Genomic DNA, 115,343 nt, shown 5'->3' with positions numbered 1-115,343 from the left:
GGCTTTATGGTAATAGCCAGATCAACGTCACCGGTTTCTACCATCGACAACAGATTAAACGAGACACCAGGCATCAGCCGGGTTTCAAGATAGGGGGCAATTTGCTGAATATCGACCAGAACCTCGGGCAGCAGCCCGGACTGAATGGTCGAAATGGCGCCAATTTTGACGACTCCGCGATACTCGCTGACATTATTCGGTTGAGACATGCGGGCAAAAATACCGAGGATTTCTTCGGCCATCGGCAGAATGCGGTTACCGGCTGCGCTCAGCATAACACTGCGTCCGGAGCGGTCAAATAACTGAACACCAAGGGCATTTTCCAGAATTCGCATCTGGGCGCTGACCGCAGATTGTGTCAGGCCAATGCGTTGTCCGGCAGCGGCAAAGGTCCCGTACTGAGTGACTGCAACAAAGGTTTTGAGTTCTCTTAGCATCAGGATTACCACTCATCAAAATAATTGTTGATTGAAACTAATAATATTCGCTTTTCAACAAAAAATATATCAATAAAAATGGCATCTCACCCTTGAGCTAATACTGAGCAGTCGGAGATATAATTATGGCACTAAGTCCTTTTCACCTCGCAATCCCGGTTTATGATTTACCTGCAGCCCGTCACTTCTATGGCGAAGTCTTTGGTCTGTCTGAAGGCCGTTCAAGTACCCAGTGGGTCGATTTTGACTTTTATGGTCACCAGCTGGTGATTCATGAGCATCCGCGCACTGCTACCCAGGAATCTGCACACACCAATCCGGTAGACGGTCATGATGTGCCGGTTCCTCATTTCGGGATTGTCCTGAGCTGGGATGAGTGGGAAAGTCTGGCTGCCCGTCTGCGCGATTTCAACACCAAATTCGTGATCGAACCTTATGTTCGTTTTAAAGGCCAGGTAGGTGAGCAGGCGACTATGTTCCTGCTGGATCCATGCGGTAACGCCCTGGAATTCAAAGCGTTTAAAGATATGTCTCAACTGTTCGCAAAATAATTATAAACGGTCAGTGGGTGTCTGCCGGGAGCCTTCTCCCGGCATCTTTGTGGAGTCAATAATGTCGTATTCTGCGCTACGCTGGCGCTGTGACCCGTCGGGAGAAGATTGCCTGATAGTCACCCTGGATGTTCCGGAAACCCCGTGGCGGCTGACCAGTCAACTGGCTGCCTGGCTGACATCACAGGCTTTGCCTGGTGTCACCGACATTGTGCCCGGAGTCTCAACACTGGGGATCTATTATCAGCCCGGTTTGCTATGGGCGCAGGACAGTCAACTCTCACCTTACAGCCAGATGTATAACCGGCTGGAAATTTTGCTTAACAGCTGGCGGCCTGCCAGCAGACATACGCCACGGGAAGTGGTGATCCCTGTCTGTTACCATTCTGAATTTGCTCCTGACCTGCCGGAAATTGCTGACCATTGTGGTTTAACCCAAAAACAGGTGATTGAACGTCATCAGTCAGTTGCCGTGGATGTAATGATGATAGGTTTCCTGCCAGGACACCCTTATCTCGGGATGCTGGATCCTTGTTTTGCTATGCCACGCCGGTCTACACCTCGTCTGAGTGTGCCGCAGGGAGCCATTGGCATTGCTAACCGGCAAAGCGTGATTTATCCGCAGCAGAGCCCTGGTGGCTGGAACCTGATTGGCCGTACCCCGCTACTGATGTTTCGTGCCCATCATTCGACTCCCTGTCTGTTGCAGGCGGGAGACAGAGTGCGATTCTCGGCTATCAGTCGTAAAAAGTTTGATAAGCTGCAACAGGAGGCACAGCATGGCCATTGAAATCTTACATCCCGGGCTGGCGAGTGCGTTATACGACAGCGGCCGTTATCGCTGGCAGCAGTTCGGGGTTCCGGTCTGTGGAGTGATGGATCTGTTTTCTCATCAACTGGCAAACAGGTTGGTAGGTAACAGTGATGATCCTGCCACACTCGAGATGACATTGCAGGGACCGAAACTGCGCTTCCTGCGGCGTGCCGTGATTGCACTGACAGGGGCAGACCTTTCCCCGACACTGGATGGTGAACCGGTTGAAATGCTACGCCCACTGAGTGTGCCGGCGGGCGCGACATTGAGCTTCGGCGCGCGGCGTAAAGGGGCGCGTTGTTACCTGGCGGTCAAAGGCGGATTTGCGCAGCCGGAGGTTATGGGTAGCCAGAGTACCTGCCTTGCCGGGACATTTGGCGGCTATTCAGGACGTAATTTGCAAAAAGGTGACAGGCTGAGTTTTCGCTGGCCGCTGCACAATATCAGTCGGTTACGCGCACCGTTTGGTATGCCGGATATCTTCCCGCAACCTCAGCAAACATTGCGCTTTATTCCGGGAAAACACTGGAATTTATTAACCGAAGCCGCGAAGAAGCAATTTATTAACGGTGAGTTCACGGTAAGCCAAAACTCTAACCGCATGGGATATCGCCTGCAGGGGGAGAAGCTTTCACTGCTGGAGCCGGCCAATATTTATTCAGAAGCGGTGAGTTGCGGAACAGTACAGTTACCTGCTGACGGATTGCCGATTATATTAATGGCTGACAGTCAGACGACGGGCGGTTATCCGAAAATTGCACATATTGCAGCTATCGATCTGCCGTATCTGGCGCAATCGTTACCTGGCGCACAATACAACTTCCAACAAATATCATTACATACCGCACAACAGCTTTCCTGGCAACGCCAGCAGTGGCTGGAAAAAATCCCTGCCTGTTGATTTACCCCTTTGCACTTTTTTGGTGAGCCCGGATCATTTTGGTGAAAATATCCGGGGTATATTCCTTCTTTATTTATTCCTTTCTGAATTAACTGCCACTCCCGGCGGGAGAATTATTATTATTTTAACCTATCAATGAGAATGAATATTATTCAATGTCATTAATCCGCATTTATTTTTATATCGGAGAATGACTGACGAATAATTTCTATCAATGGCGGAATTGGTCTCAGGGTTGCTTGTTATATCCACACAATAAAAAAGAACGCCGCATGTTTAGGCAGTTCTGTTAATAATTCACCTGCGAGGCAATACCACCATGTCCTATGAAACTGAAGCGGAATTTGTGCCGGCGTCTGTGCACCAGCAGAGTGCCGCCCGTCATTTACTGGCCAGGCGTGCAGCGGTCGCTGCAATGACCGGAACTGCAATCGAATATTATGAATTCGGTATTTATGGTTTTATGGCATCGGTCATCGGGCCATTATTTTTCCCCGGCTCAAGCCCTGCAGCGGCATTATTATCAGTCCTGGCTGTTTTCGGCAGCGCTTTTCTGATTCGACCTCTGGGCGGTATTTTGTTGGGCCGGATGGGTGACCGTCTGGGACGTAGAAAAATCCTGCTGCTGACTGTTCTGGGTATGGGCGGTTCGACAGCGGCAATCGGCTTATTACCGGATACTGCATCGATAGGAATTGCCGCACCGGTGATGCTGGTTATGTTGCGGCTGGCGCAGGGGTTCTTTGCCGGAGCAGAAATTGTAGGGGCAGCGGCTTTTGTAGCAGAGTCTGCTCCACAGGGTAAACGAGGTTTCTACGGCTCCTTTACCCCCGTAGGCGTTGCGCTCGGCGGCTCGCTGGCTGCGTTTGTCTGCGGATGCCTGTTACATATGGTGGATGCCGCACAGTTACAGCACTGGGGATGGCGTATACCGTTTCTGCTGACCATACCGCTGGTGATCCTGTCTGCGGTGATGCGCCATCAGGTAGAAGAAACTCCGGCTTTTAAAGAGTTCAGTCAGGGCAAAAAACCGGAACATACACCGTTTATCACCATGATTCGTGAGCACCGTTTCGCGTTACTGCGGGTGATTGTACTGACCTTTGGGCAGAATGCCGGCTACTGGATTGGCATTGTGTTTATGAATATCTATCTGACCACCTGGCTGGGTTATGACAAGCAACAGGTGTTCTGGCTGATGGCGTTTATCAGTCTGGCGATGGCGGCGATGATGCCTTTCTGGGGTGGTTTGTCCGATAAACTGGGCCGCAGCAAAGTCCTGAAAATCGGCTTCCTTGGGTATGTAGTGCTGGTACTGCCGATGATGTCGGTCATGGGGCACCATAACTACTGGCTGGCATGCGTTGCGATGTTTATCGCCAGCCTGCCGATGCCGATTGTCCAGTCAGTTGGCTACCCGACTTATGCGGAACAGTTTCCGACCCGTGTCCGTTACAGCGGGATGGCCCTGAGTATTAACATTGGCGCTATTCTCGGTGGCGGAATCACCCCTTATCTGGTAACCGCGCTTATCGAAAAAACAGGCTGGTTGTTTATGCCTGGTATCTTTATGGCCTGCGCTGCTGTGCCGGGATTGTGGGTACTGCTGCGGATGCGTGATACCCATAAAGAGGAGCTGTCAAAATAATGGTGACGACTCCGCAACAGCTGCGTGAACTGGTCGCCGCCGGGGAGTGGCGGCAACCAACGGCCGGAATACTGGATGATTTCCAGCAGGCCAACCTGGTGATTGTACCTGCGGCACAGGCCTGGGATCTGCTGCTGTTCTGTGTTCGTAATCCAAAGGTCTGCCCATTGCTGGCAGTGGGTGAGCCAGGTGAATATCTGCTCTCAGCCGGAAATACCCGTTTCGACGTGCGTAGTATGCTGCCACGCTATCGGGTCTGGCACCACGGAGAACTGGTCGATGAACCTTATGATTTAAAACAACACTGGCGGGATGATGCCGTCACCTTCCTGTTGGGGTGCAGCCATACCTTTGATGGTCCGCTTCGTCGGGCAGGGATACCTGTCAGCCATCAGGCCCCTCCGGTCTATATCACCAATATTCCCTGTGTCACTGCCGGGAAGATAGGCGGGCCTATGGCGGTCAGTATGCGTCCGGTACACCACTCAAAAATTGCTGTGGCGACCGGAGTGACTGCCCGCTACGCTTCAGGGCATGGTATGCCTGTTCATTACGGGTCTCCGGAAGCTATTGGGATTAGCGATATTACTGCGCCAGACTTTGGGGTCTATCCGGGGCTGGAAGAAGGTTATGTTCCGGTATTCTGGGCCTGCGGGGTTACCCCGCAGATTGTACTGCCACCACTGAAACCGGAGTGGATGTGCAGCCATTATCCCGGCCATATGCTGGTGCTGGATGACAGCGTGGATTTCTTCTCGTTACAACAAGGCTGACCGGTAGAACGCTCCCCCGGGATTTTGGGAGGACGGCATTTAACACTACAGTCAGTCACAACGTGGTGGCAGCGTCTGACAGGCGCTGTTGCCATTCATCCACGTGACTTCACGGAAAATACCGGAAAATGAACGACCCGACACCGTTATCCGTTCTCTTAAGCTCTCCGACGATTAGCTTTCTGTCGGATGGTTAAACAGTAACCGTCGTGCGGTGTCTTCGTCGGTCACCAGTCCGTTAATCCAACGTCCCCGCAGTACGGCCTGTATTGCCTGAAACTTTTCAGTGCCGCCGGCAAAGGCAATCCGTTCATTTTGTGGACAGGGCTTCAGAGGAATGCTGGTACGGCGAAGGTCCAGCAGATCACCAACCAGATGACCGTTCTGATCGATAAAATTACCTAACATTTCAGCGACAGCCCCGGCCGACACCAGCCGCTGTACATCACTGCTATCGATAAAGCCGTCGGCATGCAGCGGACACTGAAAGTTGATTTGCCCGATACCCAGGAAAGCCACATCAGCCTGGCTGGCTTTACTGGAAATCAGCTTGTAAATCCGCTGGTTACACCAGATATCCCGATCTTCCGGACTGTCGGCAAACAGAGGGGCTGGCAGGATAAAGTATTTGCTATGGATCTTCTCCGCAATACTAAGCGGGACATCATATTGGGTACAGGAGCCATCCGAGGCGATAGCGCCAATCAGCGACAGACAACTGTGCTGAGGATAGTGTAAATCCGGCAGTTGTTTGATCGCAGCACGAAGCGCGCGACCGGAGCCTAACGCGATAATTTGCGGCTGCTCACGGTTAATCACCCGTTCCAGTTCTTCGGCTGCGGCCACGGCTATCATCCGGTTTAAGGTGGCGGAATCCAGTCCCGCAGAAGGAACAACCTGACAGCGGACCAGCTGAAAGTTTTCTGCCAGTTGTGTGGCCAGTGAAGCACATTCTGCAATATTGTGATTGATATTAACCCTTACCAGCCCGAGCTCACTGGCGGCGGCGACCAGTCGTTGTGCAACCTGACGTGAGACACCGAGCACCTCAGCAATCTGATGCTGGGTTTGTCCGCCTACGTAGTACATCCACGCTGCTCTTGCTGCAAGTTCATGTTTTTTATTTGATTTCGCCATTATTCATCCATCGTGTCCTGGGGTGTTCATGACTACTATAGCGCCTGATAATCCCGTCAGGCTGATTTAAAATAATAAAAATGTGATTTATTGCTCATATTTAGGGCAATTGTTCGAATATATTAATTTTAAATAATTACTCGAAGCATAAACATTTGCCCAAAATGTTAATTCCTCTGAGGAAGTCTGATTATGTCTGCAATCACTACAACACCGAATGTCTGGATGCATCTTGGAGCCGGTTCTTTTCACCGGGCACATCAGGCCTGGTATCTGCATCGTTTACTGCAACAACAGGATGAACGCTGGTCAATTGCACTGGGGAATATCCGTAATGATGCCGATGCGCTGTTAGCCGCACTACAACAACAGGGGGGTCAATACACCCTGGAAACCGTCACTCCGGAAGGGGTACGCGACTATGAAACCATTACCTCGATTCGTAAAATTTTACCTCACGACCCGCAACTGAGTGCACTTATTGCCCAGGGTGCGTCGCCGGCCACCAAAGTGATTGCGTTTACGGTGACAGAAGGCGGTTATTATCTGGATACGGAACACCGGCTGGACCCGCAGCAAGCGGATATAAAGGCCGATTTAGCCGGTGGAGCCTGCACTATTTATGGCGCCCTGACACGTATCCTGAACGGCCGGCTGCAGGCGGGAGGAGAACCGGTTACGCTGCTGAGTTGCGATAATCTGCGGCATAATGGTGAACGTTTCCGTCAAGGATTTCTGACGTTCCTGACACTGTCCGGCCAGCAACAGTTACATGACTGGGTAGAAAAACATACCACCTCACCGAATACCATGGTTGATCGTATTACACCGCGTCCGACTCCGGATATTGCGCCGCGGGTCCTGGAAGTTACTGGCATTCATGATGCCGAACCGGTGATGGGGGAAGCCTTTATCCAGTGGGTGATTGAAGATAATTTTATAGCCGGGCGACCTGCACTGGAGAATGTGGATGTCGAACTGGTGGAATCCGTGCAGGCATTCGAAGAAGCTAAAATCCGTATCCTGAATGCCAGCCATAGCTGTATTGCCTGGGCAGGAACACTGATTGGTCAGTCCTATATTCATGAAAGTACCAGCACTGAGGCCATCAAACAGTTGGCGTGGAATTATGTCACCGAAGATGTCATTCCCTGCCTGTCACCGAGCCCGCTCGACCTGCAGGTTTATCGCGATGTTGTCCTGTCACGGTTTAGTAATCCCTATATTCAGGATACTAACCAGCGCGTGGCGGCAGATGGTATCTCTAAAATCCCCGGTTTTATTACCCCGACCCTGATGGAATGTTATGCCAGAGGGGATATACCGCGTGCGACGGCTGTCCTGCCGGCACTGTTCTTCCTGTTTATGCAGCGCTGGCATCGTGGTGAGCTGCCCTATCAGTATCAGGACGGGGTCATGAACGCCGACGAATTACACCGGATGTTTGATTCAGAAGATCCGCTGGGTCTTTTCGCGTCAAATGAGGCGTTATTTGGTGAACTGGCGGCCAAACAGTCTGGTTTTACTCAACTACTGCGTGACACGGTTGCGCAACTGAAACCGTTGCTGGCATCTGCAGCACACTGACCGGAGGCGCTGTGTATCTTGGGATTGATGTCGGAACATCCGAAATAAAAACCCTGGTCATTGATGAACAGGGGAAGATTGTGGCCATTGCCGGTGCAGAATTAACCATTCAACGTCCGCATCCTCACTGGTCAGAACAAGACCCGCAAAGCTGGTGGATGGCATTACATCGTGCGATGGGTCAGTTACGCGAAAAAGCCGCGGGGCATTGGCCGTCGATTAAAGCCATTGGTTTATCCGGTCAGATGCACGGTGCAGTATTACTGGATAAACATGGCGAAGTTTTACGGCCCTGTATTTTATGGAACGACACGCGAAGTGCGGAGCAATGCCAGCAACTTACGGCAAAAGCACCTTCACTGCACCGTATAGCCGGTAACCTGGCAATGCCTGGGTTTACCGCGCCAAAATTGCTCTGGGTTGCCCGTCATGAACCGGATATTTTTGCACGGATCGCGCATGTTTTGCTGCCGAAAGATTATCTACGCTGGCAGATGACCGGTGAATTCATCAGCGATATGTCTGATTCAGCTGGCACGTTATGGCTGGATGTGGCGAAACGTGACTGGTCAGATGAATTGTTACAGGCTTGCGATCTTACCCGCGAAATGATGCCGGCGTTAGTGGAAGGCACTGCGCCTGGCGGGCGTCTGACTCCCGGGGTCGCCGCCGAATGGCAGTTGCCCGCCGGGCTGGTGGTGGCTGGTGGTGGCGGTGACAATGCTGCCAGTGCGGTTGGTATCGGAGCAGTCAGGCCGGGTGACGCCTTTATTTCGCTAGGAACCTCAGGAGTGTTATTTACCGTTAATGAGTGCTACCGGCCAAATCCGCAATCGGCGGTACATGCTTTCTGTCATGCTTTACCACAACGTTGGCACCAGATGAGCGTGATGCTAAGTGCGGCCAGCGCACTGCGCTGGGTCTCTCAGATTGTTAGTTGCGATGAAGCCACCCTGATGGCAGAAGTTGGCAGGCTGACGCTGGAGCAACGGCGTAATGCTCCGATCTTTCTGCCCTACCTGTCTGGCGAACGCACTCCGCATAACGATCCTCAGGTAACTGCATCTTTTCATTATCTGACACATGACGTTACCCGCGCCCATCTCGGTTATGCGGTGATTGAGGGTATTACATTCGGTCTGGCGGATGGTTTACGGGTGTTGAACGAAGCAGGTACCGAACTAAACGAATGTTCTCTGGTTGGAGGCGGGGCCCGCAGTGCTGAATGGGCTCAGTTAATCGCGGATATCCTTAATCTGCCGATTATTACCCATGAAGGCAGCGAAGCCGGGAGCGCATTAGGTGCAGCCAGACTGGCCTGGCTTGCCGATGGCGGTGACGAATCGCAGGTGTGCGTCAAACCGGCGGAGAAACAACGTTTCTTGCCACAGGCAGACCACTGGGAATACCTGCAAAAACGTCTGAAAGCATTCCGGCTGATGTATCAGCAGCAATCGGAGGCAAGAAAAATATTAGCTTAACCCCTTCCCCTGGCATTGCGGGGGATTGATGTAACCGATGCCGGTAGCGTCCTCTGTTTAAGGAAACTCTGGCTGCTCTGTCCCTACGTATAGGAAAGCATTATGAAAATAAAAACGCTGGTTTGTAGTATGGCACTGGTTATAGCTTCTGTTTCGTCAGCCTCTTATGCGGCGGATAGTATTAAAGTCGGTTTCGCTAACCGGACGCTGAATGGTGCCTTTTTTAACGGGCTGACCGAATATATGAAAATTCATGCCAAAGAACATGGTTATGAATTAATTACTACTGATGCACGTGGTGACCTGAATAAGCAAATCTCCGATGTGGAAGATATGCTTTCTCAGGGGATCAACTATTTAATTCTGAATCCGCAGGATCCTGAAGCTGGTTTGCGTATTACACAAATGGCCAAACAGAAAAATGTTCCCGTCGTAGTCCTGGACAGTGATATTTCCTTGGATGCGCCGGTGATTACCCGTGTACAGGCAAACAACGTGAAAAACAATATTTTGATTGGTGAATATGCGGTAGACAAATTTGGTGATAAACCGCTGAACTGCGTTTTAATCAGTGGTAATCAGGGAAATCTGGTGGGCGAAGCCCGTCGGGATAACTTTATGCGGGGTGTCCTCGAAGCTCAGTTGCGTAAATATAACCATACTCAACTCACGATCCTTAGCCAGGGTTGGGGTAACTGGGACCAGCAAGGGGGGCTGAAAGCCATGGAGGATATGATTGTTGCTCAGGGCGATAAAATTAACTGTGTGTACAGTGAAATGGATGATATGGCGTTAGGGGCAATTCTTTCTCTTCGTGCGGCGAATAAACTGCAAAATGTTAGCGTATTCTCCCACGATGGTTATAAAAAAGGTCTGGAAGCCATTAAACGCGGAGATTTACAGGCGACCGCATCAAATAACCCAGATTTACTGACAAATACGGCACTGGATGTCATTAAGAAATATCAGGCTGGGCAGAAAGATTTCCCTGACTATGTATACATCCCGTCTATTCTGATCACCAAGGATAATGTGGATAAATATTATAAAAAAGATTCGATTTTCTGATAACAGCCTCTCCCCTGGAGACATGGGAGAGGCTGGTTGCAGAGGGCCTGCCAATGGAAAACTACGCGATTGTAATTGAGCATGTCAAAAAACGCTTTGGCGGGATTCATGCTCTTAAAGATGTTTCATTAAAGGTGAAGCATGGTGATATACATGCGATTGTTGGTGAAAACGGTGCCGGTAAATCAACATTAATGAAAATTCTGTCGGGGATTTATATAAAGGATGACGGAACATTAAAAATTAACGGCGAAGAACTGCATTTTACCTCACCGGCACAAAGCCGTGAAAATGGTATCGGTATTATTTACCAGGAGCTGGCACTGGCACCTGATTTAACCGTGGCAGAAAATATTTATCTCGATAGTTTAGGCCGCGGAAAAGGTATTGTTCACTGGAATAACTTAAATAAGAAGGCCGGCCGGGTATTAAGCCGTCTGGGATTTGATATTGCACCGGGGCAGAGAGTGGGTGATCTCAGTATCGCCTACCAGCAGATGGTTGAAATTGCTAAATCCCTTGCTCGTGATGTAAAAATTTTAATTCTGGATGAGCCGACGGCTGTTTTATCCGAACGTGAGATCGATATTCTGTTCAGCCAGCTTAAATTACTAAAAGGGCAGGGGGTTACGATCCTCTATATTTCTCACCGTCTGGAAGAAATATTCAGAATTTCCGATGCGATCAGCGTGATTAAAGATGGCGAATCTGTCGGGGAACTTGATCCTCATACCTGTACCGAAGATGACATTATTTCTGCGATGGTTGGCAGGAAATTTGAAAATCTCTATCCGGTAAAAAACGTTCCTCAACAGGAGGAAATTCTGCGGGTAGAAAATCTGAATACCCGCAGTTTGCTGAATAATATCGATTTGCAGGTGCGTAAGGGCGAAATTGTCGGTCTGGCGGGCCTGGTGGGGGCTGGGCGCAGTGAAATCGCGCGTTGCCTGTTCGGTATTGACCCGATGATTAGCGGAACTGTGATCAAGAATGGCCGCAAAATTACCTCCCGTCATCCGGCCGATGCAGTTCGGCATGGTATTGGCCTGGTGCCGGAAGACAGAAAGCATCAGGGGGCAATACTGACACAAAGTATTCGAGAAAATATTTCACTGTCACGTATTAAAAAGATCTGTTTTGGCGGCGGACTGATCAGTTACTCCCGTGACCGCTCTCTGGCCAGTGGCTACCAGAAGAAATTAAAAATCCGCATGGGTTCGACCGAGTATCCGGTCTCCAGTCTGAGTGGTGGCAATCAACAAAAAGTGGTGATTGCAAAGTGGCTGAATACTGAATGCGATTTTCTGATCCTTGATGAACCTACTCGCGGTGTCGACGTCGGGGCCAAAGTGGAAATTTATAATGTGATCCATGAACTGGCGTGTCGTGGTTTTGCGATCTTATTGATCTCTTCAGAGATGATCGAAGTGATCAACCTTTCTCATCGGGTTTACGTCATGAGTGAAGGCAGTATTACGTGTGAACTTCAGGGCGAACAAATTACTGAAGAAAATATTATGAAGCATGCCATTCCTAAACGTGCACTGACTGAATGAGGAACATTATGGAACAGGTTAAAACATCGCAACCGGCAGCAACCTCATCTAGTAAAGTTGTCACTTTTTTACTGAATAATTCAACACTGATCGTTTTTATTCTGATGCTGGTGGTTGCCGGCTTCCTGTCTGATAAATTCTACAGCGGCGATAATATTACCAACGTATTACGCCAGAGTGTACCCCTCGGACTGGCTGCGTTAGGCATGCTATTTGTTATCCTGACCGGAGGTATCGATCTGTCGGTCGGGTCAGTGATGGCATTTATTTCAGTACTGGTTGCGATTTTGATCCCAGAGATTGGTCTCTGGCCGGCAGTGTTCGCTAGTCTGTTTGCTGCGGCTATTATCGGGGCAGGAGCGGGGACATTGGTCACTCTATTTAATATCGCGCCTTTTATTGCCACCCTGGCGATGATGACCATTACCCGTGGGTTAGCCCTGATAATCGCTAAGGGGCAGCCGGTGTTTATCGACGATATGACACTGGTGGATTTCGGTACCGGTTACCTGCTCGGAATCCCGCTGCCGGTTTACATTCTGCTGTTGTTCGCTGTAGTGGCTTATCTGGTTTACAAATACACGGTGTTTGGCCGGCTGGTAATCTCCATTGGCTCAAATGAAACGGCAACCCGTTTTGCTGGTATCAGGGTGGGTTGGTATAAGTTTGCTGTTTATGCGGTCAGTGGTTTTGCCTGCGGACTGGCGGGATTAATGGCCTCGACCCGTACCGGGGTAGGATCACCAGTTTTATCGGTCGGTTTTGAACTGGATGTTATCGCTGCGGTAGTTGTCGGTGGTGCAAGTCTGGCGGGCGGGCGGGGCAATGTCCTCAATACCATCATTGGCGTGATGATCCTGAGTATTATTTCTAACCTAATGAACCTGATGAATATTTCCGGATATAACCAGCAAGTGGTGAAGGGTGTCATTATTATCGCTGCCGTGATGCTGGAAGGGTTGAAATCCAAACAACGTAACTAACAGGTACCACGCTCATGTCGCCGTTGCGGCTGGCAGTGGCGACAGAGTGCTGTTGTGTGTGTGGTTTAATGTACTCCGCAATATCGTAAGACAGCGGTTACTGCCGCTGCGCTAACAATAACCGCAATCAGTGGTAACCGGCGCAACGTCATGATGACGGCCACAGCGACACCACCGAGCCGGGCCGCCCCGGCAAAGTGGTCGTCGTGGAAAAAGGTCGCAATTAGCGCCACGGCCAGCAACAACGTGGTGGCAGCGTCTGACAGGCGCTGCTGCCATGCTTCAGGAAGCGCTATCCGGTTTCCCAGCCGACTGCTGACGAAACGCATCAGAAAAGTACCTGCCGCCAGCAAAAAAATCCCGGTCAGTAACAGTGGATTACTGGTCATTTTTTTTCCCCCTGAGAGCGACTCCGGCCAGTGATATCAGTACCGGTAAACCGACAGGCAACCAGGGCACCGTCAGCAGTGCTAATAATGCTCCGCTACCGGCCCGACGACGGGTATCTCTTTTTTTCAGTGCCGGAATCACCAGTGCCAGCATAATGGCCGGAAATACTGCATCCAGCCCGATAGCCCCGGGGTCTGGCAGGTGGCGACCAATCAGTAAACCAGCCAGCACACCTCCGGGCCAGCAGATGGCAATACCTATCCCACACAGCCAGAACGCAGCCCGCTGTTGCTGTCTGTCGGGTTGTGACAGTCCAAACATCACGCTTTCATCATTCATTATATGACTACCGACAATGCTGCGTCGTCCATGCCCCACCAGATCACGCACGGCGATACCAAACGGAATATGTCTGGCATTGACCAGTAACCCGGCAGCAGCAGCAGCCAGCGGGCTCCCTCCCCCGGCGACCATACCAATAAAGATAAATTCTGACGCTCCTGCCATCACCAGCAGAGATAACGCTAACGGGACCCATAGCGGAAAACCCAGACTGCCAGCCAGTGAGCCATAAGAGAGAGCGACAATGCCATCCGCCAGAGATACCAGCAAAATAGCTTTAATAACATCCGGTGGCAGAGCGGAATAGAGTGGTTTATCCATGGTGATACCGTTAAAATGAACGTAAGTACGATATAATGAACACCTGCGAGGTGTTTTACAACCAGAACGTTTCGTTCGATATAAAAAACGCACGGGGAATTATGAATCCGCCTATCTCGGTTATCGCCCGCAGTCTGTCCCGGGAACGGCAACGTTCAGGGCTTTCTCTGGCTGAAGTGGCACGTCGTGCCGGTATTGCCAAGTCCACTCTGTCACAGCTGGAATCCGGGAGCGGAAACCCTAGCCTGGAAACTCTCTGGTCGCTATGCATGGCGCTGGATATGCCGTTTGCCAGATTACTGGAAGAGGAACAGAGCACCGTGCGTCTGCTACGCAGGGGAGAAGGGCTAGCCGTGAATTCAGGGCTGGCCAACTATCAGGCAATTCTGCTGGCTAACTGTCCGCCGGGAGCGCGGCGTGATGTTTATTCGTTGCATGTTCAGCCAGGCAGTGATCGTTTGTCCGAACCTCATCTGCCAGGATCTGTCGAGCATATTATTTTAGTCCGCGGGCGGGCACTGGTAGGGCTGGCAGACAGTCCGGTAGAGCTGAATCCGGGAGATTATCTGTGTTATCCGGGGGATTTGCCGCATATTTTCAGGGCACTGGAGAAAGACACCGAAGCTTTGCTGATTGCTGAACATCGTGGTTAATACAGCGGCCACTCCCCCTTAAGGGAGCGGCCGCGAACAGATTAACTACCGAGCATAATACCGCCATCGACTGCGATATGCTGTCCGGTAATAAAACCGTTTTTCATCAGGAACAAGTAGGTGCTGGCCAGCTCATCAATTTCTGCAGTGCGTTGCAGAGGAATAAGCCCGGCAAAATGCTGACGGGTAGATTCTACCTGCTCTGCCGGTTGATCGCGCCAGAACGGAGTCACCGTCCAGGTCGGGGATACAGCATTTACACGGACATGCGGTGCCAGTTCTACCGCCAGAGCTTCTGCCAGCACATTGATGCCCAGGTTACCGACATAGCTTCCGGAAGCATTTTGTGCCCGGCCACCGGTACCTGAAGTGAAAACCAGGCTGCCACCGTGACGCACTTTTTTACCGGCCAACTGACCAATACGCACGTTAGTAAAGAATTTAGATTCGATGACATGGCGCAGTACCTTCATGTCGGCGTTGAGGAAGCCACCGCCCATCACATCACCAATCATTGACACCAGGTGGTCGAACGCAGGCAGTTTTTCAAACAGTTGCTCCAGCGCTTCGTGATCATGTGCGTCCACCTGGAATGTCTGTACCTGCGGAGCACCTTTGGCAGTCAGGTGTTGCTGTGCTTCGGCCAGACTTTGCGGGTTTCTGCCAATAATCAGCAGGCTGGCCTTTTCGGCGGCAGCCAGCTCTGCAACACGCAGACCAATACCAGAGTTACCACCAATCACAGCAACGGTTTTATTTGCTAATGTCGTCATGATATTTCCCCTGTTAAAGCGCTGCCGCTGCCCGTGTAGCGATGGCGTTATCTTCTTCACCGCTGGCGCCGCTAACACCGACAGCGCCAATCACCTGTCCGTCAACTACAACCGGTACGCCGCCCTGCAGCGGGGTGACTCCCGGAGTTGCCAGGAAACTGTTCAGGCCGCTGTTAATGAAATCTTCAAACAGTTTTGAGGGTGCCTGCAGACGAGCAGCAGTGCGCGCTTTTGCCAGGGCGACATCGATGGTGACACCGGATGCGCGATCGCTACGCTCAAATGCGGTCAGATCACCGGCAGCATCAACGACAGCTACGCTCAGGGATAAATTCGATTCCTTTGCAGCATTCAGAGCCGCAGCAATAATTTTCTTTGCCGCAGACAGGGTAATTTGCGGACGAAGGTATACATCAGATACTGAATTCCTGTCACTCATAACCATAACTCCGATAATATTTATTAATGATTTCGCGTCAGGAGCGCCCGCTCCTGCCCGCAAAGGAATCAGCTGGTACTGTCACCACTGACCCCGAATGAGACCACTGCTTTGGTATAAAACACCTCAATTTTCTCTGCAGCCAGCAGGGCAAACAGCTGATCAGCCTGTGGCTCAGTCACCACCAGGATCACCTGGACTGGTTGAGCAGAGACATCAAACAGGGTGATACAGTGATCGAGCCCGTCATGGCCAAAACCCTCTATGCCGGCGTTCAGTGTTGCACCACGAAGTCCCATCTGTCGGGCTGTTGCCATTAGCCACTGAGCCACTGACTGCTGTTTATGGACCCGTTCCTGCTGGGTGAAAAAGGTAATCTGGTAACCTGTTTGCATCACCGGCTCCTGAGTAAAAAATTAAGGGTTATCGGTTTGGATAGTCGGCTCTGCTGACATACCCACTTTCAGACGATCAAGGTTTTTCTGTCCGGCATCAGGAACGATACGCACCGTGATACGTTGCACTATTTTGGTAAAATTTCCTGAAGCATTATGTGCCGGGAGCGGAGAAAAACTCACATTACTGGCCGGTGATAAACTTTCGACCTTACCGGTAAAGGTGACCCCTGGCAGCGCATCCACATGGAAGGTGACGGACTGTCCCGGGTGTACATTGGTCAGCTGGGTTTCGCGGTAGTTAGCATTGATATACAAACGGTTAAGCGGAACCAGAGTTAACTGTTCTTCCCCGGTATGGGCATAACTGCCGGTACGTACCACACGCTGAGCGACAATTCCGTCCTCAGGGGCTTTAATCTGGCAATAAGAGAGGTTGAGCAGAGCATCGGCATGAGCGACATTCGCTTGTTGTAAGTCTGCGGCGGCCTTCTCCTGGTCTGCAAGTAGCACCTGGGTCTGGTCTTTAATTGCCTGCAATGCCGCGTTGTTTTTCATCAGCGTGGCACGGGCAGTTTTCCAGTTTGCTTCAGCAGCTTGCTGAGCCTGACGGGTACCTGAACCGTCACGGGCCAGATTACTGAAACGCTGACGATTTTCTGTCGCTAACTGCAGATCAGCCTGGCTGGCATCGATAGTGGCCTGTGCCTGTTGCTGTTCACTGCCCTGACGTTCGATTTGTGCTTTCAGTGAATCCAGCGTGGCCTGAGCACTGCGAATGCCGGCATCTGCCCGTTGCAGGGCAATCTGATAGTCACGATCGTCGAGCGTAAATAACAGCTGTCCGGCGCTTACCGATTGGTTATCTCTGACCATCACCTGGCTGATGACCCCGGAAATCCGTGGTGCAATAGAAGTGAGGTCGGCCTGAATGTAAGCATCATCGGTAGTTTGTGATGATGCGTCAGATTCGGGCCGGTTCATCAACCATAGGGCGACAATAACTACCAGTACGGCAACTACGATGGCGGTGATTTTAAAACGTGATGATTTACTCATAGCGGGTTGTATTATCCATTACTGGCTGTCGTTGACGGAGAAGCAGGCGCAGACGCTGCCGGCGGTGTATTGGCCGGCAAACGCGGGGCCGGAATATATTTCAGGCATAACACCCCCGGAATTAATAGCAGGGTGACAAAGGTAAAAATGTAATAAATATCGGCGGTGGACAGCAGTGCCGACTGCTGGCTGATCCATTCAGCAACCTGTCCGGTGCTTACTGAAGAAGAGGTTTCCGGCCAGCGGCTGCCAAGGTTGTTCAGCAACATTTCACTGTGAAAACTGCCACGCAGGTAGCTGATTTGTTCGATCAGTGCCGCGCCAAATACTGTGCCGGCGGCACGTAGTGTATTGATTATCCCTGAAACAAACGGACCTTCCATGGGTTGCACAACACTGGTCGCCAGAAACAGCAGCGATATGATGGCCAGCGGCTGACCAATCATCTGCAGCAGTACCGAGGTAGTAAACTGAGCAGTCATCCACTGGTCGGTGATGCGAGTGTTCAGCCAGCAGGAGAGAGCAATACACAGTAATCCGAGAACAAAGGTTTTACGCGCATCGACCCAGGGCTGATAAAGCAGCAGTGCGACCAGAGGACCAACCACCAGCTGCGGCAAACCGACCATCAAGCCCAGCGATGCGACCTGAGGCAGACGGAATCCCTGAATATGTTCGAGGATGGTCGCTGGCAGAACGACTGCAGTGCTCATGATCACCAGCAGGCAGATAAACAGAATAAAACCGAGCCACAAATTGCGGCGTTCCAGTAACTGCAGGCGAATGAAAGGTGTGGGGTGGAACCACTCACTGATGATAAAAATGGTGCATAACACTGCGGCGCAGAGAAAGGCAGCACAGATGAGTGGTGAGTTAAACCAGTCAAGACGTACCCCCTGATCCAGACCAATTACCAGTAAGCTGAGACCCGGAATACCAAAAGCCATACCAAACCAGTTCCCCTGCTTCATGCGCGGTAATACCGGTGGCATGATCGGGATTCCCCAGGCGACCAGAAGGAAAGCCAGAATACCTGGCGGGATCATTATCCAGTAAATCCAGTGCCAGTCAGATAACTGGTCAACCGCCAGCGAAGCAAGCCACAAGGCGATATTGGGCGCAAAGGTAGCGGTCATTGCATACAATGCCAGCCCGTGCAGGCGGATAGATAAAGGCAGGAAGCGCAGTGCAGACATCATCAGCAGAGGAATCAACGCACCGGCAGTGAATCCCTGTATTGCACGCACAAAAATCATGACCGGTAAGGCGTGCAAAAACGGCAGTATTGCAGCCAGTACCAGGGTAGATCCTAACATCCACATATGAAAGCGGCGCAGCGAAAAAGTGATCGCACACCAGGTGGCAAACGGCATCACCGAAAGCTCACCGGCCGAATAGGCAGTATTCAGCCATGATGCTCCGTCGTGGCTAAAACCCAGGGCACCGCTGATATCTGCCAGGGCCAGCCCGGGCAGCCGGTCACTGAGGCCTGCCAGCATGGCGGCCAGCAGTACGCCCAGTAGTCCGCAAGCCAGGCGCAAAGTAAAGGCAGGTGGCGCTCCCGGAGGCGGCGCAGAAGGTGCCCCCGGAGCACTACCAGGCGCGGCAGTGGTTACTGGCTGGCTCATGACGGATGCCTCTGCTGGCTGTTACCAGCCTGCCAGCCACCGCCCAGTGAACGGTATAAAGCAACCAGCGCCAGTTCCCCGGCTGCGGCACAATGAGTGACTGCCAGCTGGCTTTGCAACAGTCCGCGACGAGCTATCAGCACATCACTGAATTCGCCGGCACCCTGTTGCCAGGAGCGCTCAGCCACCTGGAGTGCCACACGGTTCTGTTGTTCCGCAGCTACCAGACGTGGATATTGCAGTTGCTGATTGTTCCATTCATCCAGTGCGTTGATCACTTCATGCCAGGCCTGTAATACCGTTTTGTGGTAGGTGAGCGCCGCAGCTTTCTGGCTGGCTTTACTCAGGGCCAGCTGACTTTTCAGACGTCCTCCCTGGAATACAGGCAGATACAGCGTCGGTCCCAAACCGTAGAAACGGTTATGTGGTTCTCCCAGACCTGAGAAGCTGTAAGACTGGAATCCGGCTTCGGCACTCAGGCCAATGCGTGGATAAAAATCGGCTTTCGCGGCCTGGGTATCAGCAATCGCTGCCCGCAGTTGCGCTTCCGCCTGCAGTATATCCGGCCGGCGCTGTGCCAGCTCAGAAGGTACACCGGCAGGAACATTCGCCGGCATTTCCGGTAACGGAGCGCTACTCAGTTGGTTATCCAGCTGATGTGGCGGCTGACCGGCAAGTAATGCCAGTGCGTTCATCAACAGATTTTTTTGTTGCTGCAGAGCAATCAGTTCTGCTGCGATTTGCTGATCATCGGCACTGGCTGATGCCTGCTCATTCATCGTCGCCACGCCGTTGCGCTGGCGGCTTTCGGCAATCCTGAGCATATCTTTGGCAATCCTCTGATTTTCCTGAAGAACCTTTTGCCGTGCATCGAGTTCACGCAACAAAATATACTGGCGGGCAACATCACTGCTGACGGAAACCTGAACCATATCTTTGCCGTACTGGCTGGCCATCACATTTTCGGCAGCAGCATTGCGTAACTGACGCAGATGGCCCCATAAGTCGACCTCCCAGCTGGCCTGGGTGCCGAATTGCCACAGTTCATAACTGCTGTCAGGTGCACCTAATCTGGCGTAAGGAGAGTCAGCACTCAGTGCTGAACGGGTTTCGCTGCCATTTACGGAAATCTGCGGATACAACGCCGAAGCTGCCATGCCGGACGCTGCGGCACTCTGTTCCACATGGGTTGCTGCCAGTTGTATGTCCGGATTATTTTGTACGGCATTCTGTTCCAGCCGGTCCAGTAAGGGATCATTAAATACTGACCACCATTGTTCAGGAACAGCAGCAGTTTTCAGTGCCGGCAACTGTGAGGCCAGAGCTTTCCAGTACTGACTGCTTTGTGCTCCGACTGAGCTCTCATCCGGTACTTTTCCGGCAGGCGAGAGACAACCAGACAGTAGCAGACAAACAGCCAGATAGAGTGGTGCCGGAAAACGGCAAAAACGAAGACTGCTCATAAAATAGAATGACCTTTGATAACCAGGGGAATATTTAGCTGTACTAATCGGTACAGTTAATGGCATATTCCTAAAGTTGTCAAGTTATGTAGTGCTATAAGACAGTGTTATAATGCGGGTTGTACAGAGAAGTTAAAGATGTACCGGTGAGTACCGGTCAGGGAGAAAGTATGCAGGACCAATCAGTGACAGCGAAACCGCTGACAGAGAAACAACTGACAGTATTACTGGCTGCTTCAGACGTGTTTCTTGAACATGGTTTTAGTGCCGCAACCACCGATATGATTCAGCAGCGGGCGGGGGTATCGAAGGCCACAGTCTATGCGTTTCGAACCAGTAAAGAAGCACTGTTCAGTGCTGTTATTGAGCATCAGTGTGCAAAAATGACTCAGGCGGTACGTAATATTTTACCGGCCAGCGGTGACCTGGAAGGTACTTTACGCAAACTGGGCCATGCCTATCTTGGGATTATTTTTTCTACCAAGGGGCTGGCGCTGTACCGGGTGGTGATGGGTGAGTGCCAGCGTTTTCCGGAGTTGGGGCATATCTTCTGGCAAAGCGGGCCAGTCACTATCGTTAAAATGGTAGAAGAGCATCTGTTGAACGCAGTGCAAGCCGGGGACATTTCGTTACAGCGTACCGGCACCCATCTTGCCGCCCGTCAGTTTGTCAGCCTGCTACGGGGCGAATCGTACAACGAATATCTGACCCATCCGGCGGCTATTCCGACAGACGGACAGATTGAGCGCTGGGTGGAGCAGGCAGTCGATACCTTTCTGCGGGCATTTCGTTGCTCTGAATTACCCACAGTGTAAGAGGCCGTTCAACGGAAGACAGCAGGCAGTCCCCTGCGGGACCCTCCTGCTGTTGGCCAGTTATTTTGCCGGGCGGTAACTCAGATTATCCGGTTCATCAGGCAGTTTGGTGAAATGTGTCACGATGTAGTGATAATCCGCCGTTGCATCCAGATTTGGCAACTGTGTTGGGTAGAACCAGTGAGCCAGAATTTCCACGCCGATGATGTTCCACGGATGGTTGTAGAAATGGTGATAGATACCACCGACATGACCTTCCGACACGGCGGGAATATTGGCTACCGCAGTACGTTGCAACAACTTATCAAAGCTGGCTTTAATATCTGAAACTTTGGTGTTGTAGCCAAACGGCAGTACCGGATTGCCCGGAGCTCCACGTTTTGAGCCTGTCATCAGATACCAGTCCGGGCGCATCGCAATAATTTTTTCCGGATTAATAAATCCGCTGGAACCGGTCAGCAATTCAGTCCCGATATTAATCCCACCGGCCGCGGCCACCAGTCCCCCCCAGCCATTGCTGGCATGGGTAAAGCAGCAGTTGTCGGAGTTACCGGCAATCGGTTCAATAAATACTAGTGGTTTTTTCTGCTGATGATCGACGACATCGTTAATCTGTTTCAGGCGGGAAAGATAGAAGTCAGTATACTCTTTGGCATTCTGTTCTTTGTTCAGAACTTTCCCTAACAGGGTAATACTGGGAACGGTATCCTGCATCGGATGCAGCTCATAATCGACAAACAGTACCGGGATATGCAGTTCGCGAAAACGTTTCAGGACTCCGGTCTGTTCCAGCGCTGGTTTTGCTCGCAACTGGGCAATCAGCAGATCAGGATGGCTGGCGATGACTGTTTCAGGGTCCACATTCCCCTGGTCAGACTGGCCCATATCCGGAATAGAAACCGCCTTTGGCCAGGTTTTACTCAGCAGAGCCCATTCCTGACCGTCTTGTTTTTTAATCAGGTTGTTCCAGGTGATAACCCGGGCAAATGGGTTATCGCGATCCAGCAATGCCAGAGCCATAATATCGCGGCCGTCCTGCAGGATAATTCGCTGTGGCTCATGGTTAATCACAACAGTCTGATTATCCATATCTTTGACAGTCAGCGGATATGTGGTCGCCAGCGCTGCCAGAGGGGATAAGCATAAAGCGGCAGTAATATAGCGAGCCACACCCTGAAAACGTTTTTTAGCGTGCTTCATTGGGATTCCTGAATAGTTTGCGATCAATAGACCTGAATATTTCACAGTACAGTAAAACTGTACCTAAACAAAAATGAGAATTGAAATCATATACAATCAATCTTCTAAAAGGGAGCCGGAAACAGCGGTATCTGTAACTGCTGGTAAATATTCGGGTGTGAATGTTACCTGTCACCAGGGATGCGGCCAAATAACGGAGCTGCTGACAAATTTTTACCGCTGTTTAGGTTGTGTAAATTGTTTAACGTTGAATTAAGACATTTTCAGGGTATCATTCGTAATGATTATTATTCTATTTTGTCGGCGGATAAGCATGGCCTTTTGAACGTGCTGTTTTTCACTACTCCGCAGCAGAAGATCACCTGCCAGTACCTTTGACAAAATAATGCCCTCAGTTTTCAGAACGCGGAAGTATCATTAATGAGTACTGTTACAGAGTCGGTTGCCAGCCAGAATGAAGGCGTTGGGGCTGAATATCGAAAAATTATCCGTAAGCGCGTGTTACTGCTTCTGGTGCTGGTTATCGCAATTTGTTGTAGTGTCATCCTCGATTTTACTATTGGTCCTGCCCGGCTAAACCTGACCACTCTGCTCACTGCACTGGTTGAACCCTCAGCGGTTGATGATGCGACACGGGTTATTGTCTGGGATATCCGCCTGCCTTTTACCCTGATGGCGGTTGTCATTGGTTTTGCTCTTGGATTGTCGGGCAGTGAAATGCAGACCATCCTGAATAACCCGTTAGCCAGTCCGTTTACTCTTGGCGTATCTTCGGCTGCCTCGTTTGGTGCGGCCCTGGCACTGGTGCTGGGCATTGGTATTCCCTGGATACCAGGCCAGTGGCTGGTAACCGGTAATGCTTTTATCTTTGCCATGCTGACCGCCTTTATTCTTAATCTGGTCAGCAGACGGACGGCGAATACCCGAACTACAGTGGTGTTGTTTGGGATTGCGCTGGTGTTTACCTTCAATGCACTGGTCGCCATGATGCAGTTTATTGCCAGTGAAGATACCTTACAGTCGCTGGTATTCTGGACTATGGGCAGCCTGGGGCGGGCTTCGTGGCCGAAACTGGGAATCATGGCCGCGGCTATCGTTATCCTGTTGCCGTGGGCGATGCGTAGTTCCTGGCAACTGACGGCATTACGTTTAGGGGAAGACCGTGCCGCCAGCTTTGGAATTGATGTGTCACGGTTACGGATGACTTCGTTGCTGCGCATCAGCCTTGCCTCTGCACTGGCGGTGGCATTTGTCGGGCCGATTGGTTTTATCGGGCTGGTGGCGCCACATATTGCCAGGCAGCTGGTCGGCGAAGATCACCGGTTTTATCTGCCTGCCAGTGGCTTGATTGGTGCTCTGGTACTGTCGCTGGCATCTGTGGTTTCTAAAAACATCGAACCGGGTGTCATCATTCCTATTGGTATCATCACTTCACTGGTCGGAGTGCCATTCTTTATTGTGATTATCCTGCGTCACCGGGGGAATTTATGACAGATTCCCTGAATATCAGGCAGCTGACCACCGGTTATCGTCGGCGTCCGGTCATTAATAATATGACCCTGGAACAGATTCCCCGGGGCAAAGTGACAGTACTGTTGGGACCGAATGGTTGCGGGAAATCCACGTTATTGCGTGCTCTGGCCGGGCTGAACCGGGCAAAGGGTGAGATCTGGCTGGATAACCAGAATCTTAATCAGATGACGCTCGCTGACCGCGGTGACAAGGTCGTTTATCTGCCGCAAAGCCTGCCATCCGGAGTTCATCTGCAGGTACTGGAATCCATTCTGGTAGCCGCGCGGGCAACCGGTCAGCACGGTGCTGCTTTTACTCCGGAACGGATAATGCAGTTACTGGAAGAGGTGGGTATCGGTTCGCTGGCGCTGAGATTTATGGATGAGTTGTCTGGCGGTCAAAAGCAAATGGTCGGGCTGGCTCAGTCACTGGTGCGTAACCCTTCATTGCTGTTGCTCGATGAGCCACTCAGCGCGCTTGATTTAAACTATCAGTATCATGTGATGAGCCTCGTCTCCCGTGAAACCAGAATCCGCGATATGGTCACCGTCGTGGTATTGCATGATATTAATATTGCCCTGCGCCACAGTGATCACGTCGTTATGATGAAAGCCGGGCGTATTGTGGCCAGCGGCGTACCTTCCGAAGTAATCACTCCACAAAGCCTGGCGGAGGTTTATGGCGTCCGCGGGCGCATAGAGTTGTGCTCGCAGGGTGTTCCACAGGTACATATTGATGGCCTGGTCAGCGGCGGTATCTGACCTCTCCGGTCGGAACGGGCAGACAGTGTCTGCCCGTATCCCTCATCCCTGACCTCTCTTCTGTGGGTCTGCTGCACCAGACTTTGTCTTCCTCTGCACCCGATCAGTGAATTTTCTCCCGTTGTCGTGACAACCCCCTTCCGCTGAGGCGTTTTACTCTCTGTGATGGCTGGCACATAAATTGCTTTCTCCTGACGATTAAAAATTAAAATACCCCGGGGGATGAGTATGAGTATTTATGCGTCTGAATTAGCCGAGAGAGACGGCGTGGCAGCCAGTGAAAAATGGAAACAACTGGCATTTGGTCTGATATGTATGGCTTCAATTTCCAGCCCGCAATATGTCTGGACCCTGTTAACTAAGCCGATGATGGAACAGTTTTCTGTCGGATTACCTGAATTACAGGTCACTTTCTCGTTGTTGATTATCCTGCAAACCTTCTTCTCTCCGTTTCAGGGCAAGCTGGTGGACTATTTTGGTGCCAAAAAGCTGATTGCTATCGGCACCTTATTGTCCGGTTTCAGCTGGGTATTAACTGCCCAGGTACACAGTATTGCCATGTTATATCTGGTGTATGGCGGTATCGGCGGTCTGGGTACCGGGATCGTCTACGTCGGCGTGGTTGGGCTGGTGGTACGTTGGTTTCCTGAAAAACGTGGCTTTGCCGCAGGAATGGTTGCTGCGGGTTACGGGATGGGAGCCATTGTTACCACGTTCCCCGTATCACTGACCCTGGAAAAGCATGGCCTGAACATGACCCTGACAGCGTTTGGTCTGCTGTTTGCCGTCATCGGAGTACTGGCCAGTCAGGGGTTAAAACAGGCTCCGGTCTCTGCTGCCGGTGAGGCGGCGAGTGGGACTGCTGTACGACAGAAACAGTTTACTGCCGGCGAGATGTTACGCCAGCCACTGTTCTGGCTGATGTTTTTTATGATGACTTTTATGTCCACCTCCGGACTCATGGTGACCTCGCAAATGGCGACCTTTGCCCGTGATTTTGGTGTCAGTCATATAGTGATTGCCGGAATGGCCGCATTACCGCTGGCCCTGACTATTGACCGCTTTACTAACGGTCTGACGCGGCCTTTGTTTGGTTTTATTTCGGATAAGCTGGGGCGTGAGCAGACAATGTTTATTGCCTTTGCGCTGGAAGCTGTCGCCATGACACTGTGGCTGATGTGCCGGCATGATGCGGTATTATTTGTTCTGTTATCCGGAGTGGTATTTCTTGGCTGGGGCGAAATTTTTTCATTATTCCCGGCAACCCTGACCGATACTTTCGGATCGCAGCATGCCACCACTAACTATGGCTGTCTGTATATCTCTCAGGGGGTCGGTTCGGTTATCGGTGGTCCGCTGGCAGCGATGTTGTATCAGCATACCCAAAGCTGGATGCCGGTATTCAGTAGTGCGATTACGCTGGATGTTGTGACAGCAGTACTTGCTTTACTGGTGCTTAAACCAGTGCGCCAGCGGTTTCTTAAACGCCATCAGATGTAACCAGATATCCCGGAGCCAGACCCAAAGGCCTGGTTCCGGATCGGGCACTATTATTGGCCAGAGTTTTGTAACTGTTTCAGGGCCACAATATCTGCCGGAGTCGTCCGGCAGCAACCGCCAATCAGTCTGGCTCCTGCGGCCAGCCAGTCAGGTAAATAATCCGCCAGACTGGCACAGCTTTCTCCCCCGGAATGCCAGTGTTTGCTCACCGCATCGTATTGCTCACCGGAATTTGGATAAACAACCAGTGGCAGAGGTGTCAGCGTTTGCAGATAACGCAGAGCGGCGGTGGTGTCAGCCAGGGCAATACAGTTGATTCCTGCCGCAACGATCTGCGGATAACATTCGATAAAAGCCATGACTTCACTGAGCGGCGTTCCGTCACTCAGGTGCTGTGCATCGCGCAGAGTAAACGAGAACCAGGCACGGGCCCGTGGGAAAGCGGTCAGCAGTTCGGCCAGTGCCTGAATCTCTTCAAACGAAGGCAGTGTTTCACAGGCCAGCAGGTCGGCACCGGCTTCCAGCAATGCAGCGATCCGTGGCCGGTGAAATTCCTGATATTGCTGCGGCGTACAGTGATAATCACCGCGATACTCAGAACCGTCTGCCAGGAAAGCACCGTAAGGGCCGACTGAACCGGCAATCAGTAGTGGTCCGGCATCCGGATGTTCCGATAAATAACGGTGACGGGCATCTGCGGCCAGGGTGACACTAAGGCGAATCAGCGCCTCTGCGTCAGCCGCAGAGATTCCACGGGCCGCAAATCCTGGCAGGCTTGCCTGGTAGCTGGCGGTAATGGTGCACTGCGCCCCGGCCTTAAAATAGTCGTAATGTACCTGGCTTATCAGCTCAGGATTTTCGGTCAGCAGCTTCGCTGACCACAAGCTGTCGGTCAGATCACAACCACGATTTTCCAGCTCGGTGGCCATAGCACCGTCCAGCAACAGAAACGACTGATGTTTGCCGGATAACGGTAACGGATTATTTAGCGGCATACTGCTTCTCCTGCGCTGTTGGATTCCCGCGATTATTCAGGCGGCGGGTAATAAAGTAAGCAACATAGCATACCGCGACAAACGGAATTCCACACCATAAGGCAATGCGCTGATCCGGGTCAAAAGCCAACCCGACACAGGCAACCAGGCATAAAATAAAGCCCAGTACCGGCACCAGCGGATAGCAGGGGGCGCGGTACAGTAATTCATTTGCAGATTTACCCTGCTGTAAATGGCGACGGCGAAATACAAAATGCGAAGCACAGATACTTAACCAGACGGCGACGACGGCAAAACCTGAAATCGCGGACAGGGCGACAAACACTGTATCCGGTGCAATTACACTGGAGGCCAGGGCCAGGATGCCACCCAGCATACTGACAGACAGGGCAGTCAGCGGGACTCCCCGTGAGGTCAGCCGTGTGAAGCATTTTGGCAGGGTGTTCTGATTTGCCAGTGACCAGAGCATTCTTCCTGAAGCATACAATCCGGAATTAGCAGCAGACAGGATAGCCGTCAGGATGACCAGGTTAAAAAATCCGGCTGCATAAGGGATTCCGACTTTCTCGAACACCAGTACAAACGGGCTTTTTTCGACACCAGCCTGTTGCATCGGAATCAGTGCCGCCAGAATGAACACGGTACCAACAAAGAAAATAATCAACCGGACTACGGTAGTACGGATAGCGATTGGAATAACTTTATGTGGATTCTCGGTTTCACCAGCGGCAATGCCAATCAGCTCTGTGCCGGAAAATGCGAAATTGACCGCTACCATCGTCATCAGAATCGGCAGGCCACCGTGGGGGAACCAGCCCTGAGAGGTAATATTATGCAGGCCCGGGGCAGGGCTGCCATCGTGCATTGGCAGAATTCCTGTCATTGCCGCTACGCCCAGCACCAGAAACAGGACAATGGTGAATACTTTAATCAGTGAAAACCAGAATTCGCCTTCGGCAAAGAATCGGGTTGAGACAATATTCATACCGAAAATCAGTACACAAAACACCAGGCACCAGATCCAGACCGGAATCTGTGGAAACCAGAACTGCATACAAAAACCGGCAGCGGTAAAGCTGGAACCCAGGGCGACTGTCCATGTCAGCCAGTAAAGCCAGGCCACCGTGTAACCAGTCGCCGGGCCGAGATAGCGGCTGGCATAAACATGAAATGCGCCGGTTTCCGGCATGGCAACAGACAATTCTCCCAGGCATTGCATGACCAGCCAGACAACCAGTGCGCCGATCAGATAGGCCAGTAATGTTCCGGCCGCCCCGGTAGAAGAGATAATATAACCAGTATTAAAGAATAGACCGGTACCGATGACCCCGCCCAGTGACAACATCACCAGATGGCGGGATTTCATAGTGCGCTTCAGAGGCGCGTTTGTGGTATCCACCTGCATATAACCTTCTATACGTATAGACATCCAAATCGGGTGCGACGATGGTTATACCGGCAATAATCACAAAATGCAAAATCCTGTTTGCGGGTTTTCCCGGAGAATGGGTCGAAAAGAGTGTTGATCAGTAATGGTTTTTCCCGGTGACTTCTTTTACAAACATAATGAAGTCCTTCAGTGCATGATGATAACGACGGCGCTGCCAGGCCAGAGTCAGGGTGGTGGTGGCCTGCTTATCTTTCAGTTCACAGTAACCAACCCCCGGGATCAGAATTGACCGCTGAGTTTCCGGCACAATAGCCACACCCATTCCCATCGATACCAGCCCGCAGGCCACCGAAACATCACGGGTCTGCATAACCTGGCGTGGGGTGATTCCGGCACGGCGGCAGGCTTCGATCACGGTCCAGCCGAGACCAATTCCCGGAGGGTCTTGCTGAATCAGAAATGTTTCATCCGCCAGCTCATCCAGAGTCAGGCAGGGCTGTTTAAGTAGCGGATGGCTGGCTGGTAACACTGCAATCATCGAACGGGTCACTACATCCATATAATCAAGCTCAGGAATCCGGGGAACCGGCGAGCGGATTAACGCGGCATCAAGTTGATCATTTAGCAGACGTGATATCTGATCGTCAACGCTATGTTCTTCAATTGTAATACTCATCGTCGGCTGTTGCTGCCGGTAACTGTTAATTAACATTGACAGTGCCGGATCGAGAATCGAACTGCCAACATAACCGAGTGTTAAATGTCCTTTAAGTCCCTGTTTCAGAATGCGGACATGATTGCGGAATTGCGAGAAGTGACTCAGGGCCAGACTGGCTTGCGGCAGTAGTTGCAGCCCTTCATAGGTAAGTTCCACATTTCGCCGGTCGCGTTTAAACAAATGCAGGCCGGTTTCCTGTTCCAGCGCTTTAATATGCTGACTCAGTGCGGGCTGAGCGATATTAAGTCGCCCAGCCGCCCGACCAAAATGAAGCTCTTCAGACAGGACCACAAATGCATGTAAATGCCGGTATTCCATGCCATTCTCCGGGGGAGTTTTGATAATGATTGCTTATTAAAAATGCGGTTATTGTGATTAGACAATAATCACCAAAATTCAGACACTGAGCGGGAAGTAAATCGGCGCAGGTCAGTGGGTACTGATCAAAATCCTGAGGGATGATAATGACATACCTGAGATTTTTTGCCGTTGATTTTTTACCGATGACATCAGTCTGAGAGGTTTTACCATGACAGATAACCAGAAAAAAGTAACGGACTTACGAAGTGCGATTGAAGTCTTAAGTCAGTATGATGATGAACTGATTTATACCGATGAACCGGTCGATCCTATCGCTGAATTATCCGGGGTTTATCGTTATGTCGGTGCACATGGTACCGTCCAGCGCCCAACCCGTGTCGGTCCGGCGATGATCTTCAATAAAATTAAAGGTTACGATGATATGCGGGTCCTGATTGGCCTGTTGTCATCACGTAAACGTGTTGCCCGTCTGTTCGGTACTGAGCCAGAAAAACTGGCGTTTATGCTGAAAGATGCGGTGGCTACACCTATTGCACCTGTAGTCATCCCAAATTCACAGGCGAAATGCCAGGAAGTGGTCCATCTGGCCACCGATCCTGACTTCGATATCCTGAAAATTTTGCCAGCACCGACCAATACCCCGGAAGATGCCGGCCCGTATTTCACCCTGGGTATGTGCTATGCCGCTGACCCTGAAACTGGTGAACACGATGTCACCATCCACCGTCTGTGTGTGCAAAGTAAAGATGAAATCTCAATGTACTTTGCCCCGGGTCGTCACCTGGATGTGTTCCGTAAAAAAGCCGAAGCTGCCGGTAAAGCGTTACCTATCACTATCAGTATCGGTGTTGACCCGGCTATCGAAATCGGTGCCTGCTTTGAGCCACCAACAACTCCACTGGGCTTTGACGAATTGTCTATTGCCGGTGCTTTACGTCAGCAGGCAGTTGAACTGACTGAAGCGGTTTCTGTAAAAGGCGCTTTCGGGATTGCCAATGCTGAAGTGGTGATCGAAGGGGAAATCCTGCCTGGCGTGACCGTTCGTGAAGACCAGAATTCTAACACTGGTAAAGCAATGCCTGAATTCCCGGGTTACACCGGACCGGCGAATGCGGCGTTACCAGTGATTAAAGTGAAAGCCATTACTCACCGTAAACATCCGATTCTGCAAACCTGTATCGGCCCAAGTGATGAACACACCAACCTGGCTGGTATCCCGACTGAAGCCAGTATTTTGCAGTTAGTTGACCGCGCCTTACCAGGGTTTGTCCAGGAAGTTCACTGCCCGTCACCAGGTACCGGTAAATTCCTGGCTGTTCTGAAAGTGAAAAAAACCATCCCTTCAGACGAAGGCAGACAACGGCAGGCTGCATTGCTGGCATTCTCCGCCTTTATCGAACTGAAACATGTGATTCTGGTGGATGATGACGTCGATATCTACGATATGAATGACGTGATGTGGGCGATGACTACGCGCTACCAGGGCGATGTCAGCACCATCTTTATTCCGGGCGTACGCTGCCATCCGTTAGATCCGTCTAACGATCCGGAATTCAGCCACTCCATCCGTGGTCACGGTATCGCCTGTAAAACAGTCTTCGACTGCACCGTACCGTTTGATATGAAAGACCGGTTCCAACGTAGTGCGTTCCTGGAAGTGGATGTGAATCGTTTCATCCCGGGTTTCAACGCTAAATAATCACGGACTGAGGAGAAGAAAATGTCAGGGTTTGCTCAACAGACAACAGCAAAAAGAAGGGTGATCGTTGGTATCAGCGGTGCTTCCGGTTTCTCTTACGGAGTACAGATACTGCATTATCTGAGACAGGCCGGAGTGGAAAGCCATGTGGTGATTTCCCCTTCTGCACACCTTAACCGCGAACAGGAAACGACTCTCAGTGAAGACGATGTCCTGGCGCTGGCTGATGTGGTCTACCCCTTCCGCGCTGTGGGCTCAGCTATTGCCAGTGGTTCGTTCAGGACCGATGGCATGATTGTTGCCCCCTGTTCGATGCATACCCTGGCAGCCATTGCGACAGGCATGACCGAAAATTTACTGACCAGAGCCGCCGATGTGATTTTAAAAGAGCGCCGGAGACTGGTTTTGATGGCGAGAGAAACGCCATTACATTTAGGGCATTTACGCAATATGCAGCAGGTCACAGAGATGGGCGGAATAATTTTCCCACCGGTGCCTGCACTTTATGCTCGTCCTCAAAGCGTAGAAGAAATCATTGCTCATAGTGCTGCCCGTTCTCTGGGGTTACTGGGTGTGGACTGTGCCGATTTACCGCGCTGGGGAGAGTCGATAGCAGCAATAAGCGGGAGTAATAATAAATGATAATTGGACCCTTTATTAACGGTTCTGCGGTATTAGTCGGTGGTATTGTTGGCGCAGTATTAAGCACCCGGTTACCTGAACGTGTTCGAACCAGTATGCCGCTGATCTTTGGTGCTGCTTCCATGTGTATGGGGGTAGTTCTGGTGGTCAAACTGTCACATATGCCGGTGATGGTTTTATCCGTCATTCTTGGCTCATTGCTGGGAGAACTGGTTTATCTGGAAAAAGGGATTGGTAAGCTGGGCGCGAAAGCCAAAGGGCTGGTCGAATTGTTTGTTTCTCCGAAAGGAACCGACCAGCAGTCTCAGGAAGCGTTTCTGCAAAGTTATGTTGCGATTATCGTGCTGTTTTGTGCCAGCGGCACCGGGATTTTTGGTTCAATGCATGAGGGGATGACTGGCGATTCCAGTGTTCTGATTGCTAAATCGTTCCTGGATCTGTTCACCTCGGCGATTTTTGCCACTTCTTTAGGTTTTGCGGTTGCCATTGTGGCAGTACCGCAGCTGATTATTCAGTTATTGCTGGCTTATGGTGCAGTATATATTCTGCCATTAACCACACCTAATATGCAGGCAGACTTTTCTGCGGTTGGTGGTGTATTAATGTTTGCAACCGGATTCAGAATTTGTGGTATTAAATCTTTCCCGGTGGCGAATATGTTACCTGCTCTGGTTCTTGCTATGCCAATATCCGCAGCCTGGACGCATTTTTTCTGATTTTTCGGTAATTATTTTCTCAGGGAATATATTCAAAGATTAATTTAAAACAAAAAAAATAACACGGGTTTAACTCTGACCGCCACTTACTTATGTAAGTGGCGGTTTTTGTTTATCTCATTGAAAAATAATTATATTTCCCATCTTTAAAATTGATCTTTATCAAATTTAATTTCATGCGGAGGGGTATATTTTACCTGTCTTATGAATGATGAAATTTATTGAAGATTGACGCTGCTGACTTATTCCGGGAGAGGCAGGGTTTATTGATTTCTCCGGAAATATTATGTCAGGGTAAATTATGTTGAAAAATAAACTTGCTGTTTTTATCTCTATGGCATTACCTTTCTCTTTCGGTGTTTATGCAGCAGAACAAACTCCGGTATCGCCTGACCAGGTATTAACAGTAACATCAACAGCTGATGATGGTAGTGCTGGTACATTACGTTGGGCACTGGAAAAAAATAACCTTAATCCTGGCCATTACCGGATTGAAATTGCCTTAAAAGAAAATAAACCGATGGTAATCAAACCAGCAAAACCATTACCTCCGGTAAAAGGCCCGGTCAGTATAATTGGTACTAACTGGCTGAAAAATGGCAAGTATGTCGCTATTGATGGCTCTGCTTATATTAAACCGGTTGACCCCCGCGCCTGCCCTGGTGCTGTCCCCGGACAATTTGGTGCTAATGTACGAACCACTTCATTGCCGGGACTGGTTTTACAGGATACCCACGATGTTGTTCTGCAGGGTATTGAAGTGCGTAATTTCTGCGTCGGTATTTTAATTAACCGTGCCAGCAATAATATTATCGAAGACAGCCGTATTACCGGAAACCATGGCGGAGCAGGTTTAATGATGACCGGTGACGATGGTAAAGGTAACTCTACTGCCACCACCACTCAGAGAAATAAAATTATCCGCAATGTCTTTACTAATAACGGAGACGGAATGGAAGCCACCCGTGGTGCTTCATTCAACCTGATTGCTGATAATCTGATTACTACGGATGAGGTGAATAACAAAGAGCCTTCTCAGGGTCTGGAAATGCTGTGGGGAAATGATAATGAAGTTATTCATAACCATTTCGAAAACTATTCTGATGGTGTGCAGCTAAACTGGGGAAATAATAACTATATCGCCGGAAATCTTTTCAATAACCTGTCATCGGCAGTGACTCTCAGCGGTACCGGAAATATGGTATCCGGAAACCGGATGATTAATAACCGCGTAGCAGTGTCAGTCCGGCCACAGGGTGAACCCGGAAAAGATGGTCAGTTTGGTATTAACCGTATCACCGGGCCTGCCATCGATCGTATTTCAGAAAATATTATGATCAATAACGGGCTGGATATTAAACGTTGCTTTGCCGGGGGCAGTTGCCTGCCGGGTTACGCGGGAGCAATTGTATTTAATGTTCCCGGATTAGAGCATGCTGCCTTCATTGGTAACCGTGGCGGTGGTATCAGCAATGACACTACCCACCTGGAAAAAATCTGTGCCATCGACGGAAATGTTGCCGGCTGTGAAAAAACACCAAACAAAGGCCAGCAGGCACCAGAACTTTCTCAGGTGATTATTAATAATCACCAACTGACTGTCAGTGGCAGTGTGGCCGGGGAAGCCAATACTATCTACCGTGTTGAGTTCTTCTCTAACAGTCAGCCGTCCATGAATGAAGCAGAAAACTTCCTGGGATATGAAATGGTGCCGGTAAACAGCCACGGTGTGGGTGACTTTACTGAACAACTGGCGATTCCGGACGGAGTTAAAGTGGCTAATGTAACTGCCACCGCGACCACCAATGATGGTGCTACCTCTCCGTTAAGCGCACCACGGGCTGGAAAATAATTATCACACCTCTTTCCGGTAGCCACGGCTACCGGATTTTGCAGGGCGGTATCATGAATAAAAATCTGTTTTTCCAGGCTCACTCTCAGACTCTGCGTATTGTTTACGCCAGTATAGTGGCGTGCAGATCAGGTCAGGGCAGGGCGAACAATTCTGACGACAGCTATTCTGCCACGATGAATATCCCGGAAATACGATTTAGCCGATGCCGCCGTTACATGGTCTGCAGCAGCTTATCTGACCACCGTAATCTGTTTATCACCACTTTCCTCAGCCTGTTAATCGCGTTCGCAGTTCGCTATTTCAGATTACCGATAGCCTGCGATGGGGGGATTAACTTGCTGTGACCGGACTCCGGTGAAATGCATCAGAATTGGAGATGAATTCTGATCATGCCGGAATAACTTTTGTCGCATTAAAATTGCGGGCTGTCCTTAATGGCATAGGCAGCTCACTGATCTCCGGAGATAATAAATGAAAATCAGTACAACATTAGTGGCATTATCTGTGGCTCTGGCATTACAGGGGGCTGGCAGTGCTTTTGCCGCCGGGACCGCCACCAGCGCACCAGCTGCCGTTGTCAGCCAGCGTCATGCAATTCCTTTGACCATCAGAAATACGGTGATTGGTGAAGGTACGCCGAAAATAATTGTTTCGACCACCGGTGCAACTGATGACCAGGTAATGGCACAGGCGCGGGTGATTGGCAGTAATCCAAATGCTGATTTGCTGGAATACCGGATTGATTATCTGAACTTTGCCACCGATCCGGCGAAAGTCGCTGCACTGGGTAAACAGATAGTTTCAGTGATTCAGGGTAAACCGTTAATCCTGACCTTCCGTACCCGTGCGGAAGGCGGGGTGAAAACTATCAGCGATCGTGCTTATGCTGATCTCTATCTGGCACTGATTAAAGATCACTTTATCGATATTCTGGATGTAGAGATGTTCCGCCAACCAGCACTGGTGAAAGAGATTGTCAGTGCGGCACATAAAGCGGGCATCAAAGTCGTGATGTCCAGCCATGACTTTAACAAGACACCAGATACCAGTGTCCTGGTTGACCGGTTGCGCCAACAGGACGCGATGGGTGCCGATATTCTGAAGATTGCAACCATGCCGCATAACCCTGGCGATGTCCTGAAACTACTGACTGCTACCAGCGAAATCCGTGAGAAATATTCTCAAAAACCACTGCTGACTATGGCGATGGGTGGGCTGGGTTCTATTACTCGTTTATCTGGTCAGGTATTTGGTGATGATCTCACCTTTGGCATGATTGGTGTACCTTCAGCCCCTGGTCAGGTAGATGTACAGGCAATGCATCAGGTTCTGGATACTATTAACCATGCGGTAACCGGCCACTGATCCTGATTTTTCTGCGAATCTTCTGTCTTTCGCAGCCCCGTCATCTGCCGGGTTATTGTTTCCCCTTTGGAAATAATGAATTCCCGGCAGGTGGCTTAATCCTGACCATCATCTCCGCTAAACTTCCTCCTTTTACTGCCAGATACTCAGGGTATCCGGACGATTATCGCCACGTATCTGCTACAGGGTGACTATGATGGAATTTGGTGTCTACACTTTCGGTGATTTGGCCGGAACTCAGCGAGGCAGTGCGGCGGCTCATCAGCGTTTGCAGGAAATTGTTGCCGCTGCCCGTCTTGCTGATCAGGCCGGGTTACAGGTTTTTGGAATTGGTGAGCATCACCGGCTGGATTATGCCGTTTCGGCACCGATGGTATTACTGTCTCATCTGGCTGCAGTGACCCGTAATATTCGTCTGACGACAGCCGTGACCGTACTCAGCTCTGCCGATCCGGTACGGGAATATGAAGCCTATTCTACGGTGGACCAGCTCAGCAATGGTCGTACAGAATTGCTGGTCGGACGTGGCGCCTTTATCGAGTCTTTCCCGCTGTTTGGCTACTCTCTGGACGATTATGAAGCCTTGTATGAGGAAAAACTGGCCCTGTTATTAAAAATTGTCGCAGAAGGTGAGAAGCCGCTGGACTGGCAGGGAAATTTTCGTTCTCCTCTGCAGCAGGCCGAAATTATCCCGCGCCATCTGAACCCTCAGCCAGTATGGATCGCGGCGGGAGGAACACCGGCCAGTGCCTTACGGGCGGCAAAATATGGACTGGGGTTGAATCTGGCGATCATTGGCAATAAACCGGCAGCGCATTTACCGTTTGTGGAGAGCTACTATCGGGCCGGTGAGCAGCATGGTTTTTCCCGTCAGCAGTTACCGCTGGCAGTTTCTGGTCATTTTCATGTGGCAGAAACCAGTCAGCAAGCACTGCAAGGGTTCTTTCCCTATTACTCACATTATATTGGTAATAATCTGCCGGCCGGACGGCGTGGCTGGACCCCGGATTATAATGATTATCTTCAACTGACCAGTGAGCAGGGGCCGGTCTACGTCGGTTCAGTCCAGCAAATAGTTGATAAAATTCTTCGGGTTCACGAATTGTTTGGACACCGGCGATTTATGGCCCAGTTGGATATTGGCGGTCAGCCATATGAAAAAGTAGCCCGTTCTATCGAGCTGTTGGCCGATAAAGTGATGCCGGCAGTAAATAAAGCCCTCGGCGAATAACTCTGAAGACGGGGAAAGCTATCCCCGCCCGGATTTTGCTGCCACTCCCCCTCTGACAGTTTCTCCGTCATCCATTTTTTACGACCGCCAGGCGGTTCTCTCACCTGACTGCGATTGCCAGTAGCCTCTGTTGGCCTGCGACGCGGCAACGAAACCCTGCTTATGACAAATCAGTGCTCAGACACAACCACTCATGCAGTGATAATTTCCTCTTCGGAATAAATGTATCGCGGTACGAGGTATATATCTCCGCTTTCTGGCGTTTCACAATGACTGCATCACTACATTAAAGGCCGAGGAGATGCTTTTGGGACAGAACGCGTTTATTCGTTTTATGCAGTCGTTATTTGCATCAGAACCGCAGCAGACAACACAAATTTCAGCAGATATCAGAGATAAGGTGACGAAGATGAATATTACAGTCGTGGGTTCAGGTAATGTGGGTTCCGCGTTGGTCAAACAGTTAAGTGCTGCAGGCCATCAGGTCACGCTGACAGCGCGTGATCTGGAGAAGGCGGCTGCGGTGGTGAAAAACTACCCCGGCAGTCGTGTTGCTGAGGCCGGCAAAGCCGCAGACGGTGCACAGCTGATTATTCTGGCAACCCCTTATGATAATGCGGTTGCAGCATTGATTAGCCTGGGCAACCTGCAAGGGAAGGTGGTGGTTGACGTAACTAATCCGTTATCAGCAGATTATATGAGCCTGACGGTCAGTGGCACCACCTCAGCTGCAGAAGAGATTGCCCGCGCGCTTCCCGGCGTTACAGTGGTCAAAGCCTTTAACACCTTATTTGCTCAGGTTCTGAGTGACGGACCACAATTTGCAGACGGACAGCGTGCCACCGTATTCTATGCAGGTGATGACAACCAGGCTAAACAGCAGGTGGCGGCACTGGCCGAGGGGTTAGGTTTTCATACCCAGGATGCCGGGGGCCTGAAAAATGCCCGCTATCTGGAGCCACTGGCAGGCCTGAATATTTACCTGGGTTACGGTGCCGGTCTTGGCACTCAGATAGCGCCGACCTGGATCTCCCGCTAAATAAGTGATCACTGCTACCGGCTTAAAGCGTCGGTAGTAGTGTCCGTCCTCTTTTTTCCTGACAGTTTATGATTTTCGGCTGACTGTGGCAGGTCTCCGGCGCCGGTTCTGTGGTAGCCCGGGCATTTATTTCGCTATTTTGTTAACTAACAGGCGACCCGGCCGGGCAGACTTGTATAATGCCCGCCAGATGAACATAAACAGCCCGCGGCCGGATATGGCCTGACAGCGGCAGGAACTAATAACCATGATGCACAATGATGTTTTACGCAGTGTTCGCTATATGCTCGATCTGCGTGATGAAAAAATGCTGGAGATTCTGATTTCCGGTGGCGCCGAAGTCAGCCTGCAGGAAATGCATGCTTATCTGCTGAAAGAAGAAGATGCAGGCTATCAGGTTTGTAACGATAAAGTGATGGCTCACTTTCTCAATGGCCTGATTTTTTACCGGCGTGGCCGCGACCCGCGTTTTCCGGCTCCGGAAGTGGAAAAACGGGTGACCAATAATGTGATGCTGAAGAAACTGCGGGTTGCTTTTGAACTGAAAACCGAAGACCTGCAGCAAATTCTGAAATCGGTTGATTTCGCCATGTCAGAAAATGAACTGAGCGCGTTCTTCCGCAAAGAAGGTCATAAAAATTATCGCGAATGTGGCGACCAGGTGCTGCGCTATATCCTGAAAGGACTGGCAGAACGGGTTCGTAAAGCGAAAAAATAATGCTGACACGGCTGGCCATTCACCGTGTCAGCCTTACCGTGTTACATCCGGTCTAATCCTGCTTTAACCGCGGTACCGAGAGTAGGTGCCAGTGGCAGACGGCTATTAAGGGTCAGCTGCCAGGCATGATACAGGTCCGGTTTGCCGGACCAGACCACCGACGATGGCTGATTGCTGGCATCCAGCTCATGCCACCAGCTACCGTGTCGGGTATCGATAAGATAGTTGGCGATATAATCCCACAATGTCCGGTACCAGTGTTCATAAGTCGGATCGCCGGTGCGTTTTAACAGGCTGGCCGCGGTACAGCAGCTTTCGGCCAGCGTCCAGTGCAGACGGTTACGGGTGACCGGAATTTTCTGCCAGTCATGGGTATAAATCATCCCGGGCGCGCCATCGACATGCCATCCGTAATTTATCCCTGCCTCAAACAGGCCCCTGGCATCTTCTAACAGCCATGCTGGTGCAGTTTCATGGTGTTGCAGCAATGCGGCTTCAAGATGCAACAACAACCGTGACCATTCACAGGCGTGCCCGGGCGTCACCCCATACGGCCTGAAATCATCGGTTGGTTGATCCTGGTGATAGTCATGCCACTCCTGCCATTGTGAAGTAAAATGTTCGGCAAGCAGGTAATGGTTACCCCGTGCATGCTGATGAATAATTTTCGTGACGATGGAGAGAGCACGCTGACGCCAGCGACTGTCACCGGTAACATCCGCGAGCTGAACAAACATTTCGGTCGCGTGCATATTACTGTTGCCGCCACGATAATCTTCCGGCTCCTGCCACTGGCGGTTAAAGCTTTCCTGCAGACAACCTTCTTCTTCTGACCAGAAGCGGTTTTCAATAATCCATGTTGCCTCTTCCAGCAGCTGTTGTGCGCCTTCTATCTCTGCCAGCGATGCGCTAAGGGCGGCGAGAGTCACAAAAACATGCAGGTAGGCCTGCTTACGTCCGTCCGGAGTCTGCTCCGGATGACCTTCCAGCCAGCCGCCATACACGGCATCATGCAGGGAACCCAGCAGAGCTTCTATTCCCCAACGGGCCAGGGCGCCTGCACCAGGCTCCCCTTGCAGGCTGGCGATAGCGAAACAATGCGTCATACGGGCGGTCAGCATAGTGTCCGGCTGGCTGTCTGCAGGCAGCTCACCGTGAATATCCAGTGCAGCAAAACCACCGTCCGGGTGTTTTGAATTCCGGTAAAACGAGATGAGCCTGCGGCTCTCTTTTTCAAGCCAGTCATGGTGATAGGGTTTGTTCAGCCAGCTGTCAGTCAGATGAGTAAATAGCATCATTCCCTCTGTTAATCAGTGGTGTCGGATATTTTCCCTGAGAATTCCCTGTGGAGGGCTTCTCCTGGTAACTGGTCGCGGGCGAGATGCAAATGCCCGGTTTAGCAGATACGGGGGCTAGCCGCCGACCATCATTCCGCCATTCGGATGCAGGACCTGGCCGCTGATAAATGAAGAGTCCGGGCTGGCAAGAAATACATAGACAGGGCCGAGTTCCGCAGGCTGACCGGCACGTCCCATCGGGGTTTCATGGCCAAAGTTCTCCAGCCATTGCGGATTATAGTGGCCCAGGGTCGCAGGTTGCAGTGGCGTCCAGACCGGGCCCGGGGCAACGGCATTAACCCGAATCCCCTTACTGACTATCTGATTAGACAAGGCGCGGGTGAAGCTGACAATCGCGCCCTTGGTGGCAGTATAGTCCAACAGAAACTCCGGACCGATATAGGCATTTACTGACGCAGTATTAATAATGCTGTCGTTTTCTTTCAGGTGAGGAAGTGCTGCTTTTGTCAGGAAAAACATCGAATGAATATTTACGTCAAATGTATTCATCCACTGTTCATCGCTCAGAGTGGTAATATCTTCATTCGGATACTGAGTACCGGCATTATTCACCAGAATATTCAGCTGACCAAACTCACTGACGACACTGGTGATCAACTGGCGGCAGTTTTCGGCACTGCGCAAATCGACCGGGTAAATCACGCATTTACAACCTTCCTGTTCAGCCAGTTGCCGGGCCACTTCTGCATCCCTGGCTTCATCTTCACTGTCTGGCAGGCAGGTCAGTGCAATATCAGCACCTTCGCGCGCAAAATGCTGTACTACAGACCGGCCGATACCACTGTCACCGCCGGTAATCAGTGCAACTTTTCCTGCAAGCTTGCCACTTCCCCGGTAATCCTCACGTATGAACAAGGCTTCAGGTTGTAGTTTTTCATCACTGCCTGGCAGTGTTTGCGACTGTGCATGAATTGTTGTCTTCTGAACCATATTCCCTCCGTTTGAGTTGATCAGCCGGGCCAGGTCTTTGCCTGAACAACGCTGTCTGCAGGCCTGACCCGATGGATATAATCTTCAGAATAATTTAAGTATAGAAGCTAGGGCTAATTTGTCTAATTACAGGGTAGATTGCCACGACTGGACTGGTGTTGAAAGAGAGGTTTTTTTCAGCCGGAGTGAGAATAAAACCATTATATATTTTAACTAAATAATGGCGGTAACCGGCGGGTAATAACCGTTCCGGGTGACAGTGGTCAGAGGCTCATGCGGCGATAATTTCGCTATGATAATCACTAAAGACACTCATATACTGAGTCTGTGTTAAAGCGTCAGGCAGAATTATGAGCAAAGTAAAAGCCATCAGTCAGCAGTTTTGTCGCAGAGAAGATGCCCCCTGGTTCGAGTTGCGCTCCACGACCCGCAGCACTCAGGCTTACAAAAGCCATTATCATCCGCAGCTATCTGTCGGAGCGGTGACCGGCGGACAAACCTGCTGCGTACTGGATGGGCAGGATTGGGTTTTGCATCACGGCGATTTAATTGTGATACCGTCCGGAGCAGTACACAGCTGCAATCCTCTGGCAGGACAGCCACGTAGTTATCATATGATGTATCTGGATATCAGTTGGTGCAGACAGAAGCGGGTTGCTACACAAAGCACTCAGATGCCGGTCACCTCGCAGCCAGTGGTCCGTGATCCGCAATTATTCCGACGTTATTTACAGATTGTTCAGCAGTCATCTTCCCTGTGCGCCAGTCAGCTGGCTGCCAGAGTGTCTGAATTTCTGGAGGACTTGCCAGGGTTAGGCTGGCAGGCGACTGAGCGATGGTCAGAGACCAGCGCCCGTATGCAACAGCAGTTCCTGGCGGATCTTAAGGCTCCTTTAGCACTGGAGGCCCTCGCGGCTCAGTTTTCGCAACGTAAAGAGACCCTGATTCGTACCTTTCGCCGTGATACCGGCATGACTCCGGGTAACTATCTGACACTGGCGCGTCTGGAGCTGGCAAAGTCAGGGCTGCGGGGCGGTGACACGATTGCCGGGGTCAGCTATCAAAGTGGTTTCGCTGACCAAAGTCATTTTCACAAAATGTTTGTCAGTTATATGGCCGCCACTCCCGGGCAATATGCGGCTCTGCGATCAATATCTGACAATACCTGATCTTATCCTGCGCATAGGATGACCGCTGTGTTTATCTGCAGAGGTCTCTATGTCACTGTTACATCTTCTGTTTCCGGAACGTTTCTGGTTGCTGGCACTGGCACATTTTGTGGCATTGCTCAGCCCCGGCCCGGACTTTTTCCTGCTCAGTAGTTATGCTCTGCGTTACCGGGTACGTGGCAGCGCCGGAATCTGTTGTGGAATTGCTGCCGGTAACGGCGGATATATTGTATTAGCGATAGCCGGCTGGAGTGGTCTGAATCATTCCCCCTGGCTGTATAATCTGACAGAGCTGGCCGGTGCCGGATATTTATTATGGATAGGCTGGCAGTTATCCCACAGCCAGCCAGACAACAACCTGCCCGAAGCTGTTGCAGGGCAGTGCCCTTCGTTTCTCCGCCAGTTTTTTTTCGGACTGGCTTCCTCAGCGCTGAATCCTAAGAATGCATTATTCTACCTGGCACTACTGACCAGCGTGACAGGTCCGGATATCACGCTACTGCAACAAATCAGTTGCGGGGTGTGGATGGTGCTGGTGGTTTTATGCTGGGATTTAGGTGTCGCAGGATTACTGGGATTAAGCAGCGTCAGGCAACGATTGTCGGGGCTGATCTGGCGACTGGAACGGCTGGCCGGCGGAGTTTTGATTCTGTTCGCGGTGGTTATTTTGTGGCGCTGGTTATCTGAACCGTAGTGCTTCTGAGTGACAATTACGATGCTCAACATATTCATTTACCGGTAATACGGGTACGAAGGCGATAATTTCCTGGCGTTAATCCGGTTACCCGTTTAAATGTACGGTTAAAAGCTGAAACAGACAGGTAGCCAATAGCTGACGCTACATCGGTCAGATTATGGCCCTTATCTATCATCCGACTGGCAACGCTGATTTTTAGATAACGTACGGTTTCTGCCGGAGTCAGAGGCATCACCTGACGAAACCGATGAATAAACCACGACCGTGACATTCCGGATTGTGCTGCCATTTCCGGGATACTCCATTCTTTCTCTGGCTGACGCAGAATGTTGGCAAACAAACCGAGAAATTCTGAGGAAAGATCAAATTTATCCAGCGGAGTAGTTATTTTATCCTGAATGTGAGTTTTTCGAATAGCAATGAAAAAAAGTATTTCAGCCAGTGAAGAAATAAGTTTCTGGCTGGAAAATGTTTCGCTGAAAGCCTCTTTGTGAATTACTTCGAGAATATTTTTTATAGAGCCTGACAGGTCATCATCTTTGCGTAAAATGATCACCTCGGGAAAGAATGACAATATCACTTTACTGACTGGCGAAGTGAAAGTAATAAACCCGCAGGTTAATGCTGTGCTCTGGTCAACATTTTCTGCCAGGCTCGCCATGGATTTTATCGGGGAGCGTGTAGCTTTTACGGAATCCTGCTCATCAGAAAGGATAAACGGACAATCCTGAAGAATAAAAACAACATCGCCCTGATTGACCCTTACCGGTGAATCCGGAGGCGAGGTATGTAACCAGCACCCTCCCTCCATGACGATGTGATAGCTTGATTTACCATGGCCTGAAGCACTGCTTTTCCACGAACCGCAATAGCGTCCAATGTGGAATATCGTGCTTTGTACCTGTAGATTCTCTAATAACCATTCGTTATTAATCATAAAAAAATAGCCTACATAAAGGACGAACGAGCAACAAATAAATATTTATCAGCATTGCCCGGAATTAACAATAAAAACATACTGGCGATGACTTAACAGGAGGGTATATGACCAGAATAAATTTGCAGAAAAAAGAAGATGCAGTTGAAGTTTCAAAGAATTATCTTGAGGCAGCACAGAGGAATTCAGGATTTATTCCAAATCTATTATCTGTATTAGCTAATTCGCCACAAGCAATTAGCGCTTATGTAACTCTTAGCGAAATAAACAATAAAAACAGCCTCTCTGCCGGGCAGCGGGAAATTGTCCAGATCACAGCGGCCATTACCAATGGTTGTAACTTTTGTGTTGCCGGACACAGTGCTACCGTCGAGAAAAGAAAACTGTTACCGGAACAGACATTGCAGGATTTGCGTGAAGAGAAGACCCTGCCGGAGCAGCCATCTGAGCAACTGGCTGAATTTACCCGTCAGGTGATTGCCACACATGGCGATGTGGATGAACAGCACTGGCAGGCTTTTCTTGACGCAGGCTTTAGCCAGCAGCAAGCGTTAGATGTGGTACTGGGTGTCAGCCTGGCAACACTCTGTAATTTTGCCAATAACCTGGCCAGGACGCCATTAAATACCGAGTTACAACGTTGGGCGTGGCCGAAATAGCCTACGACAGCGTACCTGGAGAGTTATTGTATGATAAGTCACGCACTGCTTCACTGGCTGGAGCAACATGCTCTGGAAATTGACCAGACAGCCGAACTGAGTCACGAAATTCTCAGACGTCTTGGTCAGGAAGGACTGTTTGCCATCGGTGTTGCCACTGAGTATGGCGGCAGCGGCGGCGATTTTACCGATGCCGTGCAGGCGCTCAGTGAGGTTGCCAGTCACTCGATGACGGCGGCATTTATGTTTTGGGGACACCGGACTTACATTGAGTTGTTGGTGCGATCACCGCAGTACCCATTGCATGCTCACCGACTACCGGCGCTATTATCGGGAGAGTATGCCGGTGCGACCGGACTTTCAAATATGATGAAATTCCTGAATGGTATTGAAGAAATTAATCTTTCAGGAGAATCAGATCAGGGTGGCTGGCAGGTCTCCGGGCAACTCTTTTGGGTGACAAATTTGCAACCGGAAAAATTTTCGGTGGTGACTGCGGTTCAGCCCAAAGGTGGAGCCGTTCCGTTTATTGCGACGATCTCCTCGGATCTGCCGGGAGTGGAACGATCGGCCGATTTGTCTCTGATGTCAATGCAGGGGAGTGCAACAGCAGCTCTGCAGTTTACTGAGGCGGTAGTAGATGAACGTTCCATCCTTTATCCGGATGCCACTGTAGCGTTGGCATACCTCAGGCCACATTTCCTGGGATTACAGTGTGGTATGGCGCTAGGGCTGGCGGCTCGCAGCCTGAGTGAAATTAGTGATCATTCAGCTGAGACACATCCGCTTCGGGCTGATTACCAGACCACACTCCGGCAGTATGACTCTCTGCGTAGCAGATTGTTTTCAGGACTGGCCAATGGTCAGTTTCAGTCTGAACCACGGCAGCTCTTTCAACTGCGTATTGCACTGATTGAATTAACACAACGAGTTATTCAGACCGAACTGATGATTAAAGGTGGGCGGGCCTATCTCTCTCCGGTCGGTGACCAGTTTGCCCGGCGCTGGCGGGAGTCGGCATTTTTACCACTGGTCACACCGAGTGTTGTTCAGTTGCGCCAGCAGTTGCAGGGGGATGTTTGATGCCTCCGTTACTGATGGCCAGAGATATTACCCTGGGGTTTCGTGAAAGTGCCGGAATAACCCGGTTATTGAGCGGGTTTAACTTCAGTGCGGATGCCGGTAGCAGTGTGGCAATCATTGGTGCCAGTGGGGTAGGTAAGTCTAGCTTATTACGGGTGCTTTCCGGATTGGAGCGCCCTTTGACCGGGGAAATTTTCTATCAGGGAAAAAAGCTTACCGGTCCGCATCCGCAACTGGGGATGGTGTTCCAGACTCCGGGCTTACTTCCCTGGCTGAATCTACGGCAGAATGTGGCATTTGGTCTGAAATTTCGTCATCAGCCACGTCTCAGCCGGCAACAACGCCAGCAACGTATTAGCCAGGCTATTGAGGCCGTAGGCCTTAGCCTTCACCAGCATAAATACCCGTCGCAACTTTCGGGAGGTATGGCACAACGTGCAGCTCTTGCCCGTTGTCTGGCCCGAAGTCCCGCGGTGTTACTGCTTGATGAGCCGTTTAGTGCTCTTGATCCGCTCAGCCGTCAGGAAATGCAGCAGTTGGTGGGCACTATTGCCCGTCAGCAACAGCTATCGGTACTGCTGGTCACCCATGATATTGATGAGGCTCTGTTAATGACTGACAGAATGCTTCTGCTGAATGGGGGCGAAGGCGGTTCCCTGAAAGAGTGGCAGCCACAGATACCCTTCCCCCGGGAACAGGCGCTCGATGAGCTGTCAGCAGCCCGGCTCGACATTCTTAAAGCAATGCGCGATCAACGCAGCTAACCGATCGGAGTTTAATTATGTGTTTGATGTGTGATAATTTTTCACGGCGAGATTTTCTGAAACTGACCGCGTTACTCACCACCGGTACTGCGTTGCCTTTAATTATGCAACAGCAAGCCAGAGCTGCGGATGAACCCGATGCTCCGGTCAGGGTCGGTTATCTGCCGGTGACCGATGCTGCCCCGTTACTTGTGGCTCATGCCCGGGGACGATTTGACCAGCCCGGAAAACCCGCAGATAAACCAGTTATGTTTCGTAGCTGGTCTCAACTGACAGAGGCGTTTATCGCCGGGCAAGTCAACGTGATTCATATGCTTGCGCCGGTGACTCTCTGGGCTCGCTATCAGGCAAAATTACCCGCCAAAGTCGTTGCCTGGAACCATACCAATGGTTCCGCACTCACGGTGTTACCCGAAATTACTGATGCTAGGCAGTTGTCAGGAAAAACCGTCGCTATTCCTTTCTGGTATTCGATTCACAATGTGATTGTGCAACAACTACTTCGCGAGGCCGGGCTGAAGGCTGTGACCGTCACGGCCGCACAGGGTGAAGTTCAACTGGTGGTGATGTCGCCGGCAGATATGGTACCTGCTCTTGTCAGCCGAAAAATCTCTGGCTTTATTGTCGCCGAGCCTTTTAATGCGTTGGCTGAATCCCATCAGGTGGGACGTATCTTACGGTTTACCGGAGATATCTGGAAAAGCCATGCATGTTGTGTGGTTATGATGCATGAGTCCGATTTGAACAACCGTCCCGTGTGGAGCCAACAGGTGACCGATGCAATAGTGGATGCACAGCAGTGGATACGTTCAAACCGAAGCCAGACTGCCACACTGCTGTCACGTGATGGTCCGAATCACTATACCCCGCATACTGCAGAGGTTCTGACTCAGGTATTACAGCCTTCGGACACGATGGAAGCGGGTTGGATTGCTGATCATGCGATTCGTCATCCTGACTGGCATCAGTCGAGAATTGATTTTCAGCCCTGGCCCTATGACGGTTATTTTTCCCGGTTGGCGGAATTACTAAAACAGACAGTGATCGAAGGTGATCATAGTTTCCTGCAAAACTTGCAACCGCAAAACGTCAGCGCGGAACTTACTGACAACCGTTATGTTTTGAACAGTATCCGCAAAGCCGGGGGGATGTCAGCGTTTGGACTCGCTGATGGGGATTTTCAGCGAACAGAAGTCATTTCACCATGAAAAGTGGATTAAGCAGGCAATTCCTGATGGTTCCCGGATTGGTCGTCATTATTCTTTTGTGGTGGCTGGCAACCCGACCACTTACAGGGATGCTTGTCGCATTTACTCCGGTCAATACCTTCTCCGCATTGATAAAAATGCTGTCTGATGGCTCATTGTTAAATAATACAGTGATCAGCCTGCAGCGGGTTTGTATTGGATTATTGTTTGCGATAGTAATTGGGCTGCCAGTGGGAATTTTGATGGGTTACTTTCGTACACTCGAGCAACTGTCGATGCCAGTCCTTCAGTTACTAAGGATGATTTCGCCGCTATCGTGGATGCCCATCGCTGTCATGGCTTTGGGGGTAGGAGATCATCCGGTCTGGTTTTTGTTAAGTTTTGCCGCGGTATGGCCGGTGATCTTCAGTACTGCCAGTGGAATCAAACAACTATCCCCACACTGGTTGATGCAGGCCAGGGCCGCCAGTGCAACGCCATGGGAAACGCTTTGCTATGTCGTGCTGCCGGGTATTCTGGGGCATATTTTTACCGGGTTAAGACTGGCGATTGGCATACTATGGATAGTACTGGTGCCTTGTGAAATGCTGGGGGTAAGTTCTGGACTAGGGTATGCCATTCTGGATGCAAGAGACAGTCTGGATTATTCAGGACTGATGGCGGTGATTGTCACCATTGGGGTTGTCGGTTTTCTGATGGATTGCCTGATGAGATGTCTGCTTCAACCCTTTAGTGCTGCCAGATAGCTGGTAGCAGAATACTCTCTGTTAGCTTAACGCCCGGCAAACTGGTCTGCTACTGACGGAATGATGTCCCGATTTGGCATTAATTTCTGTGAGTAGCCCGGTGATACTCCTGTCAGAACCTTACAACTGACGGGAGTGATAATGAAAAGTGCATTAATAGTGATCGATGTTCAGGACTCTTTTTTACATCGTGATTTCTGGACAGATAACGGATTTCCTGAATTTTCGCAGAAGTTAACCCGGCTAATCTCCGGATGTCTGAAACTCGGGATACCGGTGGCTGATGTGTTTCATATCAGCAAAGGGCCGTTTGCGCCGGAGTCCGGTTATGTTAAGCGGATGTCCTTTTTAAACCATACTGCCGCAGTCACGGTAGAAAAAAGAGTGCATAATGCGCTGACGGAGTCTTCACTGCTGGAATGGCTGCATGAGCGAAAGATTGAGCAACTGATCATTAGCGGTATCCGGACGGAGCAATGCTGCGAAACTACAGCGCGGGTGGCCAGTGACTTAGGGTTTAAGGTGCTGTTTGTCAGCGAGGCGACCCTGACATTTGATATGCAGTGGCAGGGAGTGACTTATTCTGCAGAGCAGATTATGCGGCGTACTGAGCTGGTACTGAATGACAGATTCGCCCGGATTTGTTCAGTGGATGAATGCCTGCAGTTGCTGAGTGAACAATCCTGATATTTTGTCTGTGGAGGAACGATGATGGCGAGACAGGTCTGGTTTCTGACTCTGCCAGGGGTGATGGCTCTGGATATTACCGGCCCTGCGGAAACACTGCGGCTGGCCGGTCCGGATATTGAACTGCGTTACACCGGCCCCTGCCCGACGGTAATCAGCTCCACACAGATGACCATCAGTGATATCGCACCTCTGCCTGAACAATTACCTGTCGGTAGCTTACTGATCATTCCCGGAGTCGATAATTCCGCCTGGCGGCTGGAACAGACCGCGGCCATAGAGGCCGGAAACTGGCTGCTCACACAGCAGGCTGCTATTCGCCGGGGAGATGTAACTCTGGTATGCATCTGTGCAGGGGCGCTGCTGGCCGCCCGAACCGGATTACTGGATGGTGTAGCCTGCACGACTCATCATCAGGTGCTGGACCGGTTACGGGATATGGCCCCAAAAGCACGGGTTGTGGATAACCGGGTATTTATAGAGGACCGTGGGATCTGGAGCAGTGCCGGCATCACGACCGGAATTGATCTCTCTCTGCACCTGATAAGCCGGATGTTCGGTCCTCGTAAGGCGCTTGAAGTGGCCCGGGAAATGGTGGTCTGGTTTCGACGCTCCGGCGATGACCCGCAACTATCTCCGTGGTTGCGTTATCGTAATCATCTGCATCCGGCCATTCATAAGGTACAGGATTTGATCAGTCAGCATCCTGAACAGAGCTGGCCGCTCAGTGAACTGGCCGATCGCGTGCATATCAGCAGTCGCCATCTGACCCGGCTATTTCGACGTTATCTGGGGGTTTCTGTGCATGAATATCAGCAGCAGCTCAGAGTGGCAGTCGCCGGACAGCGGCTGCAACAGGGGGAAGGGATAGAAAAAGCCGCGTTGGCAGCGGGATTTTCCTCGGCCAGGCAGTTCCGGCTCACCCGTTCCCGGTTACAGGAAAGTGCCGATGAGTCAGGCTGCTAAAGGCTCAGGATTATCAGTGAGAAGATTCAGCCTGCGGCTTATAAAGCGCTCACCAGGGATTTGATTTTTTCTGCTTTCTCAAAATGATCCAGTTTCATCTCCATAATCCACCATTGCGCCACCGCCATCAGTGTTTCAGGATCATTATTTTTATTAGAGAAAAATGCATAGAAAGAGAGGCCGACGTTACTGCCTTTTGCTGCGATTTTTTCATCAAAAATGGCGACTATTCTGGCTTTGATACTTTCGTTCAATGATTTCTACTGCGTGTTTTTCAACGGAGGGGAGCTAAACGTTAGCTTCTCCTGGTCAGATCTTTTCCGGGAACAGCGATACTTGCAACTGCGCGCACCATGAAACATTGGCGACCAGAAGTCAGCCCCGGATATTGTAAGATAAAACCACATTACAGGAATTTCGCGGACAACGCCGCGATGTGCGGATTTCCGGCTGCACAACGGCCGGTCAAAGGGTATACTACGACCCACTTTTTTCATCCGGCCAAATAGCGTGCGAATTCAACATGCAAAAGTTTGATACCAAGACCTTTCAGGGCCTGATCCTGACCTTGCAGGATTACTGGGCGCAACAGGGCTGTACCATTGTACAGCCACTGGATATGGAAGTAGGTGCGGGCACCTCACATCCGATGACCTGCCTGCGCGCACTGGGGCCAGAACCCGTTGCTTCCGCCTATGTTCAGCCTTCACGCCGTCCGACCGACGGCCGCTATGGCGAAAACCCTAATCGCCTGCAGCACTACTATCAGTTCCAGGTGATGATTAAGCCTTCGCCGGAAAATATGCAGGAACTGTACCTGGGCTCGCTAAAAGCCCTGGGCATTGATCCGCAGGTTCACGACATTCGTTTTGTCGAAGATAACTGGGAAAACCCGACACTCGGGGCCTGGGGTCTGGGCTGGGAAGTGTGGCTGAACGGGATGGAAGTGACACAGTTTACCTATTTCCAGCAGGTGGGTGGTCTGGAATGTAAGCCCGTGACCGGTGAGATCACTTATGGTCTTGAGCGTCTGGCGATGTACATCCAGGGCGTTGACAGTATCTATGATCTGGTCTGGAGTAACGGTCAGTTCGGCATCACAACCTATGGCGATGTGTTTCACCAGAACGAAGTTGAACAGTCGACCTATAACTTTGAATATGCCGATGTTCCGTTCCTGTTCAGCTGTTTTGAACAGTACGAAAAAGAAGCCCAAACCCTGCTGGCACTGGAAAAACCGCTGCCGCTGCCGGCTTACGAGCGTATTCTGAAAGCTGCACACAGTTTTAACCTGCTGGATGCACGCAAAGCTATCTCTGTTACTGAACGTCAGCGCTATATTCTGCGAATTCGTACCCTGACCAAAGCCGTGGCCGAAGCCTATTATGCTTCCCGTGAAGCCCTGGGCTTCCCGATGTGCAATAACAACAAGTAAGAGGCAGCGATGACAGATAAAACCTTACTGGTGGAAATTGGCACCGAAGAGCTGCCACCAAAATCATTACGTCAGTTGGCGGAATCTTTTGCCTCCCTGCTGACCAGCGAACTTGATAGCGCCGGCCTGAGTCATGGTGCTACGGAGTGGTTTGCTTCTCCACGCCGTCTGGCGGTGAAGATTGCCTCACTTAGTGCTTCCCAGGCTGATCGTGAAGTAGAAAAACGTGGCCCGGCGATTGCTGCTGCATTTGATGCAGACGGCAAACCAACCAAGGCTGCTGAAGGCTGGGCCCGTGGTAATGGCATCACCGTTGAACAGGCAGATCGCCTGGTGAATGATAAAGGTGAATGGCTTGTTTATCGCGCGGCGGTGAAAGGCGAATCAGCAGTTTCTCTGTTACCAGAAATGGTTGCCGGTGTGCTGGCAAAATTACCGGTACCGAAACTGATGCGCTGGGCTGACAGTGATGTTCAGTTTGTTCGTCCGGTACACACAGTAACTCTGTTACTGGGAGATGAACTGATCCCTGCCACTATACTTGGGGTTAATTCGGACCGGACTATCCGCGGTCACCGTTTTATGGGTGAAGCAGAATTCAGCATTGATAACGCTGATCAGTACCCGCAAATCCTGCTGGAGCGCGGAAAAGTGATCGCTGATTACGAAGCCCGTAAGGCTGCGATTAAAGCGGATGCTGAAGCGGCTGCCGAAAAACTGGGGGGTAAAGCGGACCTGAACGACAGCCTGCTGGAAGAAGTTGCTTCTCTGGTGGAATGGCCGGTCGTGCTGACGGCAACCTTCGAAGAGAAATTCCTGGCGGTGCCTTCAGAAGCGCTGGTGTACACCATGAAAGGTGACCAGAAGTACTTCCCGGTTTATAGCCAGGACGGAAAACTGCTGCCGAATTTTATCTTTGTTGCCAATATCGAATCGACCGATCCGCAGCAAATTATCTCCGGTAACGAGAAAGTGGTTCGCCCGCGTCTGGCAGATGCCGAGTTCTTCTTTAATACCGACCGTAAGCAACGCCTTGAAGACCAGCTGCCACGACTGGAAAGTGTTCTGTTCCAGAAACAGCTCGGAACACTACGGGATAAGACTGACCGTATTCAGGTATTGTCAGGCTGGATTGCCGGTAAAATCGGAGCTGATGTCAGCCATGCGACCCGTGCCGGATTGCTGTCAAAATGCGATCTGATGACCAATATGGTGTTTGAGTTCACCGACACTCAGGGTGTGATGGGAATGCATTATGCCCGCCATGACGGTGAAGCCGAAGATGTGGCTGTAGCGCTGAACGAGCAGTACCAGCCCCGGTTCTCCGGTGATGAACTGCCACAGAGTCTGGTGTCCTGTTCGCTGGCGATTGCCGATAAAATGGATACCCTGGCCGGTATTTTTGGTATCGGACAACATCCGAAAGGCGATAAAGATCCGTTTGCTCTGCGCCGTGCAGCTTTGGGTGTTCTGAGGATTATTGTCGGGAAAAACCTGCCTTTAGATCTGCAGACTCTGACTGAAGAAGCGGTTCGTCTGTATGGTGATAAGCTGACGAATCCGGCGGTGGTTGATGATGTCATTGACTTTATGCTGGGTCGTTTCCGTAGCTGGTATCAGGAAGAAGGTCACAGTGTTGATACGCTGCAGGCTGTACTGGCCCGTCGCCCAACCCGTCCGGCTGATTTCGATGCGCGGATGAAAGCGGTCTCTCACTTCCGGACTCTCGAACAGTCAGCGGCGTTGGCAGCAGCCAACAAGCGTGTTTCCAATATCCTGGCAAAATCTGATGAAACGCTGAATGACAGTGTGCAGGCATCGTTGCTGAAGGAAAATGCAGAAATTACCCTGGCGACCTATGTGAGTGCGCTGAGCAGTAAACTGCAACCTTACTTTGCTGAAGGTCGCTACCAGGAAGCGCTGATTGAGCTGGCTCAACTGCGTGAAGCGGTAGATAACTTCTTCGAGCAGGTGATGGTAAATGCTGAAGAGCCGGAAATTCGTATCAACCGTCTGACATTACTGGCAAAATTGCGCGATCTGTTCCTGCAGGTTGCGGATATTTCCCTGCTACAGTAATTCAGTACTGGTGAGATATGATTCAGAGAAGCGAGCCGGTGGCTCGCTTTTTTTGTTTCTTTAATCCGCTAATTTGCAGCCGGAAGTCTCTGCTGCGTTGTTATCACACCCCCTGATGTGGTTAACACTCATGCGGATTAATGTGCTAAAACCCAGTGATACCCATTTCAGCAGTGAGATCTGCGGAACCACAATATGAATATTCCTTCAGAAAATTTCGGTGAAGAAACAGCGTCCATCGGGGGGCTAACTACCCGCCAGGTCTGGACTCGTCAGGCGCTTCTGGATGGACCACAGGCGGAATCCCGTGAAGACTGGCTGGCAGAAGAGGTTCCGGTGGCTCTGGTCTATAACGGCATCTCTCATGTGGTGATGATGGCCACACCGGGACAGCTGGAAGCGTTTGCTGTCGGCTTCTCTCTTTCTGAAGGCATTATCAGTTCTCCGTCAGAAATTTATGGTATTGATGTCCTGCCTCAGTGTCAGGGGATTGAAGTTCATATTGAGCTTTCGACCCGACGTTTTATGGCACTGAAAGAGCAGCGCAGAGCTATGGCCGGACGCACAGGTTGTGGAGTATGCGGAGTTGAACAGCTTGAACAAATTGGTAAGCCGGTTCCCCCGTTGCCATTTACCCGCCGTTTTAACCTGCAGGCTCTGGACAGAGGTTTGTCGCAACTCTCTGACTTTCAACCCATTGGTCGTCAGACTGGTTGCACTCATGTGGCAGCCTGGATGGATGAGCGGGGAGAGTTATCCGGGGGCTGTGAAGATGTTGGCCGGCATGTTGCACTGGATAAACTGCTTGGGTATCGCAGCCGGGAAGGCTGGCAGCAGGGGGCTGTTGTGGTCTCCAGTCGTGCCAGTTATGAGATGGTACAAAAATCGGCGATGTGTGGTGTTGAGATTCTGTTTGCTGTTTCAGCGGCTACCGCGCTGGCCGTAGAGGTAGCAGAACGTTGTGGCCTGACGTTGGTTGGGTTCAGTAAGCCAGGTCGTGCAATTATTTACACTCACCCACAACGTTTGTATCAGGCTGAAATCACCTGACTAAATGTCTGAGCCAGCGCAGGCCAGGCATAGTGGTCTGTTGCTGCACTGTCTGAAATCAGCAATCCGATATCTGCCGGCTGAGCATAACAGTAACGGCTGGTGACCCCCAGCTTACTATGGTCGGCCAGCAGGAAAAGCTGTTTTGCCTGACGAGCCATTGCGCCGGCAATTGCTGCCTCTGCCAGTGAAAAACTGCTGGCTCCTGTTACGGCATCAACCCCGACCGGTGATAACAGGGCGACATCTGCCTGATAGCGGTGAATTTCATTAACTGTGATACCGCCATGAGTTTGCTGAGTCCCGGCCGACATACTGCCCCCCAACAGAATGACTTCATGCTGCAACTGACTGTCATTTTCGGTCGCCGTCAGGACCAGTGCCGCCTGCAAACTGTTAGTAATGATAGTGAGTCCGGACATGGTTCTGAGTTCACGAGCCAGCAGGGTCGTGGTACTGCCTGAATCGAGAAATATGGTTTGTCCGGCGTGCAGCTGTTCCGTCGCACAGCGGGCAATGCTGCGTTTTTCTTTTTCCCGTGCAGCGTACCGCACCGGTAACGGAGGCTCTGCCGGGGCATCTATCGCGACAATACCGCCATGTACCCGTCGTGCAACCCCTTGTTCTTCCAGAGCGATGATGTCACGGCGGGCAGTCTCCCTGGATACTCCCAACTCATTGATAATGCGCTCAGTGCTGACCTGATGGTGAGTGCTGATTAATGAGCGTATGCGGTGTAATCGCGTTTCCTGCAACATAGGATTCCCTCAATTCAAACTGCGCCGGATGATAACAGTTGTCTCAGTGTAGCGCAGCACCGCGAAATCTGAATGTGTATTTTGTTGCTTTTGTGTATTTAGTTGCATTTTTCTGAAAATCAGCGATGATGAACTCAGAGATGAATTCTTCCCGGCTTTCCCACTGATTATTGCGACAGGAGTAATTATGGTCACTCGTTCTACCATCATGGATACCAACAGCTTTCGTGCTGAACATGCTGCCTCACTGGATGCAGATACCCGTAATCTGACCGACAAACGCAGCAAAGTACTGGGTGACTCTTATCGCCTGTTTTATCGTAAACCGGTGCATCTGGTGCGTGGGGAAGGCCAGTATTTGTGGGACGCCGCCGGGGATAAATACCTTGATGTGTATAACAACGTCGCCAGCATTGGTCACTGCCATCCGGCCGTCATTGAGGCGGTTACTCAGCAAATGAAAATGCTGAATACTCATACCCGCTATCTGCATGAAGCCATCCTCGATTACAGCGAGGCGTTGCTGGCAACGGCACCGGCAGAAATTAATAAAGCGATGTATATGTGTACCGGTTCAGAAGCTAATGACCTGGCTATTCGTGTAGCCCGTTCATTTAGCGGCGGTACCGGTATTATTGTGACTAAAGAAGCCTATCACGGCACCAGCGATCTGACTTCCGGGGCATCGCCAGCATTGGGTAGCGGCCAGCCACTGGCGGCTACCACCCGACTGGTATCTCCGCCTGATGATTACCGTGTTGATGCGCCTGATCTTGGTGCCTGGTTTGCAGCAGAAATTCAGAAACAGATTGATGATATGGCTGCCCACGGGATTAAATTCGCCGGTTTTCTGGCTGACTCAATTTTTTCTTCGGATGGTGTATTGCCTAACCCGCGTGGTTTCCTGCAGCAGGCAGTCGATGTGGTACACAAAAACGGCGGGATCTTTATTGCCGATGAAGTTCAGCCAGGCTTCGCCCGTACCGGGGATGCATTCTGGGGCTTTGGCCGTCATGGCGTAGTGCCGGATATTATCACCACCGGTAAACCAATGGGTAACGGCATTCCTGTCTCCGGACTGCTGGCCAAAAGTGATGTGCTGGCAGCATTCAGTGACGATATCCCTTACTTTAATACCTTTGGCGGAAACCCGGTGGCAATGGCGGCCGCACAGGCAGTATTACGGGTGATTGAGGAAGAAGGATTACAGGAGCACAGCCGTGTGGTAGGGGCGCAGTTACTGGCTGAATTGCGTAAACTGATGGACAGACATGAATGTATCGGAGATGTGCGTGGTGCCGGGTTATTTATTGGTTTTGAGCTGGTGGAAGACCGCCAGAGCAAAACTCCGGATAAAACGCTGGCGCTCAATCTGATTGAAAAACTACGCGAACACCATGTGTTGACCTCGGTGGCCGGACCTTACGGTAATGTGCTGAAACTGCGTCCACCATTGGCATTCCAGGTGGCAGATATTGACTGGCTGGTCGGCGCACTGGACAAGTCACTGACTGAACTTGGCCACTGATCTGTAGCGTAGTTCTGAGAAACTGCTGAAATTGTGCTATTTCAGCAGTTTTTTTTTACCGGAAAACAATTTGTTAGCGGCTACAATGCACTGATTCTCCTTTTCCCGATCAATTATTTAACTATAATGGAAGCCAGTGCTTATGCAGTACGTCCCTTTGGGTGTACTGTCCTTACATTAGAATGGAGAGGTTGAACATGAGTTATTCACTGCCATCCCTGCCTTACGCTTATGACGCGCTTGAGCCGCATTTCGATAAGGAAACGATGGAAATCCATCACACCAAACATCACCAGGCTTATGTTAATAACGCCAATGCAGCACTTGAAGGTACTGAGTTTGCTGCACTGCCGGTAGAAGAACTGATCACTAAACTGGATCAGGTTCCGGCGGACAAAAAAACCGCTCTGCGCAACAATGCCGGTGGTCACGCTAACCACAGCCTGTTCTGGAAAGGTCTGAAAACCGGAACTACCCTGCAGGGTGATCTGAAAGCTGCAATCGAGAAAGATTTCGGTAGCGTAGACAAATTCAAAGAAGAATTTGAAAAAGCTGCTGCAACCCGCTTTGGTTCCGGCTGGGCGTGGCTGGTGAAAAAAGGTGATAAACTGGCGGTCGTTTCTACTGCTAACCAGGACAGCCCACTGATGGGTGAAGCTGTCGCCGGTGTTTCCGGTTTCCCTATCCTGGGTCTGGATGTGTGGGAGCACGCTTATTACCTGAAATTCCAGAACAAACGTCCTGATTACATCAAAGCATTCTGGAACGTTGTAAACTGGGATGAAGCTGCAGCGCGTTTTGCTTCAGCAAAATAATCTGATGTGTTTCTGGCGGTAAGTTTACCGCCAGTTAGCGAGACCGGTAGCCTGAGCGCTGCCGGTTTTTTTTATACTGAGATTATCTGACTGCCTGAAACTCTGGCTGATTTACGCCAGCAAGCCAGGTATTCGTCACCGACTCCCTGCTTTTCTTGCTTACCAAAAACAGACGGTATCTTAATAAAGTGCTGTCATTTCTTACTAAAAATAAACGCAGGGTAAACAATTATCATATTTACTCTGATGCCGACTGATGCTTGTTCCTGATTGTACTTTCGTTGAAATTTCCCCGGTTAGGCTCTGCTGGATTCAATCCAAAACTCTGGCCTTGCTATGTCTGAACTTATTAATGACTCGCTGAAAAAAAACAATATCTCACTACTCTGGTCAGTGATCAGTGGCAAATATCGCCCGGACAAAGCCTGGAAGAGCAAATCCTTCAGCCTGAAATTTTTGCTACGCTGCTGTTGTTATCCTGCGGTTAGCTATCGTTATCTTAGTTCTCTGACTACTCTGGAACTCTTTCCATCGCTGCTTGAACGGCAGGGGCTGTTGCCGGCCAAAATACACCGCCCCTATCTGAGCGCCGGATTAGGTGTACGCCAGCGTGCAGAGGCTATTGTCAGCCATTATCAGTTACTGTCAGGCCTCGAAAACCCACGATTACGCCAGTGGATGACCCAGCCCTCGGCAACCCCTATGTTGCAGTGGGTCACTCCTGACGATCAAACTTTTGCCCTGACCTGTGGTCCTGCCCGGTTTGATCGTGAAGGTGAGGTCATGTTGTGCCTCTACTACCAGCAGCAGGTAGTGGCAATGACGACATTTTCAGTGATCCAACTGGACGGCAAGAAAGTACTGTTTATCGGTGGATTGCAGGGACCAGGCAGCGAAATATCTGCAGATGTTATCCGGCAGGCTACACGCGCCAGTTATGGTGTGTTTCCAAAAAGGCTGCTGATGGATGTGATTTTCTGGTTAGCAGAGGCCGGTAAAATTGAAGGCATTCAGGCAGTGAGTGAACACAGCCATGTGTTTCGCAGCCTGCGTTATCGCTACAGTAAACAGGATAAGTTCTTTGCCAGCTACAGTGAATTTTGGGAAAGCCTGGGAGGGCGACAAAACAGCCACGGGAACTACGATTTACCTTTGACGGTAATTCGTAAGCCACTGGAAGAGGTTGCCAGTAAAAAAAGGGCTGAGTACCGGCGTCGTTATCAGTTGCTTAACGAACTGCATCAGCAGTTTAACGACGCGCTGGAGATAACCTGCAAATAGCAGACAGTCAGAAGGCTTTTTTAGCGAACCCGGTGACTTCGTTCAGGCCCATTTCACGGCCAAGTGCCGTCATCGGGTGAACAATCACAATCCCACGGGCGGTTTTTTTCAGAGCTCCCAGATTAGCCTGCTCTTTTTTAGTGATAGCACGGCGGAAGGGCAGTTTTTCCAGTTTTTGAGCTTCGGTGCTGAGCTTCTGTTCGCGAACATCACGCAGACGGGTAATTTCGGTTTCCAGCGTCTGCATTTCCTGCTGAATTTCTCCCAGCTTTTCCATATCACCGGCAGTAATCAGCGCCTGTGATTTGTGGTTAAGTGCATCCAGCAGATCGCTCAGACGTTTAATCTCAGCTTTTTCTTGTTCTTTCATTGTTGACTCCTGTTAATCAGCGGGCAAGGATACACCAAAATTCCGGAGGACTTAACCAGAACCGGCTGTCGGTTGCATCTGATGCCATAGCTTAGCATGGCTGCCGGGGGAATGGCCCCTTTATGCTGAATTGCGTAAAGGGGCGGAATCTACATCAGAAGAAGCTGAACGGGTATTCTGCAAACACGCGGATCTCGTTACCGCTGGTGTTATAGTCCGCAGCATCTCCGGATACACGCAGGATGGAGTAACGCAGTTTCAGGGTCAGATTTTTCGCAGCACCGCTCTGTACGGTGTACTGGATCTGGTTAAACAGCTCGTGTTCATGGCCGTTGCTGGTCTGGTTAGTTTTAATATTGTCACCACGGACATAGGCGACGTTGTATGCCAGGCCGGGGATACCCAGCCCTGCAAAGTCGATACCATAAGCAGCCTGCCAGGAGCGTTCGCCTTTGCCATTAAAATCTGACCAGTAGGAGTTATCCAGCCAGATGCTGTTGCCTCCGTCACCAACACCACCCTGATCACGGTATCCGCCATACTGATAACCGGTGCTGCCGTCACTCTGCTGGTAAGCCAGTTTAAAGGTATGCACCCACCAGGTGTAATTCGCGGCCAGGCTCCAGATGGTATTGCTGCGTCCGGTATCGAGCTGACTGGCATACTTTTTCGTCAGGCGGGAATTATAGCCATTGAAATTGACTGCCAGAGATTGTTCAGCCGCCAGAGGCTGTTTGTAACTTAGCCCCAGATACTGCTTATTAAGCGTTTGTTCTACGTTGGAGGCGTAAAACGAGCCACTGAACTGATCGTTAAACTGGTAGCTGGCACCACCGAATGACAGACTTTTTAGACCGCTGTTATGTCGGTCATCACTTTTACGTTGTTCATCGGTCAGATAACCGGCATTAACTTCCAGTCCGGTGATCTCTTTGGAGGTGATCATCGCTCCGGTGAAGGTTTCGGCCAGCAGACGTGAATTATCTGCCGAGACTACCGGTAATTCAGGACGCTGAGTACCGTAGCTGATCACAGTGTTCGAGATGCGCATTTTTGCTGTTGCGCCAAATTTGGCCAGATCAGACTTTGCTTTTCCGTCATGGCCCTGTTTAAAGAAGTCGATACCGCCGGCACCACTTCTGCCACGACCCCCGTCCAGACGAACTGCATACTGACCAATAGCATCAAAACCGAAACCGACAACCCCTTGTGTATAACCCGATTGCCAGTTAGCGATTAGGGCCTGGCCCCACTCGTCACGGTCACGTACTCCCTGAGCTTTATAGTGGCGGTTAATATAAGCATTACGTAACAGGACATCGAGATGACTGTCTGCAATAAAACCATTACTTTGTGATTGATCACTCGCCAGAGCCGGAGCCGCGCATAATATCCCGCAGAGAATAACAGGTATTTCTTTTTTCACTTTTGTTGTGCCTTTATTTTTTATAAGAATTAAATCTGTTTCGGGCTGCCACATATTCCGCATGTGGTCATGCCAAAAAGAATTTATTGCATAAGGTGATAGATTACCGCGGAGGATTTTATTACGCTTATAAATTAATTAACAGCCTTTTATCTGCTGCCAAAGGTGGCTAACCTGCTGTTTAATTTCTGAAAAGCGCTCTTTTTGTTAAGACTAAGATAAAACATAAAGTAAACCGGCGAGCGTACAGAATGATTAATAATAAACTCCGACAAATATGGATAATCATCCGGGGGAATTATTGCTGTTTATGAGCAGAAAGAGAGTCAGTATTGGCAGAAGCCAGAGAAACAGCCCCGGCAATAGCAGGGGCTGAGGGTATTACTGGACGCTACTGATGGCCGTTTTCAGCTGACCCAGTACCGGGGCAGAGCTGGCAATATCAGCGACCAGGGTATTGTATTGTTTTACCTGATCCTGAGTAGCAAACTGAACATTGTTGTTGGCAAAACTCACACTGTTATTTTGTGCCTGCAAAAAGTCGCCAGTGTCGATCACTGAGCTGCTAAGAGCCTGCAATTTCGGCAGTAATGGCAACACATTGTTTGCTGGTTGGGTGACCACTTTGGCATAGGCGGCTTCATAGGTTTTTTGCAGATCGGCAGGCAATTTCAGCGATGACTTACTGCTGTCGGCCAGATTACGGGCATTTTGTACCTGCTGTGTAACTACATTCAGGGCTCCGGCGGCCTGGCGCAGGGTGTCGCGGTGTGACTGATAGTCGGCGGGAACATGGATTGCTGATAATTCATCAGTGACCGGGCGGATTCCGTCGTTAATCGCCTTATTCAGTTGCTGGGAGAAACCATAGAGGATTGCATAATCGCCGGCAAAATTGCCGAAGCTTTTTTTCTGATTTTCACTCAGTGTCGGCAACTGTGAACCGCTGCGCATGACTGTATTTTGCAGAAAATCACTGAATGCCTTGCTTTGCCCGGCTTCTTTATCGCCGCAGCCTGCAAGCTGGAAAACCATGATAACTGTTGCCAGCAGTAATCCAGACTGCTTCGCAACACGTACTATGCCTGACGCCATAAGGAACGGACTCCTGTTATTCGACAACTTGTATTATTTACAAGCAGAGAGACCACAAGGATAGTGCAAAGCGTTGCTCCCGCCAACGGGGAAATGGGGAGAAAAAGTGCGGGACATCATCTTTCTCTCTTATTGAGTGATCGCTGGTGCCGGGAGATATTTTTCTGCCTGATGTGTGAACCAACTGGCCGACATATTATAGGGAGGTTGGCATAACCGGGAGATGGCATGGCTGATCTGTGCTTCTGCCTGCTGCCAGAGCCCCGGATCTCCGTCGCGCAGTAAGCCTATCTGAACCTGCTTTTCCACCAGGTAAACCGGTGCAAATTCCGGGTCGTTATCAACAATATCTTTCGTGTTATCAATGATATCTGCCAGTTTGATTGTCTGCGCTTTGGCGGAGGCTTTTGCGCTATGCTGCAGATGTTGTTGTTTCTTTTGAAGTCGGGTATCGGTATCGGAGACTTGCGGGTTGGTTAGCATTCCGACCAATAGCGCGACTTCCTTGCCGAACAGCTGCTGTAACTGGCTAAAAGTGGTCGGAGTATCTTCCAGAGTGTCATGCAGCCAGGCCGCTGCCAGCATGGTCTCATCCGCTCCTGCATGGCGAACCAGTTCTGCGACTGCCTGAGGATGAACAATATAGGGCGCATTACTGTATTTACGCCGTTGATCTGCCTGGTAGTGAACCTGGCGGGCAAACAACTTTGCTTTTTCTTCCAGTGAATAATGCATAGGTCCTCTGCTAGCCGGAATTTATAATATGACTATAGAATGGCGGTAATAGGTTCGGCAAGCGGGGAAGAATGGTTTTTAATATCAGGGTGATGAATCATATTAATTTTATTTATTTTTTTAATCTATTCCGGAATATTCCCTGTGTTACGGTTTTTTTTAAAAAGTATCTGAACAATAATGAAATCTGAACAAACAGTGATGATATTTTATTCACAATGTTGCGGTAGTTTGCCAGCTGATAACAAATAACTGTTAACTTCGGCATTACAGTTACAGTCAGGCTACCCGTAAAATTTCGGCTGCAGGTTGGGTTAGTGAACAACGAGCCTTCCTGGAAGGATATGATCTGGTTTGACAGCCCGTCTGATAGTTTCAGGAAAAACCGCCGCGGTGACGGAACCTGCACAAGGCCCCGGATATTGGTGGTTCCTGCATCACTCAGGATGATGATGACTGCTTTTTAGTCAATCAATTCAGGGTTTGCTAAAAAGCGGTTGACGCTATCTGAGTGCGGCAGTAATATTCGCCCCCATCGGCGAGTAGCGCAGCTTGGTAGCGCAACTGGTTTGGGACCAGTGGGTCGGAGGTTCGAATCCTCTCTCGCCGACCATTTTCGAAGAAACCCGCTTTTAGCGGGTTTTTTTACGCCTGTAGTTCGAAGAGGATGAGAACCTCCGCAGGAGGTTTGAGCCGAACGAAGTGAGACAACGTTGCTTAAGCAACGGCCCGAAGGGGCATCATCCTCTCTCGCCGACCACTTTCGAAGAAACCCGCTTTTAGCGGGTTTTTTTTCGCCTGTAGTTCGAAGAGGATGAGAACCTCCGCAGGAGGTTTGCGGTTATCTGCATGACTTGTCCCGGTAAGGCTACTCAAATGTGCTTCTCTTTATCATTTTTTTCAGTCAGACCCTGGCCGATTTCAATGGTTCGCTGCTGTCCGAAACTCATGCCGCAGAGCAATTCCTCTTAGCTCATCACAGGCAGAGGGAGGTTTAAGATGACCATTTAAGGACTTAATTTTAGTCAAACATTTTTCTTATGATTTGTGTTTTCTTTATGACCATGTAGTCGGTTTTGTGATCAATTCGTAACCTGAACCAATTCATAATTTGTGAATTAAGGTAATAGCACATTGCTATAATTTTGTTTTTTTGCATCTTTTTTAAATAGTTTTATTAACTTATATTTATATTTATTATTGGAGTTTTATTCTGATTTTTTAATTATTAATTGTTTTTTATTTCATGGTATATGTTATTAACAGATTTATGTTTTATCTGTTTTTTAGCGATTTATTAGAAAAATGCCCGCAGGTTATTGACAGCTGATTACATCTGTTGACAAATTGGTAAATGGCTACAGATTTCCTTAGCAGATTATATCGCTATTTTCCTATGGATGGTGTTTATGTCCTGGGTGATGTGCTTTATAGCGTCTGTTATAAGAATTTCTGCTGACAGCATAACTAATAACAAAAAGTAAATAACACACATCACAATTTAACGGAGCAACGAATATGAGCAAATTTCGGTCCGGGAAAGGCGTATTGACGACGGGTTTAACAATCCTGACATTGATGCTTTCTGCTGCGGTACATGCAAAAACATTGGTCTATTGCTCCGAGGGATCTCCGGAGGGGTTTAACCCACAATTATTCACTTCTGGTACTACCTATGATGCCAGTTCTGTACCCATCTATAACCGGTTGGTCGAGTTCAAAACCGGTACCACGGAGTTACAACCAGGACTTGCCGAAAGTTGGGACGTGAGCAGTGACGGTAAGGTTTACACTTTTCATTTGCGTAAAGGTGTGAAATGGCAGAGTACCAAAGATTTTAAACCTACCCGTGACTTCAATGCTGATGATGTGGTGTTTTCTTTTGAACGTCAGTTAGATAAAAACAATGCATACCATAACGTTTCCGGTGGCAGCTATGAGTATTTTGAAGGTATGGATATGCCTAAACTCATTACTAAAATCGAAAAAGTTGATGATTATACTGTGCGCTTTACCCTCAGCCGTCCTGAGTCGCCTTTTATTGCAGACCTGGGTATGGACTTCGCCTCGATTCTCTCAAAAGAGTACGCAGATAATATGCTGAAGGCAGGGACACCGGAAAAAGTGGACCTGAATCCGGTGGGAACAGGGCCCTTCCAGTTGCTGCAGTATCAAAAAGATTCGCGGATTTTGTATAAAGCTAACCCGACCTACTGGGGCCCTAAACCAAAGATTGACCGGCTGGTCTTCTCTATTACCCCGGATGCCTCTGTGCGTTATGCCAAAATGCAAAAGGGTGAATGTCAGGTGATGCCTTACCCTAATCCCGCTGATATTGCCAGCATGAAAAAAGATCCGAATATTACTCTGATGGAACAGCCAGGCCTGAATGTGGGCTATCTGGCGTTTAATACGGAGAAAAAGCCACTGGACGATGTCAGGGTTCGCCAGGCACTAACGATGGCAGTGAACAAACAGGCTATTATTGATGCGGTTTACCAGGGAGCGGGGCAGGCAGCCAAAAACCTGATTCCACCAACTATGTGGAGCTATAACAGCAAGATCAAAGATTATCCGTATGACCCGACTCAGGCCAAAGCGCTGTTGAAAGCAGCCGGAATGCCTGATGGATTTACCATTGATTTATGGGCGATGCCGGTACAACGACCGTACAACCCTAACGCCCGTCGCATGGCAGAGATGATCCAGGCTGACTGGGCAAAAATTGGTGTAAAAGCCAATATCGTCAGCTATGAATGGGGAGAATATCTGAAAAGGGCCAAAGCCGGCGAGCACCAGACGGTGATGATGGGCTGGACCGGAGACAATGGGGATCCGGATAACTTTTTTGCCACATTGTTCAGTTGTGCTGCTGCCAAAGATGGTTCCAACTATTCCCGCTGGTGCTATAAGCCTTTCGAGGATCAGATACAGCCAGCAAGATCTGAAGCTGATCATAACAAACGTATTGCTTACTACCAGCAGGCGCAGGTGATTATGCATGATCAGGTGCCAGCACTGATTATTGCTCACTCTACGGTTTATGAGCCAGTGAGCAAAAAAGTGACCGGGTACGTGGTTGACCCGTTGGGTAAACACCACTTCGATAACGTCGATATTCAACAATAACAGCAACAAACAACACCCCGGAATTGTGAAATTGCCGGGGTGCTTCGTTTTACTGGCGCATTTTGCGCTATTGCGGTCACCCTTTTACGGGTTGTGAGTAATGATCGCCATCTTTCAGGGTGGCGGCATGAAAGGGAACTTGTTTATGCTGCAGTTTATTTTGAAACGCCTGGGATTGGTCATCCCAACATTTATTGGCATTACCCTGCTAACTTTTGCTTTTGTCCATATGATCCCGGGCGACCCTGTGATGATCATGGCAGGAGAGCGGGGCCTCTCTCCCGAAAGGCATGCACAATTACTGGCCCAGTTTGGTCTGGACCAGCCTTTGTGGAAGCAATATCTCACGTATATCAATGGCATTTTGCATGGCGACCTGGGGATCTCCCTGAAAAGCCGTATTCCGGTTTGGAATGAGTTTGTTCCCCGCTTTAAAGCCACGCTGGAACTTGGTATTTGCGCCATGCTATTTGCGGTCGCTGTCGGTATTCCGGTAGGCGTTTTGGCGGCTGTTAAAAGGGGGTCGGTATTCGATCATACTGCCATCAGCCTCTCGCTGGCAGGTTACTCGATGCCGGTATTTTGGTGGGGGATCATGTTGATCATGCTGGTGTCAGTAAAGCTCAATCTGACTCCGGTTTCCGGGCGTATTGGCGATACGGTATTCCTTGATGACAGTCACCCGCTGACCGGTTTTGATCTGATAGATACCTTATTCTGGGGGGAACCCGGAGATTTTAAAGATGCCGTGATGCATATGGTCCTGCCGGCTATTGTATTGGGCACTATACCTCTGGCGGTTATCGTCCGGATGACCCGTTCGTCCATGCTTGAAGTTCTGGGAGAAGATTATATCCGTACCGCCAGGGCTAAAGGATTGACGCCGCTGCGGGTGATTGTGGTTCATGCACTGCGTAATGCCATGCTGCCGGTAGTTACGGTCATCGGTCTGCAGGTCGGAACGCTACTGGCGGGTGCAATTCTGACTGAAACCATCTTTTCCTGGCCCGGTCTGGGACGCTGGCTAATCGAAGCGTTACAACGCAGAGACTATCCGGTGGTTCAGGGTGGCGTGTTAATGGTGGCCCTGTTGATCATACTGGTCAATTTTGTTGTCGATATTCTCTACGGCGTGGTGAATCCGCGTATTCGTCACCACAAATAAGGAGGCATCATGTCTGTTGTTGAATCGGGCAGTGTGAGTGCCGCACCTAAACCTATGACACCGTTTCAGGAATTTTGGCACTATTTTTGCCGAAATAAGGGTGCTGTTGTCGGGCTGATATTTATTGCCCTGATGTTGGTAATGGCGATCTTTGCAGGAGTTCTGGCGCCTCATTCCCCCACGGAGCAGTTTCGCGATACTTTACTTCACCCCCCTGTATGGCAGGAAGGGGGGGAATGGCGTTTTATTCTTGGTACTGATGATGTTGGCCGCGATATTCTCAGCCGACTGATGTACGGCGCACGACTGTCATTGCTGGTGGGTTGTCTGGTGGTGGTACTGTCGCTGATATTTGGAATCGTTCTCGGGCTGCTGGCAGGTTACCTGGGTGGGGTTGTAGATGCTGTCATTATGCGGCTGGTGGATATTATGCTGGCCCTGCCAAGTTTGTTACTGGCCCTGGTACTGGTCGCAGTTTTCGGGCCGTCAATGATCAATGCTTCGCTGGCGCTAACGTTTGTCGCTCTCCCCCATTATGTCCGGCTGACACGAGCGGCGGTGCTGGCGGAAGTCCATCGTGATTATGTCACTGCATCAGGAGTTGCGGGTGCGGGGCCGTTACGTCAGATGTTTGTAAACATTCTCCCCAATTGCCTGGCTCCACTGATAGTGCAGGCATCTCTCGGTTTTTCCAATGCGATTCTTGATATGGCTGCGTTGGGTTTTTTAGGAATGGGTGCGCAGCCGCCAACGCCGGAATGGGGAACGATGCTAGCTGATGTACTGCAATATGCGCAAAGCGCCTGGTGGGTTGTTACTTTTCCTGGCGTGACAATTCTTTTGACAGTACTGGCTTTTAATCTGGTGGGTGATGGTTTACGCGATGCCCTTGATCCTAAACTGAAACAATAAGAGGCCGCGCGATGACATTACTGAGTGTAGAGAATTTATCGGTTCATTTTGGAGACGAAAAGTCTCCGTTCCGTGCGGTTGATCGTATTAGCTATAAGGTGGGGCAAGGGGAGGTGGTTGGAATCGTCGGGGAATCCGGGTCCGGGAAATCGGTGAGTTCTCTGGCAATTATGGGGCTGATTGATTACCCCGGAAAGGTGATTGCAAAGAAACTGAGCTTTGGACAGGCTGATCTCCAGACCTTATCTGCCAGGCAAAGGCGACAGCTGGTCGGATCGGATGTGGCTATGATTTTCCAGGATCCGATGACCAGTTTAAATCCCTGTTATAGCATTGGCTTCCAGATCATGGAGGCGATTAAGGTACACCAGGGGGGGAGTCACAGGGTGCGTCGGCAACGGGCTATCGGGTTACTGGAAAGTGTCGGGATTCCGGACCCCGGGTCCCGGCTGAATGTATACCCTCATCAACTCTCCGGGGGGATGAGTCAACGGGTAATGATTGCCATGGCGATTGCCTGTCAGCCGAAACTGTTAATTGCTGATGAACCGACAACTGCTCTGGATGTCACCATTCAGGCGCAGATCATTGAACTGTTGCTGGAGTTACAACAACAACAAAATATGGCATTGATTCTGATTACCCATGACCTGGCGCTGGTGGCTGAGTCAGCTAAACAGATCATTGTCATGTACGCCGGGCAGGTGGTCGAAATTGGTGCTTCAGAGGATATATTTACTGCCCCTCGTCATCCGTATACGCAGGCATTGTTACGCTCTCTGCCAGAGTTTTCAGCGGATAAAGCCAGGCTGGCATCATTACCCGGAGTGGTGCCTGGCAAATATGACCGGCCTTCCGGCTGTTTGCTCAACCCACGCTGCCCGTATGTCACTGAACTTTGTCGTAATGAAGAGCCTGAGTTACGTGATATTACTGGCCGGAAAGTTAAATGCCATTTCCCTTTAGATGATGCCGGGAGACCTGCCTGTGATAAATAAGACTCAGGATGGAATCGCCTTACTTCAGGCGAATGAACTGAAAAAACATTATCCGGTCAGTGGCGGGTTGTTTGGTAAACCACGTCTGGTAAAAGCTCTCGATGGAGTCTCTTTTACGTTACAGCGTGGAAAAACGCTGGCAGTGGTCGGTGAATCAGGGTGCGGTAAATCAACTCTCGGCCGGTTGCTTACCATGATTGAAACACCAACAGCTGGTGAGCTTTTCTGGCAGGGGCAGAATTTGCTGGTTCCGGATGCGCAGGCGCAAAAATTACGGCGGCAAAAAATTCAGATAATTTTTCAGAACCCCTATGGTTCTTTGAATCCACGCAAAAAAATTAGTCAGATCCTTGAAGAGCCATTATTAATAAACACCTCTCTGACTAAGCTACAACGCAGAGAAAAAGTATTGGCAATGATGGGTAAAGTGGGGCTGAAGGCCGAGCATTATGATCGCTACCCGCACATGTTCTCTGGTGGACAGCGACAACGTATTGCTATCGCCCGGGGATTGATGCTGGAACCGGAAGTGCTGATTGCCGATGAGCCAGTATCTGCATTGGATGTTTCGGTTCGTGCTCAGGTCCTGAATCTGATGATGGATTTGCAACAAGAACTGGGGTTGTCCTATGTCTTCATTTCACATGATCTGTCAGTGGTCGAACATCTGGCTGATGAAGTGATTGTCATGTACCTCGGGCGCTGTGTGGAAAAAGGCAGTAAAGGGGATGTATTTGGCAATCCACGTCATCCTTATACACAAGCCTTGTTGTCAGCAACACCCCGTCTCAACCAGCAACACAAAACCGAGCGGATAAAACTTACCGGTGAACTGCCAAGCCCGCTTAATCCGCCCCCCGGATGTGCTTTTGCTGCACGTTGTCGTGAACGGATGCCATGCTGTACTGAAAGCCAGCCAGCACTGAAATCCTATGGTGATCATCAGATAGCCTGTTTTATGGTGGAGCAGCAGGATTCTTCTGTCACTTTCTAAACCGGGTCTGCTGTTCCCCGGGCTTTTCAGGTAAGAGTCCGGGAATAGCTACGTGCTGGTAGTTTCTTCTTTTAGCCAGGATTTTACCTAATTTCCGGTTATTGAGCGGTGATACCTGATAGCGGGAACTCACTCTTAATATATACTTGGGGAATTTACCGATACCGGTCCGGAGCCCATAGTGCGCGTTCAACGCTCCCTCACAATTAAACAGATGGCAAGTGTCTCCGCCGTGGCAATTGTGGTTATTTGTATTTTTATCGCGGTGCAGCTGTTTCATTTTGTGCAGCAGCGCAGGATTGAGTATGCACAGCAAATGGAAAATATTGCTCATACTGTACGCCAGCCACTGACCGAAGCGGTGCTAAAAGCCGATATTCCTGCGGCGGAACATCTGTTAAACACTCTGAAACCTGCCGGAATTTTGGGGCGCGCAGATATTCGTTTACCCGACCAACTGGAAGCCTTACAGGTCGATTTTTCCCGTAATCAGCAGGTAAAAGTACCGCGGTTTATTGCCAGTGTTTTTCAGTTGCCGGTCAAAATAACGGTACCTCTCTATTCGACTGAACAGGCCGGATTACCCAAACCTCTGGCCTGGCTGGTTCTGGAAGCGGATTCTTATCGGGTTTATCAGTTTATCCTGAGCACCTTATCGACGATGGTCATTACCAGCTTGTTGTTAGCACTGGTTTTATCTGTATCGGTTAGCTGGTTTATCAACCGCCTGATGGTTCATCCACTGCGTAGTATTTGCCGTGATTTACAGGACAATCCGGGTAAGCAACTGATGATGCCGGAGAACCACCATGATGATGAAATCGGCGTACTGGTGCGTTCGGTTAATCAGAACCAGGCGATCGCCGATTCGGCACACGAAGAAGTGGAACGTCTGAATACTCATTTCAGATTTACCGGGTTACCTAACCGCACACTTTTTCTGGCGCTGCTTGAACAATTTCTGCGCCAGAAAGGCCAGGGCCAGTCAGTGGGATTGATGGTATTGCGTATTGGTGTACTGCCCGACATCCTGAGCCCGAAGAATAAAGAGCTGTTACAGAAACTACTGGCGGATAAATTACGCCGTACTCTGGGATTGGGTATACAGCTGGCTCAGTTGTCAGCCACAGATTTTGTGATGTTTTATGAACATGCCGTGCAGCCTTTATTATTGATGCGACAGGCACAGTTAGTCATGGACGAACTGATTCAGCCACTGACCCTACAGGATATGCCTCTGCGTCCGGTGGTTAGTATTGGCCTGGCCAGCCGGCATTCTGAGAATCTGAGTGCCGTGGATTTTCTGGAACATGGTATTTCGGCAATGATGTCGGCTACCAGAGAAAACGGCAATCAGATCCTGTTTTTTGACCCGAAAATGACCGAGCGGGCTAAAACCCGTTTGGCGCAGTTCCATGACATCCTGCAGGGGATCCATGAAAAAGAATATGCTCTGTATCTCCAGCCACAGGTTGATATGAACAGCGGTAAACTGGTGGGGGCAGAGGCATTATTACGTATCCGTCGTGATGACGGAAAATACTCGCTGCCGGAAGATTTTATTACCACAGCCGAAGATATCGGCGTAATGCCGGAAATCGGCCGTTGGGTTTTCGAAGAGGCTTGCCGGATTCTGGCAAACTGGCAGGCTCACGGGATTATGCTGCCACTGAGTGTAAATACTTCGGCGTTGCAATTGCAGGATCCGCTGATGGTGAGCCATTTACAGAATTTACTCAGCGAACTGAAAATCAACCCCGGCAGCTTTGTACTGGAACTGACGGAAACGGCCAAAATTGATGATACTGAACGGGCGATGGAACTGCTGCGCCCCATCGAGAAAACCGGAGTGTCGGTGGTACTGGATGATTTTGGTATGGGGTATTCTAACCTGCATTATCTGCATCAGTTCCGTTCTCTGCCGGTACGTCGCCTGAAGCTGGACCGCAGTTTTGTCGCCGGGCTGCCCGCTGATGACACAATGGTGCGTATTGTCGGTTCAATCGCCGATATTATGCAGCTGGATGTGATTGCTGAAGGTGTTGAAACTACCGAACAACGCGACTGGTTGCTGGCCCGCGGGATTCATATTGCCCAGGGTTATCTTTATTCTCCGGCGCTGTCTGAGCAGGTGTTTAATGAACAATGGCTGGTCGCCCCGGTCAGTGAAATCTGATAAAAGCCGGGACCGTGGTTAACGGTCCCTGGCTGGTATTCTATCTGTTACCCCTTGCACCTGCAGGGAAGCCATGACTTCCTGCCCTCCATACCACCACCAGAGTGACCAACAGCAATAGCAGTAATACCCACGGCAACGACTGACTGCCGTCATGTCTGAGCAGTAGCCCGCCGAAAATCCCACCCAGTGCAATGGCACTGTTCCATGTCACTACATTGAGTGACAGAGCCACATCCGCATGTTTTCCGGAAGCATCTGCCAGTGCAGTTTGTAGCAAGGTCGCAGCTCCACCGAATGTCAGCCCCCATAGTGCTGTTCCGGCATAAATTGCCAGAGAAGAAGTGCCATACATGCTAAACAGCAGTGCCACCAGGGCAAATCCACCAACTGACAGAAGTACTGCCTGACGCAGATAATGGTCAACCACATATCCGGTAATCGCAATTCCGACCAGAGCCGTCAGGCCAAAAACCAGCAACACCAGGTCTACCCGCGGAGCAAGGCCTGCCGGGGTAATAAACGGGGTAATATAGGTATAGAGGATATTATGAGCCAGCATCCAGCCTAACACGACAACCAGAACCGGCCTGACACCCGGTGTCAGAAGGGCTGTACGGAGTGTGGTCTTTTGCGTGTCAGGTTCTGCTGCGACTTTCGGCACTGACAGCAATATCCAGCCGGTCAGTATCAGTGATAATCCGGACATTGCCATAAATGTCAGGCGCCAGCCAGCCAACTCACCCATCCAGGTCCCTGCCGGGACTCCCAGAGACAATGCAACCGGGGTGCCTGCCATCGCTATGGCCAATGCGCGCCCCTGTAATGATGGCGTTACCATTCTGCGGGCAAAGCCAGCCAGCAGGCTCCATGCCAGTCCGGCACAGGCTCCGGCCATGAATCGGGCGACCATAATTACTGCGACGTTGTCAGAAATTGCCGTCAGGGTGTTAAACACCATAAAGCCAAGGACAGTCAGTAATAACACCCTGCGGCCCGGCCATGAACGGGTAAGTAAAGTTAACGGGATAGCTAACAGCAGCGATCCGGCCGCGTAGGCGGTTACCATCTGGCCTGCCAGTGAGGGGGAGATAGCCAGACTCTGACTGATGAGCGGCAGAAGCCCGGCCGGAATGGTTTCGGTCAGAATGCAGATAAATCCGGTCATCGCCAGTGCCAGTAGTGCGGATACCGGTAGCTGCGAGGCGGGTTCTGAGTGAGATTGCATGTGTTCAGGTTCCGTTGTGCAGGGAAAGAAAAGCAGGGTTCGACCAGAGTCTTTCCCTGCCATACACCGGGGATATTAATTATATACCGGTCGATATATAATTAAGCGCCACCACTCAGGTTGTCAAATAAATATGTATCAATTAGTATTTAATTAACTCAGGAGGGGAACAATGAAAGCTGGACGACCAAGACAATTCGACAGACAGCAAGCGGTAATTAGTGCCATGCATCTGTTCTGGCAGAATGGCTATGACGCCACTTCTCTTTCTCAGCTGAAAGCGGCCATTGGCGGCGGAATTACGGCCCCCAGTTTTTACGCGGCATTCGGTTCGAAAGAAGCATTATTCCGGGAAGCGGTAGAGTGTTACCTGCAAACACACGCCAGGGTTACGGAAACGCTTTGGGATGAAAGCCTGGCTCCCCGGCTGGCGCTGGAAAGTGCATTCAGGGGATCATTACGGATGCAATATGAGGAAAGCCATCCCCGTGGTTGCATGGTTGCACTCGGAGCAATGTCCTGCATTGCGGAGCAGGACAGGGCGATACTGGCTCCTCTGACTGCCTCGCGCCAGAGAACCCGGGACGGTATCCGGTTCTGCATTGATCGCGCTATTGATAGTGGTGAATTAGAAAATGCGCCTGCTACTCTGGCATTAGCTACTGTTTTTGACAGTTTTATGCTGGGGATTTCCACCCAGGCCCGGGACAATGTTCCTCAGCAGGATATTGAACAGGCCATTGGACAGATCCTGACATTATGGGATGCCGCAAAACTGACTGCCAGGGTGTAGAAATAACACAGAGGTTCTCCTGCCCGTAAATCTGGCGGGCAGTGACTGTGCTTTTTGTGCTGTCACTTTTCTGCAAAAACCGCTGTATTTCCCGTCATTCTGCCGACGTTGGCAGCGTGTTTTTCTGTAATCATGCTATTTCCCCGAATATTTCCGATATTTTTCGCTTTTTCCTTGCCGCAGTGCCTGACTTTTGGATAATAAAGCCCGAAATTTTCTGAATATTTTTTATCATGTCGCGCGACATCCGGTTTTTTCTGTGGTCCAAAAAGCGATGTTCTATCAAAAGCAGTATTCAGAATTACCGGGAACGTATGTATGGCAATGAAATGCCAGTGAAAATGATGTTTTTCACCATTTGAATGTAGGGGTTCACATGCAGGGCACCAAATTTATGCACTGGGTGGGCGGAGTGATATTCGTCGCAGCCAGTTTCACGTTGCACGCTGAGGCCCTTCAGCCAGATCCTGCCTGGCAACAGGGGAAACTAAAAAATGGTTTCGGCTGGCAGGTGCTTTCGACACCCCAGCGTCCGACAGACAGCATTGAAATACGCTTAGTGGTCGAAAGTGGATCGCTGAACGAAAGCGCATTACAAGCGGGTTACAGCCATCTGCTGACCCGGCTGGCGCTGGTTCATAACACAGCAATTAATGCCGCCACGCAGAGAAAATTATGGCGGCAAAGCATCGATCAGAACAGTACATTAGCGCCGGCAGTGACATCCTATGATTTTACTCAGTACAACCTGAGCCTGCCTGCCAATCGTCCGGATTTAATCAAAGATGCATTACAATGGCTGGCGGGTACCGCCGGTAACATGGTGATTAACCAACAGATGGTTAATGCCGCACTGAACGCTTCTGATCCTACAGCCAGCTGGCCGGCTAATCCCGGTGATGTCTGGTGGCGTTATCGCCTGAAAGGTTCGGCCCTGCTGGCACACGACCCGCAGGCGGGCAGTGCTGTTCCGGTGGATATTGCACAGTTGAACAGTTTTTATCATAAATGGTACACGCCGGATGCAATGACACTCTATGTGGTCGGGAATGTAGATACCCGTACAATATGTGAACAGATAGGCAAAATTTTTGCGTCACTGTCTGGAAAGCGCAGTAGCCCGCCTTCGGTGGCTGTTTTACCTCCGCTACCGAACCAGGCAGTCAATCTGGTTGATAGCCAGGGTGTCGGAGACAGGTTATCGCTGATTTGGGATATGCCATGGTCACCGATCACTGACTCTCAGTCTTTACAGCAATACTGGCTGGGAGACCTGGCGCGTGAAGTGTTGTACTGGCACCTGCAGCCCGCTGAACCTGATGCGACGAATACTGATACCCGCTTCGGTCTGGATTGCCGCGTGTTTTATCAGCGTGCGCAGTGTGGTCTGAATATTGATACTTCTGCAGAGAAGATGCCTGGCCAGGTAGAGAAAGTGGCAACGGATTTTGCAAACCTGCGGGATAAAGGTCTGACCCAGGCTGAGTTCGATAGCCTGATGTCCAGAAAACTGACGGAACTGAATACACTCTTTGCAACCTATGCCCGTACCGGTACGCAAACACTGATGTCACAGCGTCTGCGGTCACAGCAGAATGCGGTGGTAGATATATCACCGGAGCAGTATCAGCGGCTACGTCAGGCTTTCCTTGGGGGATTAACCCTGGAAGCGCTGAATCACGAGCTGCATTTGCAGCTGTCGCAACCGTTGAGTATGGTACTGGTACAGCCACAGGGTGAGGCAGAAATTCCGGTCAGCAGCCTGAAAGCACGCTTTGACGGAATTGTCAGTCCTGTTGCTGACAGTGGCGACAGCCATACTCCGGTACCGGCAGCGAATCAGTAACAACAATCTTCAGGGCGACCTGTGGCGTAAGGGGAAGAGACTCAGTTACGCCACAGGACTTTGATAATATGGTATCCGAAACTGGTTTTTACCGGGCCATATGGAGTGAGTAACGGACAGGAAAACGCCGCCTTATCAAAGGCCGGAACCATCTGGCCGCGTCTGAATTCGCCCAGTTCACCACCTTTTCTTCCGGAAGGGCAGGTGGAGTACTTTTTTGCCAGTTGCTGAAAACTGGCACCTTTTTGCAGGCGAAGCAGTAGTTCCTTCGCCTGAGCTTCTTCTTTGACCAGAATATGTAATGCGGCGGCTGTTTTAGCCATATTTCTGCTCCGGCAGTCTGAGATGTGTATACTTGCCGCTTTATATATCATCCTTTCAGTTATCGACAGAGCGATTTTTTATGCGTTTAAACCCCAGTCAGCAACATGCCGTTGAGTATGTTTCCGGTCCTTGTCTGGTGCTGGCGGGTGCCGGTTCCGGCAAAACCCGGGTCATCACCAACAAGATAGCCCATCTGATTCGGGCCTGTGGTTATCAGGCCAGACATATTGCAGCGGTGACTTTTACCAACAAAGCATCCAGGGAGATGAAAGAGCGTGTCGCACAGACGTTAGGCCGTAAAGAGGCCCGGGGTCTGCTGATCTCGACGTTTCATACGCTGGGGCTGGAAATCATCAAACGCGAATATGCCGCGCTGGGCATGAAATCTAACTTCTCTTTGTTTGATGATCAGGACCAGCTGGCGTTGCTGAAAGAGCTGACAAAGCCCTGGCTGGAAGAAGACAAGACTCTGTTGCAGAACCTGATTTCAGCCATATCCAACTGGAAGAATGATTTGGTGCTGCCTGATGCCGCAGCCGGTTTAGCGAAGTCGGCACAGGACAACGTATTTGCTCACTGCTATCAGTTATATGATCAGCATTTGCGTTCCTGCAATGTGCTTGATTTCGACGATCTGATTTTACTGCCAACGTTGTTGCTACAGCGTAATGAAGAAGTCCGTGAGCGTTGGCAACAGCGTATCCGCTATCTGCTGGTTGATGAATATCAGGATACCAACACCAGCCAGTATCAGCTGGTAAAGCTCCTGGTTGGGTCACGGGCACGGTTTACAGTGGTAGGTGATGATGATCAGTCAATCTATTCATGGCGTGGTGCACGACCGCAAAATCTGGTGCTACTGAGCCAGGATTTTCCTGCGCTGGAAGTGATCAAGCTGGAACAGAATTACCGCTCCTCACAGCGAATTTTAAAATCCGCAAATATCCTGATTGCTAATAACCCGCATGTATTTGAAAAGAAACTATTTTCAGAGCTCGGTGAAGGCAGCATGTTAAAAGTGATCACTGCGAACAATGAAGATCATGAAGCAGAGCGGGTTACCGGCGAACTGATTGCCCATCACTTTATCCAGAAAACGAACTACAGAGATTATGCAATTCTCTATCGTGGCAACCATCAGTCACGGGTGTTCGAAAAATTACTGATGCAGAACCGCATTCCCTATCGGATTTCCGGAGGGACATCATTTTTCTCCCGTCCGGAGATTAAAGATATTCTTGCCTATCTGCGGGTTCTGACTAATCAGGAAGATGACAGTGCTTTCCTGAGAATTGTGAACACCCCGCGTCGTGAAATAGGCCCTACAACACTGCAGAAACTGGGGGAATGGGCTTCCATCCGCAATAAAAGCCTGTTTCATGCCAGCTTTGATCTTGGGCTGGCGGAACGTCTTCCGGCGCGCAGCCTTGAGCACCTGCAGCGTTTTACTCACTGGCTAAATTCGGTGATTACTCTCAGTGAGCGTGAGCCAGTTGCCGCAGTCAGGGATCTTATTCACGGAATCAGTTACGAAAGCTGGTTATTTGAGAATTCAGCCAGTCCGAAAGCGGCTGAAATGCGGATGAAAAACGTGAATACGTTGTTCCAGTGGATGACCGAAATGCTTGAAGGTAATGAACTGGACGAACCGATGACACTGACTCAGGTGGTAACAAGGTTCACCCTGCGAGACATGATGGAACGGGGAGAGAGCGATGATGACCAGGACCAGGTGCAACTGATGACCCTGCATGCCTCAAAAGGTCTGGAGTTCCCTTACGTCTATCTGGTTGGAATGGAAGAGGGGCTGTTGCCTCACCAGAGCAGTATTGATGAAAACAATATCGAAGAAGAGCGGCGTCTGGCTTATGTTGGAATTACCCGGGCTCAGAAAGAGCTGACGTTTACCCTGTGCCGGGAGCGCCGGCAGTATGGGGAACAGGTACGTCCTGAACCGAGCCGCTTCTTGCTGGAACTGCCTCAGGATGATCTGGTCTGGGAAGGGGATCGCAAGAAAGTCAGCAGTGAAGAGAGGATGATTAACAGTCAGAGCCGTGTCGCAGGTTTACGTGCCATGCTGGAAAAGTCGAAGAAGCAAAACGGGTGAATATCACCGGCCGCCAATGATGCAGCCGGTGTCTGTTGTCAGCCGAGAGTCAGCAGCCAGTGGACATAACTTTGGTAATGGCATTCCTGCTCCAGGAATTCAGCCCGTAACGGGTGAGCTTCAAGCCAGCCTGCAGGCAGCGTCAGATGCATTGCTTCGTCGCTGGCCTGTAATCTGACTGCCGGCAGAGTATCATCCCGGCGACGGCTGGAGAAAATAATCGCCAGTCGAAGTAACCGACAGATTCGTTCCGCAAGGCGTGGAGGCAATGCATTTTGCCGGGTTAATAATGCCAGATCGATACTTCCCTGCTGGTTCTGTAACAGCGAAGAAATCAGTTTTTTCTGTGCGGGAGTGTAGCCGGGTAAATCGAGAGAGCGAACCAGGTAGGCTGCATGTTGCGGCGCATGGCGATGATCAACACTCAGGCCAATTTCATGAATTGCACAGGCACTGAGTAGCAACTCACGACAACGGGCATCCAGCTTCCAGCTCTGACTCACCTGGCGAAAAAAAACATCGGCCAGCTGCTGTACCCGGTGCGCCTGTTCTCCGTCAATAGCAAAGCGACGCTGAACATTGTGCAAGGTGCGGGTGCGAATATCTTTATCGATAGGCAGATTCAGCATTCCATAGACCAGGCCTTCACGCAATGCGCCACCTGCCAGGGTCATACTGTCAATCTGCAATTCCTGAAAGACCGCAATCAGAATAGATAAGCCACTGGGGAATACCAGCGCGCGCTCAAGAGTGAGCCCTTCAATTTCCAGCTCTTCAAGTTTGCCACACTGAATGGCGCGTTGTTTCAGTTGCCGGAGTTTGCTGAGGGTGATCTGCTCATCCATCCCCTGAGCTACCATGATTTCCTGCAATGCCTGAACGGTTCCGGACGCACCGACACAGATTTCCCAGCCTTTTTCACGCAGAACAGGAGCTACCTGACGGATTTTTTCTCTTGCCGCCAGCTCTGCCTGTTCGAAATTTTCACGGGTCAGATAACGGTCGGTGAAGTAGCGTTCCAGCCAGGTCACACAACCCATAGACAGACTGAATAGTGCTGTCGTATCTGAACCGGACCCGGTCACTAATTCGGTACTGCCGCCACCAATATCCACCACCAGACGCTGATCAGAGCCTCCGGTGGTATGAGCTACACCCTGATAGATCAGTCGTGCTTCTTCCTCACCACTGATGACTTCAACAGGGCATCCCAGAATGTTCTCCGCGGTGGAAAGAAACTGCTGAGCATTGGTTGCCAGGCGCAAAGTTGCCGTAGCGACCACACGAATCTGACTTGCCGGGATATCCTGAAGTTGTTCTGCAAACAGCCGCAAACATTGCCAGCCACGGGTCATAGCCTCGTCAGACAGATGATTATCCTGACTCAGGCCGGTCGCCAGCCGCACTTTACGTTTGATTCGGGCAACAGTCTGAATGCTTCCCGAGATTTCACGCACCACCAGCATATGAAAGCTGTTAGAACCTAAATCAATAGCAGCATAAAGTGATGATGCGTTCTGCATAGCTGGTTTAACCTGAACGTTTACGGTTATTGTTACGTGGAGGCCCACTACGACGGTTATTATTGTTGCCCCTGCGGTTATTGTTCGACGGGCGACGAGCCAGACGTTTTGGTGCAGGTAAATCCGTCAATAAAGCTTCACTGTTATATTTACTTACCGGAATACTGTGGCCGATATATTCCTCAATTGCCGGTAAATTCAGTGCGTATTCTTCGCATGCCAGGCTGATAGAGTGCCCGCTGGCACCGGCTCTGCCGGTACGACCAATCCGGTGGACGTAATCTTCACGGTCATCCGGTAAATCGTAGTTAAATACATGGGTCACTTCCGGGATATGCAACCCGCGCGCCGCGACATCGGTAGCCACCAGAATGTCCAACTGACCTTTAGTAAAGTCTTCCAGGATCCGCAGGCGTTTTTTCTGCGGTACATCACCGGTTAACAAACCAACGCGGTGACCGTCTGCTGCCAGGTGTCCCCAGACATCTTCACAACGATGTTTGGTGTTGGCGAAAATAATCGCACGGTCTGGCCACTCTTCTTCAACCAGGGATTGCAGTAAGCGCATCTTCTCTTCGTTTGAAGGGTAGAACAGCTCTTCTTTTATGCGGTGACCTGTTTTCTGTTCAGGTTCAACTTCGACATATTCTGCATTATTCATATGCTCAAATGCCAGTTCCCGAACCCGCCATGACAGGGTGGCAGAAAACAGCATATTCAGTCGCTGATTTGCCGCAGGCATACGGCGGAACAACCAGCGGATATCTTTGATAAAGCCCAGATCGAACATGCGATCGGCTTCATCCAGAACCACAACCTGAATGGCACTGAGATCGATGTAGTTCTGTTTGGCATAATCAATCAACCGTCCGGTTGTACCAATCAGAATATCTACACCCTGTTCCAGGACTTTCAGTTGTTTATCATAGCCATCTCCGCCATAGGCCAGGCCGAGTCGCAACCCGGTGTTTGTGGCCAGAGGCTCGGCATCTGCATGGATCTGTACCGCCAGTTCGCGGGTTGGAGCCATGATTAATGCCCGAGGCTGATTCACTTTGTGGCCTTCGGCCACCGGATGAGACAGCAAATAATGGAACGTTGACGTCAGGAACGCCATCGTTTTACCCGTACCGGTTTGCGCCTGACCCGCGATATCATGCCCTGAAAGGGTATAAGGCAGTGCTAATGCCTGAATCGGTGTACAGTACTGAAATCCTTTATTATCAAGGGCTTCAACTACCTTAGGGTGCAGGGCGAAGTCGGAAAACTTCTTTTCTGTTAAGTGTGTTTTGCTCATAGTGTGGTAGAATATCAGCTTAATGTCGCTTTACGAAAGCGTATCCAATGAAATAAAGTCAACTTACGTTGATTCATTATACGCCAATTCGCCAGGCATAATTCTGTGGAGCAAAACATGAGCAGCGATAAAATCGTTCACTTGACCGACAACAGTTTCGAAACCGACGTCCTGAAAGCTGACGGTGTGACACTGGTAGATTTCTGGGCTGAATGGTGCGGCCCTTGCAAAATGATCGCGCCAATTCTGGATGAAGTTGCCGAAGAATATCAGGGCAAACTGACCGTCGCGAAACTGAATATTGATGACAACCCGGGCACAGCACCGAAGTATGGCATCCGTGGTATTCCGACCCTGCTGTTATTTAAAGACGGCGAAGTCGCAGCCACTAAAGTGGGTGCTTTATCTAAAGGTCAGCTGAAAGAGTTCCTGAACGCTAACCTGGGCTAATTCTGCCCCCGGACGCCAGTGGTGGTTTATTTTTGTGCTATCACTGGACGTCCGCATTTTGTCGTGCTAAGTTATCTTCACTGCATTACGCTCTTACCAGTAGTCAGAATCTAAGATTTCCTTTGTTAAGCCAGTCTGTGTTTCCATTAAGGTGGATTAACAATCCGGTGGTTTACCACCACGTCGCATCAAGGCCGTCTCGTCATAGTCTGTCGCTGTTTAATAACGACTCCATTGTCGGGCTCAGAGTTAATATGTTTCTATTTACAGGCATGGATTTTAGCCATACCACTCATGACTAACATTTCGAGTAACACCCCGAGTCAAGAACCCATCACTATGAATCTTACCGAACTAAAAAATACGCCGGTGTCTGAGCTGATTACTCTCGGCGAAAATATGGGGTTGGAAAACCTCGCGCGTATGCGCAAACAGGACATCATTTTTGCCATCCTTAAGCAGCACGCAAAGAGTGGCGAAGACATCTTTGGTGATGGTGTGCTGGAGATATTACAGGATGGATTTGGTTTCCTCCGTTCAGCCGACAGTTCCTACCTGGCAGGCCCGGATGATATTTATGTTTCTCCAAGCCAGATTCGTCGCTTTAACCTGCGTACGGGTGACACCATCGCCGGTAAAATTCGCCCGCCAAAAGAAGGTGAACGCTATTTTGCCCTGCTGAAAGTCAACGAAGTCAACTACGACAAGCCCGAAAACGCCCGTAACAAAATCCTGTTTGAAAACCTTACCCCTCTGCATGCCAATAACCGCCTGCGTATGGAACGTGGTAACGGTTCAACAGAAGATATTACTGCCCGTGTTCTGGACCTGGCATCGCCAATTGGTCGTGGTCAGCGTGGTCTGATTGTTGCACCACCTAAAGCCGGTAAAACCATGCTGCTGCAGAATATCGCTCAGAGCCTGGCGTATAACTACCCTGATTGTGAGCTGATGGTGCTGCTGATTGACGAACGTCCTGAAGAAGTTACCGAGATGCAGCGACTGGTTAAAGGTGAAGTTGTTGCTTCAACCTTTGACGAACCTGCTTCCCGCCACGTTCAGGTTGCTGAAATGGTCATCGAAAAGGCCAAGCGCCTGGTCGAACACAAAAAAGATGTCATCATCCTGCTGGACTCAATTACCCGTCTGGCTCGTGCGTACAACACCGTTGTTCCTGCTTCCGGTAAAGTACTGACGGGTGGTGTGGATGCCAATGCTCTGCATCGTCCTAAGCGTTTCTTTGGTGCTGCACGTAATGTGGAAGAGGGCGGAAGCCTGACCATTATCGCCACTGCGCTGGTAGATACCGGCTCTAAAATGGATGAAGTTATCTATGAAGAGTTTAAAGGTACCGGCAACATGGAACTGCATCTGTCACGTAAAATCGCTGAAAAACGTGTTTTCCCTGCAATTGATTACAATCGTTCAGGAACACGTAAAGAAGAGTTACTGACAACGCCAGAAGAACTGCAGAAAATGTGGATTCTGCGCAAAATTATCCACCCAATGGGTGAGATTGACGCCATGGAATTCCTGATTAATAAGCTGGCGATGACCAAAACTAACGAAGAATTCTTCGACATGATGAAACGTTCGTAACCGCGACTGCATCACAGCGAATTAGGAATTTTTTGAAAGTAACAAAACGCCACGTGATTACGTGGCGTTTTTGTTGTTCAGGTTATAGCATTATCAGGGACAAGGAATTTTGTGAAGGAGTTACACATGCAGATAATACTATTAACACGGAATGATGCGGGCAGCACAGAACTCACAACCTGAATCAGGATAAAAAAAACTTAACAACCGTTTTTCCTTAGTGAGTATTCTGACTGAGAGCGTGGAATGTGAATTTACTCAATATGAGTACTGAACTCGGACTGACTTTCCTGTTTTCGCTGGTTTTTTTGTTCTTTGCCCGCAAAATAGCTAAAAAAGTTGGTTTGGTTGATAAACCGGACTCCCGAAAACGTCATCAGGGCGCAGTGCCGCTGGTCGGAGGTATTTCGGTATTTGCGGGTATTTGTTTTGCACTGATCCTGACCAGCAGCTATCAGCCGCATGTTGTTCTGTATCTGTGTTGTTCCGGAGTTCTGGTCCTGGTAGGCGCACTGGATGATCGCTACGACATCAGCGTGAAATTACGTGCGGTGGTTCAGGCGTTTGTCGCCATTGCGATGATGGCCGGGGCACACCATTATCTGGTCAGTTTTGGTTATATACTGGGGCCTGTAGAACTCAACGTCGGTCCTTTCGGCTACCTTTTGACTTTGTTCGCAGTCTGGGCCGCAATTAATGCTTTCAATATGGTGGATGGCATCGACGGGTTGCTCGGTGGGTTGTCCTCTGTCAGCTTCGGTGCTTTAGGCATCATCCTTTACCTGAAAGGGCAACACAGCCTGGCTTTCTGGTGTTTCGCGATGATAGCCGCCACTATTCCTTATATCTTACTCAACCTGGGCATACTCGGCCGCCGTTATAAAGTGTTTATGGGCGATGCCGGCAGCACGATGATCGGTTTTACCGTCATCTGGCTGTTACTGGAAACCACCCAGGGAGAGAACCATGATCTTCACCCGGTAACGGCGTTATGGATTATTGCTATCCCGCTGATGGATATGGTGGCGATTATGTACCGGCGGTTGCATAAAGGAATGAGCCCGTTTTCAGCCGATCGTCAGCACATTCACCATCTTATTATGCGTGCCGGTTTCTCCTCCCGTCAGGCGTTTGTACTGATTACCCTTGCGGCTGCGCTGCTGGCTGCTATCGGGGTGATCGGCGAGAGTGTGCCCTGGATACCTGAATGGGTCATGATGTTACTGTTCCTGCTGGCATTTTCAGTCTACGGCTATTGCCTGAAGCATGCATGGCGGGTCGTCCGTCTGGTCCGCAGAATTAAACGTCGCTGGCATAATTTCCGCCATGCCCGTGAAAATCAGATTTAACACCTGTTTCAATTGCGATAAGGATCTCCCTGGTATGGTGTCTCCCTCTGTGGAAAATGAATTAAACATTCCACTACTGGTCAGTCGGTTGTGGCGGGGTAAGGGCTGGATAATTGGCCTGGCAGTGGCAGGAGTATTGCTAGCCGCAGGCTATGCGCAATGGGCTACTCAGGTATGGAGTGCCACAGCGATTGTTGACCGTCCTTCGGTTAGCCAGATAGCGCCTTACTATACTCAGCGCCAGTTACTGGCGACACTGGAAGACAGCCATACGCCTGCTGCCGCTGCTGCGACGATCACTGACGAAGCTTATCAGGAGTTTTTATTGCAGCTCGCGTCCTGGGATAGTCGCCGTGATTTCTGGTTACAGTCAGAGTATTTTCACCGACAACTTAATCAGCATGAAGGCCAACGTGCTGTCATCCTGAATAAGCTTATCGGCAATATTCGTTTTCAGGCTGCTGAACCGCTGCGGGGTACCCGTGATACTCTGGTTTTACTGGCTGATAATGCCCCGGATTCCGCAAAGTTGCTCAACCAGTATGTGCAGTTTGCCAGTCAGCGGGCGATTCACAGCCTGAACAGTAATCTGAATGAAGAGTGGCAGAATGCCTGGCAGTTGCACCAGAACGAACTGATCAGGCAGAAGGCTGCAGTGGATGCTTTGCAGGGAGAGACTGCGGATAAGCACGGAATTGCTGCAGCCTCTGATGAAGGTACGGTTTCTCTTGCTGAAGATTATCAGCAAAATAAAGCGTTACTGGATAGCCTGAAGCCAACGCCGGTACTGTCTGATGATATTCAGACATGGCGCTACCTGCGCTCACCGGAACCCCCTGTCAGCCCTGAAAGTCCGCGTCTGTTATTATTAATGGCATTGTGGGGAATGACCGGGTTGTTTATCGGGGCGGTCATCGCCATTGCCCGCCGGTAAGTGAAAATATGTCAGCAGACAGATATCCGGAAAATAAGGAATCCTGTGTGAAAGTATTGACGGTATTTGGCACGCGCCCTGAAGCGATAAAAATGGCTCCTCTGGTTAATGCTCTGGCCGCCGATAAAGAGATTAATTCCCGGTTGTGTGTGACAGCTCAGCACCGCGAAATGCTCGATCAGGTTCTGAGACTATTCAGCCTGCAACCCGATTATGATTTGGATATTATGCGGCCAGGTCAGGATCTTACGATGCTGACTTGTCGTATTCTGGAAGGAATGCAGCAGGTATTATCAGACTTTCGCCCCGATATCGTGCTGGTGCATGGTGATACCACCACCACAATGGCGGTCAGTCTGGCAGCTTACTATCAACGAATCACCCTCGGACATGTGGAAGCTGGTTTGCGTACCGGAAATTTGCTTTCGCCCTGGCCGGAAGAGGGGAACCGAAAGGTTGCCGGTCACCTTGCCCGTTTCCATTTTGCACCCACGGAGCGTTCGCGACAAAATCTGCTACGGGAAAATATTCCAGCGGAACAGGTCTTTGTCACCGGTAATACGGTGATTGATGCATTGCTGTGGGTCAGGGACAAAATCTGCAGTGATGAGGTACTTAGTCAGCAGTTGGCGACACGTTATCCATTCCTGGAAAGCGGACGACCGATGATTCTGGTCACCGGCCACCGGCGTGAAAGCTTCGGCGGAGGATTTGAACGTATTTGCAGTGCCCTGGCAGAACTTGCTGTTCGCCATCCTCAGGTGCAAATCGTTTATCCGGTACACCTTAATCCGAATGTCAGTACCCCGGTAAAGCAGATACTCAGCGGCATCAGTAATATCTATCTTATTGAGCCCCAGGATTATCTGCCTTTTGTCTGGCTGATGAATAAAGCTCATCTGATTCTGACCGACTCGGGCGGAATACAGGAGGAGGCTCCGGCATTAGGGATTCCGGTGCTGGTAATGCGTGACACGACTGAACGTCCGGAAGCGGTGGATGCCGGAACCGTGCGGTTAGTGGGCACAGACAGCGATAAAATCGTCGCGGAAGCTTCGCGATTATTACAACACTCCGATGCCTGGCGGCAGATGAGCCGGGCCCATAACCCTTATGGTGACGGGCTGGCCTGCCGGGAAATTATAAAGATATTAAAACAGCACAGAGTAAATTTATGAGTTTTAAAACAATTTCTGTTGTCGGCCTTGGCTATATTGGTCTGCCAACAGCAGTAGTGCTTGCCTCTGAGAAAACAAATGTCATTGGGGTCGATATCAACCCACAGACAGTAGATATTATCAATCGTGGTGAAATACACATTGTGGAACCCGATCTGGCAGAGAAAGTGGCAGAAGCGGTTAGCGGCGGATATTTACGGGCATCGACTTCCCCGCAGCCGGCCGATGCATTTCTGATTGCGGTCCCTACGCCATTCCGTGATCAACACCAGCCTGATTTAAGCTATGTCCGTACTGCGGCTGAGTCTGTTGCCGGAGTACTGAAAAAAGGTGATCTGGTGATACTCGAATCTACCTGCCCGGTCGGGAGTACCGGACAGATGGCGGGATGGCTGGCGGCACTCCGCCCTGATCTGCTGTTTCCGCAACATAGCCAGCAACCCGATATCCATATTGCTTACTGCCCTGAGCGGGTACTGCCGGGCAAAATTATGAGTGAGCTGGTGAACAATGACCGTGTCATCGGGGGTATGACACCGGCGTGTTCCGCCAGAGCGCGCCAGCTGTATCAGCAGTTTGTCCGCGGGGAGTGTGTCGTGACCGATGACCGTACTGCCGAAATGTGTAAACTGACCGAGAACAGTTTCCGGGACGTTAACATCGCTTTTGCTAACGAACTGTCGATGATTTGTCACGAACAGCAGATAAATGTATGGCAACTGATTGCACTGGCTAACCGCCATCCGCGGGTGAATATCCTGCAACCAGGCCCGGGCGTCGGTGGTCATTGTATTGCAGTCGATCCCTGGTTTATTGTGGCTCAGAACCCACAGCAGAGCCGGCTGATACGAACGGCACGCCAGGTGAACGACAGTAAGCCTGAATGGGTGGTAAATCAGGTGAAGCAGCAACTGGCAGATTGCCTGAACACAACGTCACAACGTGCAACTGAGATTACTATCGCCTGTTTTGGATTGTCTTTTAAAGCCGATATTGATGATTTACGCGAAAGTCCGGCACTGAATGTGGTACAGATGATTAGCCAGTGGCATCAGGGGCCGGTGCTGGCTGTCGAACCCAATATTACGCAACTGCCGTCGTTGCTGTCAGGCGAGGTTATGCTGGTCGACAGTGAAGCCGCTTTGCAACAGGCAGATATTCTGGTCATGCTGGTTGACCACCGGCAATTTAAAACGATTGATCAGCAGCTATTGGCCGGACACCGGATAGTTGATACCCGTGGCATTTGGGTTTAGCACGGGAGCGGGGCGGTGAAGGCTGACGGGCAGTTATCGGGGGCTGAAATGCAAATAAATGGCAGTATTGTGACGCTCGAATGGGAATCAGAATTTTTTGGTCATCCAATCGGCCGTCTGGTCCCCGGGGGAACTCAGCCCCTGCAGACCGGGGAATTGGATCGCTATCGTCTGGTGCAGGCCAGAATCGCGGCAGAAGATCATTCCGGGCTGGCGATTGCTAATCAACTGGGTTTCCAACTGGCAGAGGGTGAAGCCGGGCTGGTTCTGGCGATTTTACAAACTGAGCGCCAGCCAGGTATCCGCATTGCCCGTGAAAGCCAAATCCCGGAATTACGCCAGGCAGCATCCCAGGCATTCGTACAAAGCCGTTTCCGCTCCCCATGGTTCAACAGTGCTGATTGCCAGCGTTTTTATGCGCAGTGGATAGAAAATGCCGTCACCGGGCGGTTTGATGACCAGTGCCTGGTGGCTTTTGGCGCCGGTGGAGAGTTGCAGGGATTTGTGTCGGTCCGCGAAACTGGTGAAGATGCCCGTATCGGGTTATTGGCAGTGGTCCCCGAAGCCAGAGGTAAAGGTATTGGTCAGCGACTCTTGTACGCTGCTGCCGACTGGGGAAGAGTAAGACGACTCCGGCATCTGCATATTACGACTCAACTCAGTAACGTTGTGGCGATGCGTCTCTACCTGCGTAGCGGTGCCCGACTGGAAAATACCGCCTATTGGCTATACAGGAAAACAGATGATTCCCTTTAATTCCCCCCCGGTGACCGGCAGCGAAATTGAGTATATGCAGTCGGCGATGTCCAGTGGCAAACTCAGCGGTGACGGTGGCTTCACCCGACGCTGCCAGCAATGGATGGAACAGCGTTTCGGCAGTCATAAAGTACTGTTGACCCCGTCCTGCACCGCGTCACTGGAAATGGCCGCATTGCTGATTAATATTGTGCCCGGCGATGAAGTGATTATGCCGGGTTATACCTTTGTATCAACGGCTAATGCTTTTGTGCTGCGCGGGGCGAAAATTGTGTTCGTCGATATCCGTCCGGATACACTCAATATTGATGAAACTCTGATTGAAGCAGCGATTACCGAAAAAACCCGCGCGGTTGTTGCGGTGCATTATGCCGGGGTTGCCTGCGAAATGGATAGTATTGTCAGTCTTTGCGAAAAGCATCACCTGTTTCTGATAGAGGACGCAGCCCAGGCGGTGATGTCCTCCTATAAAGGCCGGCCACTAGGGACTATCGGTCATATTGGTTGTTTTAGTTTTCACGAAACTAAAAACTATACTGCGGGCGGGGAAGGTGGTGCGACACTGATTAATGATGAGTCGCTGGTTGCCAGAGCGGAAATTATTCGTGAGAAAGGAACTAACCGTAGCCAGTTTTTTCGTGGTCAGACAGATAAATACACCTGGCGGGATCTGGGCTCCAGCTATCTGATGTCAGACTTGCAGGCAGCGTACCTCTGGGCTCAACTTGAGGCTGCGGAACAGATTAATCAGCGACGGCTGACGTTATGGAATCAGTACTACCAGGCATTATTACCGCTGGAGCAACAGGGGCGGTTGTCGCTGCCGTCGGTTCCTGAAAACTGTACCCATAATGCGCATATGTTTTATATTCGTCTGGCAGATAATTCGGTCCGTTCACGTTTAATTGACTGGATGAAAGAAGCCGATATTTTAGCGGTATTCCACTATATTCCACTGCATAGTTCTCCTGCCGGACAACAGTTCGGACGCTTTCACGGGACCGACCGCTACACTACTGTGGAAAGTGAACGGCTGTTGCGCTTACCGCTGTTTTATAATCTGTCGGATAATAACCAGAAAACGGTTATCGGCTCACTGATGAGCTTTCTGCACTAATGTCGCTGGCAAAAGCCTCTGTCTGGACCTCCTTTTCAACGCTTATCAAAATTCTGGCCGGGTTGCTGGTGGTTAAACTACTGGCTGTCAGTTATGGCCCTGAAGGTATCGGGCTGGCTGGGAATTTTCGCCAGATGGTTACGGTACTGGGGGTTCTGGCCGGAGCCGGGATATTCAATGGGGTCACTCGTTATGTTGCTGAATATCAGGATCAGCCAGATAAGTTGCAGGCACTGACGGCGACCTCCTCCTCGATAATCATTGGCTTTTCGCTGTTGTTATGTGTGGTTTTCAGTCTGGCGGCGGCACCAATCAGTGAGTTGTTGTTTGGCAGCGACCAGTACCGCCAGGTAATCCGTATTGTCGCTTTTCTGCAGATTGGTATTGCCTGGACTAACCTGCTGCAGTCACAGCTAAAAGGGTACCGAAATGCACGGGCCAATGCGCTGGTTGTGGCCGGAGGCAGCCTGCTCGGTGTGGCAGGCTATCTGTTGTGCTGGCTGGTCGGGGGCTACTCCGGAGCTCTGGCCGGAATCGCGCTGGTTCCGGCTATCAGTCTGATACCTGCGATTGCTTTGCTGAAATCAGGTACTACCTTGCAATGGAGCTGGTTTATTCCTCGCTGGGATCCCCGGCTGGCGGCTCAGTTGCTCAGATATACCCTCATGGCACTGATGACCGCCATCACCCTTCCGGTCGCGTGGATTATGATGCGTAACCTGCTGGCAGCGCATACCGGCTGGCAACAGGTGGGACTCTGGCAGGGAGTTAGCAGCATTTCGGACGCCTGGTTGCAATTTATTACTGCGACTTTTAGTGTCTGGTTGCTGCCAACGCTGGCAAAACAAAGTGACAAGCAGGCGACCGGGCGCGTTATTTTTCGGGCATTGCGCTTTGTTATGCCAGTCGTCGCCGGAGTGGCATTACTGGTCTGGCTGTTGCGGGATGTTGCGATCTGGCTGTTATTTACTGCGAAGTTCGCCGCAATGCGCGATTTGTTTGTCTGGCAATTAACCGGTGACTTTTTTAAGGTAGGTGCCTACGTATTTGGTTACCTGGTCATTGCCAAAGCCTCTTTACGTTTCTATTTGCTCACCGAGCTGAGCCAGTTTGTGTTGCTGCTTGCCAGCGCCAGCTGGCTGATTCCGATGCACGGTGTTAGCGGAGCAGTTCAGGCCTATTGTCTGACTTATATGCTCTATTTTGCCCTGTGTGGGGCGGTGTTTATGTATTGGTACCGAAAATGACAAGCTTAATTCATCTGCTGGGGTCGGATATTCCGCATCATAACCTGACCGTGCTGCGTTTCTTTGACCAGCAGTTGTCAGTGCAGATTCCTGCCACCCGTGCCCGAAAATTTATGGTGGTTGCTCAGGACCCTCAGTCAGTTGCGGGATTTACAATGCTGGATGTGCAGGTATTTCCTGACAAAAATAGTCTGGCACAGGCAGTAGTGGAGTTAGCGGAAAACCGGCAACAACAATTTTTTTGCCATGGGCAGTTTAATCCCTGGTTGTGGCTGGCCTTAGCCAGCCGGAAAATTGCCCGCCACCAGTTGCACTGGCATATCTGGGGGGCTGATTTATATGAGGATTCCCGGCAGCTACGTTTCCGCCTGTTTTATCTGCTGCGCCGTATAGCCCAAAAACGGGTGGCCAGTGTCTGGGCGACCCGGGGAGATATCAGTCATTTGCGACAACGTGTGGCTTCGGTACCTGCTTCACTGCTCTATTTTCCGGCCCGTATGCCATCCTCTTCCCCGCCAGTTGCAGTGACGGAGGATGAGCAGCCACTGACTATCCTGTTAGGAAATTCAGGGGACCCGACGAATCGCCATGCAGAGGCTCTGGCCGATATCCGGCAGCAGTTCGGTCAACAGATACGGGTCATGGTACCTATGGGATATCCGGCGGGTAATGAGGCATATATTGCCCGGGTCAGGTCTGTGGCTGAACACTATTTTCCTGAAGGGCAGGTGACATTACTCACCGAAACCCTGGATTTTCCGGCTTATCTGGCGTTACTGGATAGCTGCCGTTTAGGCTATTTTATTTTTAAACGTCAGCAGGGGATTGGTACTCTCTGCCTGCTGATTGAGAAAAACATTCCGTTCGTGGTCAGCCGTGATAATCCGTTCTGGCAGGATTTGACCGAACAACAGCTGCCGGTATTATTTCGCGGTGATGACCTGTCACTGGCGGCAATTAATGAAGCCCGACGGCAGTTAGCCAGCTGCGATAAAACCGCCATTGCCTTTCTTTCTCCGGGGTATCTGGAAGGGTGGCACCGGATGCTGGTACAACTGGAACAGGGGGCGGTATCATGAATTTATTACAGCTTTCCGGGCTCACGCTGGTTTATCTTTGTTGCCTGGGTTTTGTGCTGGTACTGGCGGCAAAAGAGTTTCGCCGGGAGCGGTTTAACTTCCATCTGTTCTTTACTCTGCTGTTTTTGCTGACTTTCTACTTTGGTTTTCCGCTTACCTGCCTGCTGGTGTTCTGTTTTGATACTCCGGTCGTTTCCCCCGAATATTTACTGGCAGCATTGTTGTCTGCTACCGGTTTTTATGGAGTTTACTATCTGAGTTATAAGCTAAAATTCCGTCGTCCTGCTGTCGCCACTGCGCCGCCGTTGTTTAGCATGAACCGGGTTGAAACGTTGATTTTCTGTAGCCTGTTGGCGCTGATTGCTATCGGCACCGTCGGGGTGTTCTTTATGCATAATGGTTTCCTGCTGTTCCGGCTGAGTTCCTACAGCCAGATATTTTCCAGTCAGGTTTCCGGGGTGGCGCTCAAGCGGTTTTTTTATTTCTTTATTCCGGCGATGCTTATTGTCTATTTCCTCAAGCCGACCCGTAAGAACTGGTTAATATTCCTCGGATATACTGTCAGTTTTGGATTACTGACTTATCTGATTGTCGGGGGCACCCGGGCCAATGTCATTATCGCGTTTGCCCTGTTTTTGTTTATTGGTATTACCCGGGGCTGGATTAATCTCACCATGCTGGTATCGGCGGGTGTTTTGTCGGTAGTAGGCATGTTCTGGCTGGCCTTGCGCCGTTATAACCTGCAGGTCTCGGGCGATGAGGCATTCCATACATTTTTGTATCTCACGCGGGATACCTTTTCTCCGTGGGAAAATCTTGCCCTGTTACTGAGCCATTATCACCGGATTGAGTTTCAGGGGCTGGCACCGATGTGGCGGGATTTTTATGTGTTTATTCCCTCATGGCTGTGGCACGGTCGCCCGTCAGAGGTTCTGAACAGCGCCAACTACTTTACCTGGGATGTATTGCATAACCATTCCGGGCTGGCGATATCACCCACACTGATTGGTTCGCTGGTGGTGATGGGCGGAGTGTGGCTGTTGATTCCGGGAGCGGTGGTCGTAGGATTTATCATTCGTGGCTTCGATTATATTTATCGCCGGGCGATGCAGGAGTCTAACCGTTACACTGCGGCAGTGCTGAATAGCTTTTGTTTCGGAGCCATTTTCAATCTGATAGTGCTGGCACGCGAAGGGCTGGATGCTTTCGGGTCAAGAATCGTGTTTTTTAGCGTTATTTTTTTATTCTGCCTGGTGGTGGCCAAACTGTTGTTCTGGTTGCTGGACAGTGCAGGTGTCATTCGGCAACGCAAAACGCCGGTCACTGACACAGTATTAACATTTAAAAATCAATAACCTCTGGATTGTAGAAGGTAATGAATAAATACCCTGGTTCCCCTCCGTACCGGATTCGGGGGGTGTCGCTATACGGTTTCCGTTCAGTGAAACAATTCGCTGAGTTCCTGTTGCCTCCGGATAAGCCCCGCAGAGGGATGCTGGTGGCGATTAATGCGGAAAAGATACTCTCAGCCGAAAAAGATCCGTTGTTACAGGAGATCCTGTCTGAGGCCGAATTTAACTATGCTGACGGGATCAGCATTGTTCGTTCCGTCAGAAAAAAGTATCCGGGCAGTGATATCCGTAGAGTTGCCGGTGCCGATCTGTGGCAGGAGTTAATGCAACAGGCCGCAGAGAGGAAGATACCGGTGTATCTGCTGGGTGGAAAGCCGGAGGTGTTGCGGCAGACCTGCGATAAATTACACCGGTTGTGGCCGGTTAATATCGCTGGCAGCCACGACGGTTATTTTTCTGAGCAACAAACAGAAGCTGTTATTCAGAATATTGCCGACAGTGGTGCCAAAATTATCACAGTGGCGATGGGCTCACCGCGACAGGAGCTATTTATTCGCCGTTGCCGTGAAGTTTATCCTGATGCTCTGTATATGGGAGTCGGGGGGACTTACGATGTTTTCTGTGGCGTCGTGAAACGGGCGCCGGCAATCTGGCAGCAACTGGGGTTGGAGTGGTTATATCGTCTGATAAAGCAACCTTCACGCTGGCGGCGGCAGTGGCAATTGCTGCGTTATCAAAAGTATCACTGGCGGGGTGATTTATAGTGCCGGAGATTATTTCAGTGCAAAAGTTGCTCAGTGTGCTGGATCTTCAGTCAAACTGTGCAAACGATAAGCAAATGAATAATTTTATTAAAAAAGCACTAGACAGGATTAGCTCAACCCCGTAATATCCGCATCCGCAACGGCGCTAAGCGCCCGTAGCTCAGCTGGATAGAGCGCTGCCCTCCGGAGGCAGAGGTCTCAGGTTCGAATCCTGTCGGGCGCACCATTTTTGGTTAGCGTAAGAGCTGCAGTGATTTACCGCGAGAGTAGTAAAGGTGTTTTTAGCTACGTTGTAAGAAGTAAGAAAAATATGGTGGCTATAGCTCAGTTGGTAGAGCCCTGGATTGTGATTCCAGTTGTCGTGGGTTCGAGTCCCATTAGCCACCCCATTTTTTGCTGGATATGCGAAGGTGGCGGAATTGGTAGACGCGCTAGCTTCAGGTGTTAGTGTTCTTACGGACGTGAGGGTTCAAGTCCCTCTCTTCGCACCAGGCAAAAGATGCAGCAGTAAGCAGTATTTCGGCGAGTAGCGCAGCTTGGTAGCGCAACTGGTTTGGGACCAGTGGGTCGGAGGTTCGAATCCTCTCTCGCCGACCACTTTCGAAGAAACCCGCTTTTAGCGGGTTTTTTTACGCCTGTAGTCTGAAGAGGATGAGAACCTCCGCAGGAGGTTTGAGCCGAACGAAGTGAGACAACGTTGCTTTAGCAACGGCCCGCAGGGGCATCATCCTCTCTCGCCGACCACTTTCGAAGAAACCCGCTTTTAGCGGGTTTTTTTACGCCTGTAGTCTGAAGAGGATGAGAACCTCCGCAGGAGGTTTGAGCCGAACGAAGTGAGACAACGTTGCTTTAGCAACGGCCCGCAGGGGCATCATCCTCTCTCGCCGACCACTTTCGAAGAAACCCGCTTTTAGCGGGTTTTTTTACGCCTGTAGTTTGAAGAGGATGAGAACCTCCGCAGGAGGTTTGAGCCGAACGAAGTGAGACAACGTTGCTTTAGCAACGGCCCGCGAGTAGCCCTGCAGTCTGAGCAGGGCCATATCTTAGTTAGACCGGTTTAACTGAGCTTATAATAAAACAGCAAAGATATTCTGAAGCCGGTTAATATATTCTGGCGGTGTGTGGAAGGCTAAGAAAGTTGAAATTGAGGGCGAATCAATTTATCGCTTTGCCACCATTCTGGCATAAACTCATTTTCGCTTATCACAGATACCAGCTGGTAAGACAACTGATTAAGACCGGGGCGCCACTGCCGCATGGAAACGCTGATCTTACCTTTTCTGGATACACAATCGACAGAAGTAAAAACTTTATAAAACTTATTCTGCAGAGACTGCCTGAAACTTCGCAATCCGGTGTTTTTTGACGCTAATCTTGTTATAAGCGTGCATCCTGAATTACAGTAATTTAATGAAAAAGCCTGTCAACGCGGCTGTTATCGTTACTGCCATTTTCCGCCAGCTGACGATGCTCTGCCCGGTTTCTACCCACCAGATAACAGGATGATATAGTTATGCACCTGAATCACCCGCATGATACCCCACCTGCAGACACCATCGATTTTAACCAGTTTTTAGCAGTGGATATTCGTATCGGCACAATCATCTCCGCTGAAGCCTTTCCTGAAGCCCGTAAACCGGCCTATAAACTGACCATTGATTTTGGTCCCGGGATAGGGGTAAAGCGTTCCAGTGCACAAATTACAACCCATTATCAGTTGCAGGACCTGACTGGCAGACGAGTGGCTGCGGTGGTTAATTTCCCGCCGCGGCAGATAGGTAAGTTTATGTCCGAGGTGCTGACCTTAGGATTTCCGGACGCTGCCGGAGAGGTGGTGTTATTTGCACCTGACAAAGATGTCCCTGACGGAAGCCGTCTGTTCTGAGTTATACAGTTACCGGTTCAGGGGGAGTTCTTTAATGAGTTAACTTCCGTTGTCCGTCGTATGGCACTTAACCGGGCTTATCGGGCATGTGAAATAACGAAAGAAATGGAAATTATGGAGTGATCATGTCCGTGGAGCTCAATGGGTTTATCAGTGTCCCGCAGCCAGGCAGAATACAACCAGTGTTTGACGGGGTTGTGGCTGAGGTGATAACCCGACTAACCAGTCAGTTTCCGACACTTATCCATAGTATCTATATTTATGGCAGCGTGGCGAGGGGGGATGCATTGCCGGGACGGTCAGATCTCGATCTGACTGTGATTTTCGCAACCCAGCCGGATGTTGCCACATTACAGAAAATAGACGCTGTTCAGAAGCTGGCCGAAAATAATCACCCACAGGTGAGCAAAATCGATTTTGATTGTGGTGTTCTGACAGAGGTACTGAGCGATGAAAACCGGCTGAGCTGGGGATACTGGCTGAAACACCATTGTGTCTGCGTGTACGGCGAAAATTTAAGTCTGCGGTTTGATCCTTTTAGACCTTCGCCGGCAATTGCTCTGGCGGTCAATGGTGACTTTATGGCCGTCATACGCAGACTGGTCTGTCAGATTCAGAACACTGATGCTCCCCTCCGGCAGAGACAATGGCTGAGATCTGCGGCCAGAAAAGCCATTCGGGCCACCAGTATTCTCCGTGGTGCGGAAGATACCGACTGGCCGGATAGTCTGCAGCAACATGCAGAAAAGTTTATGACCCGCTATCCCCAACTATCTTCAGCGACCCGGACGCTGGTAGCGCTGTGTACCGCCTCAGACGGAGATATCCGTCAGGACTGTGAAGCCGTCCTGGCATTCGCCCACCGGCTGCAACAGGAGCATGCTGACGGGATATCATCCTCTTCAGAGACAGGCAACAATATCCTCTGAGATGCTGTCATGAAGAGTGCAGTGTGTCGGAAATATCCTGCCATAGTTGCTGTAAGCGTGGGCTAATCCGGGGATGATCGATTAATTGTTGTTCTGTGATATCGGGTAAAACGTAGCGGCAATCCAGAGTTGCGGCCGGACTGCAGCTATCTGAAAGCATCCCTCCCATTACGGTTACAATTTCTCTTAGATGCCCCTGAGCCAGATCAGTACGTGGCGAGAGGTTTGGCATGGCGACAGGCTTGTCGAGCAATTCACCGCTACTTACCAGCCAGTCGAGAGCATTTTTGATTACTCCGCTTACCCCATGTGCATATTCAGGACTGACGATTAAAAATAAATCTGCCTGCTGTAATTCATGTCGCCACTGGCTGACGATTTCAGGAGCTGCATCTTCAAGATCAGGGTTAAACAGCGGGAGATTTCCAGGCAATGCACTGATTTCAAAACTGATATCTTTCGGGGCAATCAGAGCCATAGCACGCAGGAAAAGGCTGTTCAGCGAACTGTTACGCAAACTTCCGGAGATACCGATAACTTTAAACATGCAGTTGTCTCTGCTCAATAGGGCTCCGGCTAACTGTCCGGGCCAGAAGAAAAGTCGGGCTACAGAATACTGATCGATAACTGTCGCTGTAAAGTCACAGGTTTATAAACAGATTGTCGTCGAATGAAGACATTTATCTTTATGATAAATATGAGTTATTTATATAGCAGGGAGGTTTGTCGCCATTCGGTGACGAAACCGGAACAGAGGCTGTTTCCGTACCGCTTCTGTGTTGCCGTCTGTGTTTTATTTATATGATTAAATTCAATGAGATATGATTTTACGGCTCATTAAAAGACAATCTGGCATTGATCATGCAATAGTGAGCTTGTAGATGCTCATTCTCCTTTTTATGTCTGACGTTGGTCACATAATCCCTGGAATGAAGCAGAGCCCTTTACCGATACCTGTTATCTGCCATCTCACAAATTATTGATGAGAATTTCAGATATTACGTTGAGTCTGGTATCAGCTGTTGTCTATCGACCTGATTTTACACCTGCCTGATTGCAGGTGTTTTTTTTGCCAAAAAAAAGCGCCTTTGAAAGGCGCTTTGGATTGTAAAATTTACTGTTCCGGATTCTGCTTAAGTGTCAGCAACAGGCCTTCACGTCGCATGCGGGCGGCTTCTTCCGGACGGCCAATCTTGTCATAACAATCTGCCAGCCAGGCATAATCAAAACCATCCGGGCGTTGTTTCAGGGCCTGAGTAAAGGCATCTGCAGCCTGCTGCCATTGGGCCTGGCGCATCAGCATTTGTCCCAGGGTACTGTTCAGCAGCGGTGTAGCACCGTGTTGTTTAATCTGCTGACGCAACGCTTTTTCCAGAGGTTCTGGTTGCGGACTATTAATTCCTGGCAGTAACAGAATCAGACGTTCGTCGTACTGACGCTTGAGCCCGGTCAGTACAATCTCCTGGGCCATCAGCGGGTCATTACACTCAATCAGATGGTTCGCCATGGCAACCTGCAGGGAAATATCCTGGCGGGTTTTGCGGCTTTGGTTTTTCCACCACTGTTTCAGACCTTCACTACCTTGTTCTGCCATGGCCTGATTCATCATGCCGAGCCAGGCCCGCTCACGTAAATCCTGCAAGTGCTGCTCATTACCGGTTTGTACCTTCTCCATTGATGGCAGAATATCCAGTAATGCCCGCCATGCTCCGGTATTAAGATAAGCCTGCTCTGCCAGGCGCAGAACCTCAGGATGCCGCGGCGCGACCTCCAGCAGTCGATCGAGGCAGTGCCTGGCTGCGTGATCTTCATGGCGAGCCAGCAGAATGCGGGCACGGGTGATTTCTACCGGGATCTGGTTATCGGTACTGACTTCCGCGGCACGTTCCAGATGCTGGTTTGCCCTGACTTCATCGCCACGCTGTTGAGCGGCTTCGGCGGCCAGCAGATAGTTAGCCAGCGGATCCGCCGCATAATCAGCATCACGGGATAACAGTTTCTCAACCTGTTTATGATCACCTTCCGCCAGTTTGATCAGGGCATCACGTGTCTGGCGCTGTGCACGACGACGTTTACGGCCACTGAACCAGCCACGGGTTCGTATCCCGGTACGCAGCACTCTGCGCAATAACCACTCGATGGCCAGAATAACCAGCAGTGCGACAATCAGAATAATCACCAGTCCGGTGACGCTGGTTTCAATATTCCAGTTATCGGTCTGAATCAGAACATAGCCCTGATGACCTGCGAGCATAGGTCCAAGAACGATGCCAGCCAGCAGCAGCAAAAAAACAATCAAAACTTTTAGCATCATCAGCCTCCCTGTTTGCCGGCTACCGGCTCAGGGGAAGGTGAAGGCTGGCTGAGCAGACCGCGCACCCGGGTTTGCATTAGCTTATCCAGCAATGGCTGGCTGGAGAGGGAATCCGGAACATCCATTGCAATAGTTTGCTGCTCAAGAGTGTCTATCTGAGCCAGGAAAGCTTTGGTGGCCGGATCACTGGCGTCATACCATGAGCGTACCCAGGTAGAAACGGATTCCAGTGACTGTTTATAAATTTCCTGCTGATGGCGGGGAACTGCCTGTGCGGCTATCAGCAACGAAGAACGGATATTTTCCCGCAGATAAATATCCTGATTAGGGGCCAACAGTGGCTGAGCTGTGTTATCACGACGACGGATAGTAATAAAGTTATCCATGAAATCATGCCAGCTTTTTACCAGGTTTTCGCGCCAGTGAGCCAGAGACCCGGAGAGTTCTTTACTGTCCTCATCCATTGGATTGTTATGGTCTTCATTATCTGCCAGTCGCAGATTATCAACACCGTTAGCCAACTGGTTGAGCTGCAAAATAATGCCATCGTAGTCCACCTGGCTGACGGCAGATAACGCACTGATGTCCTGAGTTAATGCACGACGGACATTCAGCACACTGGGATCATTCATCTCTGCCAGGCTGCCATCGGCACTTTTCAGCAATGCTGCCGCAGTGGTCGCATCCTGGTCGCTCCATAGTTTACGTCCGGCCAGTTTCACCAGGTAATCGGCCTGAGCTATCAGCCAGTTATTACTGTCGTTGCCGGTTAGCGCTGTCACTTTTTCCTGCAGGGTATCCAGCGCTTTGCTGGTCGTTTCCTGCCGCAGTTTCGCATCCTGCAGCGCCTGGTTGGCAGCAGATAGCTGTTCTGTCAGCTGTTGCTGAGCAGTGCCTGACTGCTGTTGTAACGTATTCAGTTTGTCATTCAATGCCGACAGCGACTGAGCATCAGCACTCTGTTGCTGCTTAATGTACCAATAGCTTCCGGCACCGGTCGCCAGAGCAATGATAATGGCCACAATGGCTAAAGGGGTTCCTCTATTCCTTGCTGTCGAAGTTTTATCATCCGTTCCGGGAGTCAACTGCTCTTCCGGCGGAGTCACTTCAGGTATGGCGGAGGGGTCTTTGTGTTCCGTCATGTTGGCTCATCCCATTATAGTAAGTTCAGTGTAACGCACGTAATAACGCATCGTTATCCGCACCATCAGCTACTGTCACTGAATGCCAGCCTAATTCACTGGCCAGAGTAGCTAAACGTTCACTGACGACAACCAGCCGGCAGTGCAATAGCCATTCCCTGCGATCAATTGCCGGAAACAGCGAATATAAAAGTTTTAGCATTTCGCCACTGGTAACGACCAGGGTGGTGATACCTTGCCTGCGCCAGCGGACAGCTTGTTCCGCACCCTGATACTGGCAGGGAATGCGTTGATAGCATTCACACAGCTCTACCCGGGCACCACGCTGCTGTAATGTTTCGGCCAGCAGATCCCGGCCACCATTGCCGCGTAATATTAATATGTGTTTACCACTCACATCTTTGAGCGAAGGCAGATTAAGTAGTGTTTCACTGGTGGCACTGTGTTCAGGGTAGTTCACAGTTTGCTGACAGGCCATATGTAAATCTAATGCTGTCCGACGCCCTATAGCATAATAGTCGACACTGGCCGGCCATGCAGTATTGGTTTGCATCATTGCTGGTACTGCAAAATGGACTGCTTGATGCGATACCGCAAAGACCATGTCATTGGCTTGCAAGGCCTCCAGCCGCGTGGCAAGTGACGCCAGGTCTTTGCCTGGCGTATATTCAATCAGCGGGAAACTCCAGGCATGTTTGCCTGTCTGGCGCAGTCTGGTAACCAGCTCTGACGCCGAGGGCTCCGGCCGGGTGACCAGAATGGTCATACCGGAGGCTGCCCCTGATAGACCTCACGCAGAATTTCACCGGCACCTTTTTCCAGCAGCTCTTCTGCCAGGGCGATACCCAGTTGCTCGGCCTGGTCGCGATGGCCCCGACGCTCAGCACAGATCATTTGCGAACCATCCGGAGTGCCTACCAGGCCGCGCAACCATAACTGATCATCCGCCTGCAATAATGCGTAACTGCCAATCGGAACCTGACAACCACCTTCCAGGCGCGTATTCATCGCACGTTCAGCCCGGACACAGGTTTCAGTATCGTGATGATTCAGTGACTGTAACAGGGCGATCAGCGCAGTATCATTGGTACGGCATTCAATACCAACGGCTCCCTGACCGACCGCGGGCAGCGAGACTTCTGCAGGAAGTGTACTGCGGATACGGGACTCAAGGCCCAGACGCTTCAGCCCGGCGGCAGCCAGAATAATTGCATCATATTCACCGGCATCGAGTTTGGAGAGGCGGGTTCCGACATTTCCACGTAATGAGCGAATCACCAGATCAGGGCGACGGGCACTGATCTGACACTGCCGGCGCAGACTGGAGGTTCCGACGACAGCACCTTCCGGCAGTTCATCCAGAGAGGCATATTTTTCGGAGACAAAAGCATCCAGCGGATCAGCACGTTGGCAAATAGTCACCAGACCCAGCCCTTCAGGGAAGGCGACCGGAACATCCTTCATTGAATGCACGGCAAGGTCGGCACGATTTTCCAGCATGGCCAGTTCCAACTCTTTGACAAACAATCCTTTGCCGCCAACCTTGGATAGCGGGGTATCCAGCAGAACGTCACCCTTAGTCACCATTGGGACCAGTTCAACCCGGACCTCCGGATGGGCAGCCATTAATTGTTCCTGAACATAATGCGCCTGCCAGAGAGCAAGCGGGCTTTGCCGGGTGGCGATGCGGATAATTTTATCAGACATGTCTTTAACCGTTTTAATCGTTTGTTAATCATCCTATCATTTAAACAGCAAATGTGGCAGGCTTCGGCGATGAAATCCATGCGCCGGTCATGGGATTGCCCCTGATACAGAGGGGGAACTCTCCGCACCGAATATTAAGATTTCAGCGTGAAAGGTGATAAAATAGTCACCGGAGTCATTGTGTTTAGCCAGCATAGGATGAGAGGCTAACCGCCCGCATTTCCCTGGCCGGATCTAATCCGGGTTGAGGAAAATAAAGGGAACCGTGGGAGCGACAGTGCTTAATTACCGGAAAAAACAGGCAAAACGTCTTGTACCTTTATATTGAGACTCTGAAACAGAGACTGGATGCCATTAATCAACTGCGGGTTGATCGGGCAATGGCGGCGATGGGGCCTGCCTTCAGGCAGGTGTATAGCCTGCTGCCGGTATTTCTACAATATCATCACCCTATGCTGCCAGGTTACCTGGACGGTAATGTGCCCCACGGCATTAGTTTTTTCACGCCTGTAGAAAACCAGCAGCTAATGCTGGATAAGCTCTGTCACTCTCCTGTGAAGTTGCCGGAAATTTCTCCCGGCGAAGCCCCGATTACCGGGGTCTATTCGATGGGTAGTACCTCTTCCGTTGGACAGAACAGTGTCTCCGATCTGGATATCTGGGTCTGTCATCAGTCATGGCTGGACAACGACGAACGACAAAAATTACAGCAAAAATGCAATTTGCTGCGTCAATGGTGCCTGTCTCTGGGAATTGAAGTCAGTTTCTTTCTGATTGATGAAAATCGTTTTCGCCATAATGAAAGCGGCAATCTGGGAACTGAAGATTGCGGAAGTACTCAGCATATTTTATTGCTGGATGAATTTTATCGCTCGGCAGTACGGATGGCAGGTAAGCGTATTCTGTGGAATATGGTGCCGGGTGAGGAAGAGGGGCATTACGACGATTATGTGATGTCGTTGTATGCCGGTGGTGCTCTGACTCCGAACGAATGGCTTGACCTGGGGGGCCTGGGCACCCTGTCTGCTGAAGAGTATTTCGGCGCCAGCCTCTGGCAGCTGTATAAGAGTATCGATTCACCGTACAAAGCTGTGTTGAAAACCCTGCTGCTGGAATCTTACACCCGTGAGTATCCAAATACCCGGTTGCTGGCGATGGATATTAAGCAGCGTCTGCATGACGGCGAGATTGTCAGTTTCGGGCTGGACCCCTACTGCATGATGCTGGAAAAAGTGACCCGCTACTTACAGGAAATTGATGATCCGGCCCGGCTGGACCTGGTGCGGCGCTGTTTCTATCTGAAAGCCTGTGAAAAACTGACCGAAGAGCGCCCTCAGGTCCGTTCGCAATGGCGGCGGGAAATTCTGAGCCAGCTGGTCAAAGAGTGGGGCTGGGACACTCAGCGTCTGGAAATACTGGACAGCCGTGCCAGCTGGAAAATTGAACAGGTTCGTGAAGCGCATAACGAATTGCTGGATGCGATGATGCAAAGTTATCGTAACCTGATCCGTTTTGCGCGGCGGAATAATTTAAGTGTCAGCGCCAGCCCGCAAGATATCGGGGTGCTGACCCGTAAGTTGTATGCGGCTTTTGAAGCGTTACCAGGAAAAGTTATTCTGGTTAACCCGCAGATCTCTCCTGATTTGTCCGAGGAGCATCTGACATTTATTCATGTTCCTGAAGGACGGGCCAACCGCCCGGGCTGGTATCTGTACAATAAATCCCCTGATATGGATTCCATTATCAGCAACCAGCCACTGGAATATAACCGCTATCTGATCAAGCTGGTGGCCTGGGCCTGGTTTAACGGTTTACTGACTGATAAAACCCTGTTGCATATCAAAGGCAATGGCGGTTGTGATGCCGGACGGTTACAGGAAGTGGTCAGTGATGTGTCTCAGCACTTTCCTCTGCGGGTGCCGGCTCCGACGCCAAAAGCACTGTATAGCCCGTGTGAAATCCGTCATCTGGCGATTCTGGTCAATCTGGAATACGACCCGACGGCTGAATTCCGTAATCAGGTCGTGCATTTCGATTTCCGCAAACTGGATGTCTTTAGCTTTGGACAACAGCAGCGATGTCTGATCGGCAGTATTGACCTGCTGTATCGCAATTCATGGAACGAAGTCCGAACTCTGCATTTCAGTGGTGAACAATCGATGATTGAAGCACTGAAAACTATTCTGGGTAAGATGCATCAGGATGCTCTGCCACCGGATGCGGTCGAAGTCTTCTGCTACAGCCAGCATTTACGGGGATTGATCCGCACCCGGGTTCAGCAACTGGTTTCAGAATGTATCGACATCCGTTTATCCAGCACCCGACAAGAACCGGGGCGCTTTAAGGCCCTGCGACTGGCCGGAGATACCTGGGGTGTGTTCTTCGAGCGGATGAGTGTCTCAGTGCAGAAACTGGAAAATGCGGTGGAATTTTACGGCGCTATCTCTAATAACAAACTGCACGGGTTGTCGATTAAAGTCGATTCGCAACAGGCCGATTTGCCGCCCGTGGTTAACAACTACGCCAGTGAAGGTATTATCCAGTTCTTCTTCGAGAATAATCCGTCATCTGAGTCTGATGATTTCAGTATTTATATTCTGGATGAGAATAACCGGGTAGAAGTTTACCGTCATTGTGAGGGGAGCCGGGAAGAACTGGTGCGGGATGTTAGCCGTTTCTATTCATCTTCGCATGACCGCTTTACCTACGGTTCCAGCTTCGTCAACTTTAACCTGCCACAGTTCTACCAGTTAGTGACTGAGGATGGAAAAAGTAAAGTATTGCCTTTCCGTTCTGTTTCACATGATGAAGTGGCAGAAGACGTTTCACCACAACTCAGTCGTGATGTGCTGCCGCGCTCCCGCAGCCTGTTCTGATAACACTCCAGCCGCGGAAAAATGACCGCGGCCTGAGAGTGCTGGTCAGAAACTGAATTTCTCGCCAGACTGAGCAGTACAGGCATCTGCCAGCAGTACCCAGAAATCACCGCCGGTGCGATCGCACACCCAGCGCGGTGCCTGATAACTGAAATGATAGCCGCCAGCTTTGGTCGCCAGCCAGACCTGATGCATCGGTTCCTGACGATTAATCACAATTTTGCTGCCGTTTTCAAAACTCAGGGTCATCACGCTGCCGTGAGTTTCATAATCGATATCGGCATCACCGTCATGCTCATCCAGGCGTTCTTCTACAGCCCGCAGCAATTGGTCAGCCTGTTGGTGGAATTCACTGTCGTTCATCATAGCTCCCGTGTTTTTGGCAAAGTATAGCGCGCTGATATTGTTTGCCAATCTTTGTCTGAGCGGTCTGGCCTGAGATATTGAACAGGTTATGCGAATTCAGGGATTTTCTGTTGCTTTTCCTTGTTCAACTGCGATGATAAGTGAATGAGATAAAGCACAGAATGAGTGTAACCAAAATGAAGAAAATGGTCGGCTGGCTGGCGATAATTGTAATCCCGGCAGCATTAACGGGATGCGGGCTGAAGGGGCCGCTTTACTTTCCTAAAGCTGAAACTACCAAGAAAGAGAGGCAGCAGGAAACTGCAACTAAACCCTGGAAAGATGACACCACAGCACCAGCAGGCACTGTGTCACCGTAATTAACCGATCACCGGCGGAGCAAAAAATGCAGTTTTCTAAAATGCACGGTCTCGGCAATGATTTTATGGTCGTTGACGCGGTCACTCAGAATGTTTTCTTCTCGCCGGAGCTCATTCGCCGGCTGGCAGACAGGAATCTTGGGGTCGGATTTGATCAGTTGCTGATTGTTGAGCCGCCTTATGATCCGGATCTGGATTTTCACTACCGTATTTTTAATGCGGATGGCAGCGAAGTTGCACAGTGTGGCAACGGCGCCCGCTGTTTTGCACGTTTTGTTCGCCTGAAAGGGCTGACCAATAAAAGCGATATCCGTGTTAGTACCCAAACCGGCAGAATGACCCTCAGCGTCACTAATGATGAGCTGGTGCGGGTTAATATGGGTGAACCTGATTTCGAACCTGGCAATGTTCCTTTCCGCGCCAATAAGGCCGAAAACCTCTACCTGATGCGTCTGGCAGAGCAAACAGTGATGTTTGGTGTGGTATCGATGGGCAATCCTCACTGTGTGATTCAGGTGGATAGTGTACAAACCGCCGCCGTGGAAGTGCTAGGTCCACAGATGGAAAGCCATGAGCGCTTTCCGGAACGGGTGAATGTGGGTTTTATGGAAGTTGTGTCAGAGTCCCATATTCGCCTGCGGGTCTTTGAGCGTGGCGCTGGTGAAACCCAGGCTTGCGGCAGCGGCGCCTGTGCAGCTGTTGCCAGTGGTATTCAGCAAGGATTACTCGGTGACAAAGTACGGGTAGATTTGCCTGGCGGCAGCCTGCAGATTGCCTGGGGTGGTCCGGGAACACCACTGTATATGACCGGTCCAGCGACTCATGTTTACGACGGATTTATTCATTTATGAAACCAGATGAAGACCCGGAATTACTGAATGTTGTAACTCCCGATGATCAGTCGGTCAGTGATTATCTGCGCCTGAACCCTGATTTTTTTATCCGTAATGCCCGACAGGTTGAACAAATGCAGGTTCCGCACCCGGTACGCGGAACCACTTCGCTGGTGGAGTGGCATATGGCCCGCCAGCGCAACCACATCCAACAGCTGGAAGAAGAGATCACATTGCTGATGGAGCAGGCAACCGCTAATCAGCAATTATTTGGTCAGTTGCTTTCGTTACAGTCTCATCTGGCCTGTGCCGACAGCCTGCAGGAAATGCTGAACCGGTTGCATCGCTGGGCCAGAGATTTGGGGTTAGCCGGTGCCACGGTCAGATTGTTTAACGAACAATGGCAAATCGGTGCACCTTCTGACTTTACCCGACTAGGGCTTTCCCGGCAGGCGTTCGATGCACTGCGCATTCAGCGTCTCGGCCAGCGACAACACTATCTCGGACCACTGAATGGCCCTGAGTTATTGTTGCTGTTACCGGAAGCCAAAGCAATTGGTTCGGTGGCAATGTCACTGATGGGTAATGATGAGGACGTCGGGGTACTGATTTTCAGCAGCCGCGATAAACAGCATTACCATCCGGGAATGGGCACTGAATTGCTGCAATATCTGGCGGGTATGCTGCCAGACTTGCTGTCGCGCTGGATTAGCCGCAGATGAACAGGGAAATGCCTCTGTCGTTACAGGCTCCCGTCGAGAGTTTTCTGCGCTATCTGAAAGTCGAGCGACAGCTCAGCCCGTTAACCGTCACCAGTTACCAGCGGCAGTTAGCCGTGCTCACAGAGATGATGGATGATATGGGGCTTCAGCAGTGGGCCCAACTGGAGCCGGCACATGTCAGGGCGTTGGCTGCTAAAAGCCGACGGGCAGGATTGCAGGCCAGTAGTCTGGCATTGCGGTTGTCAGCTTTACGTAGTTTGCTGGACTGGCAGGTAGGACAAGGCTTGCTGCCGGCGAATCCGGCGAAAGGTGTAGCAACCCCGAAAGCTCCCCGACACCTGCCGAAAAATATAGATGTCGATCAGATGGGGCAGTTGCTGGAAATTGATCTGAACGACCCGTTGTCGGTACGTGACCGGACAATGCTGGAAGTGATGTACGGCGCAGGCCTGCGTCTGTCGGAATTAGTTAACCTGGACTGTCGCCATTTTGATGCTGAACAGGCCGAAGTCTGGGTGATGGGTAAGGGCAGCAAAGAGCGGCGACTGCCGGTTGGCAGAACCGCCTGCGAATGGTTACTGCGCTGGCTGGAAATGCGGGAGCTGTTCGGCCCGCAGGATGACGCGATATTCCTTTCCATGCAGGGCAAACGTATCTCTGCACGTAATGTTCAGAAACGATTTGCTGAATGGGGTATCCGCCAGGGAGTGAACAGCCATATTCACCCACATAAATTACGCCACTCTTTTGCTACCCATATGCTGGAATCCAGTGGCGATTTGCGGGCAGTGCAGGAGCTGCTGGGCCACGCTAATCTGTCCACCACTCAGATTTATACCCACCTGGATTTTCAGCATCTGGCTACAGTTTATGATGCTGCACATCCCCGTGCTAAACGAGGAAAAAAATAATGCGTTTTTACCGTCCCACCGGCAAAGTCCGGGCGATGACGTTTGACCTGGACGATACGTTGTACGATAACCGTGAGGTTATCCTGACCACCGTCAAAAAGACCCACCAGGCACTTCAGGATTTCCACCCCGGATTACGTGATATCTCTCTGAGAGAGTATGAGACAGCCCGCGAAGAAATAATGCATCACCAGCCTGATGCGGTCCATGACGTTACCGCCTGGCGGGAAAAAGCCGTATACCGGGTGATGCAAAAAGCCGGATTATCAGAAGCGTTATGTCGCGAAGGAGCGACCCATGTGATGTCAGTATTTGCCGCCTGGCGAAGTGAAGTCACAATGCCACAAAGCACCCATGATACTCTGGCTTATCTGGCGCAGCGTATCCCGCTTGCCGCTATCACCAATGGTAATGCCGACCCGCATCTGATGGGGATTGCCGGATATTTTCGTTTTATTCTGCGTGCCGGGCCGCATGGCAAGGCCAAGCCGGCAGAGGATATGTACCGGCTGGCAGAAGAAAAACTGCAAATACCGGCCGCTGAAATTCTGCATGTCGGCGATGATTTAACCACTGATGTGGTGGGTTCGTTGCGCAGTGGATTCCAGTCATGCTGGATTAACCCTTACCAGCAGAACCTGATGATTGCCAGTGATGCGCGGTTGTTACCTCATCTGGAAATTTCACGGTTGGATTCGCTGACCACGCTGCTATAATGGCTGTAAAAATATACAGCTAAATTTCCCTGATACGCGGTGCCTATGGACGTTTCTGATCTGCTCAACAGTTTAAATGATAACCAGCGTGAAGCCGTTGCGGCACCGCGCAGTAACCTGCTGGTACTGGCAGGAGCGGGCAGCGGCAAGACCCGCGTACTGGTACACCGTATTGCCTGGTTGCTGACGGTCGAAAACTGTTCCCCGTATTCCATCATGGCAGTGACCTTCACCAATAAAGCGGCCGCTGAGATGCGTCATCGTATCGAACAGGTGTTGGGAACCACCCAGGGCGGGATGTGGATTGGTACCTTCCATGGGCTGGCACATCGTTTGTTACGGGCCCATCCGTTGGATGCCGGATTACCTCAGGATTTTCAGATTCTCGACAGTGAAGATCAGTTACGGTTACTGAAACGTCTGATTAAAGCCCTGAATCTGGATGATAAACAATGGCCTGCCCGCCAGGCTATGTGGTACATCAACGGCAAAAAAGATGAAGGTCTGCGGCCGAAACATATTGAAAGTTACGGCAATCCGGTTGAACAAACCTGGCTGAAAATTTATCAGGCATATCAGGAAGCCTGTGACCGCGCCGGGCTGGTCGATTTTGCCGAACTGTTATTACGGGCCCATGAATTGTGGCTGAATAAACCGCATATTCTGAATCATTACCGCGAGCGTTTTACTAATCTGTTGGTGGACGAATTCCAGGATACTAACAACATCCAGTATGCCTGGATACGGATGCTGGCGGGTGATACCGGCAAAGTCATGATCGTTGGCGATGATGATCAGTCAATTTACGGCTGGCGTGGTGCTCAGGTGGAGAATATTCAGCGCTTCCTTACTGACTTCACCGGTGCTCAGACTATCCGCCTGGAACAAAACTACCGTTCAACCAGCAATATTCTGAAAGCGGCCAATACCCTGATTGCCAATAATCAGGGAAGGTTAGGAAAAGAACTGTGGACTGAAGACGGTGATGGTGAACCCATCTCGTTGTACTGCGCTTTCAATGAGCTGGATGAAGCCCGGTTTGTGGTCGGTCGAATTAAGCACTGGCATGAACAGGGTGGATCGCTGGCCGACTGTGCCATTCTTTACCGCAGCAATGCTCAGTCGCGCGTACTGGAAGAAGCCTTGCTGCAAAGCAGCCTGCCTTATCGTATTTATGGCGGTATGCGCTTTTTCGAACGCCAGGAAATTAAAGATGCCCTGGCCTATTTACGGCTGATATCTAACCGCAATGATGACGCCGCCTTTGAGCGGGTAGTGAACACCCCGACACGGGGGATTGGTGACCGTACTCTGGATGTGGTTCGTCAGGCGGCCCGGGACCGGCAACTGACCCTCTGGCAATCCTCCCGCGAGTTACTGTCGGAAAAGGTGCTGGCCGGCAGAGCGGCTTCGGCGCTGTTACGTTTTATTGAGCTGATTGATTCGTTATCACGGGAAACCAGCGATCTGCCTCTGCATGTTCAGACTGACAGGGTCGTGAAAGACTCCGGTTTGTGGATGATGTACGAGCAGGAAAACGGAGAGAAAGGCCAGACGCGTATCGAAAACCTTGAGGAACTGGTCACTGCGACCCGGCAGTTCAGCTATCAGGATGAAGATCAGGATTTGATGCCGTTGCAGGCGTTTCTGTCACATGCTGCGCTGGAAGCCGGTGAAGGTCAGGCGGATAAATGGCAGGATGCAGCGCAACTTATGACCATGCATGCGGCTAAAGGTCTGGAATTTAGCCAGGTCTTTATTGTGGGCATGGAAGAAGGGATGTTCCCAAGCCAGATGTCGTTGGAAGAGGGTGGACGGCTGGAAGAAGAGCGGCGATTGGCTTATGTCGGCGTCACTCGTGCTATGCAGAAGCTGACTCTGACCTATGCCGAAAGCCGGCGTCTGTATGGAAAAGAAGTTTACCATCGCCCGTCACGATTTATCGGTGAAATACCTGAAGAGTGCATCGAAGAGGTCCGGTTAAGGGCGAGTGTCAGCCGGCCGGTCAGCCATCAACGGATGGGGGCTCCGGTCACTAACAATGATAGTGGCTTTGCGCTGGGGCAGCGGGTCCGGCATGCTAAATTTGGTGAAGGTACTATCATTAACCTGGAAGGTAGCGGTGAGCATTCCCGGGTCCAGGTAGCATTCCAGGGGCAGGGGATTAAATGGCTGGTAGCGGCCTATGCCCGTCTGGAAAGCGCATGATTACGGGGAGTTTTCTTGACGATTTTTTCGTCTCAGCGTAACATGCGCGCACTATTATTATCAGAGGACAATGCCTTGGACACGCCCAGTCGCTGCTGGCACACAGACCTGAACAACAGGCAACCCCGCTAAGGCAACCTCTTTTTACCGGTAGCCCTGGCGGTTATCGGTGACTCTCTGTAAATCATCGTCATTTGAGCCAGCACTGATTTGTCACATCTGTGATTTATCGTGTTCGGGCGCCTGCTGTGCCAATCATCGGTTTTTCCTGCGGTGTACAGCCTTGTCCCATCCTGTCAGATATGGGGAGTACGTACTGCTATGCTGAGTGCATTTAAACTGGAAGAAAATCGGTTAACCCGTCTGGAAATGGAAAGTGATGACAATACACTCACTTCCTCAGTCTGGATTGACCTGATTGAACCTGAAGAACAGGAACGTGAATATGTTCAGGAACAGTTAGGGCAAAGCCTGGCGACCCGTCCTGAGCTGGAGGATATCGAAGCCTCAGCACGTTTTTTTGAAGATGAAGACGGACTGCATATTCACTCATTCTTCTTTTTCGAAGATGCAGATGACCATGCAGGTAATGCCACGGTCGCTTTTACCATTCGCGACGGTCGCTTGTTTACCCTGCGTGAACGTGAACTGCCGGCATTCCGGCTTTACCGTATGCGGGCCCGTAATCAGACGCTGATCGACGGTAATGCTTTCGAGTTATTGCTGGATCTGTTTGAAACCAAAATTGAACAGCTGGCGGATGAGATTGAAAACATCTATACCGCGCTGGAGAAGTTAAGCCGCGTCATTATGGAAGGTCAGCAGGGAGAAGAGTACGACGAAGCCCTGTCACGACTGGCGGAACTGGAAGATATCGGCTGGAAAGTGCGTTTGTGTCTGATGGATACCCAGCGGGCTCTGAACTTCCTGGTCAGGAAAGCGCGTCTGCCGGCCAACCAGCTGGAGCAGGCCCGTGAAGTCTTGCGCGATATCGAATCACTGTTACCGCACAACGAATCGCTGTTTCAGAAGGTTAACTTCCTGATGCAGGCGGCGATGGGCTTTATCAGCATTGAGCAAAACCGGATCATTAAGATCTTCTCGGTAGTGTCGGTGGTATTCCTGCCGCCAACTCTGGTTGCCTCCAGTTACGGGATGAACTTTGAGTTTATGCCGGAGCTGAAATGGAGCTTTGGCTATCCCGGAGCGATTGTGCTGATGATTCTGGCGGCACTGGCACCGTATCTGTACTTTAAACGGCGTAACTGGCTGTAAACTGCCTGCCCGGGCAACACAGTATTTTTGTGGTTGCCCTCCTGTTTGCCGTTCACTCATCACCGCCCGGAGATATCGCTGTCTGCGGGCGGTTTTGTTTCTGTTTTCTGATAGTGTGATCCGTATTGTCGGGTTACTGCCCCGTGGCCGGAAAACTGTGTTTTTTTGCTGAGCCAATCACCACCAGTGCGGCCAGCAGTAACACCAGTATCACGGCCGGAAAAGCGGCAACACTGAACTGGCTAAGCAGAATACCTCCGGTTAATCCTCCACCGGCAATAGCGATATTCCAGGCAGTCACCGCCATAGACTGAGCGATATCCGCGGCATTCCCCGCAGCCTTGAGTAATGCCGTCTGAAACAGCGTTCCCGCCCCTCCCAGTGCCAGCCCCCAGACCGCAGCAGCAACGTAGACCATCAATGCATGATGACCTGACAGAGCCAGAACCACGACGGCTATTCCAAACAGCAACGGGACCGCCAGTGTCAGCCGGCGAAGATGATGGTCGATCAGCCAGCCGACGATCCAGATGCTGATAAGCGAAGTCACACCAAAGATAAACAGCACCTTTCCGGTATGTTCTGCCAGTCCGACATGAGACAGAACGGGCGAAACATAGGTGTACAAAATGTTATGTGACAAGATGAAAGTCAGAATCACAAACAGAACAGGGCGAATGCCGGGCATTCGTAGCACCTGCCCTGCAGAAAGTCTGGCGGTCCTGGTCTGGCCGGGAAAATCCGGAACCCTGAGTTGTATCCATACCATCAAACCTCCAGCCAGCAGGGTGATTGCTGCGAAACATAAGCGCCAGCCAATCATGTTGCCAAGCAATGTTCCGGCCGGCACTCCCAGTGACAGGGCCAGTGGCGCCCCGGCCATCGCAACCGCAATAGCCCGCCCCTTCTGATGGTCAGGAACCATTCGCGCGGCATAACCGGCCAGTAGCGCCCAGACCAGTCCGGCAGAAATGCCAGCCACAAACCGTGCCGCCATGGTAAGCCCGATATTTTCTGACAGTGTGGTGACGGTATTGGCAATCACAAAACCAGCAATCGCCGCCAGCAATAAAGGGCGGCGCCGTAACGTCTGAGTGGCGAGAGTGAGCGGTATAGCAGTGAGCAATGAACCAGCAGCATAAATGGTGACTAACTGACCTGCCAGTGCTTCTGAAATCCTGAGGCCACTGGCAATGTGTGGTAACAGACCGGCCGGTAAGGTTTCGGTAAGGATGGTAATGAAGGCGGCCATGGCGAGAGCGATTAAAGGCTCCCGTGGCAGCGGAGCCTCAGTGGCGACGGAGTCTGCAAATGCGGAGACAGATTTCTGCTTTGAAGTACTCATGAATTGGTTTTCCTTAAGTAACTACCGGAGATATTGATATTCGCCTGCTGAGGCCCGGGAATACGGATCTTCTGATATAGCAATGTCATATGGCTGCCTCGGGTTTCTGATATGAATTTAAAATAAAAACAGATAGTTATATTTATTGTGTTGGCTGGTGTTCAGTATGAGCTGATTCTGTCTGCGGAAAAAGTAGGGTAGACTTCAGTAATCTGATGACAAAAATGTCATTAATCGGGAGTACCTGATGGATAGTCTGGCCGGATTTTCAGTGTTTGTGCAGGTTGCCGAAACCCGTAGTTTTGTGGAGGCCGGACGGTTGTCCGGAGTATCGTCCTCAGCTATCAGTAAGAGTATTTCCAGACTTGAAGAAAAGCTCGGAGTCCGGTTGTTTCACCGCAGTACCCGCAGTGTCACTCTGACGGCCGAAGGTGCAATGTTACTTGAGCGCAGCCGGCGTATCCTGGCGGAGATTGAGGCCGCAGAGCAGGAACTGGTAAATGCCATTGCGGCTCCTCGTGGACGGTTAAAAGTCAGCCTGCCATTGGTCAGCTCTTTGCTTTTGCCGGTGCTGGGTGAGTTTATGAGTGATTACCCGGATATTGAACTGGATCTGGATTTCACCGACCGACTGGTTGACGTTATAGACGAAGGTTTTGATGCGGTAATAAGGACCGGAACCCCTGCTGATTCAAGGCTGATTGCACGGAAACTGGGACACTTTCAGTCTGTGCTGGTGGCATCCCCTGGTTATCTGGCCGAAAACGGGGTTCCCCGGACTGCAGCGGATCTGATAAGCCACCGGTGTCTGCATTTTCGGTTTCCGCAGAGTGGCAAGCTGGATATCTGGCCGTTACCCCGTGTTGCCGGAGCCCCTGAGTTACAGCTTCCACTTTCAATGATTTGTAATAATATCGAAACACGGTTGTGTCTGGTACTGCAGGGCAAGGGGATTGCATTTCTACCCGATTACTCGGTTGCTGAGCATCTGAAGAACGGGCAGCTTTGTCATGTGCTGGCCGGAGAGGTACAGCGACCCGGCACTTTTCATATTCTCTGGCCGGCAAGCAAATATCCGTCCCCGAAAGTCCGTGCCTTAGTGGATTATCTGACCGCCAGGATATTCCCCGAACAGCACTCAACAGCTCTCAATGGCTAACGACACCCACCGGGGTTACCGGTGGTGTCGTGACTTTATCCGTGAGCCAGGCTGCCCGCTCAGACAGGGGTTCTACTGCGCCTGCTCTGCAGTGGCAAGATAGTGCTGCATTTCTTCAGCCGGTACCATACCGCCACCTGTTGCCCAGACCAGATGCATGGCATGTTCAAACTGAATGTCCGGGAAGTTAGCATTCGTGATTCGGGCCACTCCGGGTGCTCCTGCCAGGGCGGAAGGTTCCAACTGCAGATGTTCTGTGCTGTCCAGCAGACGCAGCAGGCTGAATAACTCTTCATCCGGCACGGTATAACAACCGGAAATCATTCTCTGCATTGAACGGCCAACAAACCCGGAAGGACGGCCGACTGCCA

General features: G+C 50.6%; 106 protein-coding genes, 5 tRNA genes and 3 other RNA genes (2 of these 114 running past the window's edge). 79 read left to right on the top strand and 35 right to left on the bottom strand.

Annotation, left to right across the window (positions count from 1 at the left end):
• On the bottom strand, positions 1-437 hold the 5' end (the start) of the coding sequence (locus A7K98_RS19400) for a LysR family transcriptional regulator (RefSeq protein ID WP_087490014.1). It extends 466 nt beyond the left edge of the window; only the first 437 of its 903 coding nucleotides appear in the window; the start codon lies at positions 435-437; its stop codon lies beyond the left edge, outside the window.
• Positions 438-562: 125 nt separating this feature from the next.
• Between A7K98_RS19400 and A7K98_RS19395 the strand changes: the two genes are divergently transcribed.
• From A7K98_RS19395 to A7K98_RS19375, 5 genes are all read left to right on the top strand, one after another.
• A complete protein-coding gene (locus A7K98_RS19395; protein ID WP_038015570.1) occupies positions 563-988 on the top strand; it encodes a VOC family protein in 426 nt (141 codons plus the stop codon).
• 61 nt (positions 989-1,049) lie between these two features.
• Entirely contained in the window at positions 1,050-1,778 is a 729-nt protein-coding gene (gene pxpB, locus A7K98_RS19390) for a 5-oxoprolinase subunit PxpB (protein WP_087490013.1), read from the top strand.
• Positions 1,768-2,703, top strand: coding sequence for a 5-oxoprolinase subunit C family protein (locus A7K98_RS19385; RefSeq protein ID WP_087490012.1), 936 nt, complete (start codon positions 1,768-1,770; stop codon positions 2,701-2,703). Before pxpB ends, A7K98_RS19385 begins: the two co-directional genes overlap by 11 nt.
• 319 nt (positions 2,704-3,022) lie before the next feature.
• The gene (locus A7K98_RS19380) at positions 3,023-4,351 is read left to right on the top strand and encodes an MFS transporter (RefSeq protein WP_087490011.1); all 1,329 of its coding nucleotides are present in this window, start codon (positions 3,023-3,025) and stop codon (positions 4,349-4,351) included.
• Positions 4,351-5,124, top strand: coding sequence for a D-glutamate cyclase family protein (locus tag A7K98_RS19375; RefSeq protein WP_087490010.1), 774 nt, complete (start codon positions 4,351-4,353; stop codon positions 5,122-5,124). The genes A7K98_RS19380 and A7K98_RS19375 overlap by 1 nt, the downstream gene beginning before the upstream one ends.
• A 174-nt stretch (positions 5,125-5,298) precedes the next feature.
• Here A7K98_RS19375 and A7K98_RS19370 read toward each other — a convergent pair whose 3' ends face one another.
• A complete protein-coding gene (locus tag A7K98_RS19370) occupies positions 5,299-6,261 on the bottom strand; it encodes a sugar-binding transcriptional regulator (RefSeq protein ID WP_087490009.1) in 963 nt (320 codons plus the stop codon).
• A 192-nt stretch (positions 6,262-6,453) separates the two neighbouring features.
• Between A7K98_RS19370 and dalD the strand changes: the two genes are divergently transcribed.
• The 5 genes from dalD (at position 6,454) to A7K98_RS19345 (ending at position 12,936) form a co-directional block, all read left to right on the top strand.
• A complete protein-coding gene (gene dalD, locus A7K98_RS19365; protein ID WP_407703090.1) occupies positions 6,454-7,848 on the top strand; it encodes a D-arabinitol 4-dehydrogenase in 1,395 nt (464 codons plus the stop codon).
• 11 nt (positions 7,849-7,859) lie between these two features.
• The gene (gene xylB / locus A7K98_RS19360) at positions 7,860-9,329 is read left to right on the top strand and encodes a xylulokinase (protein WP_087490008.1); all 1,470 of its coding nucleotides are present in this window, start codon (positions 7,860-7,862) and stop codon (positions 9,327-9,329) included.
• Between the two features lie 129 nt (positions 9,330-9,458).
• Entirely contained in the window at positions 9,459-10,397 is a 939-nt protein-coding gene (locus A7K98_RS19355; RefSeq protein WP_087490601.1) for a substrate-binding domain-containing protein, read from the top strand.
• 53 nt (positions 10,398-10,450) lie between these two features.
• A complete protein-coding gene (locus A7K98_RS19350) occupies positions 10,451-11,953 on the top strand; it encodes a sugar ABC transporter ATP-binding protein (RefSeq protein ID WP_087490007.1) in 1,503 nt (500 codons plus the stop codon).
• Between the two features lie 8 nt (positions 11,954-11,961).
• The gene (locus A7K98_RS19345) at positions 11,962-12,936 is read left to right on the top strand and encodes an ABC transporter permease (protein ID WP_407703089.1); all 975 of its coding nucleotides are present in this window, start codon (positions 11,962-11,964) and stop codon (positions 12,934-12,936) included.
• Between the two features lie 65 nt (positions 12,937-13,001).
• On the opposite strand, the gene A7K98_RS19340 is transcribed toward A7K98_RS19345, so the two are convergent.
• Entirely contained in the window at positions 13,002-13,325 is a 324-nt protein-coding gene (locus A7K98_RS19340) for an AzlD domain-containing protein (RefSeq protein WP_087490005.1), read from the bottom strand.
• Positions 13,315-13,989 carry an AzlC family ABC transporter permease gene (locus A7K98_RS19335; RefSeq protein ID WP_087490004.1) on the bottom strand — a complete coding sequence of 225 codons (675 nt, stop codon included), beginning with the start codon at positions 13,987-13,989 and terminating at the stop codon, positions 13,315-13,317. Before A7K98_RS19335 ends, A7K98_RS19340 begins: the two co-directional genes overlap by 11 nt.
• 101 nt (positions 13,990-14,090) lie before the next feature.
• Between A7K98_RS19335 and A7K98_RS19330 the strand changes: the two genes are divergently transcribed.
• On the top strand, positions 14,091-14,642 hold the full coding sequence (locus A7K98_RS19330) for a helix-turn-helix domain-containing protein (protein ID WP_087490600.1): 552 nt from the start codon (positions 14,091-14,093) through the stop codon (positions 14,640-14,642).
• Between the two features lie 41 nt (positions 14,643-14,683).
• Here the strand turns inward: A7K98_RS19330 and A7K98_RS19325 are convergent, their stop codons facing one another.
• The 6 genes from A7K98_RS19325 to A7K98_RS19300 all read right to left on the bottom strand — a co-directional run bounded on the left by A7K98_RS19325 (position 14,684) and on the right by A7K98_RS19300 (position 20,399).
• Entirely contained in the window at positions 14,684-15,415 is a 732-nt protein-coding gene (locus A7K98_RS19325) for an SDR family oxidoreductase (RefSeq protein ID WP_087490003.1), read from the bottom strand.
• 13 nt (positions 15,416-15,428) lie between these two features.
• A complete protein-coding gene (locus A7K98_RS19320) occupies positions 15,429-15,854 on the bottom strand; it encodes a GlcG/HbpS family heme-binding protein (RefSeq protein WP_087490002.1) in 426 nt (141 codons plus the stop codon).
• Positions 15,855-15,922: 68 nt separating this feature from the next.
• A complete protein-coding gene (locus A7K98_RS19315; RefSeq protein WP_087490001.1) occupies positions 15,923-16,249 on the bottom strand; it encodes a DUF190 domain-containing protein in 327 nt (108 codons plus the stop codon).
• Positions 16,250-16,270: 21 nt separating this feature from the next.
• Positions 16,271-17,308, bottom strand: a complete 1,038-nt coding sequence (locus A7K98_RS19310; protein ID WP_087490000.1) for an HlyD family secretion protein — start codon at positions 17,306-17,308, stop codon at positions 16,271-16,273.
• 11 nt (positions 17,309-17,319) lie between these two features.
• Complete coding sequence (locus A7K98_RS19305; RefSeq protein ID WP_087489999.1) at positions 17,320-18,936, bottom strand: MFS transporter; 1,617 nt, start codon at positions 18,934-18,936, stop codon at positions 17,320-17,322.
• Positions 18,933-20,399, bottom strand: a complete 1,467-nt coding sequence (locus tag A7K98_RS19300) for an efflux transporter outer membrane subunit (RefSeq protein WP_157666020.1) — start codon at positions 20,397-20,399, stop codon at positions 18,933-18,935. Before A7K98_RS19300 ends, A7K98_RS19305 begins: the two co-directional genes overlap by 4 nt.
• Positions 20,400-20,569: 170 nt before the next feature.
• Between A7K98_RS19300 and A7K98_RS19295 the strand changes: the two genes are divergently transcribed.
• Positions 20,570-21,214: a TetR/AcrR family transcriptional regulator gene (locus A7K98_RS19295; protein WP_087489997.1), complete on the top strand. Its 645-nt coding sequence runs from the start codon at positions 20,570-20,572 to the stop codon at positions 21,212-21,214.
• A gap of 60 nt (positions 21,215-21,274) precedes the next feature.
• Here the strand turns inward: A7K98_RS19295 and A7K98_RS19290 are convergent, their stop codons facing one another.
• Complete coding sequence (locus tag A7K98_RS19290) at positions 21,275-22,414, bottom strand: ABC transporter substrate-binding protein (RefSeq protein ID WP_087489996.1); 1,140 nt, start codon at positions 22,412-22,414, stop codon at positions 21,275-21,277.
• Positions 22,415-22,834: 420 nt separating this feature from the next.
• Between A7K98_RS19290 and A7K98_RS19280 the strand changes: the two genes are divergently transcribed.
• The 3 genes from A7K98_RS19280 (at position 22,835) to oxlT (ending at position 26,187) form a co-directional block, all read left to right on the top strand.
• Positions 22,835-23,905, top strand: coding sequence for a FecCD family ABC transporter permease (locus tag A7K98_RS19280; RefSeq protein ID WP_087489994.1), 1,071 nt, complete (start codon positions 22,835-22,837; stop codon positions 23,903-23,905).
• Positions 23,902-24,687, top strand: a complete 786-nt coding sequence (locus A7K98_RS19275) for an ABC transporter ATP-binding protein (RefSeq protein ID WP_087489993.1) — start codon at positions 23,902-23,904, stop codon at positions 24,685-24,687. Before A7K98_RS19280 ends, A7K98_RS19275 begins: the two co-directional genes overlap by 4 nt.
• 228 nt (positions 24,688-24,915) lie before the next feature.
• Entirely contained in the window at positions 24,916-26,187 is a 1,272-nt protein-coding gene (gene oxlT, locus A7K98_RS19270; protein ID WP_169715421.1) for an oxalate/formate MFS antiporter, read from the top strand.
• Positions 26,188-26,237: 50 nt separating this feature from the next.
• Here the strand turns inward: oxlT and mmuM are convergent, their stop codons facing one another.
• The 3 genes from mmuM to A7K98_RS19255 form a co-directional block, all read right to left on the bottom strand.
• Positions 26,238-27,182: a homocysteine S-methyltransferase gene (gene mmuM, locus A7K98_RS19265; RefSeq protein ID WP_087489991.1), complete on the bottom strand. Its 945-nt coding sequence runs from the start codon at positions 27,180-27,182 to the stop codon at positions 26,238-26,240.
• A complete protein-coding gene (gene mmuP, locus A7K98_RS19260) occupies positions 27,169-28,587 on the bottom strand; it encodes an S-methylmethionine permease (RefSeq protein WP_198361193.1) in 1,419 nt (472 codons plus the stop codon). The genes mmuM and mmuP overlap by 14 nt, the downstream gene beginning before the upstream one ends.
• A 121-nt stretch (positions 28,588-28,708) precedes the next feature.
• On the bottom strand, positions 28,709-29,608 hold the full coding sequence (locus A7K98_RS19255) for a LysR family transcriptional regulator (RefSeq protein WP_087489989.1): 900 nt from the start codon (positions 29,606-29,608) through the stop codon (positions 28,709-28,711).
• A gap of 211 nt (positions 29,609-29,819) precedes the next feature.
• On the opposite strand from A7K98_RS19255, the gene A7K98_RS19250 reads away from it, so the two are divergent.
• From A7K98_RS19250 to A7K98_RS19210, 9 genes are all read left to right on the top strand, one after another.
• Positions 29,820-31,310 carry a UbiD family decarboxylase gene (locus tag A7K98_RS19250; protein ID WP_087489988.1) on the top strand — a complete coding sequence of 497 codons (1,491 nt, stop codon included), beginning with the start codon at positions 29,820-29,822 and terminating at the stop codon, positions 31,308-31,310.
• A gap of 21 nt (positions 31,311-31,331) precedes the next feature.
• Positions 31,332-31,952 carry a UbiX family flavin prenyltransferase gene (locus tag A7K98_RS19245; RefSeq protein ID WP_087489987.1) on the top strand — a complete coding sequence of 207 codons (621 nt, stop codon included), beginning with the start codon at positions 31,332-31,334 and terminating at the stop codon, positions 31,950-31,952.
• Positions 31,949-32,668 carry a DUF554 domain-containing protein gene (locus A7K98_RS19240; protein WP_087489986.1) on the top strand — a complete coding sequence of 240 codons (720 nt, stop codon included), beginning with the start codon at positions 31,949-31,951 and terminating at the stop codon, positions 32,666-32,668. Before A7K98_RS19245 ends, A7K98_RS19240 begins: the two co-directional genes overlap by 4 nt.
• Before the next feature lie 301 nt (positions 32,669-32,969).
• Positions 32,970-34,520 carry a NosD domain-containing protein gene (locus A7K98_RS19235; protein ID WP_087489985.1) on the top strand — a complete coding sequence of 517 codons (1,551 nt, stop codon included), beginning with the start codon at positions 32,970-32,972 and terminating at the stop codon, positions 34,518-34,520.
• 53 nt (positions 34,521-34,573) lie between these two features.
• Positions 34,574-34,867 (top strand): hypothetical protein, encoded by a 294-nt coding sequence (locus A7K98_RS19230; RefSeq protein WP_087489984.1) that lies wholly within the window; start codon positions 34,574-34,576, stop codon positions 34,865-34,867.
• 127 nt (positions 34,868-34,994) lie between these two features.
• On the top strand, positions 34,995-35,888 hold the full coding sequence (gene aroD, locus A7K98_RS19225) for a type I 3-dehydroquinate dehydratase (RefSeq protein WP_087489983.1): 894 nt from the start codon (positions 34,995-34,997) through the stop codon (positions 35,886-35,888).
• A 193-nt stretch (positions 35,889-36,081) separates the two neighbouring features.
• Positions 36,082-37,119 carry an LLM class flavin-dependent oxidoreductase gene (locus A7K98_RS19220; RefSeq protein ID WP_198361122.1) on the top strand — a complete coding sequence of 346 codons (1,038 nt, stop codon included), beginning with the start codon at positions 36,082-36,084 and terminating at the stop codon, positions 37,117-37,119.
• A 409-nt stretch (positions 37,120-37,528) separates the two neighbouring features.
• Positions 37,529-38,158 (top strand): NADPH-dependent F420 reductase, encoded by a 630-nt coding sequence (locus A7K98_RS19215; protein ID WP_232461566.1) that lies wholly within the window; start codon positions 37,529-37,531, stop codon positions 38,156-38,158.
• A 247-nt stretch (positions 38,159-38,405) separates the two neighbouring features.
• Positions 38,406-38,876: a YehS family protein gene (locus tag A7K98_RS19210; RefSeq protein WP_087489981.1), complete on the top strand. Its 471-nt coding sequence runs from the start codon at positions 38,406-38,408 to the stop codon at positions 38,874-38,876.
• A gap of 41 nt (positions 38,877-38,917) precedes the next feature.
• Here A7K98_RS19210 and A7K98_RS19205 read toward each other — a convergent pair whose 3' ends face one another.
• Entirely contained in the window at positions 38,918-40,174 is a 1,257-nt protein-coding gene (locus A7K98_RS19205) for a D-mannose isomerase (RefSeq protein ID WP_087489980.1), read from the bottom strand.
• Between the two features lie 114 nt (positions 40,175-40,288).
• Complete coding sequence (locus A7K98_RS19200) at positions 40,289-41,164, bottom strand: SDR family oxidoreductase (RefSeq protein ID WP_087489979.1); 876 nt, start codon at positions 41,162-41,164, stop codon at positions 40,289-40,291.
• 350 nt (positions 41,165-41,514) lie between these two features.
• Between A7K98_RS19200 and A7K98_RS19195 the strand changes: the two genes are divergently transcribed.
• Positions 41,515-42,333, top strand: a complete 819-nt coding sequence (locus A7K98_RS19195; RefSeq protein ID WP_087489978.1) for an AraC family transcriptional regulator — start codon at positions 41,515-41,517, stop codon at positions 42,331-42,333.
• 49 nt (positions 42,334-42,382) lie between these two features.
• Positions 42,383-43,027 (top strand): LysE family translocator, encoded by a 645-nt coding sequence (locus tag A7K98_RS19190; protein ID WP_087489977.1) that lies wholly within the window; start codon positions 42,383-42,385, stop codon positions 43,025-43,027.
• 34 nt (positions 43,028-43,061) lie between these two features.
• Here A7K98_RS19190 and A7K98_RS19185 read toward each other — a convergent pair whose 3' ends face one another.
• A complete protein-coding gene (locus tag A7K98_RS19185; protein WP_087489976.1) occupies positions 43,062-43,967 on the bottom strand; it encodes an AraC family transcriptional regulator in 906 nt (301 codons plus the stop codon).
• A gap of 107 nt (positions 43,968-44,074) precedes the next feature.
• On the opposite strand from A7K98_RS19185, the gene A7K98_RS19180 reads away from it, so the two are divergent.
• From A7K98_RS19180 to A7K98_RS19150, 7 genes are all read left to right on the top strand, one after another.
• Positions 44,075-44,626, top strand: coding sequence for a carboxymuconolactone decarboxylase family protein (locus A7K98_RS19180; RefSeq protein WP_087489975.1), 552 nt, complete (start codon positions 44,075-44,077; stop codon positions 44,624-44,626).
• A gap of 30 nt (positions 44,627-44,656) precedes the next feature.
• Entirely contained in the window at positions 44,657-45,709 is a 1,053-nt protein-coding gene (locus A7K98_RS19175; RefSeq protein WP_087489974.1) for an acyl-CoA dehydrogenase family protein, read from the top strand.
• The gene (locus A7K98_RS19170; RefSeq protein ID WP_232461565.1) at positions 45,709-46,473 is read left to right on the top strand and encodes an ABC transporter ATP-binding protein; all 765 of its coding nucleotides are present in this window, start codon (positions 45,709-45,711) and stop codon (positions 46,471-46,473) included. The genes A7K98_RS19175 and A7K98_RS19170 overlap by 1 nt, the downstream gene beginning before the upstream one ends.
• A 17-nt stretch (positions 46,474-46,490) precedes the next feature.
• Positions 46,491-47,681 (top strand): ABC transporter substrate-binding protein, encoded by a 1,191-nt coding sequence (locus A7K98_RS19165; RefSeq protein ID WP_087489973.1) that lies wholly within the window; start codon positions 46,491-46,493, stop codon positions 47,679-47,681.
• Positions 47,678-48,427: an ABC transporter permease gene (locus A7K98_RS19160; RefSeq protein WP_087489972.1), complete on the top strand. Its 750-nt coding sequence runs from the start codon at positions 47,678-47,680 to the stop codon at positions 48,425-48,427. The genes A7K98_RS19165 and A7K98_RS19160 overlap by 4 nt, the downstream gene beginning before the upstream one ends.
• 138 nt (positions 48,428-48,565) lie before the next feature.
• Entirely contained in the window at positions 48,566-49,114 is a 549-nt protein-coding gene (locus tag A7K98_RS19155) for an isochorismatase family protein (protein WP_087490598.1), read from the top strand.
• 24 nt (positions 49,115-49,138) lie between these two features.
• Positions 49,139-50,080, top strand: a complete 942-nt coding sequence (locus A7K98_RS19150) for a GlxA family transcriptional regulator (RefSeq protein WP_087489971.1) — start codon at positions 49,139-49,141, stop codon at positions 50,078-50,080.
• 38 nt (positions 50,081-50,118) lie between these two features.
• Here the strand turns inward: A7K98_RS19150 and A7K98_RS19145 are convergent, their stop codons facing one another.
• Positions 50,119-50,334, bottom strand: a complete 216-nt coding sequence (locus tag A7K98_RS19145; protein ID WP_087489970.1) for a DUF6500 family protein — start codon at positions 50,332-50,334, stop codon at positions 50,119-50,121.
• 269 nt (positions 50,335-50,603) lie between these two features.
• Here A7K98_RS19145 and glyQ point away from each other — a divergent pair, with 269 nt between their 5' ends.
• The 3 genes from glyQ (at position 50,604) to fdhD (ending at position 54,644) form a co-directional block, all read left to right on the top strand.
• Positions 50,604-51,515: a glycine--tRNA ligase subunit alpha gene (gene glyQ, locus A7K98_RS19140; RefSeq protein ID WP_087489969.1), complete on the top strand. Its 912-nt coding sequence runs from the start codon at positions 50,604-50,606 to the stop codon at positions 51,513-51,515.
• A 9-nt stretch (positions 51,516-51,524) separates the two neighbouring features.
• Positions 51,525-53,594, top strand: coding sequence for a glycine--tRNA ligase subunit beta (gene glyS, locus A7K98_RS19135; RefSeq protein ID WP_087489968.1), 2,070 nt, complete (start codon positions 51,525-51,527; stop codon positions 53,592-53,594).
• A gap of 195 nt (positions 53,595-53,789) precedes the next feature.
• Positions 53,790-54,644 (top strand): formate dehydrogenase accessory sulfurtransferase FdhD, encoded by an 855-nt coding sequence (gene fdhD, locus A7K98_RS19130; protein ID WP_087489967.1) that lies wholly within the window; start codon positions 53,790-53,792, stop codon positions 54,642-54,644.
• On the opposite strand, the gene A7K98_RS19125 is transcribed toward fdhD, so the two are convergent.
• On the bottom strand, positions 54,626-55,402 hold the full coding sequence (locus A7K98_RS19125; RefSeq protein WP_087489966.1) for a DeoR/GlpR family DNA-binding transcription regulator: 777 nt from the start codon (positions 55,400-55,402) through the stop codon (positions 54,626-54,628). The two genes, fdhD and A7K98_RS19125, sit on opposite strands and share 19 nt — an antisense overlap.
• A 187-nt stretch (positions 55,403-55,589) precedes the next feature.
• Here A7K98_RS19125 and A7K98_RS19120 point away from each other — a divergent pair, with 187 nt between their 5' ends.
• The 3 genes from A7K98_RS19120 (at position 55,590) to A7K98_RS19110 (ending at position 59,026) form a co-directional block, all read left to right on the top strand.
• Positions 55,590-56,930, top strand: coding sequence for an aspartate aminotransferase family protein (locus tag A7K98_RS19120; protein ID WP_087489965.1), 1,341 nt, complete (start codon positions 55,590-55,592; stop codon positions 56,928-56,930).
• Positions 56,931-57,127: 197 nt separating this feature from the next.
• Positions 57,128-57,745: a superoxide dismutase [Mn] gene (gene sodA / locus A7K98_RS19115; protein ID WP_087489964.1), complete on the top strand. Its 618-nt coding sequence runs from the start codon at positions 57,128-57,130 to the stop codon at positions 57,743-57,745.
• Between the two features lie 336 nt (positions 57,746-58,081).
• Positions 58,082-59,026 (top strand): VirK/YbjX family protein, encoded by a 945-nt coding sequence (locus tag A7K98_RS19110; RefSeq protein ID WP_087489963.1) that lies wholly within the window; start codon positions 58,082-58,084, stop codon positions 59,024-59,026.
• Between the two features lie 7 nt (positions 59,027-59,033).
• Here the strand turns inward: A7K98_RS19110 and A7K98_RS19105 are convergent, their stop codons facing one another.
• The 4 genes from A7K98_RS19105 to A7K98_RS19090 all read right to left on the bottom strand — a co-directional run bounded on the left by A7K98_RS19105 (position 59,034) and on the right by A7K98_RS19090 (position 62,652).
• On the bottom strand, positions 59,034-59,396 hold the full coding sequence (locus A7K98_RS19105; RefSeq protein ID WP_087489962.1) for a YibL family ribosome-associated protein: 363 nt from the start codon (positions 59,394-59,396) through the stop codon (positions 59,034-59,036).
• Positions 59,397-59,550: 154 nt separating this feature from the next.
• Positions 59,551-60,822 carry an OprD family outer membrane porin gene (locus tag A7K98_RS19100; protein ID WP_087490597.1) on the bottom strand — a complete coding sequence of 424 codons (1,272 nt, stop codon included), beginning with the start codon at positions 60,820-60,822 and terminating at the stop codon, positions 59,551-59,553.
• A 381-nt stretch (positions 60,823-61,203) separates the two neighbouring features.
• On the bottom strand, positions 61,204-61,917 hold the full coding sequence (locus tag A7K98_RS19095) for a DUF3053 domain-containing protein (protein WP_087489961.1): 714 nt from the start codon (positions 61,915-61,917) through the stop codon (positions 61,204-61,206).
• Positions 61,918-62,046: 129 nt separating this feature from the next.
• The gene (locus A7K98_RS19090; RefSeq protein WP_087489960.1) at positions 62,047-62,652 is read right to left on the bottom strand and encodes an HD domain-containing protein; all 606 of its coding nucleotides are present in this window, start codon (positions 62,650-62,652) and stop codon (positions 62,047-62,049) included.
• A gap of 536 nt (positions 62,653-63,188) precedes the next feature.
• Between A7K98_RS19090 and A7K98_RS19080 the strand changes: the two genes are divergently transcribed.
• From A7K98_RS19080 to hmsP, 8 genes are all read left to right on the top strand, one after another.
• Positions 63,189-63,265: transfer RNA gene (locus A7K98_RS19080), tRNA-Pro, on the top strand.
• A gap of 33 nt (positions 63,266-63,298) precedes the next feature.
• Positions 63,299-63,412: non-coding RNA, RtT sRNA (locus tag A7K98_RS19075), on the top strand.
• A gap of 818 nt (positions 63,413-64,230) precedes the next feature.
• Positions 64,231-65,781, top strand: coding sequence for a dipeptide ABC transporter periplasmic-binding protein DppA (gene dppA, locus A7K98_RS19070; protein ID WP_269466933.1), 1,551 nt, complete (start codon positions 64,231-64,233; stop codon positions 65,779-65,781).
• 145 nt (positions 65,782-65,926) lie between these two features.
• Positions 65,927-66,946: a dipeptide ABC transporter permease DppB gene (gene dppB, locus A7K98_RS19065; protein ID WP_087490596.1), complete on the top strand. Its 1,020-nt coding sequence runs from the start codon at positions 65,927-65,929 to the stop codon at positions 66,944-66,946.
• A gap of 9 nt (positions 66,947-66,955) precedes the next feature.
• Entirely contained in the window at positions 66,956-67,858 is a 903-nt protein-coding gene (dppC, locus tag A7K98_RS19060) for a dipeptide ABC transporter permease DppC (protein ID WP_087489957.1), read from the top strand.
• An 11-nt stretch (positions 67,859-67,869) separates the two neighbouring features.
• On the top strand, positions 67,870-68,856 hold the full coding sequence (gene dppD, locus A7K98_RS19055; protein WP_087489956.1) for a dipeptide ABC transporter ATP-binding protein: 987 nt from the start codon (positions 67,870-67,872) through the stop codon (positions 68,854-68,856).
• Positions 68,828-69,850 (top strand): peptide ABC transporter ATP-binding protein, encoded by a 1,023-nt coding sequence (locus tag A7K98_RS19050; protein WP_087489955.1) that lies wholly within the window; start codon positions 68,828-68,830, stop codon positions 69,848-69,850. The genes dppD and A7K98_RS19050 overlap by 29 nt, the downstream gene beginning before the upstream one ends.
• Before the next feature lie 181 nt (positions 69,851-70,031).
• Positions 70,032-72,026: a biofilm formation regulator HmsP gene (gene hmsP, locus A7K98_RS19045; protein WP_198361121.1), complete on the top strand. Its 1,995-nt coding sequence runs from the start codon at positions 70,032-70,034 to the stop codon at positions 72,024-72,026.
• A 40-nt stretch (positions 72,027-72,066) separates the two neighbouring features.
• On the opposite strand, the gene A7K98_RS19040 is transcribed toward hmsP, so the two are convergent.
• Positions 72,067-73,254, bottom strand: coding sequence for an MFS transporter (locus A7K98_RS19040; protein ID WP_087489953.1), 1,188 nt, complete (start codon positions 73,252-73,254; stop codon positions 72,067-72,069).
• A gap of 172 nt (positions 73,255-73,426) precedes the next feature.
• On the opposite strand from A7K98_RS19040, the gene A7K98_RS19035 reads away from it, so the two are divergent.
• Both A7K98_RS19035 and A7K98_RS19030 read left to right on the top strand, forming a co-directional pair.
• On the top strand, positions 73,427-74,047 hold the full coding sequence (locus A7K98_RS19035; protein ID WP_087489952.1) for a TetR/AcrR family transcriptional regulator: 621 nt from the start codon (positions 73,427-73,429) through the stop codon (positions 74,045-74,047).
• 376 nt (positions 74,048-74,423) lie between these two features.
• On the top strand, positions 74,424-75,893 hold the full coding sequence (locus tag A7K98_RS19030) for a M16 family metallopeptidase (RefSeq protein WP_087489951.1): 1,470 nt from the start codon (positions 74,424-74,426) through the stop codon (positions 75,891-75,893).
• A gap of 41 nt (positions 75,894-75,934) precedes the next feature.
• Here A7K98_RS19030 and ppiC read toward each other — a convergent pair whose 3' ends face one another.
• Positions 75,935-76,216 carry a peptidylprolyl isomerase PpiC gene (gene ppiC / locus A7K98_RS19025; RefSeq protein ID WP_087489950.1) on the bottom strand — a complete coding sequence of 94 codons (282 nt, stop codon included), beginning with the start codon at positions 76,214-76,216 and terminating at the stop codon, positions 75,935-75,937.
• Positions 76,217-76,296: 80 nt separating this feature from the next.
• Between ppiC and rep the strand changes: the two genes are divergently transcribed.
• Positions 76,297-78,324, top strand: a complete 2,028-nt coding sequence (gene rep, locus A7K98_RS19020; RefSeq protein ID WP_087489949.1) for a DNA helicase Rep — start codon at positions 76,297-76,299, stop codon at positions 78,322-78,324.
• Positions 78,325-78,362: 38 nt separating this feature from the next.
• Here the strand turns inward: rep and gppA are convergent, their stop codons facing one another.
• Both gppA and rhlB read right to left on the bottom strand, forming a co-directional pair.
• Entirely contained in the window at positions 78,363-79,847 is a 1,485-nt protein-coding gene (gene gppA / locus A7K98_RS19015) for a guanosine-5'-triphosphate,3'-diphosphate diphosphatase (protein ID WP_087493492.1), read from the bottom strand.
• A 7-nt stretch (positions 79,848-79,854) separates the two neighbouring features.
• The gene (gene rhlB / locus A7K98_RS19010) at positions 79,855-81,144 is read right to left on the bottom strand and encodes an ATP-dependent RNA helicase RhlB (protein ID WP_087489947.1); all 1,290 of its coding nucleotides are present in this window, start codon (positions 81,142-81,144) and stop codon (positions 79,855-79,857) included.
• Positions 81,145-81,261: 117 nt separating this feature from the next.
• Between rhlB and trxA the strand changes: the two genes are divergently transcribed.
• The 20 genes from trxA to A7K98_RS18910 all read left to right on the top strand — a co-directional run bounded on the left by trxA (position 81,262) and on the right by A7K98_RS18910 (position 97,039).
• Positions 81,262-81,594: a thioredoxin TrxA gene (gene trxA, locus A7K98_RS19005; protein WP_038015458.1), complete on the top strand. Its 333-nt coding sequence runs from the start codon at positions 81,262-81,264 to the stop codon at positions 81,592-81,594.
• Positions 81,595-81,933: 339 nt separating this feature from the next.
• Complete coding sequence (gene rho / locus A7K98_RS19000) at positions 81,934-83,193, top strand: transcription termination factor Rho (protein ID WP_038015767.1); 1,260 nt, start codon at positions 81,934-81,936, stop codon at positions 83,191-83,193.
• Positions 83,194-83,456: 263 nt separating this feature from the next.
• Positions 83,457-84,542, top strand: coding sequence for a UDP-N-acetylglucosamine--undecaprenyl-phosphate N-acetylglucosaminephosphotransferase (wecA, locus tag A7K98_RS18995; RefSeq protein ID WP_087489946.1), 1,086 nt, complete (start codon positions 83,457-83,459; stop codon positions 84,540-84,542).
• A gap of 34 nt (positions 84,543-84,576) precedes the next feature.
• Complete coding sequence (locus A7K98_RS18990; protein ID WP_157666017.1) at positions 84,577-85,476, top strand: Wzz/FepE/Etk N-terminal domain-containing protein; 900 nt, start codon at positions 84,577-84,579, stop codon at positions 85,474-85,476.
• 47 nt (positions 85,477-85,523) lie between these two features.
• Positions 85,524-86,654, top strand: a complete 1,131-nt coding sequence (gene wecB, locus A7K98_RS18985; RefSeq protein ID WP_087490595.1) for a non-hydrolyzing UDP-N-acetylglucosamine 2-epimerase — start codon at positions 85,524-85,526, stop codon at positions 86,652-86,654.
• Positions 86,651-87,910, top strand: coding sequence for a UDP-N-acetyl-D-mannosamine dehydrogenase (wecC, locus tag A7K98_RS18980; RefSeq protein WP_087489944.1), 1,260 nt, complete (start codon positions 86,651-86,653; stop codon positions 87,908-87,910). The genes wecB and wecC overlap by 4 nt, the downstream gene beginning before the upstream one ends.
• Positions 87,911-87,958: 48 nt before the next feature.
• Positions 87,959-88,666 (top strand): dTDP-4-amino-4,6-dideoxy-D-galactose acyltransferase, encoded by a 708-nt coding sequence (gene rffC, locus A7K98_RS18975; protein ID WP_087490594.1) that lies wholly within the window; start codon positions 87,959-87,961, stop codon positions 88,664-88,666.
• The gene (rffA, locus tag A7K98_RS18970) at positions 88,653-89,783 is read left to right on the top strand and encodes a dTDP-4-amino-4,6-dideoxygalactose transaminase (protein ID WP_087489943.1); all 1,131 of its coding nucleotides are present in this window, start codon (positions 88,653-88,655) and stop codon (positions 89,781-89,783) included. The genes rffC and rffA overlap by 14 nt, the downstream gene beginning before the upstream one ends.
• Positions 89,783-91,030, top strand: a complete 1,248-nt coding sequence (gene wzxE / locus A7K98_RS18965) for a lipid III flippase WzxE (protein WP_087489942.1) — start codon at positions 89,783-89,785, stop codon at positions 91,028-91,030. Before rffA ends, wzxE begins: the two co-directional genes overlap by 1 nt.
• Positions 91,027-92,109 carry a TDP-N-acetylfucosamine:lipid II N-acetylfucosaminyltransferase gene (locus A7K98_RS18960; protein ID WP_087489941.1) on the top strand — a complete coding sequence of 361 codons (1,083 nt, stop codon included), beginning with the start codon at positions 91,027-91,029 and terminating at the stop codon, positions 92,107-92,109. Before wzxE ends, A7K98_RS18960 begins: the two co-directional genes overlap by 4 nt.
• Positions 92,106-93,464 (top strand): ECA oligosaccharide polymerase, encoded by a 1,359-nt coding sequence (wzyE, locus tag A7K98_RS18955; protein WP_087489940.1) that lies wholly within the window; start codon positions 92,106-92,108, stop codon positions 93,462-93,464. Before A7K98_RS18960 ends, wzyE begins: the two co-directional genes overlap by 4 nt.
• A 20-nt stretch (positions 93,465-93,484) precedes the next feature.
• Positions 93,485-94,225, top strand: a complete 741-nt coding sequence (gene wecG / locus A7K98_RS18950; protein WP_087489939.1) for a lipopolysaccharide N-acetylmannosaminouronosyltransferase — start codon at positions 93,485-93,487, stop codon at positions 94,223-94,225.
• 149 nt (positions 94,226-94,374) lie between these two features.
• A tRNA-Arg gene (locus tag A7K98_RS18945) sits at positions 94,375-94,451 on the top strand.
• An 87-nt stretch (positions 94,452-94,538) separates the two neighbouring features.
• Positions 94,539-94,614: transfer RNA gene (locus tag A7K98_RS18940), tRNA-His, on the top strand.
• Between the two features lie 15 nt (positions 94,615-94,629).
• A tRNA-Leu gene (locus tag A7K98_RS18935) sits at positions 94,630-94,716 on the top strand.
• 29 nt (positions 94,717-94,745) lie between these two features.
• Positions 94,746-94,822 (top strand) — tRNA-Pro (locus tag A7K98_RS18930).
• 33 nt (positions 94,823-94,855) lie between these two features.
• Positions 94,856-94,969: non-coding RNA, RtT sRNA (locus tag A7K98_RS18925), on the top strand.
• Positions 94,970-95,002: 33 nt separating this feature from the next.
• Positions 95,003-95,116: non-coding RNA, RtT sRNA (locus A7K98_RS18920), on the top strand.
• A 622-nt stretch (positions 95,117-95,738) separates the two neighbouring features.
• Positions 95,739-96,110, top strand: coding sequence for a tRNA-binding protein (locus A7K98_RS18915; protein ID WP_087489938.1), 372 nt, complete (start codon positions 95,739-95,741; stop codon positions 96,108-96,110).
• Between the two features lie 125 nt (positions 96,111-96,235).
• Positions 96,236-97,039 carry a nucleotidyltransferase domain-containing protein gene (locus tag A7K98_RS18910; RefSeq protein ID WP_087489937.1) on the top strand — a complete coding sequence of 268 codons (804 nt, stop codon included), beginning with the start codon at positions 96,236-96,238 and terminating at the stop codon, positions 97,037-97,039.
• Between the two features lie 7 nt (positions 97,040-97,046).
• Here A7K98_RS18910 and A7K98_RS18905 read toward each other — a convergent pair whose 3' ends face one another.
• The 5 genes from A7K98_RS18905 to hemC all read right to left on the bottom strand — a co-directional run bounded on the left by A7K98_RS18905 (position 97,047) and on the right by hemC (position 102,202).
• A complete protein-coding gene (locus tag A7K98_RS18905) occupies positions 97,047-97,586 on the bottom strand; it encodes an NADPH-dependent FMN reductase (protein WP_087489936.1) in 540 nt (179 codons plus the stop codon).
• A gap of 567 nt (positions 97,587-98,153) precedes the next feature.
• Positions 98,154-99,350, bottom strand: coding sequence for a protoheme IX biogenesis protein HemY (gene hemY, locus A7K98_RS18900; protein ID WP_087490593.1), 1,197 nt, complete (start codon positions 99,348-99,350; stop codon positions 98,154-98,156).
• 2 nt (positions 99,351-99,352) lie between these two features.
• A complete protein-coding gene (hemX, locus tag A7K98_RS18895; protein WP_087489935.1) occupies positions 99,353-100,495 on the bottom strand; it encodes a uroporphyrinogen-III C-methyltransferase in 1,143 nt (380 codons plus the stop codon).
• A gap of 25 nt (positions 100,496-100,520) precedes the next feature.
• Complete coding sequence (gene hemD / locus A7K98_RS18890) at positions 100,521-101,261, bottom strand: uroporphyrinogen-III synthase (RefSeq protein WP_087489934.1); 741 nt, start codon at positions 101,259-101,261, stop codon at positions 100,521-100,523.
• A complete protein-coding gene (hemC, locus tag A7K98_RS18885) occupies positions 101,258-102,202 on the bottom strand; it encodes a hydroxymethylbilane synthase (protein ID WP_087489933.1) in 945 nt (314 codons plus the stop codon). Before hemC ends, hemD begins: the two co-directional genes overlap by 4 nt.
• A 311-nt stretch (positions 102,203-102,513) precedes the next feature.
• Here hemC and A7K98_RS18880 point away from each other — a divergent pair, with 311 nt between their 5' ends.
• The gene (locus A7K98_RS18880; RefSeq protein WP_087489932.1) at positions 102,514-105,078 is read left to right on the top strand and encodes a class I adenylate cyclase; all 2,565 of its coding nucleotides are present in this window, start codon (positions 102,514-102,516) and stop codon (positions 105,076-105,078) included.
• Between the two features lie 45 nt (positions 105,079-105,123).
• On the opposite strand, the gene cyaY is transcribed toward A7K98_RS18880, so the two are convergent.
• On the bottom strand, positions 105,124-105,441 hold the full coding sequence (cyaY, locus tag A7K98_RS18875; RefSeq protein ID WP_087489931.1) for an iron donor protein CyaY: 318 nt from the start codon (positions 105,439-105,441) through the stop codon (positions 105,124-105,126).
• A gap of 179 nt (positions 105,442-105,620) precedes the next feature.
• Between cyaY and lptM the strand changes: the two genes are divergently transcribed.
• From lptM to corA, 7 genes are all read left to right on the top strand, one after another.
• Positions 105,621-105,803 (top strand): LPS translocon maturation chaperone LptM, encoded by a 183-nt coding sequence (gene lptM / locus A7K98_RS18870; protein WP_407703125.1) that lies wholly within the window; start codon positions 105,621-105,623, stop codon positions 105,801-105,803.
• Between the two features lie 26 nt (positions 105,804-105,829).
• Positions 105,830-106,654 (top strand): diaminopimelate epimerase, encoded by an 825-nt coding sequence (gene dapF / locus A7K98_RS18865; RefSeq protein ID WP_087489929.1) that lies wholly within the window; start codon positions 105,830-105,832, stop codon positions 106,652-106,654.
• Positions 106,651-107,358, top strand: a complete 708-nt coding sequence (locus tag A7K98_RS18860; protein ID WP_087489928.1) for a DUF484 domain-containing protein — start codon at positions 106,651-106,653, stop codon at positions 107,356-107,358. Before dapF ends, A7K98_RS18860 begins: the two co-directional genes overlap by 4 nt.
• Before the next feature lie 8 nt (positions 107,359-107,366).
• Positions 107,367-108,269, top strand: coding sequence for a tyrosine recombinase XerC (gene xerC / locus A7K98_RS18855; RefSeq protein ID WP_087490592.1), 903 nt, complete (start codon positions 107,367-107,369; stop codon positions 108,267-108,269).
• Entirely contained in the window at positions 108,269-108,985 is a 717-nt protein-coding gene (gene yigB / locus A7K98_RS18850) for a 5-amino-6-(5-phospho-D-ribitylamino)uracil phosphatase YigB (RefSeq protein WP_087489927.1), read from the top strand. Before xerC ends, yigB begins: the two co-directional genes overlap by 1 nt.
• A 45-nt stretch (positions 108,986-109,030) precedes the next feature.
• Positions 109,031-111,193: a DNA helicase II gene (gene uvrD, locus A7K98_RS18845; RefSeq protein ID WP_087489926.1), complete on the top strand. Its 2,163-nt coding sequence runs from the start codon at positions 109,031-109,033 to the stop codon at positions 111,191-111,193.
• A 321-nt stretch (positions 111,194-111,514) separates the two neighbouring features.
• Complete coding sequence (gene corA / locus A7K98_RS18840) at positions 111,515-112,468, top strand: magnesium/cobalt transporter CorA (protein WP_038015401.1); 954 nt, start codon at positions 111,515-111,517, stop codon at positions 112,466-112,468.
• Between the two features lie 133 nt (positions 112,469-112,601).
• On the opposite strand, the gene A7K98_RS18835 is transcribed toward corA, so the two are convergent.
• Entirely contained in the window at positions 112,602-113,813 is a 1,212-nt protein-coding gene (locus tag A7K98_RS18835) for an MFS transporter (protein WP_087489925.1), read from the bottom strand.
• Positions 113,814-114,060: 247 nt separating this feature from the next.
• On the opposite strand from A7K98_RS18835, the gene A7K98_RS18830 reads away from it, so the two are divergent.
• Entirely contained in the window at positions 114,061-114,972 is a 912-nt protein-coding gene (locus A7K98_RS18830) for a LysR family transcriptional regulator (protein ID WP_087489924.1), read from the top strand.
• 72 nt (positions 114,973-115,044) lie between these two features.
• Here A7K98_RS18830 and A7K98_RS18825 read toward each other — a convergent pair whose 3' ends face one another.
• On the bottom strand, positions 115,045-115,343 hold the final stretch of the coding sequence (locus A7K98_RS18825; RefSeq protein WP_087489923.1) for a D-serine ammonia-lyase. 1,036 nt of this gene lie beyond the right edge of the window; the window shows 299 of its 1,335 coding nt (coding positions 1,037-1,335); the start codon falls outside the window, past its right edge; it ends in the stop codon at positions 115,045-115,047.

This window comes from Tatumella citrea, assembly GCF_002163585.1.
In the GTDB taxonomy this organism is placed as follows: Bacteria; Pseudomonadota; Gammaproteobacteria; order Enterobacterales; family Enterobacteriaceae; genus Tatumella; species Tatumella citrea.
Note: the sequence above shows the minus strand (reverse complement) of the source record. Positions and strands in the feature narration are given on the sequence as shown.

Excerpts from the sequence above, each read along its gene's own strand:
- A7K98_RS19395 (WP_038015570.1), top strand. The coding sequence starts at position 563 with ATGGCACTAAGTCCTTTTCACCTCGCAATCCCGGTTTATGATTTACCT.
- pxpB (WP_087490013.1), top strand. The coding sequence starts at position 1,050 with ATGTCGTATTCTGCGCTACGCTGGCGCTGTGACCCGTCGGGAGAAGAT.
- A7K98_RS19385 (WP_087490012.1), top strand. The coding sequence starts at position 1,768 with ATGGCCATTGAAATCTTACATCCCGGGCTGGCGAGTGCGTTATACGAC.
- A7K98_RS19380 (WP_087490011.1), top strand. The coding sequence starts at position 3,023 with ATGTCCTATGAAACTGAAGCGGAATTTGTGCCGGCGTCTGTGCACCAG.
- A7K98_RS19375 (WP_087490010.1), top strand. The coding sequence starts at position 4,351 with ATGGTGACGACTCCGCAACAGCTGCGTGAACTGGTCGCCGCCGGGGAG.
- A7K98_RS19370 (WP_087490009.1), bottom strand. The coding sequence starts at position 6,261 with ATGGCGAAATCAAATAAAAAACATGAACTTGCAGCAAGAGCAGCGTGG.
- dalD (WP_407703090.1), top strand. The coding sequence starts at position 6,454 with ATGTCTGCAATCACTACAACACCGAATGTCTGGATGCATCTTGGAGCC.
- A7K98_RS19355 (WP_087490601.1), top strand. The coding sequence starts at position 9,459 with ATGGCACTGGTTATAGCTTCTGTTTCGTCAGCCTCTTATGCGGCGGAT.
- A7K98_RS19350 (WP_087490007.1), top strand. The coding sequence starts at position 10,451 with ATGGAAAACTACGCGATTGTAATTGAGCATGTCAAAAAACGCTTTGGC.
- A7K98_RS19345 (WP_407703089.1), top strand. The coding sequence starts at position 11,962 with ATGGAACAGGTTAAAACATCGCAACCGGCAGCAACCTCATCTAGTAAA.
- A7K98_RS19340 (WP_087490005.1), bottom strand. The coding sequence starts at position 13,325 with ATGACCAGTAATCCACTGTTACTGACCGGGATTTTTTTGCTGGCGGCA.
- A7K98_RS19335 (WP_087490004.1), bottom strand. The coding sequence starts at position 13,989 with ATGGATAAACCACTCTATTCCGCTCTGCCACCGGATGTTATTAAAGCT.
- A7K98_RS19330 (WP_087490600.1), top strand. The coding sequence starts at position 14,091 with ATGAATCCGCCTATCTCGGTTATCGCCCGCAGTCTGTCCCGGGAACGG.
- A7K98_RS19325 (WP_087490003.1), bottom strand. The coding sequence starts at position 15,415 with ATGACGACATTAGCAAATAAAACCGTTGCTGTGATTGGTGGTAACTCT.
- A7K98_RS19320 (WP_087490002.1), bottom strand. The coding sequence starts at position 15,854 with ATGAGTGACAGGAATTCAGTATCTGATGTATACCTTCGTCCGCAAATT.
- A7K98_RS19315 (WP_087490001.1), bottom strand. The coding sequence starts at position 16,249 with ATGCAAACAGGTTACCAGATTACCTTTTTCACCCAGCAGGAACGGGTC.
- A7K98_RS19310 (WP_087490000.1), bottom strand. The coding sequence starts at position 17,308 with ATGAGTAAATCATCACGTTTTAAAATCACCGCCATCGTAGTTGCCGTA.
- A7K98_RS19305 (WP_087489999.1), bottom strand. The coding sequence starts at position 18,936 with ATGAGCCAGCCAGTAACCACTGCCGCGCCTGGTAGTGCTCCGGGGGCA.
- A7K98_RS19300 (WP_157666020.1), bottom strand. The coding sequence starts at position 20,399 with ATGAGCAGTCTTCGTTTTTGCCGTTTTCCGGCACCACTCTATCTGGCT.
- A7K98_RS19295 (WP_087489997.1), top strand. The coding sequence starts at position 20,570 with ATGCAGGACCAATCAGTGACAGCGAAACCGCTGACAGAGAAACAACTG.
- A7K98_RS19290 (WP_087489996.1), bottom strand. The coding sequence starts at position 22,414 with ATGAAGCACGCTAAAAAACGTTTTCAGGGTGTGGCTCGCTATATTACT.
- A7K98_RS19280 (WP_087489994.1), top strand. The coding sequence starts at position 22,835 with ATGAGTACTGTTACAGAGTCGGTTGCCAGCCAGAATGAAGGCGTTGGG.
- A7K98_RS19275 (WP_087489993.1), top strand. The coding sequence starts at position 23,902 with ATGACAGATTCCCTGAATATCAGGCAGCTGACCACCGGTTATCGTCGG.
- oxlT (WP_169715421.1), top strand. The coding sequence starts at position 24,916 with ATGAGTATTTATGCGTCTGAATTAGCCGAGAGAGACGGCGTGGCAGCC.
- mmuM (WP_087489991.1), bottom strand. The coding sequence starts at position 27,182 with ATGCCGCTAAATAATCCGTTACCGTTATCCGGCAAACATCAGTCGTTT.
- mmuP (WP_198361193.1), bottom strand. The coding sequence starts at position 28,587 with ATGCAGGTGGATACCACAAACGCGCCTCTGAAGCGCACTATGAAATCC.
- A7K98_RS19255 (WP_087489989.1), bottom strand. The coding sequence starts at position 29,608 with ATGGAATACCGGCATTTACATGCATTTGTGGTCCTGTCTGAAGAGCTT.
- A7K98_RS19250 (WP_087489988.1), top strand. The coding sequence starts at position 29,820 with ATGACAGATAACCAGAAAAAAGTAACGGACTTACGAAGTGCGATTGAA.
- A7K98_RS19245 (WP_087489987.1), top strand. The coding sequence starts at position 31,332 with ATGTCAGGGTTTGCTCAACAGACAACAGCAAAAAGAAGGGTGATCGTT.
- A7K98_RS19240 (WP_087489986.1), top strand. The coding sequence starts at position 31,949 with ATGATAATTGGACCCTTTATTAACGGTTCTGCGGTATTAGTCGGTGGT.
- A7K98_RS19235 (WP_087489985.1), top strand. The coding sequence starts at position 32,970 with ATGTTGAAAAATAAACTTGCTGTTTTTATCTCTATGGCATTACCTTTC.
- A7K98_RS19230 (WP_087489984.1), top strand. The coding sequence starts at position 34,574 with ATGAATAAAAATCTGTTTTTCCAGGCTCACTCTCAGACTCTGCGTATT.
- aroD (WP_087489983.1), top strand. The coding sequence starts at position 34,995 with ATGAAAATCAGTACAACATTAGTGGCATTATCTGTGGCTCTGGCATTA.
- A7K98_RS19220 (WP_198361122.1), top strand. The coding sequence starts at position 36,082 with ATGATGGAATTTGGTGTCTACACTTTCGGTGATTTGGCCGGAACTCAG.
- A7K98_RS19215 (WP_232461566.1), top strand. The coding sequence starts at position 37,529 with ATGAATATTACAGTCGTGGGTTCAGGTAATGTGGGTTCCGCGTTGGTC.
- A7K98_RS19210 (WP_087489981.1), top strand. The coding sequence starts at position 38,406 with ATGATGCACAATGATGTTTTACGCAGTGTTCGCTATATGCTCGATCTG.
- A7K98_RS19205 (WP_087489980.1), bottom strand. The coding sequence starts at position 40,174 with ATGATGCTATTTACTCATCTGACTGACAGCTGGCTGAACAAACCCTAT.
- A7K98_RS19200 (WP_087489979.1), bottom strand. The coding sequence starts at position 41,164 with ATGGTTCAGAAGACAACAATTCATGCACAGTCGCAAACACTGCCAGGC.
- A7K98_RS19195 (WP_087489978.1), top strand. The coding sequence starts at position 41,515 with ATGAGCAAAGTAAAAGCCATCAGTCAGCAGTTTTGTCGCAGAGAAGAT.
- A7K98_RS19190 (WP_087489977.1), top strand. The coding sequence starts at position 42,383 with ATGTCACTGTTACATCTTCTGTTTCCGGAACGTTTCTGGTTGCTGGCA.
- A7K98_RS19185 (WP_087489976.1), bottom strand. The coding sequence starts at position 43,967 with ATGATTAATAACGAATGGTTATTAGAGAATCTACAGGTACAAAGCACG.
- A7K98_RS19180 (WP_087489975.1), top strand. The coding sequence starts at position 44,075 with ATGACCAGAATAAATTTGCAGAAAAAAGAAGATGCAGTTGAAGTTTCA.
- A7K98_RS19175 (WP_087489974.1), top strand. The coding sequence starts at position 44,657 with ATGATAAGTCACGCACTGCTTCACTGGCTGGAGCAACATGCTCTGGAA.
- A7K98_RS19170 (WP_232461565.1), top strand. The coding sequence starts at position 45,709 with ATGCCTCCGTTACTGATGGCCAGAGATATTACCCTGGGGTTTCGTGAA.
- A7K98_RS19165 (WP_087489973.1), top strand. The coding sequence starts at position 46,491 with ATGTGTTTGATGTGTGATAATTTTTCACGGCGAGATTTTCTGAAACTG.
- A7K98_RS19160 (WP_087489972.1), top strand. The coding sequence starts at position 47,678 with ATGAAAAGTGGATTAAGCAGGCAATTCCTGATGGTTCCCGGATTGGTC.
- A7K98_RS19150 (WP_087489971.1), top strand. The coding sequence starts at position 49,139 with ATGGCGAGACAGGTCTGGTTTCTGACTCTGCCAGGGGTGATGGCTCTG.
- glyQ (WP_087489969.1), top strand. The coding sequence starts at position 50,604 with ATGCAAAAGTTTGATACCAAGACCTTTCAGGGCCTGATCCTGACCTTG.
- glyS (WP_087489968.1), top strand. The coding sequence starts at position 51,525 with ATGACAGATAAAACCTTACTGGTGGAAATTGGCACCGAAGAGCTGCCA.
- fdhD (WP_087489967.1), top strand. The coding sequence starts at position 53,790 with ATGAATATTCCTTCAGAAAATTTCGGTGAAGAAACAGCGTCCATCGGG.
- A7K98_RS19125 (WP_087489966.1), bottom strand. The coding sequence starts at position 55,402 with ATGTTGCAGGAAACGCGATTACACCGCATACGCTCATTAATCAGCACT.
- A7K98_RS19120 (WP_087489965.1), top strand. The coding sequence starts at position 55,590 with ATGGTCACTCGTTCTACCATCATGGATACCAACAGCTTTCGTGCTGAA.
- sodA (WP_087489964.1), top strand. The coding sequence starts at position 57,128 with ATGAGTTATTCACTGCCATCCCTGCCTTACGCTTATGACGCGCTTGAG.
- A7K98_RS19110 (WP_087489963.1), top strand. The coding sequence starts at position 58,082 with ATGTCTGAACTTATTAATGACTCGCTGAAAAAAAACAATATCTCACTA.
- A7K98_RS19105 (WP_087489962.1), bottom strand. The coding sequence starts at position 59,396 with ATGAAAGAACAAGAAAAAGCTGAGATTAAACGTCTGAGCGATCTGCTG.
- A7K98_RS19095 (WP_087489961.1), bottom strand. The coding sequence starts at position 61,917 with ATGGCGTCAGGCATAGTACGTGTTGCGAAGCAGTCTGGATTACTGCTG.
- A7K98_RS19090 (WP_087489960.1), bottom strand. The coding sequence starts at position 62,652 with ATGCATTATTCACTGGAAGAAAAAGCAAAGTTGTTTGCCCGCCAGGTT.
- dppA (WP_269466933.1), top strand. The coding sequence starts at position 64,231 with ATGCTTTCTGCTGCGGTACATGCAAAAACATTGGTCTATTGCTCCGAG.
- dppB (WP_087490596.1), top strand. The coding sequence starts at position 65,927 with ATGCTGCAGTTTATTTTGAAACGCCTGGGATTGGTCATCCCAACATTT.
- dppC (WP_087489957.1), top strand. The coding sequence starts at position 66,956 with ATGTCTGTTGTTGAATCGGGCAGTGTGAGTGCCGCACCTAAACCTATG.
- dppD (WP_087489956.1), top strand. The coding sequence starts at position 67,870 with ATGACATTACTGAGTGTAGAGAATTTATCGGTTCATTTTGGAGACGAA.
- A7K98_RS19050 (WP_087489955.1), top strand. The coding sequence starts at position 68,828 with ATGCCGGGAGACCTGCCTGTGATAAATAAGACTCAGGATGGAATCGCC.
- A7K98_RS19040 (WP_087489953.1), bottom strand. The coding sequence starts at position 73,254 with ATGCAATCTCACTCAGAACCCGCCTCGCAGCTACCGGTATCCGCACTA.
- A7K98_RS19035 (WP_087489952.1), top strand. The coding sequence starts at position 73,427 with ATGAAAGCTGGACGACCAAGACAATTCGACAGACAGCAAGCGGTAATT.
- A7K98_RS19030 (WP_087489951.1), top strand. The coding sequence starts at position 74,424 with ATGCAGGGCACCAAATTTATGCACTGGGTGGGCGGAGTGATATTCGTC.
- ppiC (WP_087489950.1), bottom strand. The coding sequence starts at position 76,216 with ATGGCTAAAACAGCCGCCGCATTACATATTCTGGTCAAAGAAGAAGCT.
- rep (WP_087489949.1), top strand. The coding sequence starts at position 76,297 with ATGCGTTTAAACCCCAGTCAGCAACATGCCGTTGAGTATGTTTCCGGT.
- gppA (WP_087493492.1), bottom strand. The coding sequence starts at position 79,847 with ATGCAGAACGCATCATCACTTTATGCTGCTATTGATTTAGGTTCTAAC.
- rhlB (WP_087489947.1), bottom strand. The coding sequence starts at position 81,144 with ATGAGCAAAACACACTTAACAGAAAAGAAGTTTTCCGACTTCGCCCTG.
- trxA (WP_038015458.1), top strand. The coding sequence starts at position 81,262 with ATGAGCAGCGATAAAATCGTTCACTTGACCGACAACAGTTTCGAAACC.
- rho (WP_038015767.1), top strand. The coding sequence starts at position 81,934 with ATGAATCTTACCGAACTAAAAAATACGCCGGTGTCTGAGCTGATTACT.
- wecA (WP_087489946.1), top strand. The coding sequence starts at position 83,457 with ATGAGTACTGAACTCGGACTGACTTTCCTGTTTTCGCTGGTTTTTTTG.
- A7K98_RS18990 (WP_157666017.1), top strand. The coding sequence starts at position 84,577 with ATGGTGTCTCCCTCTGTGGAAAATGAATTAAACATTCCACTACTGGTC.
- wecC (WP_087489944.1), top strand. The coding sequence starts at position 86,651 with ATGAGTTTTAAAACAATTTCTGTTGTCGGCCTTGGCTATATTGGTCTG.
- rffC (WP_087490594.1), top strand. The coding sequence starts at position 87,959 with ATGCAAATAAATGGCAGTATTGTGACGCTCGAATGGGAATCAGAATTT.
- rffA (WP_087489943.1), top strand. The coding sequence starts at position 88,653 with ATGATTCCCTTTAATTCCCCCCCGGTGACCGGCAGCGAAATTGAGTAT.
- wzxE (WP_087489942.1), top strand. The coding sequence starts at position 89,783 with ATGTCGCTGGCAAAAGCCTCTGTCTGGACCTCCTTTTCAACGCTTATC.
- A7K98_RS18960 (WP_087489941.1), top strand. The coding sequence starts at position 91,027 with ATGACAAGCTTAATTCATCTGCTGGGGTCGGATATTCCGCATCATAAC.
- wzyE (WP_087489940.1), top strand. The coding sequence starts at position 92,106 with ATGAATTTATTACAGCTTTCCGGGCTCACGCTGGTTTATCTTTGTTGC.
- wecG (WP_087489939.1), top strand. The coding sequence starts at position 93,485 with ATGAATAAATACCCTGGTTCCCCTCCGTACCGGATTCGGGGGGTGTCG.
- A7K98_RS18915 (WP_087489938.1), top strand. The coding sequence starts at position 95,739 with ATGCACCTGAATCACCCGCATGATACCCCACCTGCAGACACCATCGAT.
- A7K98_RS18910 (WP_087489937.1), top strand. The coding sequence starts at position 96,236 with ATGTCCGTGGAGCTCAATGGGTTTATCAGTGTCCCGCAGCCAGGCAGA.
- A7K98_RS18905 (WP_087489936.1), bottom strand. The coding sequence starts at position 97,586 with ATGTTTAAAGTTATCGGTATCTCCGGAAGTTTGCGTAACAGTTCGCTG.
- hemY (WP_087490593.1), bottom strand. The coding sequence starts at position 99,350 with ATGCTAAAAGTTTTGATTGTTTTTTTGCTGCTGCTGGCTGGCATCGTT.
- hemX (WP_087489935.1), bottom strand. The coding sequence starts at position 100,495 with ATGACGGAACACAAAGACCCCTCCGCCATACCTGAAGTGACTCCGCCG.
- hemD (WP_087489934.1), bottom strand. The coding sequence starts at position 101,261 with ATGACCATTCTGGTCACCCGGCCGGAGCCCTCGGCGTCAGAGCTGGTT.
- hemC (WP_087489933.1), bottom strand. The coding sequence starts at position 102,202 with ATGTCTGATAAAATTATCCGCATCGCCACCCGGCAAAGCCCGCTTGCT.
- cyaY (WP_087489931.1), bottom strand. The coding sequence starts at position 105,441 with ATGAACGACAGTGAATTCCACCAACAGGCTGACCAATTGCTGCGGGCT.
- lptM (WP_407703125.1), top strand. The coding sequence starts at position 105,621 with ATGAAGAAAATGGTCGGCTGGCTGGCGATAATTGTAATCCCGGCAGCA.
- dapF (WP_087489929.1), top strand. The coding sequence starts at position 105,830 with ATGCAGTTTTCTAAAATGCACGGTCTCGGCAATGATTTTATGGTCGTT.
- A7K98_RS18860 (WP_087489928.1), top strand. The coding sequence starts at position 106,651 with ATGAAACCAGATGAAGACCCGGAATTACTGAATGTTGTAACTCCCGAT.
- xerC (WP_087490592.1), top strand. The coding sequence starts at position 107,367 with ATGCCTCTGTCGTTACAGGCTCCCGTCGAGAGTTTTCTGCGCTATCTG.
- yigB (WP_087489927.1), top strand. The coding sequence starts at position 108,269 with ATGCGTTTTTACCGTCCCACCGGCAAAGTCCGGGCGATGACGTTTGAC.
- uvrD (WP_087489926.1), top strand. The coding sequence starts at position 109,031 with ATGGACGTTTCTGATCTGCTCAACAGTTTAAATGATAACCAGCGTGAA.
- corA (WP_038015401.1), top strand. The coding sequence starts at position 111,515 with ATGCTGAGTGCATTTAAACTGGAAGAAAATCGGTTAACCCGTCTGGAA.
- A7K98_RS18835 (WP_087489925.1), bottom strand. The coding sequence starts at position 113,813 with ATGAGTACTTCAAAGCAGAAATCTGTCTCCGCATTTGCAGACTCCGTC.
- A7K98_RS18830 (WP_087489924.1), top strand. The coding sequence starts at position 114,061 with ATGGATAGTCTGGCCGGATTTTCAGTGTTTGTGCAGGTTGCCGAAACC.